Raw genomic sequence first — 111,678 nt, forward strand, 5'->3', positions numbered from 1 at the left:
GACGCGTGAGGTGGGGCTGGCGGCGATGCTGCAGGCCGCGCGCATCTCGCGCATCGCACCGGTCAGCCGCGAGATGATCCTGAACTTCGTCGCTCAGCACTCGTTGGGTTTGCCGCGCTCGTACTAGGCACAACGGTGGTCGCCCCGGAGGTGGGGCGACCACCCCTACCGGATGAACAGGAGTCCCGATGAGTGACGCGACGGAAGCACCGTTCGTCCGCTACAAGGTCGTCGACGGGTTCGCCAGGCTGACCTTCGACTCGCCGCACAACCGCAATGCGCTCTCGTCCAGGCTGGTTCGCGAGTTGCTCGCCGGATTCGACGCGGCGGCCACCGATCCCGCCGTGCGCGGCATCGTGCTGGCCCACACCGGTGACACCTTCTGCGCGGGCGCTGACCTCAAGGAGGCGAGCAACGCCGATCCCGCGGTGGCCGCCGATGAGCGCACCCGCGTGATGATCGACGTGCTGCGCGGCATCCTCGCCTCGCCCAAGCCGGTGATCGCGCAGATCGACGGCAATGTCCGGGCCGGTGGCATGGGCATCATCGGGGCCTGCGATCTGGTCGTCGCGGGGCCGGGCAGTAGTTTCGCGCTCACCGAGGTGCGCATCGGGATGGCGCCGTTCATGATCTCGCTCACGCTGGTGCCGCGGCTGGACCAGCGGGCCGCGAGCCGCTACTTCCTGACCGGCGAGAAATTCGATGCCGCGACCGCGCAGGAGATCGGCCTGGTCACCGTGGCCGCGCAGGACGCCGCCGCCGAGGTGAAACGCCTGAGTGGCGAGCTGCGCAAGGGGTCGCCGCAGGGACTGGCCGAGTCCAAGAAACTGGTCAACGCGGCGGTGCTGGCTACGTTCGACGCCGAGGCCGAAGCACTGGCCAAGCGGTCGGCGAGCTTCTTCGGCACCCCCGAGGTGATCGAGGGCATGACGGCCTTCTTCCAGAAGCGTCCGCCCAGCTGGGCACAATAGTCCGATGGCGACACCCCACGAACCCAAGCAGGACCGCAGCCGGGCCACCCGGCAGCGGCTGCTGGAGGCGACCATCGACTGCCTGGCCGAAACCGGCTGGGCAGCCGCCACCGTGTCGGTGGTCGCCGAGCGGGCCGGGGTGTCGCGCGGTGCCGCCCAGCACCATTTCCCCACCCGCGAGGATCTGATCACGGCCGCACTCGAGTTCATGTTCGAGTTCCGGATGGACCAGGCCAAGGCCGAGGCCGAAACGGTGAACGCGGTCGCCCAGGGTGCGGGCCGCACGCGCGCCGTCGTCTCCGCGCTCGTCGAGTCCTACACCACCCCGTTCTTCAAAGCCGCGCTCCAGGTCTGGACCCACGCCGCCGCCGACCCGGCCCTGCGCGAACGCATCCTGCCCCTCGAGGCCCGGTTCGGCCGTATCTCCCACCGCCGCGCCATCGAGGCCCTCGGCGTCGACGACTCCGACCCGGTCACCCACCACCTCGTCCAGGCCACCCTCGACCTGGCCCGCGGCCTCGGCCTCGCCGACGTCCTCACCGACGACTCCGCTCGCCGCAAACTGATCGTCGACCAGTGGGCCGCCACCCTGCACACCGCCCTGAACCTGTCCCACTGAACCCTTGTGACCTGGTCGTTTCGAGGTATATAGTTCGGGCATGGGGGAATATATATCGAGGGACTGTGCGATGACCAAACGCCTGATCGAGATCGACGACGAGCTACTCGAGTCCGCGCAGGACGCGCTCGGGACTACCGGCGTCTCCGATACCGTGCGCGCGGCCCTGCACTCGGCAGCGGTCACCGCGGCCCGAGCCCGTCATGTCGAGTGGCTCATCAACGGGGGGCTGGCAGAGATGGCCGATAAGGATCGGCGCGACGACGTATGGCGGTGACAGCGCGATACCTGGTCGACACCAGCGCACTCGCCCGAATGCCTCGTCCGGAGGTTGCCGGTCACCTCGTGCCGCTCATCGACGCGGGAGTGGTCGCCACCTGTGCCGTTATCGACGCCGAGATCCTCTACAGCGCGCGCAATCCTGTCGAATACGAACAGCTCCGATCGGATCGGCGCGCGCTGTTCGAGTATCTACCGACCAACGACGAACACTGGCAGAGCGCGTTTGCTATCCAGCGCGAATTGGCGCGGTCGGGCCGCCACCGCGCGGTCGGCATCCATGACCTGCTCGCTTCGGTGTTGGCGATAGAACACCGCCTTGTCCTGTTCCACTACGACTCCGATTTCGAAACGGTCGCATCGGTGGTGGACCTCAATCACCGCTGGGTCGCGCCTCGGGGGAGTCTCGAGACATCGTGACCAGGTGATGTCACACTTCGGTCGACTACTTCGTCGTCTCTGTGAACCCGCAAGAAGCGATGAAGGAGTGGATCATGGTGGAGCAGAAGAAGATCGCGGTGGCGGGGGCAACCGGGCGGCTGGGTCGGCACGTGGTGGATGTGCTGGTCGAGCGTGGGTATGACGTTGTCGCCTTCTCGCGCGCCGACGGTGTCGACATCGAGACCGGTGCGGGTCTCGACGAGGCGTTGACCGGGGTCGACATCGTTATCGACGCGTCGAGTACGCCGTCGGCCGATCAGCAGGTGGCGACCGAGTTCTTCACCGCTTCCGCGCGGAACCTGCATGCGGCGGGGGAGCGGGCCGGGGTCGAGCGGCTGGTGGTCGTGTCCATCATCGGGATCGACGGTTCGCTCGCCGGGTACAACGCCGCCAAGCTGGCCCATGAGCAGGAACTGCTCAAAGGTGCACTGCCGGTGCAGATTCTGCGTGCGGCGCAGTTCCACGAACTCGTCGAGGTGATGGTCGGATGGGGCACGCAAGGCTCCGTCGCCTACGTTGCGGGTATGCGTACCCAGCTGGTCGCCGCGCGAACAGTTGCCGAGGCGCTGGTCGATCTCGCCGCGAATCCGATTGCCGCCGACGATATTCCGTTCCCCGAGATCGCAGGCCCGCAGCCGGAGACCATGGCCGGTGCGGCCGCCGTTCTGGTCGAGACCCGCGGCGATGCGCTACAGATCATCGAAACCTCCGACTCGGCCAACCCCGACCGCGAGCAATTCGAAAACGGCACCCTCCTGCCGTCCCCGCACGCCACCCTGGCCGGTCCCTCCTTCGCCGAGTGGGTCGCCGCTGCGCTCTAAGCTGCTCGCCGCTCCAGTGCTGCTCGGCACATCAACGACGCTCACCTGTCCGATGTTGCTTCCCCGGGGAGCTCGTGCAAAGGCTGCTGCTCCCTGCTCTCCGACGTCGGGCCGAATTGTGATTGCGTGGTGGATGAAATCTGGGCGGCAACGCAGGGTTCCGGCGGCGCGATGGGGTGAGGCGACACGAAGGCTGGGCCCGGCGGATCGGGGTGATCCGCCGGGCCCAGCCTGTCGTCGAGACGGCTACGACTTCGGTTGGGTGAGGTCGTAGAGCGTTACCCCGTCGACCGTCGTCGCCGAGTAGTTCGCCGTCACCCATGCGGTGATCGCCGAGCTGGTCGACGCGCTGTTCCCGCCGGGACCACCGCGCCCACCGGCGACGAAGTAGTGGATCTTTCCGTCGGCTACGTACTGCTGGAACTGTTCGAGGGTGGGTGACGGGTCGCTGCCGTTGAACCCGCCGACCGGCATCACCGGCAGTTCGGTGGCCAACTGATACCCGGCGGCGCTGTTGGAACCGACGGCCGCCGCGACCCAGGTGTAGTCGGTGCCGTTCGACTCGAGCAGGGTGACGATCTGATCGCTCGGCCGTGATCCGCCCAGCAATCCGCCGGCGCCACCCATGCGCTGGTCGCCGTTCGTTCCCTGCGCGGCACCGTCCGGCGTCGCCGCGCCGTCCTGCCCCAGCGCGGCACCGTCCGGCGCACCCGTGGCCGCACCGTCCGGGGTCGTCCCGCCAGGTGCGGCACCGTCCCTCGCGGATCCGTCGGCGCCGGGCCTGCCACCGTCGCCCCCGGGACGCATACCGGGTCCCCCCATACCGTGCATCCCGCCGGAACTCGGTCCGGCGGAAGGGATCGCACCGGAATGCGCGGACGCGAGGGTGTCGATCGAGTAGGCGATCGGCCCGGCGAGGCCGAGGAAGGCCGCGGCGAGCGCCACGATCACCGACTGCTTGCGAGCCAGTGGGAACACGAACGCGACGGTGGCGACGACACCGACGACAAGGATCGTCCAGCGCAACCACGGCTGGAAGGAAGCGCTGCGTGACAACAACATCCACGCGGTCGCCGTGGTGAGCGCAATGGCCACCGCGCCCGCGCACCGCACCCACAGCCGATCACGCGAACCCCAGATCTGCACGGCGCCGATCCCGACCAGCGCCGCCACGGCGGGCGCGAGCGCCACCGTGTAGTACTGGTGGAAGATCCCCGCCATGAAGCTGAACACCAGTCCGGTGACGAGAAGCCAACCGCCCCAGAGGATCAGCGCGGCCCGTCGAGCATCGGTGCGCGGCGCGCGTCCGCGCAAGGCGAGCCCGACCACGAGCGCGAGCAACGCCGCCGGAATCAGCCACGCGATCTGACCGCCCTGCGCGGGTTCGAACATCCGGGTGATCCCGGTGCTTCCCCACATCCCGTTGCCGCCGGCGGGCAGTTCCCCGCCGGGTCCGACACTGCCGGTCTCGTTGCCGTTCAACCGGCCGAGGCCGTTGTATCCGAGAGTGAGCTCGATGATCGAATTGTTCTGCGACCCACCGATCCACGGCCGCGAATCCGACGGCCACAGCTCCACCGCCACTATCCACCACCCCGCGCCTGCCACCATCGCCGCTCCGGCGGCGAACAATTGCGCGACCCGCTTTCCCAGCTTCGGGGGTCCGGCGATCAGATACATCAGGGCCAACGGTGGCACCACCAACAGCACCTGCAACTGCTTGGCCAGGAACCCGAATCCGATGAACGCGCCGGTGAGCAGCAACCATCGCCACCGTCCGTCCGCGACCGCTCGTGTCATCGCCCACGCGGCCGCGATCATCAGCAAGACGAGCAGCGCGTCGGGATTGTTGAACCGGAACATCAGCACCGCGACGGGAGTCACCGCGAGCACCGCGCCCGCGATCAACCCCGCCGCGGGTCCGAACGATCTGCGCACCGTCGCCCACAACAGTGCGACGCTTGCGACGCCGAGCAGCACCTGCGGCACCAGCATGCTCCAGCTGTTGAGCCCGAACACCCGGACCGACAGTTCCATCACCCACAGCGAAGCGGGCGGTTTGTCGACGGTGATCGAGTTCGCTGCGTCGGAGGAGCCGAAGAAGAACGCCTCCCACGATTGCGAACCTGCCTGTACCGCAGCGGCATAGAAGTCGTTGGCCCAGCCGTTGGCGCTCAGATTGATGAGATAGGCGATCAGTGTGCCGAGCAGCAACGCCGCCAATGCGGGTCGCTCCCAACGCTTTCGGGTCGGCGTGGTCTTCGCGATGCCGGCGGGTGGGGTGGGTGCGATGGTCGTGGTCATCGACGGACCTCCACCGCGTGCGCGCGCGCTGCCGACTCCGCGCTCTCGGTGGCTGCGAACACCGGCGAGACGCTCGTGCTCCGGTCGGCGCCCGCGTGCCGGAACACCCAGCGCAGGCCGACGAAACGAGCGAGTGTCGCCACGAGATTGGCGGTGATCAGGACGGTGAGTTCCACCGCCACGGGTGCGTCGGGTGCCCAGCGGTGCAGGGCGAACAGGGACCCGCTGGTGACCGCCAGCCCGAACGCGAAGATGGCCAAGCCCTGGAACTGGTGCGAGATCGCGTTGCCGCGTCCGCGCACGCCGAAGGTGAATGCCCGGTTGGCGGCCGTATTGCCCACCGCGGTGACCAGCAGCGATATCAGATTGGCGCCCTGACTGCCGAGTAGCGGCTGCAGCAGCAGATACAGGACGATGTAGGCGAGGGTCGAGCTCACCCCGACGATCGCGAACCGCACCAGCTGCCCGACCATGCCGAGGGGTACTCCGGCGACCAGCGGTTCCCGCCCGACAGCTGCCCGCAGCTCGTCCAGCGGGAGGGCGCCGGTGGTCAGCGCCCTGGTCAACCGCCAGATTCCGCGCAGGTCCTTGCGCGCGGTATCGATGATGTCGACCCGGCTGTCGGGATCGTCGATCCAGTCGACGGGCACCTCGTGAATCCGCAGACCCGCCCGCTCGGCCAGCACCAGCAGCTCGGTATCGAAGAACCACTCGCCATCCCGAACCAGCGGCAGCAGTTCGCGCGCGACCTCGGTGCGTAGGGCTTTGAATCCGCACTGCGCATCCGAAAAGCCTGCCCGCAGCGTGGTTTTCAGCAGCAGGTTGTAGCAGCGGGAGATGATCTCACGCTTGGGTCCGCGCACCACGCGAGCCGACGCGTCGAGCCTGGTGCCGATCGCGAGATCGGAATGCCCGGACACCAGCGGCGCGATCAGCGGCAGCAGCGCGTCCAGGTCGGTCGACAGGTCGACATCCATGTACGCGACCACCGCCGCGTCCGAGGCTTCCCACGCGGCCCGCAGGGCTCGCCCACGCCCTTTGGCGTCCAGGTGCAGCACCTCGACGCCGTCGAGTTCGGCGGCCAGCAACTCCGCCACCGCGAGGGTGGCGTCGGTGCTGGCATTGTCGGCGATGGTGATGCGGGCCGTGAACGGGAATCCGGCGCGCAGATAGGCATGTAACCTCCGCACGCACAGGCCGAGATCGACCTCTTCGTTGTACACGGGTATCACTACGTCGAGCACCGGCGCGCGGCTGCTCTGCATGGCCTTCTGCTCGGCCTCGGTCTGAGTCATGACACCCAGACTCGATGGCCGCGCTGCCACCGAGCTGGGACCGAGCTGGGAGGTTGCTGGGGATCGTGGTCAGCCGCGGCGCAGGCGCAGCACGCTGTCGGCGCGCTCGCCGACCACACCGTCGGGGCTGGTCGAGGGGGTGTGGACCAGCTCGGCGGTCTCGACCTGCCACTCGGGCCCGAGCTCGAGCTGCTCGAGCACCTGCTCGATGGTCGGGAACACATGAGCGTGCATCTGGCTGGAGGCCCAGCTCGGCGCGGCCGCGTGCGCGCCGATCACCAGTACGCCACCCGGCGCGACGGCGGCCGCCGCGCTGCGCAGAATCCCGGCCCGCTCGTCCGGCAGTTCCACCGGGGAATGCAGGAACTGCGCCGACACCAGGTCGAAGGTGCCTGCCGGGAAGCTCGCCTGGAGGTCGTGGCGCTCCCACACGATCGTAACGCCTACCTCGGCGGCCCGGCGCGCGCCACGCTCCATCGCGGTCGCGGAGATGTCGGCGGCGGTGACCTGCCAGCCGCCCTCCGCCAGCCAGATCGCGTCGGCACCCTCGCCGCAGCCCAGGTCGAGGGCGGTCCCGGGGGTCAGCTCGGAGACCTCGCGCACCAGGAGGGGGTTCGGGTTACCGGTCCAGATCTGCGCACGTTCGCGGTAGAAGTCTTCCCAGAACTCTTCGGCGTTCGCCACGGTCTCGGTCATCGATGCTCCTGGTCAGTCAGGGTGAAAGGATCATCCGATAGTGCATCGGCGGCTCCGACGGGCGCCAGAAATCTTGCTGTTTCAGCAAATGTGTTCCCGCTCTCGGTGGGGTGCGTAACCCGCGGTACGGCCCGCCCTAGTATTACTACCGTGACGCGCGGTTACCCCAAGACGGACGAGGCGCCGCGGCGTCGTGTCGACGCGCGGACCGAACGCTGGCGTGAGCATCGCGTGCAGGTGCGGATCGAATTCGTCGACGCCGCGTTCCGGGCGCTCGATCAGGTCGGGCCCGATGTGAGCATGGGCGATATCGCCAAGGAGGCCGGTGCGGCCAAGCCGAAGCTGTATCGCCATTTCGAGGACAAGACCGACCTCTACAACGCGATCGTCGACCGGGTACGCGACATGCTCTGGGAGCGCGTGCTCACCAGCGTGAATCTCACCGACGATTCGATCAGCGAACTCGTCCATACCGCGGCCACCGAATACGTGGCGGTCGTGTCGGCGCATCCGAACGTCTTCCGGTTCATGCTGCACAGCCATTTCAGCCAGCAGGCCAAGGAAACCGAACGCGCGCTGGTCGCGGCCCGCCAATCGGCGCGGCGGGCGGCGGAATTCTTCGCGGGCCTGCTGCCGACGGAATCGATCGACGTGACCGGGATCGAATTGGTGAACTATTCGATTTTCGGTGCGGTCGCTTCGGCCACGGACTGGTGGCTCGGCGCGAACCAGCGCGAAGTATCGGCGATGCCGGTCGAGCGCTTCGTCGACTATCTGGCCGAGAGCATCTCGGCGCTGGCGCAGGCGCACGCTCGCTTCAACGGGGTCAAGATCGACCCGTCGGAACCGCTGCGCTCGGCTTTCGGTCTCGACTGAGATCTCGCGCCCGACACGAACTCCGTTGTTCTCGTCGATCACGTCGTTGGGGTCGACGGGGGTGCGATGGGTTCAGTATGAACCTGGGTACCGACATGTTCGGGACGCCACGCTAGGCATACCTCGGCCGTGCGCGGCCGCGCCGATCATGCGTCGACGTGAAGTCTCCAGAGCGGTGATACGGGGCCGTGGCCTGCGCCGAGATCGTAGGAGGCGGCGAGGCATCGGTAGGTCCACTCTTTGGCGAACTCCACCGCGTCGGGAACCGGGTAGCCGTTGGCGAGCGCGCTGGCGATCGCCGCGGCCAGGGTGTCGCCGCCGCCGTGATCGTTGCCGGTGGCGATGCGCGGTGCGCTGAACTCGCGGAAGGTGTCGCCGTCGTAGAGCAGGTCGGTGCTGAATTCCGAGGCGCGCAGGTGGCCGCCCTTCACGATCGCCCACTGCGCGCCCAGCGCGTGCAATGCCTCGGCGGCCTTGCGCGCGGTGGCGTCGTCGACCACCTCGATGCCGGTGATCAGACGCACCTCGTCGAGGTTGGGGGTAACGACGGTCGCCAGCGGAATCAGCGTGTTGCGCACTGCCTCCAGGGCCTCCGCGTGCAGCAGTGGATCCCCGTGCATGGAAGCCGCGACGGGGTCGACCACCAGGGGGATGGTGCCCTCGCGCCCGATTCCGAGCTCGCGGCACACCCCGGCGACGGCCTCGATGATCGCGGTGGAGGCGAGCATGCCGGTCTTGGCCGCGCCGATGCCGATATCGCGCACGACCGCCCGTACCTGATCGGCCACGACCTGCGGCGGAATCTCGTGAAACCCGCTGACGCCCACCGTGTTCTGCACGGTCACGGCGGCCACCGCCACGCACGCGTGCACGCCGCACAGCGCCATGGTGCGCGAATCGGCCTGGATGCCCGCGCCGCCACCGGAGTCGGTGCCCGCGATGGTGAGCGCGCGAACGGGGGTCTGGCCATCGGGGGTCAGCGGCAACATCTTCACGCCCCAACCCTACGACCGCACTCGCCGTCGCGAGACCCCACCTGGGCACTGCAAATGAAAACCATTATCATTAACTCGTGACCAACACCCTGACACCTCTGCCCGTCACCGTCCTGTCCGGCTTCCTCGGCGCAGGCAAGACCACGCTGCTCGATCACATCCTCGCCAACCGCGACGGCCGCCGGGTCGCGGTGATCGTCAACGACATGAGCGAGGTCAATATCGACGCCGCGCTGATCGCGGGCCAGGGGCACCTCGACCGCACCCAGGAGAAGCTGGTCGAACTCACCAACGGCTGCATCTGCTGCACCCTGCGCGAGGACTTGATCGAAGCCGTCGCGCGTCTGGCACGCGAGGGCCGCTTCGACCAGCTGGTGATCGAGTCCACCGGCATCTCCGAACCCATGCCGGTGGCCGCCACCTTCGACTGGGAGTTCGACGACGGGTTCTGCCTCGGCGACATCGCCCGCCTCGACACCATGGTCACCGTCGTCGACGCCTCGACCTTCCTGGCCGAACTCGTCCGCGGACAGGCGCTCACGGAACGCGACCTCGAAGCCGGCGTGGGTGATGCCCGCTCGATCGCGGACCTGCTGGTCGATCAGGTGGAGTTCGCCGACGTGCTGTTGATCAACAAGACCGACCTGGTCAGCGCGAACGCCGCGGCCACGGTGGAGGCGACCGTACGAAGGCTCAACCCGCGAGCGCACGTGCTGCGAACCGAAAAGGGCGTCGTGGATCTGCGCGAGGTGCTTGCCACGGGACGCTACAACCCGGTGGTCGCGGCCGAATCCGAAGGCTGGGCAGAGGAATTGGCGGGGGGACACGCTCCCGAGACCGAGGAGTACGGGATCAGCAGCATCACCTTTCTCGCCGACCGGCCCTTCCATCCGCAACGCCTCGCCGCCGTGCTGGAGCGATTGCGGGGGATGTTGCGCAGCAAGGGATTCTGCTGGATCGCGAGCCGTCCCGAGCTGGCGGCGATCTGGTCGCAGGCGGGCCCGAATCTGACCTTCGAACCCGGCGCGTGGTGGTCGGAACTGGAAGTGCCTGCCGGACAGGAGCTCGTGTTCATCGGAGTACGCCTCGACGCCCCCGCCGTGCGGCGCGAACTCGACGCCGCGCTGCTCACCGACGCGGAGTTCGCGGCGGGCCCGAGCGCGTGGACCGGCTACGCCGATCCGTTTCCGGCCTGGGCCGACCTGCACGAGCATCACTGATTGGCATCTTTGCTGCGCGTATCACACTGCGCTGGTGCATGATTCGAATGGGTCGCGACCCACGCACCGATGAGGGGAGCGTGGGCCGCGGCACCTGGACGAATCAGGCCAGCCCGGCGAAGAACTCGCGAATGTCGCCGACCAGCACCGCGGGCGCCTCGTGCGCGGCATAGTGCCCGGCCGCGTCGTTCGCGCCGCCCGTACCCGCGCTGGTGTCGTAGGAATTCCAGCTGACGATCTTGCTGTGGTCGCGCTCGGCGAACCGGCGGATCGACTGGAAATCGCCGGCGAACATGGCCAGCCCGGTCGGGACCGTGGTCGGCTCGGTCGGCTGCTCGGTGGCGTGCGCGTCCTCGTAGTAGAAGCGCAGCGACGAACCCGCTGTCCCGGTGAGCCAGTACAGCGCCACATTCGCGATCACGAACTGCGCGTCGAGCGACTCGCCGAACAGCTGCGCGTTCCAGCCGAGCAGGCCCACCGGGGAATCGGCGAGCGCGTAGGCCAGCGTCTGCGGCTGCTGGCTGTGCAGGGTATTGAAGGCCATCTTGTTCTCGTGGAACCACTGGAGATGCTGCAGCGCGGCCATATCCGCCTCGGACAGGCCCTCGAACTCGGCCGGGTCGCCGGACGGGAACGAGAACAGCTGGGTGACGTGCACGCCGATCACCGTGTCGGGCGCGATCCGGCCGATCTCCGGGGAGACCATCGAGCCGCCGTCGTTGCCGATGGCGCCGTAGCGCTGGTAGCCCAGGCGCGCCATCAGCTCGGCCCAGGCGCGGGCGGTGCGGTAGCGGTTCCAGCCGGTGCTGCGGGTGGGGCCGGAGAAGCCGAAACCGGGCAGCGAGGGGATGACGAGGTGGAAGGCGGGCGCGTCGGCCGATTCCGGCTCGGTGAGGGGTGCGATCACGTCGAGGTATTCGAGGATCGAACCGGGCCAGCCATGGGTGAGGATCACCGGCGTCGCATCGGCGCGCGAGGAGCGGATGTGCAGGAAGTGGATGTCCTCGCCCTCGATCTCGGTGGTGAACTGCGGGTAGGCGTTGAGCTCGGATTCCAGCGCGCGCCAATCGAACTCCTCGAGCCAGTACTCGGCGAGAGTGCGGACGCGACCGGCCGGGACGCCGTAGGCGTCGCCGACGCCGGGCAGTTCGTCGGGGTACAGGGCGCCGCGCAGCCGGTTGGCGAGGTCGTCGAGGCGGGCCTGCGGAACGTCGATTCGGAACGGGTTGATGGTGGCCATGTCGACTCCTCAAATTGAAACGGAATGTTTCGTTCTGTTCCAACCGTAGCAGAACGGAGCATTCCGTTTCAAGTGGTAGGCTGATATTCATGGCGAACCAGACCGAAACCGCAGATCAGCCCCGCTTGCCCGGTCGCAAGGCGCAGGCCGCGCGCAACGACGGACTGATCCTCGACGCCGCCCGCGCGGTGTTCCTCGATGATCCGAACGCACCGATCGCCGCCGTGGCCGAACGGGCGGGCGTCGGGATCAGCGCGCTCTACCGGCGGTATCCGAGCAAGGAGGTGCTGCTGCGCACCCTCTGTCACGAAGGGCTACGCCGATTCAACGCGGAAGCCGATGCGGCGCTGACGGATTCGGATGGCTGGCGCGGGTTCGTCGGATTCTTGGAACGGGTCGTCGAGGCCGACGTGCACTCGCTCACTGTGCGTCTGGCGGGCACCTTCACGCCCGACGAGTCGATGCTGCCCGACGTCGTGCACTCGGGCGAGGCCGGCGAGGAGCTGGTCCGCCGCGCCCACGCCAGCGGTCGCCTTCGGCCCGATGTCGACGCCCTCGACCTCGGCCTGATTTTCGAGGCCTGCTCGGCCGTCACGATGCCCGACCCGGTGCGCACCGCCGAACTGCGCCACCGTGTCCTCGCGCTGATCGTGGACGGGCTCACCGCCGAGGGCGAGTTGCCGGGCCCACCCCCGGTGACCGGTGAATTCGCCTGGCGATGGGAACGCAAGCCCTGACCGCCGCCGATACGGCTCTGCTCCCGAGCATGCAGCTGGCAGACTTGGCGCATCACCCGGACTGCAACGCGGAGGCGCGTAGTGAACTGGACCCTGGAAGTTGTGATCGTCCCGGTTTCCGATATCGATCGGGCCAAAGATTTCTACGCGCGTCAGCTCGGGTTCGCCGTCGACCACGACACGGTGATCTCCGACGACGTGCGCATCGTGCAACTCACCCCGCCTGGCTCGGGCTGCTCGATCGTCATCGGCAAAGGGGCGGTGCCGCAGATGCCGCCGGGCTCGCTGAAGGGCCTGCAACTCGTGGTTCCCGATATCGAGCAGGCGCACGCGGAGCTGGTGGCGCGGGGAGTCGAGGTCAGCGAGGTGCGCGAGCTCGGCAAGAATCCACGGCCCGTCCCGCACCCGCTCGACAATGTCGGTTTCGTCTTCTTCAGCGATCCCGACGGGAATAGCTGGGCGGTGCAGCAGATCTCCAGCCGAGCCGACAAATCCTCGAGCTGATTCGAACCCTGTCGGTATACCGCTTCGGGCGGGCACCATGCTCGCATGCTGTTGGAGAGGCCCACCGAAACCGGCGAGCGACGGATCCCGCTGTACCGTCGCCCCGGGTTCCTGCGCGCGCTCTCGCCGCTCGCGGTGTTGGTCATCTGGCAGCTCGCCAGTGCCAGCGGCTCGATCCCGGCCAAGAAACTGCCCGCGCCGTCCGCGGTGCTGGACGCGGGTCTGGAAACCTACCGATCCGGCCAGCTCACCGAGGCCCTGCTGGTCTCCGGCCAGCGCGCGCTGTACGGCTTCGCCCTCGGCGCGGTTCTCGCGCTGGTACTCGGCGTGCTCGCCGGCCTGAGCAAGATCGGTGAGTACGCGGTCGACCCGCCGCTGCAGATGATCCGCACCATCCCGCTGTTCGGCCTGATTCCGCTGTTCATCATCTGGTTCGGCATCGGCGAGGAGCCCAAGGTCTACCTGATCGCCCTCGGTGTGTTCTTCCCGCTGTACCTCAATACCTTCTCGGGCATCCGCCAGCTCGACCCGAAACTGCTCGAACTCGGCAGTGCCCTGCACCTCGGACTCGCCGAACGCCTGCGCCTGCTCGTGCTCCCCGGCGCCCTGCCGCAGATCCTGGTCGGCGCCCGGCAGAGTCTCGGCATCGCCTGGCTCTCGCTCATCGTGGCCGAACAGATCAATGCCAGTGCCGGACTCGGCTTCGTCGTCAACAATGCCCGCGAATTCCTGCGAACCGACATCGTGGTGTTCGGCCTGGTGGTCTACAGCCTGCTCGGCCTGCTCACCGACTCGATCGTGCGGCTGCTCGAACGCCGCGCACTGCGCTGGCGCCCGGCGGTGCACCGCTGATGTCCGTTTCTTCCGCCGGCTCGAGGACCCACCCCGTCCCGAGAGCAGGCAGGCCCGCTACCCGCCGCCGTTCGATCGCGAGGTTCACCCCATGACCGCTGCCGCAGCCACGACCGTCACCCCCATCTCGTCGCGATCGGCTCGCGTGCCCGCCGCCCGGATCACCGCTCTCAGCAAGCGATTCGGTGACCGCACCGTGCTCGACGGGATCGATCTCGAGATCGGCGCGGGCGAGATCGTCGCGCTGGTCGGGCGCAGTGGATCGGGCAAGTCCACGCTGTTGCGGATCATCGGCGGCCTCGATACCGCGACTCGCGGTGCGGCTTCCGTCGAAGGCAGGCCGACGATCGTCTTCCAGGAACCCCGCCTGATCCCGTGGCAGCCGGTGGTGCGCAATGTGGCCCTCGGCAGGCCGAAGCCGCGCAATCGACGTGCCGACGAGCAAGCCGCCCGCGACCTGCTCGCCGAGGTCGGCCTCGCCGGTCGCGCCGACGCGTGGCCGCTCACTCTGTCCGGTGGTGAGGCCCAACGTGCCGCGCTGGCACGGGCATTGGTGGCCGAGCCGACGCTGTTGCTGCTCGACGAGCCCTTCGGTGCGCTCGACGCGCTGACCCGGCTGACGATGCACGAGCTGCTCCTCGGCCTGCACGCTCAGCGCGAGTTCGGCGTCCTGCTGGTGACCCACGACGTGCTGGAGGCGATCACCCTGGCCGACCGCGTTCTCGTTCTCGACGACGGCCGTATCGCCGCCGACGTGCCCATCGAGCTACCACGCCCCCGCACCGCCGCCGCGCCGGAAGTCGCCGAGTACGCGACGCACCTGCTTGCGCTGCTCGGCGTGCACTGAACCCTCCGCACCATCGCACGAAAGTTGTTCCCGTGAAACGCACTCCGATGTCCCGTCTGGCAGGCATTGCCCTCGCCGTCGTCGCAACGCTCGCACTGAGCGCCTGCGGCGACGACACGGCGACCGAGGCCGCGCCCTCGGGCCCGGTCGACCTGAGCACCGTCACGCTGAAAGTCGGTGACCAGAAGGCGATTTCGATCGAGGTGTTGCTGAAGGCATCGGGTCAGCTGGAGAACCTGCCCTACAAGATCGAATTCTCCACCTTCACCGCCGGTCTGCCGCTGGTCGAGGCGGCGAGTGCGGGCGGCATCGACATCGCCCAAACCGGCAACACCCCGGTGATCTTCGGCGCGGCCGCCGACGCCGACATCAAGATCGTCGGGGCGCTCTCGGCCACCGGCAAGGGTGACGCGATCCTGGTCGGCAAGGACTCCACGATCGGTTCGGTCGCGGCCCTCAAAGGCAAGAAGGTCGCCGTCTACAAGGGCAGTTCGGCCAACGCGAACCTGCTCCTGCAACTGCAGAAGGCGGGCCTGTCGCTGAGCGATGTCGAGCCGGTCTACCTGGCTCCCGGCGACGGCTACACCGCGCTCACCCGCGGTGACGTCGACGCCTGGGCCACCTGGGACCCCTACACCGCCATCGCGGAGAAGGAGATCGGCGCCAAGTCGATCGCCACCGCCGACCAGGCCGCCAACGGCTACAACTTCTGGGTGGCAGGCAACAAGACCGTCGCCGACGCGGGCAAGTCCGCCGCTCTCGCCGACTTCTTCCAGCGCTACGCCGCCGCCACCAAGTGGTCCTCGGACAATCTCGACACCTGGTCGACCAAATACGCCGAGCTGACCCAGATCAGCGTCGACGCCTCCCGTACCACCTGGACTCGCTCGATCAAGGAGCCGATCAAACTCACCGACCAGGTCATCGCCTCCGAACAGGAAATCGCGGATGCCTTCACCAAGGCCAAGGCCATCCCCGGCAAGGTCGACTTCAAGTCGTTCGTCGACACCCGCTTCGACAAGGCGTAAGTCGCGCTGAGCCGTCACGGCGCCGTCGATCCCACCGGATCGGCGGCGCCGCTACGCTTTTCCGAACGCGAGCGCGACATTGTGGCCGCCGAATCCGAACGAGTTGCTGAGGGCGTAGTCGATCTTGTGCGGTCGTGCGGCCCCGGCGACGATATCGAGATCGATCGCCGGGTCCGCGTTGTCGAAATTCAGTGTGGGCGGGACGATCTGCTCACGCAGGCTCAGGATCGTGAGCACCGCTTCGAGAGCGCCCACCGCGCCGATCGAATGACCGAGCGCTGACTTCGGGGCGTACACCGAGGCATCGGGAGCGACCGCGGTGATCGCCGCCGCTTCGGAAGCATCGCCGATCGATGTCGACGTCGCGTGCGCGTTCACGTGATCGATGTCGCGAACCCGCAGCCCCGCAGTGTGAACGGCCTTGCGCATCGCCCGCGCCGCACCGGTACCCGCCGGGTCGGAGGCCACGATGTGAAAGGCGTCGGAGGTGATGCCCGCACCGAGCACTCGCGCGTGGATGCGCGCACCACGTGCCTTCGCGTGCCGTTCGGATTCGAGCACGAGCAGCGCGCCGGCCTCGCCGAAGACGAAGCCGTCGCGGTCGCGGTCGAACGGCCGGGAGGCGCGTTCGGGCTCGTCGTTGCGGGTACTCATCGCCCGCATCATCGCGAAGCCCGCGATGGGGACCGGGTCGATATGCCCTTCGACGCCACCGGTGACCACAACATCGGCCTCGCCGGTGCTGATCAGTCGCCAGGCGTGCGCGATCGCCTCCGACCCCGACGAGCAGGCCGACACCGGCGCGAAAACCCCACCCTGCGCGCCGATGTCGAGTCCGACGGTGGCGGCGGGTCCATTGGGCATCACCATCGGCACGGCCAGCGGCGAGACCTTGCGGTAGCCGCCCGCCCGCATCGCGTCGACGGCATCGATCAGCGCGTCGCCGCCGCCGAGGCCGGTGCCGATGGCCACGGCGAGCCGCTCACGGTCGACTTCCGGCGCGCCCGCGGCCTGCCAGACCTGTCTGCCGAGGACCAGCGCCATGCGTTCGACGTAGGAATGCCTGCGCTGCTCGATCCGCGTCAGCTCGGCATCGGGCGAGGTGACCAGTGGTCCGCCGATCCGCACCGGCAGATCGTGCTCGGCGAGGAACCACGTGGGTAGCGCACGGATTCCGCTCTCGCCGCGCAGCAGGCGCGACCAGGTCTCGTCCATGGTGTCGGCCAGTGCGGTGGTCGCCGCGTACGCGGTCACCACCACGCCGCCCCGAGTTTCTGAAGCGATCGGTACAGTCACGATGACATGAATACCTGTAGCACTCGCTACAGTCAACCCATGGCCCGTCCCCTCGACCACCGCAAGCGCGCCGAGATGCTGGCCGGTGTCGTCACCTACATCGCCTCGCACGGCTTGGCCGAACTCTCGCTGCGACCGCTGGCCGCGGCACTCGGGACCAGCTCGCGCATGCTGATCTACTATTTCGGAACCAAGGAAGAACTGCTGGTCCAGGCGTTGGCGACGCAGCGACCCGACCTCGCCGCGGTCTTCGCCGATATCACCGAGCCCGCGCAGCTACCCGCGCGGCTGATCGGGTTCTTCGACGTGAATTCCGAAGGTACCGAGGCCGACAGCGTGCGAGTGCTGCTGCAGGTGCTGGGTGCCGCGTGTGCCCCCGGCTCGCCGTACCAGGACTACGCCGAGGCCGCGATCGCCACCTTCGTCGCCGAACTCGCCGCCGCGCTGCGCCGGACCGGGCTGGCCGAAGATCCCGAGGTGGTGTCCACGCTGCTGGTCTCCGGATTGCGCGGCATCATCCAGGACCGCGTGATCACGGGCGACCGGGAACGTACGGGCCGCGCCGCGCGCACCCTCATCGCGGCGGTCCTGCCCGGCTGAGCGCCCGTCGGTGATCGGGTCTCATCCGGCCCGGATCGGCTTTCGCGTGCCCGGATCGCGGCTGGACCTGCCGCGAGCATTGCCGGACGGGCGTCACTGGTGTGGGTAGCTTGTCGTCAACGGACGTCGAGGGCCGAGCGGCCGGTGAGGTGGCCAGGGTGAGCGAAGCGCGGGACGAGTCCTACGGGTCGGTGCGCTGGGTGATGCTCGGGGTGCTGTGCGCCAGTCTGTTGCTGGTGGCGATGGATGCCACGATTCTCAATGTGGCGCTGCCGTCGCTGATCGAGGATTTGCAGGTCGGGCCGATGGAACAGCTGTGGATCATCGATATCTACGGGCTCGTGCTCGGCGGCTTGCTGATCACCACCGGTGCGCTCGGTGATCGGGTGGGGCGAAAGTTGTTGTTCATCAGCGGGTTCGTGCTGTTCGGCATCGCGTCGGTGGTCGCGGCTACCGCCGGGAGCGCGGCGCAGTTGATCGGCGGGCGGGTATTGCTCGGGATCGGCGGTGCGATGGTGATGCCGTCGACGCTGTCGCTGATCCGCAACATCTTCGCCGATGTGCGCGAACGCACCATGGCCATCGGGATCTGGGCGGCGGTCGCCGGGGTCGGCGCCACGGTGGGGCCCATCGTCGGTGGGTTCCTCGTCGAGCACTTCGGGTGGTCGTCGGCGTTCTGGCTCAATGTGCCGGTGGTGGTCGTGACGGTGGTGGTGGGGCTGTGGGTGTTGCCGGAATATCGTGCGCCGCAGGCGGGGAGCCTGGACTGGTTCGCCGCCGCGCTGTCGGTGGCAGGCATCGTCTGTCTGGCGTGGGGCGTCAAGCATCTCGCGAAAGGTGAAGCGAGCGAGGTGGACTGGGCGATCCTGCTGATCGGCATCGCCGCGCTGGCCTGGTTCACCCGACGTCAGCTCACTGCCACCGACCCGCTGCTGGATGTGCGGCTGTTCCGCAACGGCGCGTTCACCGCGGCGGCCGTCGCGACGCTGCTGGCCATGATGGCGATCGGCGCGGCCATGTTCCTGATCTCGCTGTGGCTGCAATACGTCCACGGCTACAGCCCGTCGCAGGCGGGCATCCGGATGTTGCCCGCCGCGCTCACGCTGCTCACCGCCTCCCTGCTCACGCCGTTTCTGATGGAGAGGTTCGGTGTCCGCGCGGTGCTCGGTTTCGGCCTCGGCGCGGTCGCCCTCGGGTTCCTGCTGTTGGCGGTGAGTCCGGAACCCACCACCTATCCGGTGGTCGCGCTGGTGCTGGTGTCGTTCGGTCTCGGCGACGGTATGGCTGTGACCGCGGCGGCCGCAGTCCTGGTCGGCGCCGTGCCCGCGGACCGGGCGGGCCAGGCGGGTGCGGTGGAGGAGACCAACTACGAGGTCGGCGTCGGTTTCGGCGTCGCCCTGCTCGGCAGCCTGCACGCCAGGATCTTCAGTCAGCACATGACGGGCCTGTCCGTCCCCGCCGACAAGCTCGATCAGGCGAGCGGTTCGATCGGCGGCGCGGCCGAGGTGGCCACCGACCTACCCGAACCCGCCCGCGACGAACTCGCCCTTGCCGCCGGTCATGCCTTCGACGTCGCCCTCACCACCACATCCTACATCTCGGCCGCCGTCGTCGCGGTGGTTGCTGTCGGCACGGTCTGGCTGGTCCCGAAAGGCTTCCGCGTCACCGGCGGCCACGGATGACCACACCCTTGACGCAACCCAACGGTTGCAATACCCTGAATTGCAACCAGTCGGTTGCAATATATGAGGAGGCATCATGGGATTTCCTGATCAGATCGTCCGGACCGTCGAGCTCGCGCATCCGCCCGCCAAGGTATGGGCGGCCATCACCACCGCGGAAGGGCTGGGGAGCTGGTTCGGCAATACCGCCGAGATCGACCTGCGACCGGGCGGGGACATGCGAATGACCTGGAAGGAAGGGTTCGCCGCCGACATGCGGGTGGAGCGGGTCGAGGAGCCCTCGGTGTTCGGCTACACCTGGCCGATCAACGGGCTGCCCGACGACGACCCGCGACGCACCTATGTCGAATTCAGCCTCGAGCCGGTCGGCGACGGCACCCGGCTGACGGTCACCGAGACCGGCTTCGCCCAGCTGCCCGAGGAGGCGCACAAGGCGGCGTTCGAGGGCAATGTCGGCGGCTGGAAGAGCGAGCTGGGCGAGCTCGTCGAGTACCTCGATGCGGCCTGAGCAGGAGGCCACCGCCGAACGGGTCTTCGTCGCGCTGGCCGATCCGAGCAGGCGGTCGGTACTCGCCGCACTCGCCGCGCACGGTCCGGCCACCGCGACCGACCTCGCCGATCGGCTGCCCATCACCCGGCAGGCGATCGCCAAACACCTTGCCCTGCTAGCGGATGCGGGCCTGGTGATCGCGGAACCGGGGGAGCGGCGGCGCGTGCGCTACCGCCTCGATTCCGCTCCGATGCACGTGGCACAACAATTTCTGGCCGCCCTGTCCCGTGACTGGGACGGCCCACTCGACGCGCTCCGCCGGCATCTCGACGGCTGAGCCGGAAGGAAACGCAATGAGCGACAACGATTTCACCGCCACCATCACCGTCGACAAGACACCCGACGAGGCCTTCGCGGCCATCAACAACGTGTGGGCCTGGTGGTCGGAGACCATCGAGGGCAGCACCGGCACGGTCGGTGACAGCTACCTCTTCGAGGTTCCCGGCCTGCACCGCTGCACCATGACGACCACCACGTCGATTCCGGGCGAGCGCCTGGTCTGGCACGTCACCGACTCGCACCTGTCCTTCATCGCCGACACCACCGAATGGGAGGGCACCGACGTCGTCTTCGACATCACCGAGAACGCCGACGGCACCGAAATCCGTTTCACCCATGTGGGTTTGGTGCCCGCCGGGGAATGCTACGAGGTGTGCTCCAACGCCTGGGGCGCCTACATCACCACCAGCTTGCGCGGTCTGCTCACCACCGGTGAAGGCGACCCGTTCCGGCGCACGAGCACCGGCGAGTCGGAACTGCTCAAGCACGGCAACGCCGACTTGGTGAAGCCGCGTCCCTGATCAGCCCCGGGGCGCGATGAGCAGCGTCTGGGTGCTGCGCCCGATCGGCCCGGTCTCGTCGAACAGCGCGGATTCGGCGAGGCCGATGCCGTGTGGCTGGGGATGGGTGACCGCGTCCAGGCACACCCACTCGCCGACCGGCTGACGATGCAGGGTCACGGTGAGATCGGTATTGATGAACAGGTACTTCGACCAGTCGAGGACCGCGCTGACCCCGTTGCCCGAATCGGCGGCGGCCAGCGTGCGCTCCAGCGGACTCGGGGTGGTCCCCGCGACGATCGGGTACTTCAACCGGATCCAGCAGATCGCGGGCCCCGGCGCGGCGAATGATCCTGCGGAGAAACGGTATTCGATGCCGGTGTGGAAACCGATCTCCTGATCGGAGGGAAACTGCTCCGGCTCCGTCGCCGCGGGCAGCGGCCTGGTACCGGTCGGCAGGAACTGGGCGGGCAGATCGAGGGCGGGCTCGGCGAGCTTGAGCCGCCACGCGTTGGCCTGCATCACGGGGCCGCGCTCCGACGACAAAGTCGCCTCGATCAGTTCGACACTGCGCCCCGACCGCACCACCTTCGCCTGCGCGGTGAGCGGAGCCAGCGGCACCGGCCCGAGAATCTCGACGGCGACTCGTCCGACCTGGAATCCCGGCCGGGGCTCGCAGCGCTCGATCACATGCCCGAGCAGAGCGGACGGCGGTCCGGCGTGCTGGGCGTCCGGCGACCACGGGCCCCGGGTCAGCTCGGTCGAGAGGTACCGGTTCGGGTCCGCGGGGTCTCGGCGGTAGAAGGCATCGGCCATCCGGCCGACGTTACCCCGCGCGCCCCGTGGCCTAGGCGCTGCCCGTCAAGAGGGCGGTGAACAGGTCGAACAGTGGGCGCAGGGCGCAGGGGCTGGTGTCGGAGGTGCAGCCGATGGACGACGAACCGGAGTCGGCGACCGGGAGGGACGCGGCCTGGGCGGTGCCGAGCGGGGCGGCGACGGACAGGGCGGCGGCCGCGAGGGCCCCGGCGACGATGCGTTTCATTGATTCACTCCAGTGCTCGGCGTGCCGGTAGGTCGACACGATTGCCAATCGTTACCGATCGCCAGGGTGAGCGAAAGCCCCGAAATTCAGGGTGCACGTGCTGCGACGCCCGCCCGATCGCGGAGATCGGACGGGCGTCGGCGAGGGCGGAGCGGGGTCAGGAGACGACCGGGAGGTACACCTTGCTGCCGTGGTCGGCGAACTCGGCGGACTTCTCGGCCATGCCCGCCTCGATGGCGGCCACATCGGTGAGCCCCTGCTTCTCCGCGTATTCGCGTACGTCGGCGGAGATGCGCATCGAGCAGAACTTCGGACCGCACATCGAGCAGAAGTGGGCGGTCTTGGCGGGCTCGGCGGGCATGGTCTCGTCGTGGTACTCGCGGGCGGTGTCGGGATCCAGCGAGAGCGCGAACTGGTCGTGCCAGCGGAATTCGAAACGGGCCTTGGACAATTCGTTGTCCCGGTCCTGGGCGTGCGGGTGACCCTTGGCGAGGTCGGCGGCGTGGGCGGCGATCTTGTAGGTGATCACGCCGACCTTGACGTCGTCGCGGTTGGGCAGACCGAGGTGCTCCTTGGGCGTGACGTAGCAGAGCATCGCGGTGCCCGCCTGGGCGATGATCGCGGCGCCGATGGCCGAGGTGATGTGGTCGTAGGCGGGTGCGATATCGGTGGCCAGCGGGCCGAGGGTGTAGAACGGCGCCTCTTCGCAGAGCTCTTCCTCGAGCCGCACGTTCTCGACGATCTTGTGCATCGGCACGTGGCCTGGGCCTTCGATCATCACCTGCACGCCATAGGATTTCGCGACCTTGGTGAGCTCGCCGAGAGTCCGGAGTTCGGCGAATTGGGCCTCGTCGTTGGCGTCGGCGATGGAGCCGGGACGCAGGCCGTCGCCGAGGGAGAAGGTCACGTCGTAGCGCGCCAGGATCTCGCACAGCTCACGGAAGTGCGTGTACAGGAACGATTCCTGGTGATGCGCCAAACACCAAGCGGCCATGATGGATCCACCGCGCGAGACGATGCCGGTGACGCGCTTGGCGGTGAGCGGGATGTAGCGCAGCAGCACGCCCGCGTGCACGGTCATGTAGTCGACGCCCTGCTCGCACTGCTCGATCACGGTGTCGCGGTACATCTCCCAGGTGAGCTTGGTGGGATCACCGTTCACCTTCTCCAGCGCCTGATAGATCGGGACGGTGCCGATCGGGACGGGGGAGTTGCGCAGAATCCACTCGCGGGTCTCGTGGATGTTCTTGCCGGTGGACAGGTCCATGATGGTGTCGGCGCCCCAGCGCGCGGCCCACACCATCTTCTCCACCTCTTCGGCGATCGACGACGACACCGCCGAATTGCCGATATTGGCATTGATCTTGACCAGGAACTTCTTGCCGATGATGGTCGGCTCCAGCTCCGGGTGGTTGTGGTTGGCCGGAATCACCGCGCGACCGAGTGCGACCTCGTCGCGCACCAGTTCGGGCGAGACCCCCTCGCGGGCGGCGATGAACCGCATCTCGGGGGTGATGATGCCCTGACGAGCCCAGGCGAGCTGGGTCGGCGGACCGTCGACGGTCGGGGAGTCCCATTCGTCGCGCAGTTTCGGCAGCCCGGCCTCGAGGTCGATCACCGCGTTGTCGTCGGTGTACGGCCCCGAGGTGTCGAAGACATCGAAGTGGTCGCCGTTGGTGAGGTTGATCCGGCGCACCGGGATGCGCAGGCCGTCTACCTCCTGGTAGTGCTTGACGCTGCCCTGGATCGGACCGGTGGTGACGGTGTCGACCGTCCTGTCAGAAGACGTGTTCGAGCCCACGATATTTCCTCCCTACGCCGGCATTACCCGGTCAGGTTCATACGGTCGACGGCCCTGAACGCCCGAGATGGGCTAGCCGTCCTCTCAGCCCGCTGGTGCGAGCCCCCGTGCTTCTTTGAGCGCTGGCGCGCTCGAGTTCGCGGCCCCTGGTGTCCCGCCGATGGGAGGCCGTTGCTTGCTCCTTCGTCGCCTACGCAACGGCCTCCCATCGGCGGGACGGCCGCGAACCGCCGCTTCGCGGCGAGCCCCTCCTCGAGGTCGGGGCATGCGTGGCTGGTGTGCAGTCTAGGCGGCGGCCTGAGCGTTCGCTATCGGGTGCCGGATTCGGTCAGCTGGCGCTCGACCGAGGCCGGCATGTCGTCGGCTTCTTGCAGCCCGAACTTGTTGTGCAGTGCCACCAGTGGCTTCGGCGCCCACCAGTTCCAGGTGCCCATCATTCGCATGAGCGCGGGGGCGAGCAGGCCGCGGATCACGGTCGCGTCGCTGATCACCGCGAGTGCGCAGCCCAGGCCGAACAGCTTCATCATCGACACGCCGGAGCTGGCGACGCCGAGGAACACGATGCTCATCAGCAGCGCGGCGGCGGTGAAGATGCGTCCCGTGCGGGCCACGCCCATCGCGACCGCCTCGGTATTGCCCTCGGTGGTCTTCGGCCCGGCCAGCCATTCCTCGCGGATCCGCGACAGCAGGAAGACCTCGTAGTCCATGGACGCGCCGAACGCCAGGCTGAACATGAGGATGGGCATGGCCAGGTTGAGGGTGCCGGTCGCGGTGAAGCCGAGCAGGCCCGACAGGTGGCCTTCCTGGAAGATCCACACCATCGCGCCGAACGTCGCCGCCAGCGACAGGATGTTGAGGATCAGTGCCTTCACCGGCAGCACCACGCTGCCGGTGAACAGGAACAGCAGCACCAGCGTGGTGAGCGCGATCAGCGCGCCCGCCAGCGGCAGTTTGCCGGTGATCGCGTTGACCGAGTCCTGGTTCAGCGCGGCCGGGCCGGTGATCAGGGCTTTCGACGGCGCGGGAACGGCACGCAGGGTGTCGAGTTGGTCGCCACCCGCGTCGGAGTAGGGGTCGACCGTGGTGGCGACCGACAGGTAGGCGCCGTGCTGCGGGTCCGTCATCTCGGGCACGCCAGGGGCCACCCGCAGCCCGTTGCGGTACACCGCCGCGCTGCTGAGCACGGCCGGTACGTCGGGCACCTTGGACAGGTCGCGGGCGTAGGTGTCGAGTTCGGCTGTGCTGCCCCGGAATTCGGGTAGCACGATGGTCGCGCTCGAGGCCAGGTCGGCATCGAATTCGGTACGCAGGATGTCGCCCACTTCGCGACTGGCGACATCGGTGGGCAGCGACCGGTCGTCGGGGTAGCCGAACTGGACACCCAGGAACGGCGAGCCGAGCAGCAGCAGGAACGCGGTGGTGGCCAGGGCGATCGGCAACGGACGCTTCATCACCGCGTTGACCAGGCGATACCAGAAGGTCTGCCGCGGTTCCTTTTCCGTCCTCGGGGTCAGCCGGAACAGCCGGCGCATCGGTGCGCGCAGGTCGCCCGAATCGATGCGGTGACCCACCAGAACGAGCAGGGCGGGCAGCACGATCACCGCGGCGGCCGCCGCGGCGGCGACCACGGCGATACCCGCGTAAGCGAACGACTTGAAGAAGTACTGCGGGAACACCAGCAGCGCCGACAGCGAGAGCGCGACGACCAGCGCCGAGTACACGACCGTACGACCGGCGGTTTGGATCGCACGGGTCACCGCCGCGGTCGGGGTAAGGCCCGCCGCCAGCTCTTCGCGATATCGACTGACGATGAACAGGCTGTAGTCGATCGCCAACGCCAGTCCCAGTGCCGTGGTCATGTTCAGCGCGAAGATCGACACATCGGCGAGCGCGGTCAGCACCCGCAGAATGCCCAGCGACGCCGCGATGGCGAACAGCCCGATCGCGACCGGCAGCGCGGCGGCCATGAGGCTGCCGAACACCAGCGCCAGCAGCAGGCCGGTGATCGGGATCGCGATCGCCTCGGCGATGATCAGGTCTTTGCTGATCTGGGTGTTGATATCGGCGAAGGAGGCGGCGAGCCCACCGGCCTTGACCGTCACCGGACCGCTCTCGACCTGTAGTTCTTCGCTCAGCTGGGCCGCCCGGACGGGCAGTTCGGCGTCGTCGCCCTCGATGCTGGCCAGGATGAGCGCGTGGGTGCGGTCCTTGCTGAGCATCGCCTGTTTGAGATCGGGGCGCGCGGTCCAGTACGACTGGACACCGCTGACGATCTCGGGATGTGCGCCGAGGACGGCGAGCGCGCGGTCGGCGGCGGCGCGCGCGGCGGCGGAGTCGGCCACACCCTCGGCGGTGATCGTCAGGACGTAGTTGGGCTCGCTGCCGGGGAAGTGTTCGCTCAGGTATTGACTGGCCTGGACCGAATCGAGATCGGAGGTGACGAATCCGCCCGATTTCATGTGCGAGTGCACGGTGGCGCCGATCGCGCCGCACAACACCATCAGCACCAGCGCAACCGCGACCACCCATCGTGGTCGGGCAACGGCGGTGCGGGCGATTCTCGTCAACATCGTCGGGTGCCCTCTGCTCGGAAACGTTCGAACCGTCACCGTATCCCGCGTCGAATTATATCCGATACCGCCTCGGGGTGGAGGTCGGCCGAGTACCATCTCCGCCCCTGGGTGGACGCGGAGGACGGCCCACAACCGCTAGCGGTGTCTCAGGTATCGCGTGCCCGCAGGATTCGGCCGCCGACCGCGCCGAGGCCGATCCGCCTGCCCGCGGTGCCCGGCGCGGTGGCGGTGATCGTCACCTCGTCGCCGTCGGCCAGAAATGTGCGGGTCTGATCCTTCACTGTGATGGGTTGTGTTCCACCCCAGGACAATTCGATGAAAGACCCGCGCTGGGACGGCTCCGGCCCGGAGATGGTGCCGGAGGCGTAGAGGTCGCCGGGCCGGATCGAGGCGCCGTTCGCGGTGAGGTGGGCAAGCATCTGCGCGGGTGACCAGTACATGCGTGAGTAGGGCGGATACGCGACGACCTCGCCGTTCCAGGCGACGGTCAGATCGATGTCGAGGCCGAAGTCGCCGGTACCGCGCAGGTAGGGGAGAGGTTCTGGGTGCTGTGCGGGTAGTGGCACCCGCGCCTGAGTCAGCGCGGCCAGCGGGGTGATCCAGGCCGAGAGTGACGTGGTGAACGACTTGCCGAGGAAGGGGCCGAGCGGCTGGTACTCCCAGGCCTGGATATCGCGGGCCGACCAGTCGTTGACCAGGGCGACGCCGAACACGTGCTCGGTGAACTCGTCGACGGTGACCGGTGCGCCGAGCGTGGATCCGGAGCCGACGACGAAGCCCAGTTCGGCCTCGATGTCCAGCCGCTGCGACGGTCCGAAATCAGGTGTGCCCGCGGCGGTTCGGCGTTGTCCCCGCGGCCTGATGACCGGGGTGTCCGAGACGACGACGGTGCCCGCCCGGCCGTGGTACCCCACCGGCAGGTGCCGCCAATTCGGCAGCAGCGGTGCACTGTCCGGACGGAAGAGCCTGCCGAGGTTGGTGGCGTGGTCGATGCTGGCGTAGAAATCGACGTAGTCGCCGATCCGTACCGGCAGTGCCATCCGCACAGCGGACAAGGGATACACGGCATCGATCGGCAGCGCCGTGTCCGCGAGCGCGCGCAACCTCGCGCGGACCTCACGCCAGCGGCCGGAACCCTGTGCCAGGAACGCGTTCATCTCGGGGCGAGCGAACACCGGATCATCCAGCAGCACAGCCAGATCGAGCACCATATCGCCCAAGCGGCAACCGACCCGGAGGGTGCCGCCGGGGGGTGCGAATACGCCGTAGGGCATATTCTCCGGCCCGAACAGCGAGTCCGCCGGTACCTCCACGCGCAACACCTGTGCGCCCGTCATCGGCCGCCGCCGTCCACGCCGCTGCGCTCACTCATGCGAGCCCCGGCCCGCGACCGGACCAGGTCCACGCGTACGCGGGATCTTCGCAGGCCAGCGCCCCTTCGCCGAGTTGCAGCGGGCGGAACGTGTCCACCATCACCGCCAGCTCGTCGAAGAACTCCGCCCCGATACTGCGTTCATAGGCACCGGGCTGTGGGCCGTGCGCGTAACCACCGGGATGCACCGACACCGAACCCTGGGCGATACCGGAACCCTTGCGCGCCTCGTAGTTCCCGCCGCAATAGAACATGATCTCGTCGGAATCCACATTCGAGTGGTAGTACGGCACCGGAATCGACAGGGGGTGATAGTCGACCTTGCGCGGCACGAAATTGCAGATGACGAAATTGGTGGCCTCGAAGGCCTGATGCACCGGCGGCGGCTGATGAACGCGGCCGGTCAATGGCTCGAAATCGGCGATGTTGAACGTGTACGGGTACAGGCAGCCGTCCCAGCCGACCACATCGAACGGATGCGTCGCGTAGGTCATCCTGGTGCCGATCACCTCGGTGCCCGCCCGATGCTTGACCAGCACCTCCACCTCGGTGTCCTCGACGAGCAGCAATTCGAGTGGCCCGTGCAGATCCCGCTCGCAATACGGCGAATTCTCCAGTAGCTGACCGAATCTGGAGAGATAGCGCTTGGGTGGGGTGATGTGGCTCGATGCCTCGATCACATACGCGCGCAACGGTTCCTCGCCCATCGGCAGCCAGCGGTGGGTCGTGGCGCGCGGCATGAGCACCTGATCGCCCTGGCGGACCGGCACGATCCCGAACACGCTCTCCACCACCGCCGCACCGGATTCCACGTACACCAGCTCGTCGCCGATGGCATTGCGGTACAGCGGGGACGCGCCCTTGGCGACCACGTACGAGATCCGCACATCGGCATTGGCCAGCAGCAACCTGCGCCCGGCCACCGGGTCGGTCGTCGTTGCCGTATCGCCGGGAAACAGCAGCGGCAGCCGCAGATGCCGGTGGTGCAGGGGATGATTCGGCGTCAACGTCTGGTCGGGCAGCTCCCAGACCGTAGCGTCGACGATCGCGGGCGGCAGCGCGCGGTGATACAGCAGCGAGGAGTCCCCGGAGAACCCCTCCTCGCCCATCAACTCTTCGTAGTAGAGGTTGCCGCGCGCATCCCGATGCTGCGTATGCCGCTTCGGCGGCACCGTTCCGACCCTGCGATAAAACGACATGAGGCGCGCCTCCCGCTACGTTGCAGGCTGAAACTTCCACCTCCAACGTAACCGAGAACGCGTGGCGGATCCGTCAGAATTCGGCGATCACCGGTGCGTGGTCGCTGGCGCCCTTGCCCTTGCGTTCCTCGCGATCCACCGAAGCGTCCTTGATCTGGTCGGCGAGGGCGGGGGAGGCGAGGATGAAGTCGATGCGCATGCCCTCTTTGCGGGGGAAACGCAGCTGGGTGTAGTCCCAATAGGTGTAGACGCCGGGGCCGGGCGCGAACGGGCGCATCACATCGCGGAAGCCGATGTCGAGCATGGACTGGAACGCCTCGCGTTCGGGCGCGGACGTGTGGGTCTTGCCGACGAACAGCTCCGGTGCCCAGACATCGTCGTCGGTGGGGGCGATGTTCCAGTCGCCGACCAGCGCGATCTTCGCCTGCGGGTCGTCGGCCAGCCAGCCTGCCGCCTGCGCGCGCAGGGTCGAGAGCCAGTTCAGTTTGTAGGTGTAGTGCGGGTCGGCGAGCGTGCGCCCGTTGGGGACGTAGAGGCTCCACACCCGCACCCCGCCGCAGGTCGCACCGATCGCGCGCGACTCGACCACCGGCGATTCGATCAGCGAATCGCCGGCGTTCTTGTCGAAGCCGGGCTGATCGGGGAACGCGAGCTCGACATCGGTGAGCCCGACGCGCGACACGATCGCGACACCGTTCCACTGATTGATCCCCACGTGCGCCACCTCGTACCCCGCCGCCTCGAACTGCTCGAACGGGAACTGATCGTCACGGCACTTGGTCTCCTGCAACGCCAGCACATCGATGTCGTGACGGTCCAGAAAAGCGATCGCCCGATCGACGCGGGAGCGGATCGAGTTGACGTTCCAGGTGGCGAGACGCACGGTTGTGACGGTCCTTTCGAGGCTAATGACTCTGCGGGGCGGCGTAGCGATAGGCGTGGTGCTCCATGAAGCCGAGTTCGCGGTAGAGGGCGAGGGCGCCGGAATTGCCCACCTCCACCTGGACGTAGGCGTGGCTCGCGCCCAGCTCGGCACCCCACCGGATCAGTTCGGCGCACAGCAGCGCGCCGAGTCCGTTGCGGCGGTGCGCGGTCGCCACGGCCACACAGGTGAGCCCGACCCAGCGCCGGCCGTCGGGGGCGGTGGTCACCGCGCCGCGGCCGATGGACAGGGGTTCGGGCAGGCCGAGGGACGCGAAACCGAGAGTGCCGTCCAGGACCGAGGTGAGCACGGCACGGTCCGGTTCGCGCACGGAGGGGTCGAGGGGAATCTCGCCGCGGTAGCGGTGCGTCCGCAACCAACCGTCCTCTGGCTCGTCGGTGATGCGCACCATCGACGGTCCCTGCGGCAGCACGAAATTCGCGATGTCGAGACCGAGGACCACGGTCTCGCTCCAGGTGTTCCAGGTCGGCGGGACGGGAGCGAGCCGGTCGGGCAGTTGCAGCAGCAGCGGCAACCCCCGACTCGTGTACCAGTCCGCGATCTTGCGCATGGTGTCGATCGACAACACCGCGGGCACACCCGACTCGCCCAGCGGCACCGCCGAATTCGCGCGCCCGGTGTAGCCGTTGCCCGCTCGTACCAGCCAGCCGTCGATCCACAGGTGCGCGCTGCCCGGCCAGGCCATGGCCGCCGCGGTCTCCAGCGACCGGATCTCCTTGGTCCGAATGGGCCTGGGCCCCAGCGCCTTCAACGCCACAACGCGATCGGCGGACACCGAGACCAGCTCACCCTCGGCGGTCCGCACCGACGGCGGCGTGAGCGACACCAGTTCGCCGATCACGTCGGTGAGTGGCTGGGGATAACCCGCGGGCAGCTGGTACCGCATCACCACCCGGCGGCCGAGGGGGATATCAGTCGTCATGACCGAACGGATCAGGAACCGTTCCCGGGATCCAGCTCAAACCCGGTGTGCCCCAGCCGTTTCGCTTGATCGCCTTCTTGGCGGCGCGGGCATTGCGGCCGATCAGCACGTCGACGTAGAGGAAACCGTCGAGGTGGCCGACCTCGTGCTGGAGCATGCGCGCGAAGAAGCCGGTGCCCTCGATTTCCACGGGCTCGCCGTTCGCGTCGGTCCCGGTGACCTTCGCCCAGTCCGCGCGACCGGTCGGGAACTGCTCGCCGGGCACCGACAGGCAGCCTTCCTCGTCGTCATCGGGGTCGGGCATGGTCTCGGGGATCGCCGAGGTCTCCAGCACCGGGTTCACCACCACGCCCTTGCGGCGGAGGGGATTGCCGGTGGCGTCGAAGTCGGGGCAGTCGTAGACGAACAGGCGCTTGCCGACGCCGACCTGATTGGCCGCCAGGCCGACACCCTTGGACTCTTCGAGAGTGTCGTACATATCCGCGATGAGCTCGGCCAGCTCCGCGGGGGTCTCCGTCACCTTCGCGGTGGGGTTGTGGAGAACGGGGTCACCGACGATCACGATCGGGAGAATTGCCATGGTCGCCATTATCGCCGCTGGCGCGGGCGGACGATCGGCGGACCCCTGTGGGCCGCGCCACCCCTACTGGCCTTCAGTCAACACGCCGTGACATGGGTCGAAGGATCGGGGGAACCCGTGGTTGAATGACGACGGTATCTACCCATCTCGTGATACTCGGCGAGGGAGCAAGATGGACGGCGCAGCAGCTCGGCACATCGCGCAGGGCCACACTGCGGGCGAACAGGATTCGGCCGCCGACGAGAGCACCGGTCTGAGTCGTCGTGAACTCGACATCCTGGACTTCGAGCGCAAATGGTGGAAATACGCGGGCGCCAAGGAAGACGCGATCCGCGAGCTGTTCGCCATGTCTGCCACCCGGTACTACCAGGTCCTCAACGCTGTCGTCGACTCCGACGCGGCGCTGGCCGCCGACCCGATGCTGGTCAAACGGCTGCGCAGGCTGCGAGCGAGCAGGCAGAAATCGCGTGCGGCCCGCAAACTCGGTTTCCAGGTCTGACATGACGGCCACACACCCTTCGTTGCGACTAGGGTTGGGCGGGTGAGCAACCCGAACCCCACCCCCGGCGGCCCGCCGTTGCGCGCGCTGGCGATGGTGTTGATCGCGCTGGCCATTGTCTTCGCCGGTCTGGGTGCGATGTCACTGTCGAACTCCGATGCCGTGGCATCGGATACCGAGCAGACCGAGACCACCACCTCCAGCGCGGTCGCGCAGGCGCCTGCCACCACGCCCGCGCCGAAGACCACCAGCGCGGCCGCCGCCCCGACCACCACCACGACTTCCGTCGCACCGACGACCACCACCACGGCACCCGCTACGGGCGGCACGGATCAGACGGTATCGGTGCGGGTGCTGAACAACAGCCTGGTCGCCGGCCTGGCCGCGCGCACCGCGAGCGAACTGACCACCGCGGGCTGGACCAACGTGAGCACCGGCAACTACAGCGGCGAGAACCTGACCACCACCACCGTGTATTACGGCGGCGGCGCGCGCGACAAGGCCGCGGCCACCGAGATCGCCGAGCAGGTCGGCGGGACGGTCGCGCCCAAGTCGGGGGACACCTCGCCGGGTGTCGTCGTCGTACTGACCGGTCGCTGAACCAGGCGCGGCACGCGGTGCCGTAGGCCGTGTCGCCGCTGTGGCATCATCTTGAGCGGTATAGCCCCAGTCCGATAAGGAGTCCCCTGATGGCCACGTCGACAACTCGTCGCCCGTCCTGGCGCATTGTGACCCCGGTGCTCGCGGTCGCCGCGTTCGGGCTCGCAGCCTGCACCAACAGCCAGGAGTCGAGTGACGTCAAGGGCACCACGCCGCCGGTGTGGACCAGCTCGGCGGCACCCGCGGGCGAAAGCGGCGGTCATGGTGGCGGTCACGCCGCACCGTCGGAGACCGCGGCTCCCGGCCACGGCGACGACCACGGTGGCGTGGCGGGCGGCCTGAAGACCTCGCTCAAGAACGGTGCGGGCGCCGAGGTCGGCACCGCGACCATCGTCCAGGAGGGCGGCCACCTGGTCGTCACCGTCGAGGCGCGCGGTCTGACGCCCGGCTTCCACGGCCTGCACTTCCACCAGAACGGCACCTGTGAGGGCGACTTCGCCTCGGCCGGTGGGCATCTGCAGGTCGGCGGTGCCACCGCGCACCCGGCCAGCGGTGACCTCACCTCGCTGCAGGTCGGCGCCGACGGCTCCGCGAAGCTGGTCACCCGGACCGACTCGGTCACCCTCGACAACGTCAAGGGCAAGGCGCTGATCATCCACGGCGGCGCCGACAACTTCGGCAACATCCCGCCGCGCTACACCCGCGAGGGTGGCACCGGGCCGGACGAAACCACGCTGACCACCGGTGATGCGGGCGCCCGGGTGGCGTGCGGCGTCGTCGGTTAGCGAGACACTCCCATGGCCGGGGCATTCGAGTCGGTTTCGTTTCGCGGTTCGCCCCGGCCGACCATCGGCATCGAATGGGAGATCGCGCTCGTCGACAAGGTGACGCGGGATCTGTCCAACACGGCTTCGGCGGTCTTCGACGCGGTCGGTGACCTGCGTGCCCACGACGGCACCCAGCAGGTCACCAAGGAACTGCTGCGCAACACGGTCGAATTGGTGACCGGCGTGCACGACACGGTCGGCGGCGCGGTCGAAGACCTGCACGGCACCATGAACGCGGTGCGGCGCGCAGCCGATCCGCTCGGTGTCGACCTGTTCTGCGCGGGCACCCACCCGTTCGCGGCGTGGTCGGCCCAACAGCTCACGCGCTCACCGCATTACGACGAACTGATCGAACGCACCCAGTGGTGGGGCCGCCAGATGCTCATCTGGGGCGTCCACGTGCATGTGGGAGTGTCGCACCGGGACAAGGTCTTTCCGATCCTGAACTCGCTGCTGCTGTCGTATCCGCATCTGCTCGCGCTGTCGGCGTCGTCGCCGATGTGGTCCGGCGACGACACCGGCTACGCCAGCAACCGGGCGCTGATGTTCCAGCAGTTGCCGACCGCCGGGCTGCCGTTCCAGTTCGAGAACTGGCGCCAGTTCGAAGGTTTCGTGCACGACCAGATGAAAACCGGTGTGTTCGAACAGCTCGGTGGGATGCACTGGGATATCCGGCCCGCGCCCAAGTGGGGCACCATCGAGGTGCGCGTGTGCGACGGGCTGTCCAGCCGCACCGAACTGGCCTCGGTGGCCGCGCTGATCCACTGCCTGATCGTCGACCTGGACCAGCGCCTCGAGAACGGCGAGCAACTGCCGACGCTGCCGCCATGGCATGTGCAAGAGAACAAATGGCGCGCCGCGCGCTACGGGCTCGACGCGATCGTGATCGTCGACGACGCCAGCAATGAGCGTTTGGTCACCGACGATCTGATGGATCTGCTCACCCGGCTGGAGCCGACCGCGAAGCGTCTCGGCTGCGCCGCCGAGCTGGCCGCGGTGGCTGACATTCCCCGTCACGGTGCCTCCTACCAGCGGCAACGCCGGGTCGCCGCGCAGACACAGGGCGACATGGTCGCCGTCGTCGACGCGCTGGTGCGCGAGCTCGATCAGTAGCGTTCAGCTGCGCGGGGAGACGGCGTTCACCCGCCGTTTACGATGGTCGGATGCTTGTCGAACATCCGCGCGCTGTTGCGGGGGGTGCCACCCTCGGTTCGCGTCTACGTGAACCACGCACACTCGCCGTCGCCGGGGTCGCCGCAGTGCTCGCGCTGCTGGTCGGATTGCAGATCGTCGCGTGGATCATGGGTTTCGACGGACCGCTGGCCAGCCTGGCTCGCGACTTCGTCGGTACGCCCAAGTCGATGTCGGTGCCCTGGGCGGGACTGGTGCTCGCGCTCGTCGGGATCTCCACGCGCCGCCGGGTGTTCGCGCTGGCCGCCGCGATCGGGATCGACGCGGTGTGGGTCGCGCTGCGACTCATCGACGGCAAGCCGTTCACCGTCGGCAACGGGCCGACGATCGTGCTGGCCGCGCTGGCTGTCGTCGCGGCAGTGCGATGGCGGGGTCGTGAACGCCGCGACGCGTTGACGGCGGTCGCGCTCGGTGCGCTGCTGGTGCTGGCCACCAAGGTCGGCGATGTGTGGCTGCACCTGACTTCGGCGGTGCGGCCCACCGTGCTCGACGAATACGTGCTGCTCGCCGATCACGCGCTCGGTGATCCGTCGTGGGTCGTCGGGCGTGTGCTGGATGTGCTCGGGCCCGAGGTGTACGCGGTGCTGCACTGGGTCTACATCGAATTGCCGGTGGCCGCGATCGCGGTGGCCGTGTGGCAGTTGCGCACCGTGGTCACGACCGGGCAGTGGCCGACCCACTACCTGGTGCGCACCTTCCTGGTGCTCGGTCTGGTCGGGCCGCTGTTCTACGTGCTGTTCCCGGTGGTCGGGCCGATGTTCGCGTTCGGCGCCGACGGGCACGGCTTCCAGGTGGGCAATTTCTGGCCCGCCGCGATGCCGCCGCTCGATTCGAACCCGGCCGCGCTCACCTTCGACGAGTTCACCCCGCGCAACTGCATGCCCTCCATGCACACCGCGTGGGCACTGTCGCTGTTCATCCACACCCGGCGCGATGTCGACGGGTCGCGAGCCCCGGTCTGGATGCGCTGGGGCGGGGCGTTCTGGCTGGCTGCCACGGTCACCGCCACACTGGGTTTCGGGTATCACTACGGCGTCGACCTCGTGGCGGGCGCGGTGCTGTGCCTGACCGTCGAGTCGGCGCTGCGCGCGCCCGAGCGGGGTTGGGGCGGCTTCCGGATCCGGCTGGTCGGCTTCGGGGTGGCGGTGTTCGCGGGACTGCTGCTGTCCTACCGGTACCTGGCGGTGCCGATGGCGGAGTATCCGGTGGCGGCGGGCGCGATCGTCATCGGGTTGCTGGCCGCGGTCGCGATCGCCTTCCACAACACCTGGTTCGCCACCGCGCCCGCACCGGCCCTCGAGCGAATCGCGACGCCCGCCACCTAGAACAACCCGTCGCGGTGGCGCTGTTCGCGGTAGGCGGTGCGGCCGATGAGATGGGCGATGACCGGCGCGGTGATGATCGTGAACAGGCCGGTGAGCACGAGCATCCAGACATTGACGTCGTCGCGGATGTCGATGCCCGTGCCGACGAGAACCAGCATGAGGCCGACCACCTGTGGTTTGGTGGCCGCGTGCATCCGAGTGAGGGTGTCGGGGAAGCGGACGATGCCGATCGACGCCGTGAACGCGAGTGCGCAGCCGGTGAGGATCAGCACCGCCGACACCCATTCCCAGACGCTCATCGGTCGTCCCTGACCCGGAATCGGGTGACCGCGGCCGAGCCGAGGAAACCGACCAGCGCGAGCGCCACGATCGCCGGGATCACCGTGGTGTCGCCGCTGTAGGCGGCCCACACCGCGAGCCCGGACGCGGCGATGGCCATCAGTGAATCGATGCCGACGACGCGATCGAGGGTGCTCGGCCCCGCGAGGACGCGGTAGCTGGTGATCACCGCGGCGGCCGTGAGCAGGACGGCGGCGATGACGGCGACGACAGTCATGGTTGCACCTCCGGTGGTGTTTCGACGCGGCGGCGTTCGCTCGGTCGTTCGAAGGCATTGATCATCAGGTGTTCCAGGCGCCGGGTGGTGCGGTAGAACTTCACCACCGCCTCGTCGCTGCCCACATCGAGCACGTGGACATAGACCACGCAGCGTGCGCGGTCGAGTTCGAGGACCATGGTGCCGGGGATCAGGTTGAGCAGATCGGTGCACATCACCAGCACCAGATCGGACTGGATGCCCAGATGCACGCGCAGCACGCCGGAGACCGGCGGGCCGCTGGGCCGAATCGCGAACCAGGCCACCTGCAAGCTCGATTCGAGCGCGTAATAGGTACCGACAGCGATCAATTCGAGAAACGACAGCGGATGGAAACGCCCGGACACCGGGACCAACGGGAGGGGAAGGGCGAAGACCACGATCAGTGCGACAACGGCCCCGGCGAGGGTGTTGGCCAGGCTCAGATCACCCCACAGCGCGACCCAGACGGCAGTGAGCCAGATCAGCACGGCGACGCGAAGGATATTGTCGCGATTCACGAATCGGCTCATCGCAGCACCGGGCCGAGGACCGAGTCGATGTAGACCGACGGGTCGTTCAGGTCGCCGGCGGCGCGCTCGGCGATGCCGAGGACCGGCCCGGCGAACACCGTGAGCGCGAGGCCCGCGGAGACGAGCCCGATGGTGGCCAGCACCATCAGGACCGGCATCCGGCCGGGATCGGTGCGATCCTCGTAGTACACATCGGTCGAATCCTCCACCAGTGTCGGTAGATTCGCTGCGGTGAGATGACCTTCCGGCGCCTCTTCGCGTGGTCGCCAGAACGCTTTGCTCCAGACCCGCGCCACCGCGTACAGCGTGAGCAGGCTCGTGATCACCGAACCCGCGACCAGCACCCACGCCAGGACGCTGCCCTCGGCGGCACCGGCTTCCAGGAGCGTGACCTTGCCGATGAATCCCGAGAAGGGCGGGATACCACCGAGATTCAGGGCAGGGACAAGGAACAGCACACCCAGCAGTGGACTGGCGGTGGCCAGTCCGCCGATCCGGCGCAACGACACCGAACCAGCCTGGCGTTCGATCAGTCCGACAGCGAGGAACAGCGCGGTCTGCACCAGGATGTGGTGGGCCACGTAGAACACCGCGCCGGTGAGGCCGGCGGTGGTGGCGAGACCGATACCGAACACCATGTAACCGATATGGCTGACCAGTGTGAACGAGAGCAGTCGCCGGATATCGGTCTGCGCGATGGCGCCGAGGATACCGACGATCATCGTCGCCAGTCCGCACACCAGCAGGATGTTGTCGAACGCGCCGTCGGGGAACCAGAGCGTGTGCGTGCGGATGATCGCGTACACACCGACTTTGGTGAGCAGACCCGCGAACACCGCGGTGACCGGCGCGGGCGCGGTGGGGTAGGAGTCGGGCAGCCAGCTCGACAGCGGGAACACCGCCGCCTTGATCCCGAACGCGACCAGCAGCACCGCGTAGCAGGCGGTGCGCACGCCACTGGGCGTCGCTTCCAGGCGCACGGCCAGTTGAGCGAGATTCAAGGTGCCCGTCGCCGCGTAGGTGAGGCCGATGCCGATCAGGAAGATCAGCGACGACACCATCGACACCATCACATAGGCGATGCCGGTGCGGATCCGTTCCTCGGTGGCGCCCACGGTGAGCAGCACGAACGAGGCGACGAGCAGAACCTCGAACCCGACGAACAGGTTGAACAGGTCACCGGCAAGGAACGCGGTCGACACGCCCGCGGTCAGGACCAGATACGTGGGCCGGTAGATCGAGGTCGGCTGGTGTTCGCCACCATCGGAGATGTTCTGTCCCGCACCGTAGATCGACACCACGAGCAGCACGAAGGCCGAGACCAGCAGCATCGCGGCGCTGAGCCGATCCACCACCAGCGTGATGCCGATCGGGGTCGGCCAGCCACCCACCTGCACCGCGGTGGTGCCGTCGCGGTCGGCGAGATACAGCAGCAGGGCGCTGATCAGCAGCACCACCGACAGTGCCGTCAGCGTGATCATCGCCTGGAGCCGTGGGCGGCGGCCGAACACCAGCGTCGCCGCGGCGGCGAGCAGCGGAACCAGTACGGGTAGTGGGGCGATGGCGGGCAACAGTTCCGGGGACAGGGTCACTGTTCGGGATCCTCCCGTTCGCGGCGGGCGGCGACCTGGGCGTCCTCGGGGTCGTTGGTCACGTCTTCGGTGGTGGTCAGCATGTAGGAGCGATAGGCCAGCGCGAGCACGAAAGCCGCCAGGCCCATGGTGATCACGATCGCGGTGAGCACCATCGCCTGCGCGAGGGGATCGGCCATGCCGTCGGGGGAGGTGTCGGCGCTGCCGAGGATCGGTGGCTTCCCGTCCGGGCCGCCCATCGTGAGGATCAGCAGGTTCACCGCGTTGCCGAGCAGGATCATCCCCAGCAGCATCTTCGACACCACCCGCTCGAGCAGCAGGTAGACACCACACGCGGTGAGCACGCCGATGGTGATCAGGAGAACGAGGTCGGCACTCATCGGATTTCCTTGTCCAGGCGGGCGCCGAGGCTGCGCAGGACGTCCAGCACCAGCCCGACGATCACCAGGTAGACGCCGAGGTCGAAGAACATGGCGGTGACCAGTTTGAGGTGGCCGAGCAGCGGCAGCGTCACCTCGATGATCGCCGAGGACAGCGGCGGTGCGCCGAGCAGCAACGACGCGGTCGCGGTGCCCGCCGCGAGGGTGAGGCCGGCGCCGAGCAGGTGCCCGGCGTCGACCGGGAGCGCTTCGCCCAGTTCGTATCGGCCACCCGCCAGGTAGCGCAGGGTCAGGGCCAATCCGGCGACCAGGCCACCCGCGAAGCCGCCGCCGGGCGCGTTGTGGCCGGCGAAGAAGAAGTACACCGACAGCACCATGATGGTGGGGAAGACCAGGCGGGTGGTGATCTGCAGGACCATCGAGCGATCGCGGCGATCGAGGAGGCGGGCGGCGGGCAGCCAGCTCACCGCGTCGGGATCGTAGTTCGGGGAATCGGCGGCGCGGGGTGCGCTGCCGAAGCGGCGGCTGCGGAAGACCAGCGACGCGACGCCGGTCGCGGCGACGACGAGCACCGAGATCTCGCCGAGGGTGTCCCAGGCGCGGATGTCGACCAGCAAGACGTTGACCGCGTTCTTGCCGCCGCCGATCCGATAGGCGGCATCGGGGATGGCGTCCCAGATCGGGTTACCGTGCTTGGCGGCGATGGCGAACGCGGCGAGTACGGGGACGGTGATGCCGACGCCGACGGCCAGCAGTGCCCGGCGGAACTTGAACGCCGTGCCCTGGCTTTCGGCGATCTCCGCCGGGAAGGCGCGCAACACGAGCACGAAGACGACCAAAGTCAGTGTCTCGACCAGGAATTGGGTCAGTGCGAGATCGGGGGCGCCGTGCAGCGCGAAGATCACGCCGCAGCCGTAGCCCGTCACCCCGACGACGAGCACGCTGGCCAACCTGTTGCGCAAGACGGTGGCGGCCAGCGCCATCGCGATCATGATCGCGCCGATCGCCGCCTGCAACGGTGAATCCCACAGTCGCAGTTGCACTCCGGTCCGCGTGCCGATCGCGAGCATGACCGTCGGCAACACGATGAGCGTGCCGAGGATGGTGGCCTGGCTGGCGGGCAGTGAACCGGACTGCACAGTTCCGGTGATACGCAACGACAGTCGGTCCATCGCGCGCAGGGCCGCGTCGTAGTTGCGATCGGCGTTGCCGAGACGCGGGTGCGCGGGTTCGCCGATCCGGCCGCGGATCAGGAACAGGGCGATACCGGCCGCGACGATGACCACCGTCAGCGCGAGCGGTCCGGTGAAGCTGTGCCAGAGGGCGAGATGGGTGTCGAGCACGCCCGGCAGCGACTCGGCGTAGGGGCTCAACCATCGATCGACCGCCTGGGTGTCGAGACCGCCCGCCAGCCCGGCCACGGCGAGCACCGCGGGTGGACCGAGCAGCAATGGGCCGGGCGCGTGCCAGGTGACCGCGCGTTCGGGATTCGCGGTGACTCCGAAAGCGCCCCAGACGAATCGGATGCTGTAGGCCACGGTGAACGCCGACCCGACGGTGACCCCGGCCAGCAGGGCGAACCGCACCGGCGGACTCAGTATCTCGGCCGACCACAGCGCGCCGAGCGCCGACTCCTTGCCGACGAAACCGAGCAGCGGCGGCAGCCCGGCCATGCTGAGCGTGGCGAGTACCGCGATCGCGCACAGCACCGGCGCGCGCCGGCCGAGCCCGGACAGTCTGCGCAGATCCCTGGTCCCCGCGCCGTGATCGATGATGCCGACCACCATGAACAGGCACGCTTTGAACAGTCCGTGCGCCACCAGGAGAGCGAGCCCGGCCAGCGCCGCGTCGGGCGTGCCGATGCCCATCATCATGATCATCAGCCCCAGCTGGCTGACGGTGCCGAACGCCAGTACCAGCTTGAGATCGTGTACCTGGATCGCCCGCCACCCGGCCAGCAGCATGGTGACGATGCCGAGCGGCAGCAGCATCAGATGCCATGGCGGGGTCTGCGCGAGCGCGGGCGCCAGCCGGGCCACCAGGTAGATACCGGCTTTCACCATCGCGGCGGCGTGGAGATACGCGCTCACCGGTGTCGGCGCCGCCATCGCGCCGGGCAACCAGAAGTGCAGCGGCACGATCGCCGATTTACTGATCGCCCCGATCAGCACCAAACCGATCGCGACCGGCACCGCGCTCCCGGCCGGGACCGAGCTCGCCGCGAGTAGGTCCGAGAGCAGGAAACTGTCGTAGCGCAGCCCGAGGACGACGATGCCGACCAGCATCGCCAGCCCGCCCGCGCCGGTCACCAGCAGCGCCTGGATCGCGGCCCTTCGACTGACCGCGCGTTCGGCGTAGTGGCCGACGAGCAGGAACGACAGCACCGTCGTGATTTCCCAGAACACGTACAGCAGCAGCATGTTATCGCTGGTGACGAGCCCGAACATGGCACCGGCGAACCCGGTGAGCTCGGCCGCGAACACCCCGAGCCTGGCCTCGTCACGCTCGAAGTACCGCCCGCAGTACGCCAGGATCAGCGCGCCGACGCCGAGCACCAGCGTGCACATCACCGCGGACAGGGCATCGAAGCGCAGATCGATGTCCATCGAGATCTGCGGTGCCCATTGCACATGCGTGCGCACGGTGGTTCCCCAGTGCGCGACCACCCAGCCTAGGCTGCCCAGCGGTACCAGGGCGAGCAGGTAGAAAGCGTTGCGGCCGAGCACTCGTACACACAGCGGGGCCAGGAGGGCGGCCAGTGCGTGAACGAGCAGTACGGCTAGCAACTCCCCCTCCGTCGGGTAGGTAGCGGTCGAGTAGCGCGTCCCGATCCTACGGGCGCGGACGGGATGTTCGGCGGCACCGAGGTTGTCGCGTCGGCCATGTCGCGAGCGGTCCGGCTATGGCTGCGCCGCCCGTGGCTGCGCGGGTGGCCGGATCTGATACAGCACCGCGAGTCCGGCCGCGGCGCCGACGGTGATGGCCAGTGCCACCTGCCCCGGCACTCGATCGGCGACGGCGGTGCTGCCCGTCGGCCAGTGCCGTTGCCCGGTGGGAATCGACCACAGGATCGACGGCAGGTACAGCGCACCGAGCGCCAGCATCGCGCTCGGCAGGTAGCTGACCCGGATCGAGCCGATCGCGAAACCGGTGACACAGGTCAGCAGCACCACCCCGGCCGTCCACACGAATGCCCACGGAAGACGCTCGGCCACAATGGCGAAACCGCAGATCACGGCGACGCCGAGCAACACGCCCCACGGTGTCGCCCACCGCAGGCCCGCCAGGATGGCGACCACACCGACCACCAGGACGAGGACGAGATGCCAGCCGAGGCGGGGTGCGTCACTGAGTGAATCGGCCGCGGCGGCGACGCTCACGGCGATCAGCACACCGGTGCCGTCGCGGCCCGGCAGGAGCGCGGCGGCCACGAACGCCGCCACGAGGGTGACGATCACGGCGAGCGCGACCTGCCAGGAGTTTCCGCGGCGGCCGTCGAACTCGCGGCCCAGCCACTCGGTGGCGATCAGCAGCGACAGCGACAGCACGGTGGTGGCGATGATCGGGGCGATCGGCAGATCCGCCGCCATCCGTGGCACCGCGGGCAGCATGATGCCGTGCCGATGGCGCGCGGTGTTCACCGCCAGCAGCACGACGGCGGAGCCGATCAGCCAGAACGGGGTGTGCACGGCCTTGTCCGCCGTCGCCGCGGCGTTCGAGGTGAACACCGCCACGACTTCGCCGTAGACGAACACGACCAGGACCCCGAGCCCGAAACCGACCGCGGACCAGCGCATCCGCCACGCGCAGATGCACAGCGCCCCGAACAGCACACCGCCGCACAGCGAGTCGATGTAGTTCTGGGTGGTGAGTACGTCGGCGGAGGTCATCGCCTCGCCGATGAAGTAGTTGATCGCCAGCGCCGCCGCCCCGCCCGTCGCGGTGAGCCAGATCAGCCCCGGCCGGGTGATCGGCCTGGCCAGCACGGCGACGACGACAGCGACGATGAGACCGAGTGCGGCCGCGCGGGGAACGCTGTTGATCAGACTGGTGACGCGGTACGGCGAATCGATCGACGAATCGTCACCGAAGCTGAACGGCAGGAACAGCGACATCCCCGCGGCCGCGGCGCCGGCGAACGCCGTGACCACGTCCAGACCATCACCGATCTTGGGCACCGTGCCGACGTTACCGGCGACACACGCCCGCACCGGGGATGTCGCGGCCGGATCAGGGTGGCGAGTTCGGCCTCAAACCCTGCTCTCGGCATAGCGACGCAGCGATTCGACCTGCGCGGGGTCGAGGGACGGCCGCACGCTCGCGCGGGCGGTGGCCACGTCCTCGGCCGTGACGTCGGCGGCGGCCATATCGCGGCGCAGTGCCGAGAGCGCGGCCTCGCGCAGCAGGGCGGCGCAGTCGGCGGCCGAGTAGCCGTCGAGATCCTCTGCCAGCGCGGCCAGGTCGACATCCCGGGCCAGCGGTACCGAGCGTCCCGCCGTGCGCAGGATCTCGAGCCGGGCCGGGCCGTCCGGTGGCGGGACGAAGACGAGCCGGTCGAGCCGACCCGGCCGCAGCAGTGCGGGGTCGATCAGTTCGGGGCGGTTGGTCGCGCCGACCACCACCACATCACGCAGGGGTTCGACGCCGTCGAGTTCGGTCAGCAGCGCGGCGACCACCCGGTCCGACACCCCGGAGTCGCTGCTCTGGCCGCGTCGGGGGGCGAGCGCGTCCACCTCGTCGAGGAAGATCAGCGAGGGTGCCGAGTCGCGGGCCCGCTGGAACAACTCGCGCACCGCGCGTTCGGAGGAGCCGACCCACTTGTCCATCAGCTCAGCGCCTTTCACCGCGTGCACGCTGAGCTGGCCGGTCCCTGCCAGCGCCCGCACCAGGAACGTCTTGCCGCAGCCGGGTGGTCCGTAGAGCAGGACCCCGCGCGGCGGTTCGATGCCGAGGCGGGCGAAGGAGTCGGGGTGGCGCAGCGGCCACAGCACCGATTCGGTGAGTGCCTGTTTGGTTTCGATCATGTCGCCGACGTCGTCGAGGTCGAGCGAGCCGATCGCCAATTCCTCTGTGCCCGAACGGGACAGCGGGCGAATCACGTCGAGCGCGCCGATCAGATCGTCTTGGGCGAGTTCGGGTTCGGTGTGCTCCCTGCTGGCCCGGCCTGCCGCGCGCACGGCCGCTTCCCGGCACAGCGCGGTCAGGTCGGCCACCACGAAACCCGGTGTGCGTGCGGCGATCACGTCGAGGTCCAGTTTTCCCGCCGGCACCTTGCGCAGCAGCTGTTCCAGCAGCGCCCGCCGGATCGCCGCGGTGGGCAGCGGCAACGCCAGTTCGCGATCGCACAGATCCGGAGCGCGCAGACGCGAATCCACCTGTGTCGGATGGGCGGTGGTGGCCAGCAGGGCAACGCACGGTGCGCGCACCGCGGCCCGCAGCTGGTCGAGAACGAGGGTGGCGACGGGCTCGGCCTCGGCGGGCAGCAGCGCGTCGATATCGGTGATCAGCAGCACGCCGCCCTGTCCGGTGGCGACATCGGCCACCGCCTCGGCGACCTCACGCAGCCGGGTGCCGCTCTCGGTCGCGCCGACGCTCGGGCCGTCGAGCTCGACGATACGACGCGGTGCGACAACAGCTTTGGCGAAGGTGGCCTTGCCGACTCCGGCGGGTCCGGTGATGAGGACACCGAGATGGGCCGGTGCGCCGAGCGTCTTCAGCAACTCCGGCTCATCGAGAGCCAGGCTCAGCCATTCGGCCAGCTTGGCCGCCTGGCTCTGCACGCCCGCCAGATCCTCGATCTGGACCGGCGTGCTCCCCGAACTCACCTTCACCGCGCCGGATCCCGGCTGATCCGGCTCCGAAAACCACTGCTGACCCGGCGTGCTCGAAGGCTGGCGTACGTCGCCGTCACGTTCCACCGTGTGCTGGATCGCTGCCGCACCCGCACCCCAGCCGACGGCCGAATTCGGTTGCACGCTCACCGGTCCCGGCATGGGCTCGATCGCCGTCACGGTGAGCAGTTCGGTGGTCCAGGCGATCCCGAAGGCACGCGAGAGCGCCTGGGTGGCCGCCGAGGAACTGATATCGGGTCCGAGATCGCGCGGCAGCAGCGACACCGTGTCACCGACGGTCACCACCTTGCCGAGCAGCGCCTGCCGCAGGGTGGCCGCCGGGATGCTGGCCACAGCGTGCGCCGAGCCGCTCAGCGAGATCTGTCTGGCGCCGAAGACGGTCACCGGGGCGACCGTCACCGCCGCGTTCTCCCGCAGTCCCACATTCGACAGCGTCACGTCATCGAGCAGCGCCACCCCCGGCGGACTGTCCGCGGGCGCCTTCGCCACCACCGCCGCGGTCCGGCGCGCGCCGATCAGCGCGATGCCGTCCCATTCGCGCAGGCCGAGCGCGGTGAGCGTCTCGGGGTGCAGGCGCACCACCCCGCGACGAGCGTCGGCTGCGGAGGGATTGAGCCGGGCGGTGAGCGAAAGTTCAGCCACCGCCCCATTCTGCCCTTCTCGCCGCGATCAGGAATCGATAGGCCGACGGCAAGGTCAGACGGCCATTCTGGCTGACATGACGAACTATCGCCGCCAGTCGGTACGCTGCACCGGACGCGCCGGAGGTGCCGGCGCCGCGATCTACCGGGGAAAGCAGCAGATGAACCGAATCTCCCTCGCCGTTCTGGCCGCCGGGGCACTGACCCTGACCTTGGTCGGGTGCGGGTCCGACGACTCCGCTGATGCGAGCGGGCTGCGCAAGGGCACGCCGAGCTCCAGCGCGTCCGCCACCGCCACCAAGGCGCCCACGTCGAGCGCGGCGCCGAGCTCGGCCGCGGCGGGCACCGACATCACTTGCACACAGTTCAAGACGCTCGACCCGGACGGCGAGAAGAAGGCCATCGATCAGATCCTCGCGGCACACCCCGGCGGTCCGTTCGAGGGCAGCCCCAACGTGGCGCTCAGCACTGTGAAGCTGGTCTGCCTCGTCCCGGCCAATGCCGACAAGCCGGTTGCCGACGCCGCCGGGATGAAGCCCTAGCCATCGCTCAGCCCAGCAGCGATTGCCAGTTCGCGGGGACCCGCGCGGCCGGTCCGGGGACCGACTGATCGGTGGGATGGCTGGTCGGCGCGGCGAGCTCGGGACCATCGCTGTACATCTCGCCGCTGGCGAAGTTGTAGAACCAGTCCTCGCCCGGTTCGTAGCTCTGCATGAACGGGTGCGCGGTGGCCTCGAAATGCTTCGTCGCGTGCTTGCTGGGAGAGCTGTCGCAGCAGCCCACATGCCCGCACTCGGCACAGCGGCGCAGATGCACCCACCAGCCGCCGCTCGCGTCGCATTCGACGCACCCGGCGCCACTGGGCGGCACGCTCGGATCGATCCCCGCTTCAGCCATCTAGACCTCCTGTAGTAGGTGTGCTGACATCCTCCGCCGCCGGGTGCAACGGCAGGCGGACGATGAAGCGCGTGTTGCCGGGTTCCGATTCCACCCGGATGTCACCGTTGTGCTTGTTCGCCACGATCCGGAACGAGATGTCGAGACCGAGACCGGTACCGTCGCCGACCGGTTTGGTGGTGAAGAACGGCTCGAAGATCCGCCCCCGCGCCTCGGGGGGAATGCCCGGCCCGGTGTCCCCGATTTCGATCGCGGCGCAGTCGTTCTCCTTGAAGGTGCGGATCGTCAGGGTGCCCTCGCCGCCCATCGCGTAGACGGCGTTGTCGATCAGGTTGGTCCACACCTGGTTGAGTTCGGCGGCGAAGCAGGGGATCGGCGGCAGCGCGCGGTCGTAGTCCTTCACCACGCGGATGCCGTCACCGAGTTTGCGGTTGAGCATCACCAGGGTGGAATCGAGCAGTTCATGCAGGTCGACGACCTGATAGGGCGCGCGATCCATCTGCGAATACTGTTTGGCCGCCCCGACGAGAGTGGAGATGCGGGTGGTCGAGTCGAAGATCTCGTTCATCAGCAACTCGGTCTCGATGGTGTAGTTCAGCCAGCGCACGGCGCCCTCGAACACCGGCGCCTGGCAGGCTTCCAAGGTCGCGTGCACACCCTCCAGCCAGTCGGTGTCCAGGCCCGCCTGCACGAAGGTGGGCGCCAGATTCCAGCCGTCGGCGATGCCGCGCTCTTCGAACCAGTCGGCCAGCGCGTCCTCCCGATCGGCCGCTTCCAGTGGGCTGAGGTCGGGTGCCTTGGCGACCTGGTCGGCGGCCTGCTCCTGCATCTCGACGAGCTTGACCAGCGCGTCGGCCGGGAACTTGCCCTCGGCCATCATCTTCAGCTTGTGCCGCATCCCGGCGACGCGTTCGCGCAGGCCGGAGGTGGCGCGCACCGCGGCGGCGGCGGGATTGTTGAGTTCGTGGGTGAGCCCGGCCGACAGCGATCCCAGCGCGAGCAGCCGTTCGCGTTCGGCGATCCGCTGGTTCGACTTCTGCCCGCCGAAGAACGCGCCCTCGAGCAGGTGCACGGCCATCGGGAACCACTCGTGCATGATCCGGGAGAAATCGGCCGCGTCCATGACCAGGAACCGGGAGCGGCGCAGCACGTACATCGAGCCGTTGTAGTCCTGGTTCGCCCGATCGCCCAGGTAGGCCATCCAGGCGCCCGCGTACACCCCGCGATGGTCGGTGCGGTTGATCTCGATCTCCACCCCACCGGACAGTTTGGTGAGCCGGACCTCGCCGTCGATCAGCACGTAGAAGCAGGTGGCGGGTTCGCCCTCGCGAAACACCGGGCCCGGTTCGACGTACTCGATGCGCCCGATGGCGCACAGTTCGGCGAGCTGGGAGTCGTCGAGCTTCTCGAACAGGAACAGGGTGCGCAGTTCTTCCGGATCGCAGATCATAGAGTCCTCACTCACGCTGTCTCAATGGGCATGATCGGGCGGCCTGCGTGGTTACGCTCCGCTACCGCCTCCGGCCGCTGACCTCTCATGCCAGATACCGGTGGACGAGCATGACCGCCATCGCGCCCTCGCCGACCGCCGAGGCGACCCGCTTGGCGGATTCGGCGTGCACATCGCCCGCCACGAACACGCCGGGGACGCTGGTCTCGAGGTGTTGCGGCGGGCGCGGCAGTTCCCAGCCGGGTGGTCGCGCGCCGTCGACCATCAGGTCGGGCCCGGCCAGCACGTATCCGGCGGCGTCTCGGGTGACGACGCCGTCGAGCCACCCGGTCTGTGGCGCGGCGCCGATGAACAGGAACAGCCGTTGCGCGTCGACCTTGTCTTCGGTGCCGGTGCTGTTGTCGCGCAGAACGATGCGTTCCAGGTGTGTGTCACCGTCGACGCCGACGACCTCGGTCTCGGTGTGTACGACGATGTTGGGGATGGCCGCGATCTGCTGGACGAGATAGTGCGACATCGACTTGTCCAGCGAGTCGCCCCGGACAACCAGGTGCACGCGACGCGCGTTGCGGGACAGGAACACCGCGGCCTGTCCGGCCGAGTTGGCCCCGCCGACGATGTAGACCTCCTGTTCGGCGCACTCGGCCGCCTCGGTCATCGCCGAACCGTAATACACACCGCGCCCGGTGAATTCGTCCACACCCGGTGCCGGATGGCGTCGATAGTCCACGCCCGTAGCGATCAGAACCGTATGCGCGCACAGCTTTCCACCGTCGGCGAATCGCACGGTGCGCGCCGACCCGTTGATCTCGAGCGCGACCACATCGCGAGTGGTGATGATCTCCGCGCCGAATTTCGCCGCCTGTCGCCGCGCCCGATCCGCCAGCTGTGACCCCGAGACCCCGTCGGGAAATCCGAGATAGTTCTCGATCCGCGAGCTCTGCCCCGCCTGTCCGCCGGTGGCCGTGCGCTCGACCAGCACCGTGCGCAAGCCCTCCGACGCACCGTAGACCGCCGCGCCGAGTCCGGCGGGTCCGCCGCCGACCACGATCAGGTCGTAGAAGTCCCCGCTGGGTTCGACGGTGAGCCCGACGTTTTCGGCGAGCTCGCTGTCGGTCGGCTGGATCAGGGCGGTGCCCGCGGCCGTGATCACCACCGGACAGGTCAGCGGATCGGCGCCCGCCGCCTCCAGCAACCGGGTGCCCTCCGGCTCGTCGACCGGATACCACCGATACGGCAACTGATTGCGCGCCAAGAACTCTCGCACCTGCGAAGACCGCGGCGACCAGCGATCGCCGACGACCTTGGTCTCGTACACCGGCCGCTGCTCGGCGCTGCGCCACACCTCGAGCAGCCCGTCGATCACCGGGTAGAGCTTCTCCTCCGGCGGGTCCCACGGCTTGAGCAGATAGTGGTCGAGATCGATGACATTGATCGCGTCGATCGCGGCGTCGGTGTCGGCATAGGCGGTGAGCAGCACCCGGCGTGCGTAGGGGTGCAGGTCCATCGCCTGTTCGAGGAATTCGATGCCGTCCATGCCGGGCATCCGGTAGTCGGCGATCAGCACCGCCACGGGCTGCCCGCGCAGTTTCATCTCGCGCAGCGCCTCGAGTGCCTGCGGTCCCGATTCGGCCCGCAGAATCCGGTAGTCGGCGCCGTAGCGGCGGCGCAGGTCCCGCACCACGGCGCGCGATACGCCGGGATCGTCGTCAACGCTCAGAATGGCCGGTTTGGTTACCGAGGGAGTGCTCACCCGATCGAGTATCCCCCTGCTGTGAGGTAGCCGTCAGAGCTGGTGGTGGAGGACGAGGTCTAGTTCGGTGGGGGTGAGCAATCGTTCGAGGCGTTCCTCGCGTTTGAGGCGGGTGCCGCGGGGCACGAACGCGCTGGGGAGCGCGAAGGCGTCGTCCGGTCCGATGCTCGGCAGGAGCGGGACCTCGTTGATGTGCCTGCGTGGCAGGAGTGAGCGCAGTTTCACGGCCGATCACCTCGGGTTGACGACGGGAACGCTGGAGGCTGAGCTTCGTCGATCAGCAAACGTCGGTAGCGAAAAGTTTGCCAGCATGTCCGAGTTGGTGCAAGCGGGACAAGGTGGACACGGCGAGCCAACCGGTCGGTGGCCTGCTTCGGCGCAGGCCACCCCGGTTTTGTGAGAATTTGCTGATCGGTTATTTCCAGGCGGGCATGGTGACAACCTGTGCCGCATAGGACAGCCCGGCGCCGAAGGCGATCAGCAGCGCGGTGTCGCCCGGCTTCGATTCTCCCTTGCGCAACAGCGCCTCCATCGCGAGGGGGACCGATGCTGCCGAGGTGTTGCCGGAATCCTCGATGTCGTTGGCGAGCGCGCAGTGCTCCGGTAGCTCGAGCACCCTGGCCATGATCTCGATGATCCGGCCGTTGGCCTGGTGCGGAATCATCGCGTCGAGGTCGCCGGTGGTCAGGCCCGCGCGGTCGATCGCGTCGCGGCACACCTTCTCCAGCGAGTGCGCGGCCCAGCGGAACACCGCGGTGCCCTCCATCGTGAGATAGGGGCGCACCGCGTCGGTGCCCTTCTCCTCGATCTCGTCGAAGAACTCCACCCAGTCCTTGGTCTGGCGGATGGCGTGGTGCTGAGTACCGTCCGAACCCCACACGGTCGGGCCGATGCCCTGTTCGGTGGACGGGCCGACGACGACCGCGCCCGCGCCGTCGGCGAACAGGAAGGCCGTCGCGCGGTCGGTGAAGTCGACGGTGGGGGTGAGTTTTTCGACGCCGAGCACCAGCACGTGATTCGAGGTGCCTGCCCGGACCAGGTCCGATGCCATGCCCACCGCGTGACAGAACCCGGCGCAGCCCGCCGAGATGTCGAAGGCAGCCGCGCCGGTCATGCCCAGCTCGGTGGCGATGCGTGGGCCGATGGCCGGGGTGAGCATCAGATGGGTCGACGTCGCCACGATGACGCAGTCGATCTGGTCGACCTGCACCCCGGCGGCGGCGATCGCGTCGCGCGCGGCGGCGACGCTCATGGACTGGATGGTTTCCTCGTCCGAGGCGAAGCGCCTGGTATGGATGCCGGACCGGGTGCGGATCCACTCGTCGCTGGAGTCGATCGGCCCCGCTACCTCGTCGTTGGTGACCACCCGAGCCGGGCGGTAGACGCCCAATCCGAGGATGGCGGTGTGCTCAGTACCCGTCGTCTGGGCGATTCGAGCCATTGTGCGTCTCCTATGTACCTGTCAACCTGCGGCAGTACCGCTGGGTGTACCCGAAGCATCGAAATCTGTCCCTCATCGCCCGTGACCCGTACGTGGACACCATGTGAACGCTCAGACATGAGGCTTCCTCATATTAGCGTCTCATGATCAGAGTGTCGATTGTCACAGTGGAGCCGGGGGTATCTTGGGGACAAGGCGATTGCTCGCCGACCCTTCGAGGGATCGAGGACAGCATGCTCGGACTCGGCATCATCAGTTGGATCATCATCGGCGGTCTGGCCGGTTGGATCGCGAGCAAGTTCATGAAGACCGACGCACAGCAGGGCATCCTGCTCAATATCGTGGTCGGGATCATCGGCGGGCTACTCGGCGGCTTCGTGCTGAGTCTGTTCGGCGTCGATGTGGAAGGCGCGGGCTGGATCTTCAGCTTCATCACCTGTCTGGTGGGCGCCTGCGTGTTGTTGTACCTGGTGAAGCTGTTCACCGGGCGTAAATCGGTCCACTGACCACAGGTGCTTGCCCCGGGCTTCCCGTAAGGTGTGATCGCTTGTAGTCATCACACGAAAGAGGGAGCCCGTGGCACGCCGCCCCACCCCGCCCGGCACGCCCGATACCACCGGCGTCGGACATGTCGTCGACTTGGTGCGGGCCGCTGTACCCCCACTACATCCCGCCGGACTGCCGTTCGTGGCGGTGCCGTTGGCAGTGGCGGTCATCGGCGGACGTAATAAATGGGTGCGGAGGGCCGGTCTGGCCTCGGCCGCCGCCTGCGCCGCTTTCTTCCGCCACCCGCATCGCGTGCCGCCGAACCGGGCGGGCATCGTGGTCGCGCCCGCCGACGGTGAAGTGGCGCTGGTCGACACCGCGGTGCCGCCCGTCGAGCTCGGACTCGGCGATCAGCCGTTGCCGCGCGTCAGCATCTTCCTGTCGGTGCTCGATGTGCACGTGCAGCGCGTTCCGGTGTCCGGAACCGTGCGCGAGGTGCTGCATCAGCCGGGCAAGTTCCTCTCGGCCGATCTGCCGGAGGCCTCCGACGCCAACGAGCGCAACAGCATGGTCATCGACACCGCCGACGGTAAGCAGGTCGTCGTGGTGCAGATCGCCGGACTGCTGGCCCGTCGCATCGTCTGCGACGCCCGCGTCGGTGACCTGCTCACCATCGGTGACACCTACGGCCTGATCCGGTTCGGGTCTCGCGTCGACACGTACTTCCCGATCGGCACCGAACTGCTGGTGGCCCCCGGGCAGCGCACGATCGGGGCCGAAACAGTCCTGGCTGTGCTGGGATGATCGAACAGGCTCGCACAGCACCTCGCAAACGACCCCGCTCGGTGCGATTGCTGCCGAGCGTCGTCACCATTCTCGCGCTGTGCGCCGGCCTGTCGGCAGTGAAGTTCGGGCTCGACGGTGAGCTCGGGATCGCGCTGGCGATGGTCGGTGCCGCCGCCGTGCTCGACACGCTCGACGGGCGGCTCGCGCGCATGCTCGACGCCACCAGCAAGATGGGCGCCGAACTCGATTCGCTCTCGGACGCGATCTCGTTCGGCGTCGCGCCCGCGCTGGTCATCTACGTGACCCTGCTCGACGGCAACAGCGCGGGCTGGATCGTCGCGTTGTTGTTCGCGGTGAGCCTGGTCTTGCGCCTTGCCCGCTTCAACACCCTGCTCGACGACGATTCCCGGCCCAACTGGGCGCGTGAGTACTTCGTCGGTGTCCCCGCGCCCGCCGGAGCGCTGATCGCGCTGGTGCCGATCGCGCTGAAGGTGCAGTTCGGCGACGGCTGGTGGGACGGTTTCGCCTTCGTCGCCGCCTGGACGGTCTTCGCCGCGTTGCTGTGCGTGAGCACCATCCCGACCCTGGCGATGAAGTCGGTGTCGGTCGCTCCGCAGGCCGCGGCCGGGCTGCTGGTGCTCACCGCGCTGGCCGCCGCGCTGCTGGTCACGTACCCGATCGTGCTGCTGCTGATCTTGGTCGCGCTCTACCTCGCGCACATCCCGTTCGCCTGGCGGTCGGCCCGCTGGGTGGCCGCGCGGCCGGAGACCTGGCAGCACAAGCCGGCTGAGCGGCGGGCCCAACGGCGGGCACAGCGACGGATGCCCGCGATCCGCCGACCGGCGATCCGTGGCTCGGCGCGCCTGCGCCTGCGTCGCCCGCGCAACGACGACTGACCAGGCATCCGACCCTCGCGACTGGACGTTTCGACATGGAGCAATCAACGCCACCTCCGCCACCCGAGGACCCCGCGGCGCCGGCCACCGATATCACTGAGTTTCTGGAGCATCGGCCGCGGCTGTTCTCGCTTGCCTACCGGATGTTCGGTGCGGCGAGTGAGGCCGAGGACGTCGTGCAGGAGGTATACCTGCGGTGGGCGCTGGCCGACCACGCCGAGATCGCCAATACCGAAGCGTGGTTGACGACCGTCACCGTGAATCTGTGTCGTACCCAGCTCGTTTCGGCTCGCGCCCGGCGCGAGACCTATGTCGGGCAATGGCTGCCGGAGCCGGTACCGACCGGCGGCGGCGCGCTCGGTCCGCTGGGCACCGTCGAGGAACGCGAATCGGTGTCCCTGGCGGTGCTCACCGCGATGGAACGGCTCAGCCCGATCGAACGCGCCGTGTTCGTGCTGCGTGAGGCGTTCGGCTACTCCCATGGCGAGATCGCGGAGATGCTCGACCTCACCGTGGCCAACACCCAGCAGATATTCCATCGGGCCGGTCAGCGGGTGCGCACCGGTAAGCAGCGCTTCGTGGTGTCGGCCGAGCACGCGCGCACGATGATCGAGAAGTTTCTGCAAGCGGCCTCGACCGGCGATGTGGCCGGTCTGCGCGAACTGCTCGCCGACGACGTGGTGTCGGTCGCCGATGGCGGTGGCCGGGTGGTCGCGGCCAAGATCCCGGTGGTCGGTGGCGATGTGGTCGCGCGCTACCTGTCCAACCTGCGGCGTTTCCTCAGCCCCACGTCGCGGTTCGAATTCACCGAGATCAACGGCGACGTGGGCCTGATCCTGATCCAGGACGAGATTCCGGCCGGTGTACTCGTGTTCGACTTCGACGAAGCGGGCTCGATCGCGGCGGTCCGCACGGTCGTGAACCCGATCAAACTGGGCGCCATAGCCATGTGATCCAGATCACTTCAAGAACCTGTCAGGAACTCGGGGGCTGATCGGTCTGGTGTGTGTAGGCATTTCGAGAGAAGGAGCCACACCATGACCGGTCAGCATCGGATCGTCGTCCTCGGTGCCGGGTACGCGGGACTCACCGCGGCCCGTGCCCTCGCGAAGAAGACTCGCGACTCCCAGATCACTGTCGTGGACGGCCGCGCCGAATTCGTGCAGCGGGTGCGTCTGCACCAGGCCGCCGCCGGTCAGCCGGTCAAGCGGCTCGACCTGCGGAAGTCGCTGGGACGCAAGGGCATCGAATTCCTCCAGGCGCGGGTCACCGACCTGGACCCGGATCGCAAGATCGTCGCCCTGGACGGCGAGTGGACGTTGCACTACGACACCCTCGTCTACGCGCTCGGCAGCCAGGCCGACCGCGACGCCGTGCCCGGAGCGGCCGAGCACGCGAAGTTCGTCGCCACCGCCGAGGACCTGACGGAACTGTCGGGTCAGATCGTCATCGTCGGCTCGGGCCCGACCGGCATCGAACTGGCCACCGAACTCGCTGAGTCGCAGCCGGATTCGCGGATCAGCCTGCTCGGTACCGAGGACCCGGGCGCTTGGCTCTCGCCGCGCGCGCACCAGTTGATCCGGGACGCGCTCACGCGGGCCGGCGTCGAAATCCGTTCCGGCGTCAAGGTTGTCGAGGTGCTCTCCGATGCGGTTCGCCTCGCCGACGGCACTCTGGTGCCCGCCGATACCACCGTTTGGACCACCGGTTTCACCGTCCCCGATCTGGCTCGTCGCGCGGGTCTGGAGGTCGCCGACGACGGCCGTATCCGCACCGACGACACGCTGCGCTCGGTGTCGCACCCCGACATCTACGCCGTCGGCGACGCCGCGCTGATGGTCGGCGTGGACGGCCGCCCGCTGCGGATGGCTTGCGCGACAGCGATTCCCGCCGGCCAGTACGTTGTCGGGGCCATCACGGCGCGGGCGCGTGGCCGCGAACCCGAGCCGATGAAGGGCCGCTACGTCGCGCAGTGCATCAGCCTGGGCCGCCGTGACGCGGTGTTCCAGGTCGTCAAGGCCGATGACACCCCGACGAGCACGGTGCTCACGGGCCGTGTCGGGGCGCTGATCAAGGAACTGATCGTGCGCGGCACGGCCTTCACGGTCGGCCTGCGATAGTCCGACCGGACTGGCGTAATCGCCCTCTTCGCGGCCGTTGGGTCAGATCTGACCGGGGGCCGCGAAGTGGGGCGATCGCGCCGGGGTCGTCCGGTGCGGTCAGGTGGCGGTGTCTCGTCTGCGGCGCGGCCACCGGCGTCGAGCGTGTCGGGTCAGCGGCCCTGCCCAGGGCGCGATCGCGATCACGAGGAGCACGCTGAGCCATGGCAGCCGCCACCACCAGCGCACATCTCGTGCGAGCGCCGTCGTCGGCTCGGTCAGCAGACGTGCCGTAGACGACCACACCACGAACGCGTCCCCGATGGGCATCAGGCCGAAGGCGTACCGCTTGGAGCCGGGCAGGCCGACCGGCAGTCCGAGCAGCTCACCTGCGGAGCCGATCGCGGCCGCCAAGTCGCTGTCGCCGTTCACGCGGGCGGCGCCCTGGGCGACAACAGTGGCGGAAAGGCTGACTCCGGCGACCAACGGTCCCGAATCGACGTCACCGCTCCCGTCGACACCCGTCGGATATTCGCGAATGGCGGGCCCGAAACCGCCTGGATAGGTCAGGTATCGGTCTCGGTACCGCGCGTAGTGGCTCTTCGCGAATGCTGGGTCGATCTCGGGCAGGAATCGAAGTATCACTGTCTGTGAGGTTGCCCGGGCGCCGGTCAGCATCGATCCGTCGGTCGGTGAAACCTGATGCGGCAGTAGGCCGGTAGCGGGGTCGAGGCGGGTCTCGGCCTGCGCGAGCCAGCGATCTATCACTGCCGTGTACTGCGCCCCGAACAGCTTGTCGTGCAGGCGAAGGGAAGCCACCGCGACGGTCGAATCGACCGGCCACGCCTGACCTCGATAGGCCTGGAGAAACGGTGTGCCGGCCGCGGAGAACGCCTGTGCGATCTCGGCGCTGTGCGTGGAGAACTGGTGCACCGCAGTGGTATCGGAGCGATCGAGCGACAGGATCGCGCCCCGCAGCCAGTTGGTCCACCCGGCCCAGAACACTCCGTACGCGGGCTGCAACCCGGGGCTGAAAACCGCACGGCCCTCGTCGGATTCGGTTCTGGCCAGCGCCCAGCGTGCTTCGCGGAGCGCGTTGTCACGCAGTCCTGGATCGGTGTGCGCGGCCTGTACCCAGGCGAGGCCGTAGAGCACGTTCGAGAAGACGTACCCCTCCGGAAACAGTTGCTGCGCAGCGGTATCCGAGCCGTCGTCGAGCGCGTCACGCACGAAGGCCAGCTGGCGCGCGGTCGACCCGGGCTGCCCGTCCAGGCCCGGTTGCGGCCACAGCAGTCGCCCGGCTCCGATCAGGCACGCCGCCGTCACGATGATCCCCACCACGCGCGGCGCCCAGCGCCGAATTCTCCCCATGGCGACACTCTGCCAGGAATTTGCCGTCAACCAATCGTTGACGATCCAACATCGTCAACCTATGGTTGACGCATGAGCACTCCGAACTTTCGCCTCGACGACCTCATCGACGGCATCAAGAAGGCCCGCCCCGACAACGTCCTCGACCAACTCTCCGACGCGGTGGTCGCCGCCAATCACCTCGGCGAGACCGCCGACCACCTGATCGGCCACTTCGTCGACCAGGCTCGCCGTTCCGGCGCCTCCTGGACCGATATCGGCGCCAGCATGGGCGTGAGCAAGCAGGCCGTGCAGAAACGCTTCGTGCCCAAGGGTCCGAGCGACGCGGCCGCCATGGATCCGCAGGCGGGCTTCGCCAAGTTCACCGACCGGGCCCGGCAGGTGGTCGTCGGCTCGCAGGAGGCGGCCCGCGCCTCGGGGAGCAGTCAGATCGCGCTCGGGCATCTGATCCTCGGCCTGATCGGCCAGCCGGAAGGTCTGGCCGCCAAGGAGATCATCGCCAGGGGTGTCGCACTCGACGCCGTGCGCGCTGCCGCGGCCGCCTCGCTGCCCGCCGCCGACGGTGACGTGCCCGCGCTCATCCCCTTCGACGGCGACACGAAGAAGGTCCTCGAGCTCACCTTTCGCGAGGCGCTGCGGCTCGGTCACAACTACATCGGCACCGAGCACATCCTGCTGGCTCTGCTGGAACAGGAGAACGGCGCGGGCGTACTCAGCGGTCTGGGCCTTGACAAGGCCGTCGTAGAGGCCGAGCTCGTCGAGCTGCTGAATCAGTTCCTGGCTTCGGTGCAGGACGAGACCTGAGAACGCGGGGGCGCGCCCGGTGTGTCCTGCGCGCTGGGCGCGACCTTGCACTCTCACCACCTGAGTGCTAAAAATGGCTTGGCACTCGTGACTGTTGAGTGCCAGGTCGGGACGGTGAGATCGGGTTCCATCGACACCCTCGGTCGTCCGTCGCGGGCACCTCCTGGCCAGCGTACTTTGGGGCGATCCAACCTGTGGTCGTCTCGTGTGTCAGCCATAGACATGTGGAGGATCTCAACGCAATGGCCAAGACAATTGCGTACGACGAAGAGGCCCGTCGCGGTCTCGAGCGGGGTCTGAACGCCCTCGCCGACGCTGTCAAGGTGACGCTGGGCCCGAAGGGTCGCAACGTCGTACTCGAGAAGAAGTGGGGCGCCCCCACGATCACCAACGATGGTGTGTCCATCGCCAAGGAGATCGACCTCGAGGACCCGTACGAGAAGATCGGCGCCGAGCTGGTCAAGGAAGTCGCCAAGAAGACGGACGACGTCGCCGGCGACGGTACGACCACCGCCACCGTGCTCGCCCAGGCGCTCGTGCGTGAAGGTCTGCGCAACGTCGCGGCCGGCGCGAACCCGCTCGGCCTGAAGCGTGGCATCGAGAAGGCCGTCGAGGCCGTCACCGCCAAGCTGCTCGACACCGCCAAGGAGATCGACACCAAGGAGCAGATCGCTGCTACCGCTGGTATCTCCGCGGGCGACCCGGCCATCGGCCAGCTCATCGCCGAGGCGATGGACAAGGTCGGCAAGGAAGGTGTCATCACCGTCGAGGAGAGCAACACCTTCGGGCTCCAGCTGGAGCTCACCGAGGGCATGCGCTTCGACAAGGGCTACATCTCCGGTTACTTCGTGACCGACCCCGAGCGTCAGGAAGCGGTCCTCGAGGATCCGTACATCCTGCTCGTCTCGTCCAAGATCTCGACGGTCAAGGACCTGCTGCCGCTGCTGGAGAAGGTCATCCAGGCCGGTAAGCCGCTGCTGATCATCGCCGAGGACGTCGAGGGCGAAGCCCTGTCGACCCTGGTCGTGAACAAGATCCGTGGCACCTTCAAGTCTGTCGCCGTCAAGGCGCCGGGCTTCGGTGACCGTCGCAAGGCCCAGCTGGCCGATATCGCCATCCTCACCGGTGGCGAGGTCATCAGCGAAGAGGTCGGCCTCTCCCTGGAGACCGCAGGCATCGAGCTGCTCGGCACCGCGCGCAAGGTCGTCATCACCAAGGACGAGACCACCATCGTCGAGGGTGCCGGCGACGCGGAGGCCATCAAGGGCCGCGTGGCGCAGATCCGCGCCGAGATCGAGTCCTCGGATTCGGACTACGACCGTGAGAAGCTGCAGGAACGTCTGGCCAAGCTGGCCGGCGGCGTCGCGGTGATCAAGGCCGGTGCCGCCACCGAGGTCGAGCTCAAGGAGCGCAAGCACCGCATCGAAGATGCCGTGCGCAACGCCAAGGCCGCCGTCGAAGAGGGCATCGTTGCCGGTGGTGGCGTCGCGCTGCTGCAGGCCGCCCCCGCGCTCGACGGCTTCAGCGGCCTGACCGCTGACGAGGCGACCGGTGTCAACATCGTGCGCGTCGCGCTGTCGGCTCCGCTCAAGCAGATCGCCTTCAACGCGGGCCTCGAGCCCGGCGTCGTGGCCGAGAAGGTCTCCAACCTCCCCGAGGGCGAAGGCCTGAACGCCGACACCGGTGTCTACGAGAACCTGCTGGCCGCCGGCGTTGCCGACCCGGTCAAGGTCACCCGCTCGGCCCTGCAGAACGCGGCCTCCATCGCCGCGCTCTTCCTCACCACCGAGGCTGTAGTCGCCGACAAGCCGGAGAAGTCCGCCCCCGCGGGCGGCGATCCCACAGGCGGCATGGGCGGCATGGACTTCTGATCCGCTGATCAGCTGGTTCCAAGTCACGAAGGCCGGTCCACCACGGTGGGCCGGCCTTCGGCGTGCAAAAACAAAAAGGGGAGTGACAACGGCGGCTTCGCCGAGGTGGCGAAGTCAGCCGACCGGTGTGAGGCGGAGGCGTTCGGCGAGTTCGTTGAAGATGTAGAAGTTGGGGATGGTGCTGACGGGGGCCAGCGACATCCACACGCCGGAGAGTTTGATGCGGATGTGGCCGCTGCGGGCGTCGATGAGCTGGATGTCTTCCCAGGACAGGGCTTCGCTGCGGAAGGTGAGGGCGTCGAGGGAGAGGGAGAGGTCGCCGAAGGGGACGGTTTCGCCGTTGTCGATGGCGGCGACCGCGGCGGGGAGTTGGGTTGCGGTGACGGCGGATTGGATGGCGCGGGCCCATTCGCGGGCGCGGGCGAAACCCTCTTCGTCGATGGTCGCTTCGACGCCGCCGGGGCCCGACAGCTCCAGCAGGTAGGTGACGGGGGTGGTGTCGTGGAACGGGATCGCGTGCTGACGCACTTCGGTGCTGTCCCACCGGAATCCGGCCACGCGCTGACCCGAGCGGTAGACGGTGACGCCCTGGTCGAACAGGTCGATGCGGGCGGCGCGGTTCTGCCGGTTGATCACCCCGCGGCGCAGTGCGAGCAGGACGGGCGCGCCGGCGATCACGAGCAGTGCCACACCGCCCTGCCAGCCGCCGACGGCCGCGACGATGATGCCGATGGTGGCGATACAGCCCGCGACGATGCCACAGCCGCGCACGAAGGTGTCGTCGGCGGGGGTGGCGAGAAAGGTGTCACGGTGCGCGCCGAGCTGCTGATACTCCGCCATCAGGTGTATCAGTTGGGTCAACGGCACCGCGTGCCGAGCATCGGCTACGTCCTCCGGCCTGTTCGGAGTGATCACTCGTCCCTCCAAGAGGCGTTTTCATCCGCGGCGAAGCGTATGCGAACCGGCGGAATATTGCCACCGGTACGGAGATGAAATTCTGGCCGCGACCGGGCGGAATGGCTCAGCCGATGGCGAAAGCGACGAAGAATCCTGCCGCGGTTGCCATTCCGACCCACCAGCCGCCTTCGCGATAGGCCTCGGGGACGAGCGAGTCGGCCAGCACCGCGATCGTGGCGCCGCCCGCGAACGCTTGGACCGCGCTGATCGCGGTCGTCGAAACCGAGTCGGCGTAAGCGTTTCCCAGCACGGTCACCGCGACGAGCACCGCGGCGGTCACCGCCCAGAGCGCGAAGGTCCGGCCCGCCTCGAACCCGTGCTGCTCGCGCATGAGTACCGCCCCGCTGACCGCTTCGGGCACATTGCCCGCCGCGATCGCGACCACCAACACCAATCCGCCTCCGCCACTGAGGGATACACCCAGTGCGAGGTTCTCCGGCACGCCGTCGAGCACCGTCCCGAGCAGCAACGCCCAGCCGATAGCGGCGGGCCCCAGTTTGTTCTCGATGAGATGGTTGGCGACCACGTACACCCCCGCACCGGCGAACAGCGCGCTGCCGGCGAGCAGCGCGCCGTCGCGGTGGAAGGCGGGCGCGAAGAGCTCCTCCGATATCGCCGCGATCATCGTGCCCGCGCCGAACGCCATCATCGCGGCGAGCACGGCTTTCGGCAGCGTCCACCGCAGCCCCACCGCCACCCCGATCAGCAGCGGGACCGCGGTACCGAGGCCGTACAGCAGGGCGGTAGACATGCCGAGAGCCTATTCGGCTGTGCGCGACTAGGGTGGTTGACGTGTTGGTTGTGGACGAAGGCGAACCCACGGCACCGGCGATCGTGTTCCTGCACGGCATCCCCGGCTCGGTCGACTGGTTCGCCGCGGTCGCCGAGCGGATGGTCGCGACCTTCCGGGTGATCCGCGTGGACATGCACGACCTGGGCGCCGACGGCGACTTCAGCGCCGCGGCCCGCACCGCTCCGCTCGTCGCCCTCATGAACGACCTCGACCTCACCGACGTGACGGTGGTCGGCCACTCGTTCGGCGCCGAGATCGCGCTGGAACTCGCCGCCGCGTCGCACCGGGTGGCTCGCGTCGTGGTCGTCGGCCAGGCCCCGGACTACCGGGCCGCGAGCATCCCGACCGCCGCGAGATGGGTGGTCCGTCCGTGGTCGGTGCGCTTGGCGCAACGGTGGACACCCGGACCGGTGATCCGCCTGGCGAACCGTTCGGTCTTCGCGCCCCGATTCCGTTACGACTCGGCGCCCGGCCTGGCCGAAGCGCTGGTCCGCGATTTCCGCACTGCCCTTCCCGGCGGCCTCGCCTACGCGGTGGGCGGCCGTGCCGCCGACTTCGCGGCCGCCCCGCTCGACATCCGCGCGCAAGCCCTCGACCAGCCCGTCCTCGCCGTCCACGGTCGTCACGACAACCTCTACGACAGCACCGAGACCCTCGCCCGCTTCGCCGCGGCGGGCGCCGACACCCACCTCGTCGAGCACGCGGGCCATTCGCCCCAGGTCGAGCAACCGGACGAGTTCGTCTCCGTGCTGGGCGAATTCATCAGATCCCACTGACGGCGGAGACCACGAACGTCCCCGGTGTGCCCTGCGCCCCCAGCGGTCCGCCCTTGTCGAACTGTGAGGAGACGATCAGCGCCTGCTCGCCCGAATGCACCATCGTGGTGGGAACATTCAGCGCGGGATCGTGGAATTCGCCGGTGCGGGTGGCGGTGGCGCCGTTGTCGCCGAGGGTCCAGCGGCTGATGGTGTTGTCGAGGTTGTGAACGATCCACAGGGTGTCCCCGCGCAGGTCCAAGCCGTCGCCGTGGCGCGCGTCGCCACCGGTCAGCGCCACCTTGCGAATCGTTTCCTGGCCGCCGGTGAGGTCGATGCGGTACAGCTCGGCCGCTGACATGGCGACGACGATCAGATACGTCCCGGCCGGGTCGGCGACAATTCCGTTGAGCTCGAACACCTTCGGCTCACGCGGTCCGAGGGTGGCGGTCAGGTCGTAGGCCACGGTCAATTCGTCACGGCCGGAGCCGACGACCGCTCGGTAGACGACATTGCGCACGCTGTCGGTCAGGTAGGCGGACCCGTCCGCCCCGAAATCCAGATCGTTGACGAAACGTGGTGCGTCACCGGGTACTGCGAACTTCGCGAGCAGTGCGCGTGACCCGGTGTCGTACACACTCACGCCCACACCGGAATCGATCACCCACAGCCGACCGCTCCGATCGACCTTCACGCCGTTCGCTGTCTTCCTGCCGTCGGCGCCCGCGGGCAGGAACACCTCCGCGCGCGCGGCGTCGGCCGTCGCCCGGTAGACGGCTCCGTCCGCGAACGACCCGACATAGGTGTCACCGTTGCGCGCGTCCAAGCCGATGCCCTCGGGATATACGGCGCTGCCCGGCAGTTCGTAGGCCGTGCTCAGGGTGGGTGTGGCAGGCGAGGTCCCGCACGCGGTCAGGGCCAGGCATGCGGTGGCGACGGCAATGGTTCGCAACATGATGAAGCCTCTCAGTGATGTAATGCTGAACATCAAGCGATAGGAGGTAATGTAAATTAGAGTCGTTATGATCGTCAAGGGAGTTATGAAGTGATGGGCGGATATCATGCACCCATGACGTCCATGCCCGCCGCCGAGAGGCTCGGCTCGTACATCAAGCGCGCCGAGCAAGCCCTGATCGCGACCAAGGCTGCCGCGCTGAAACCGGCCGGGCTGACCGTCGCGCAGTACAGCGCGCTGTTGCACCTCGCGGAGAACCCCGGCATCTCGGCGGCCGCCCTGGCCCGGCTGGCCGGCGTCACCCCGCCGACGATGAACACCGTGCTGACCAACCTCCAGGAGCGCGGCCTGGTGGATCGGACCCCGCACGAGTGGCACAAGAACGTGCTGGAGACTCGCCTGACCGAGGCGGGACGGTCGGTGATGGCCGATGCCGACACCCGCGCGATCGCGGTGGAGCGCACACTGGCCGATCGATTCACCGCGGCGGAACTGGCGGCGGTGCAGGAACTGCTCACGCGCAGCGCGCAGGCACTCGACGAGATCCGCGACAACCTGCCGTGACGAAAAAGAGCCCGCCGGAAGGTTCCGGCGGGCTCAGGCGTAGCTCGGCGTCAGCGCTCGGCGGCAACTTTCACCTTGCTCAGCGTCTCGTGCATCCCCGAGACCAGGTCGGCCTCGAACTTCTCCTCGCCGCCCATGGCGACCTTGATCGTGCCCCGCAGCCAGCCCGGCAGGCCCTTGGCGTCGACGGTGCGCGTCTCGACGACGCGGGTGCCGGTGGCGGTCGGCTCGAGCTCGTAGGCCCAGACCGTGCGGTTCTCGTTCATCCGGAACGCCAGCGCCTTGTTCGGCTCGAAGCGCACGATCCGCGAGGTGGTCGGGTAGACCTTCCAGCCCACCTTGTTGACGTTGACGGTGAAGGCGCCGTCGCGAACGCCACCGAGCGCGACCATCTTCACGGTTGTCGGACTGAGCTCGGACATGCGGCGCAGATCGGCGAGTACCGACCAGACCTTCTCCGGCGGTGCGGCGATGTCGATGCTGGCTTCGAGAGTGTTCGGCAACGGTGCCTCCGGGTATGCGTGACGGACTGTCACGCTCAGCATAGGCACCCCCATGGGGACCGGCCTCCGCCCGTAGGTGAATTCTTGCAGGCTGATCGCAACCCGGGCGCGGCGGCTGAGGCAGCGCAGAACCAACCGCGGCGCGCGCAACGCGGAGGCGAACCCCGCACGGCGGGACCCGTGCTCGAATTCCGCACCGCGATCACCGCAGGGGTGGACAAGGCCGTCGGACTCCCGGCGATCACCGGGCTCCACCGGTTCCACGACGGGCCGGTGGCCGGACGGCCGGCGTGGTGGGCGAGCCTGAAAGCAGGGATTGTCCAGGTCGCCGCGCCGCGGGCGGTGTCCTGCGCCTCGGTCGGGTCGCCGAGCATCGGCAGCGCCACGTAGAGCTGTCCGGCGACGAGAATCCCTACGGCACAGATTGTCGCGGCTGTTCTGCCTGTCGGCGCTCACCCCCGGTCCGTCGTTTCAGTAGTCGCCGACGGGCTCGAGCCCGTCGCTCAGCGGAGTGGTCATGGGAACAGGAATACCGCGCCCAGTGCTCGGCGGCAATGATTTGTCGCACCCTGCGCTGATCCGATAACGCCGTATTCGACTGTCCGGCAGTCACATCGGTTGCCGCCGGATCCGTCTGCTCGTGGGTATCGGCGATCAACGGATGTGAGTACCGCGCTTCGGTACACTCACGTTTCACACATCACGGTTGCCCCAGCGCGTCGATGACCAGTCGGCGATGCCGATATTCGCGATCCCGTGCTGTCGACGGCTTCGTTCTCATGAGTGAATCGGCTCATGTAGGGCCCGCGCGCGCCCCGAGTTCCTTGGTCTTGTGTCCCATGACAAAAAATTCTAGAAAATTCCTTTAAAACACTCCCACTTCACATTGTCACTGGGTATCGTCCGAGACGGCAAATGGCCAGTGACAACGAAGTCACAAAACATCGACTTGGAGTGACACATGCTTTACAACATCACTGACGACAGCAGCGACGGCAACATCCTGACCCTGCTGCTCGGCCTGCTCACCAGCTCGCTGAGCACCGGTTCGGTGCAGGGCTCGGGCAACTGAGCCGTCTGTAGCCATCTTTCGGCTAACGCGCGGTTGGCCGATTGGGCAGCCGAAGGGCCTGATCCATGACGAGGGGATCAGGCCCTTCGGTATTGTCAGCGACAATGTCACAGGATGCGAATACGGGACGAATGTATGCCGGGCAACCCGTAGAGGACCGGCAACGCCAGCGGCGTGCGCGTTTTCTGGAGTCAGGCCTGACGGTCTTCGCGCGCGACGGGTATGCCAACAGTTCGGTCGGTGCGATCTGTAAGGACGCGGGACTATCGTCTCGGCAGTTCTACGAGGAGTTCACCGGTCGCGAATCTCTGCTGCTGGAGCTGTACGAGCAGATCGACCGACATTCGCGCGAGGCGGTGGCCACCGCGCTCGAGGACAAGTCCGAGGCGACCGTACTCGAGCAGATCGATGCGGCCGTACGGGCCTACGTCGAGTCGATCGGCAACGATCCCCGCAAGGCGCGGGTCGCGTTGGTCGAGGTGGTCGGAGCAGGCCCCAAGGTCGAGAAGTTCCGCCTGGAACTGCGCCGCGTGTGGGGTTCGCTGCTGGCCAGCGCCGCCGAGGACGCGGCCATGCACGGCGAAATCCCGCCCGGCGACTACGAACTGCGCGTGCTCGCCATCATCGGCGCGGTGAACTACGTGGTCGACGGCTGGAGCGGCAGCGACCCACGCCCGCCGCTCGACGAAGTGATCAAGGTGCTGAGCCGGGTGATCCTGGGCGCGGTCGGGGCTTGATGGCGCGGGTCGAGATCGTCCCGATCCAGGTACCCGACGGCAGCACCTTGCCGGTGCGTCTCATTCCGGCCACCGGTGCGCACCGGCATCCGGTCACCCCGGACGCACCACGCGCGGTCGTGGTCATCGTCCCCGGTCTGGCCGTGCCCGGCGAGTTCTACGAGTACTTCGGACACCGGCTGGCCGCGTGCGGATTCGATGTCGCCATCGGCGAATTGCGTGGTCAGGGCGAGAGCACCCGCCGTCCCGATGGTGAGAGTACCTACGGCTACCACGAATTGGTCTCGGTGGACTTTCCGGCGATGCTGGCCGCGGTGCGCAACCGGTTCCCCGCCGCCACGCCGTACCTGCTCGGCCACAGCATGGGCGGGCAACTCGCGGCGATGTACGCGGCCAGGGTGCGCGGCAGGCTCGGCGGCCTGATCCTGATCGCCTCCGGCACACCGTATTTCCGGGGGTATCGCGGGGTGTTCGGTCCGGGCGTGCTGGTGGGCACCGCGGCGGTGGCGGTGGCGTCGAACCTGGCCGGGTTCTGGCCGGGGGACCTGCTCGGCAAGCGCGCCTACGGCAGGCAGTCCAAAGTTCTCATGTCGGACTGGGCCAGGCTGGCGCGTACCGGGCGCTTCGTGCCCGTCGGCGCCGATATCGACTACGACGAGCGGATGTCGCGGCTGAAGTTCCCGGTCCTGTCGATCACCGTCGCCGGTGACGACATGGCCCCGCAGACCTCCGCGGATCACCTGCTGAGCAAGCTGCCCGGCACACAGGTCACCCGGTGGTTCCAGCCGGAGGCCCTCGGGCACAACGGCTGGATCACCGATCCGGACTCCACCGTCGACGCGGTGGAGAAGTGGCTGCGCGACCGCTGACCCTCAGGCCGAGCGGCGCCCCTCGATCAGCATCTGGATGAAGAACTCGTAGACCAGCGCGGACAGGTACGCCGACTGCTTGTTGTCGGCGGCGCCGCCGTGACCACCCTCGATGTTCTCGTAGTACCAGACGGTGCGATTCTGGGACTCCAGGAGCGCGGCCATCTTTCGCGCATGGCCGGGATGGACCCGGTCGTCGCGGGTGGAGGTGGCCAGCAGGATCGGCGGGTACTGCTTGCCGGTGTCGGTGTTCTGATACGGCGAGTACTCGCTGATGTAGGCCCATTCTTCCGGCTTGTCCGGGTCACCGTATTCGGCGACCCACGACGCGCCCGCCAGCAGCAGGTGGTAGCGCTTCATGTCCAGCAGCGGCACCTGGCAGACGATGGCGCCGAACAGTTCCGGGTACCGGGTGAGCATCACGCCCATCAGCAGGCCGCCGTTGCTGCCGCCGATCGCGCCGAGCCGGTCCGCGGTGGTAATGCCGCGGGTCACGAGGTCGCGCGCGATGGCGGCGAAGTCCTCGTAGGCGCGGTGGCGGTGCTCCTTCAGTGCGGCCGTGTGCCATTCGGGGCCGTACTCGCCGCCGCCGCGGATGTTGGTCATCACGTAGGTGCCGCCGCGTTCGAGCCAGTTCATGCCCGCCGAGCCGAGATAGGCCGGAGTCTTGGAGATTTCGAAGCCGCCGTAGCCGTTCATGATCGTCGGGCCCGGCGTGCCGCGCCGGTCGCGATGGCGGATCACGAAGTAGGGCACCGCGGTTCCGTCGTCGGAGGTCGCGAAGAACTGTTCGGTTTCGATGCCGGTGGCGTCGAAGTAGCCGGGGGCCTGCTTCAGCGTCACCGCGGTTTCGCCGATCGCGCTGCTGAGCAACGTGGTCGGCGTGGTGAAACCGGTTGTGGTGAGCATGAACTCGTCGCCGCCCTCGAGTGGGTCGAGGTTGGCCACCGAGGTGGACGACATGGCGGGGGAGTCGGCGAGTTCGCTGCTCGCCCAGCCGTCCGGGCCGGGGGTGAGCACGCGGAATCCGGTCTGTACATCGCGCAGGGTGGTGAGGATCAGGTGGTTCTCGGTCCAGCCCCACGATTCCAGTGAGGTGTGCGGATCCGGGGCGAAGAGAACCTCGAATTCCCGAGCCCCGGAGAGGAATTCGTTCAGATCGGTGACCAGCAGGCTGCCGGGAGCGAAGGTGGTCTCGCCCGGTGTCCACTCGGTCTTCAAGCGCACCAGCAGCCAGTCGCGGTACCAGTCCACGTCCGCGTCGGTGGGGGTCTCGATCAGCCGCCACTCCCCGTCGTCGAGCAGCGATACCTCGCTGTTGAAGAAGTCGGTCGACCGGTGCAGATAGTGTCGTTCGTAGCCGGGGTGGCGGTCGTATCCGGCGCCGATCGAGACGTCGCTCGACTTGCCCTCGAACACCGTTTCGGCAGCGGACAATTCGGTGCCACGCCGCCAGCGCTTGGCGATGCGCGGGTATCCGGAATCGGTGAGTGATCCCGGCCCGAAATCGGTGCCGAGGTAGACGGTGTCGGCATCGATCCAGCCGATCCGCGACTTCGCCTCCGCGACGAAGAACCCACCATCCTCGGGCGCGACGAAGTGCCTGGTGGTCAGGTCGAATTCGCGCTCGACGGTCGCGTCGGCGCCGCCACGGGACAGGTGGATGATGGCGCGCTCCTGCGACGGCCGCAGCACCGCGGCGCCCGCCCACACCCAGTTCTCCCCGTCGGCCTCGGCCAGCGCGTCGACGTCGATCAGCACATCCCACTCGGGGGCGTCGGTGGCGTAGGACTCGAACGTGGTCCGCCGCCACAACCCGCGCTGATGCTCGGCATCACGCCAGAAGTTGTACAGCCACGGCCCCCGTCGGCCGGGATAAGCGATCTTGGTGTCGTCGTCGAGCATCGCCAGTACGCGACGCTCCATCTCGGCGAATCGGTCGGTCGCCGCGAACCGCCGCCCCACCACGTCGTTGCGGGCGCGCGCCCAGTCCAGCGCGCCCTCGTCGGTCACGTCCTCGAGCCAGAGATAGGGATCGGTCACGTTTTCTTCAACGCCGCTCATTCCCACATTGTTGCCGATGCGGCCGATCGCGGTCACACTCGTGCCGGTTTGTGGTTTGCCACGCCAGGGCATCGGGCCTGCGCGCATAATCCCCATACCTGGTAGGTGCGGGTAGTGGTCGAGGTTGCCGTGCTGTTGCGTGTTGCCCCGGTCGGGGTAGGGGAGTGTGTTCTCCTGATTCGGTGACCTCGCTACAGACAGCGGTACGCACCGGGTCCCCGACCCTCAACCTTGTCTTGGCCACCTGGGTTTCGGCCATCAACTTCTGGGCGTGGAACCTCATCGGTCCTCTCTCGCCGAACTACGCCGACAAGATGGCGCTCAGCAGTATGGCGGCCTCGATCATGGTGGCGATGCCGATTCTCGTCGGCTCGCTGGGCCGGATCGTGTCGGGCGCGCTCACCGACCGGATCGGCGGCCGGATGATGTTCATCGGGGTCTCGTTGGCCTCGATCGTGCCGGTCGTCGCGGTCGGGATCGCGGGCAGCATCGAGTCCTACCCGATGATGCTGGCGTCAGCTTTCCTGCTCGGCATCCCGGGCACGGTGTTCGCCGTCGGTATCCCGTTCGCGAATTCCTGGTACGTGCCCGCCCGGCGCGGCTTCGCGACCGGAGTGTTCGGTGCGGGCATGGTCGGCACGGCGGTGTCGGCGTTCTTCACACCCCGGTTCGTCCGCTGGTTCGGGTTGCTGCCCACCCATCTGATCGTGGCGGCCGCGCTCGCGGTGACCGCGGTGCTGTGCATCCTGTTCATGCGCAACTCGCCGGACTTCACTCCGAACACCGACCCGGTGCTGCCCAAGTTGCGCGCCGCGATGAAGCTCGGTGTCACCTGGGAGATGTCGTTCCTGTACGCGGTGGTGTTCGGCGGCTTCGTCGCCTTCAGTTCGTATCTGCCGACCTACATCAAGAATGTGTACGGGTTCTCCGCGGTCGACGCGGGCACGCGCACCGCCGCCTTCGCGCTCGCCGCGGTGATCGCCCGGCCCATCGGCGGCGCGCTGTCGGACCGGATCGCGCCGAAGTACATCGTGGTCACCTCGCTGGCCGGGACGGCGGTGATGGCGGTGGTCGCGGCTTTCAAACCGCCGGCCGACGTGGCCTCGGCGGCCACGTTCATCACGATGGCGCTGTTCCTCGGGATCGGCACCGGCGGCGTCTTCGCCTGGGTGGCCAGGCGCTCGCCGAGTTCCAGTGTCGGCAGTGTCACCGGAATCGTCTCGGCCGCAGGCGGTCTCGGTGGCTACTTCCCGCCGCTGATCATGGGTATCACCTACGACGAGGCAGGCCACAGCTACACCATCGGGCTGCTGTTGCTCGCCGCTACCGCGCTGGCCGCCCTTGTCTACACCTCGGTAAAACTGCGCGCCGTCGAACAGTGCCCCGCCGCACCTTGATCCGACCTCGTCGAAGGAGACAGATCCAGTGCCATCCCCAGCGCGAATCGGCGGTGCCGTCGAAGACCTGCTCGTGCGCAGCGGCCGGTTCTTCACCCCCGGTGTCGAATCCGCGGATCTGCGCACTGTCAGCCGCATCGGCGGTCGTGAGGGCGACATCTTCTATCGCAACCGTTGGAGCCACGACAAGGTGGTGCGATCGACCCACGGGGTGAACTGCACCGGGTCGTGTTCGTGGAAGGTCTACGTCAAAGACGACATCATCACCTGGGAGACCCAGGACGTCGACTACCCCTCGGCCGGTCCCGACCGGCCGGGTTACGAGCCGCGCGGCTGCCCCCGTGGCGCCGCCTTCTCCTGGTACACCTACTCGCCGACGCGGGTGCGCTACCCCTACGCGCGCGGGGTGCTGGTCGAGATGTATCGCGAGGCCAAGCGGCGGCTGGGCGATCCCGTGCTGGCCTGGGCCGACCTGCAAGCCGACCCGGAGCGGCGCCGCGCTTATCAAAAGGCCAGGGGGATGGGTGGTCTGGTACGGGTGAGCTGGGACGAGGCCGTCGAGATGATCGCCGCGGCGCACGTGCACACCATCGCCGAATACGGTCCCGACCGGGTGGCCGGGTTCTCGCCGATCCCGGCGATGTCGATGGTCTCCTTCGCGGCGGGGTCCCGGTTCGTCGAGATGATCGGCGGGGTCATGACCTCGTTCTACGACTGGTACGCCGACCTGCCGGTGGCCTCGCCACAGGTCTTCGGCGACCAGACCGACGTGCCGGAGTCGGGTGACTGGTGGGACGCCTCGTATCTGATGATGTGGGGCTCCAATGTGCCGGTGACACGCACGCCGGACGCCCACTGGATGGCCGAGGTGCGCTACCGCGGTACCAAGGTCGTCACGGTCAGCCCCGACTACGCCGACAACACCAAATTCGCCGACGAATGGATGCCGTGCGCGGCGGGTACCGACGGCGCGATGGCGATGGCGATGGGCCACGTCATCCTCACCGACTACTTCGTGCGCGAACGGGAACCGTTCTTCGTCGACTATGTCCGCCAGTTCACCGATCTGCCCTTCCTGATCAGCGTGGTCGAACGTGACGGCCGTCTGGTTCCCGGCAAGAATCTCACCGCCGCCGATCTCGGCTCCAGCGCGGAGAACGCCGCCTTCAAGCCCGTGTTCATCGACAGCGTCACCGGTGAGCCCGCGGTACCGCACGGCTCGCTGGGGTTCCGATTCGGGCCGGAGGGCGTCGGGAAATGGAACCTCGACCTCGGCGACCTACAGCCCGCGCTGACCGCCGACGCGGGCGACGGGCGGTCGGTGATCGTGACGTTGCCGCGTTTCGACACCGTCGACGGCCACGGCGAGACGATCGATCGTGGTGTGCCGGTGCGGATCGTCGCGGGCCGCCCGGTCTGCACCGTCTTCGACCTCATGCTCGCCCAGTACGGCGTGGCACGGCCGGGGTTGCCGGGGGAATGGCCGAGCGGCTACGACGATCCCGGGTCGCCGTACACCCCCGCCTGGCAGGAGCCGATCACCGGCGTCTCGAGCGCGCAGGTGATCCGGATCGCCCGCGAATTCGCCACCAACGCAGTCGATTCCGGCGGACGCAGCATGATCATCATGGGCGCGGGCATCTGCCAGTGGTTCCACGGCGACGCCACCTACCGCGCGATTCTGGCGATGCTGCTGCTCACCGGCTCGATGGGCCGCAACGGCGGCGGCTGGGCCCACTATGTCGGGCAGGAGAAATGCAGACCGGTGACGGGCTGGTCCACCGTCGCGATGGGCACCGACTGGTCGCGCCCGCCGCGCCTGATGGCAGGCACCTCCTACTGGTACGCGCACACCGACCAGTGGCGTTACGACGGGTACCGCGCCGACGTGCTCGCGGCGCCGACCGGTCGCGGTCTGTTCCGCGACAAGCACACGATGGACGTGATGAGCTCGGCGGTGGCCATGGGCTGGACGCCGTTCTACCCCCAGTTCGACCGTTCGTCGCTGGACCTGGCCGACGAGGCGGCCGCCGCGGGCCTCGACCCGGTGGCCTACACCGTCGACCAATTGCACAGCGGCAAAATGCGTTTCGCGGTCCAGGATCCAGACAGCCCGAAGAACTGGCCGCGGGTCCTGAGCGTGTGGCGGTCGAATCTGCTCGGTTCGTCGTCCAAGGGCAACGAGTACTTCCTCAAACATCTGCTCGGCACCGGTTCCAACGTGCGCAACACACCCGCGGGTCCCGGGCACCGTCCAGTGGATGTGGTCTCGCCTGATCCGGTGCCGGAGGGCAAGCTCGATCTGCTGATGTCGATCGACTTCCGGATGACCTCGACCACTCTGTTCTCCGATATCGTGCTGCCCGCGGCGACCTGGTACGAGAAGGCCGACCTGTCCAGCACAGACATGCACCCGTTCATGAACGCCTTCACCCCGGCCATCGATCCACCGTGGGAAACCAAGTCCGACTTCGACGCCTTCGCCGCGATCGCGCGCGCCTTCTCGGCGATGGCTCGCGTGCACCTGGGGACGAGAACCGATGTCGTGCTCGGCACCCTTCAGCACGACACACCCGGCGCGATGGCCTACCCCCATGGCACCCAGTCGAATTGGCAGACCACGGGCGAGGTGCCGATACCGGGCAAGACGATGGGTCCACTGGCCGTCGTCGAACGCGACTACGCGGCGATCGCCCAGAAGTGGGCCGCGCTCGGACCGCTGGTGGAGCAGAAGGGGATGACCACCAAGGGCGTCACGGTGTTTCCCGATCAGGAGGTCATCGAGCTGGGCCACCTGCACGGGGTGATGGATTCCGGTGTGGCGGTGGGTCGTCCGGCGATGGAGACGGCGGAGAAGGCGGCCGAGACCATCCTCATGCTGTCGGGCACCTCCAACGGCAGACTCTCGGTCGCGGGGTTCGAAGAGCTGGACCGGCGCACCGGGCGTTATATGGTCGAGCTGGCCGAGGGCAGCGAGGAACGACGAATCACCTTCGCGGAGACCCAGGCTCGCCCCGTGCCGGTGATCACCAGCCCGGAATGGTCGGGCAGTGAGACCGGTGGCCGCCGCTACGCGCCCTTCACCCAGAACATCGAATACCTCAAACCGTTCCACACGCTCACCGGCCGCATGCACTTCTACGTCGACCACGACTGGCTGGAGGAGCTCGGCGAGGCGTTGCCGATCTACCGCCCGCCGCTGGACATGGCCAAGCTCTACGGCGAACCGGCGATCGGCGAGCGCGACGGTATCGGGTTGAGCGTGCGCTATCTGACACCGCACTCCAAGTGGTCCATCCACTCCGAATACCAGGACAATCTGCTGATGCTGGCGCTCTCGCGCGGCGGCCCGACGATGTGGATGAGCCCGGCCGACGCCGCGAAGATCGGCGTGCGCGACAACGAATGGGTCGAGGCCCTCAACCGCAACGGTGTGCTGGTGTGCCGCTCGGTGGTGTCGCAGCGGATGCCGGAGGGCGTCGTCTACGTGTATCACGCCCAGGAACGCACCATCGATGTCCCGCTCTCGGAAACGACCGGAACCCGTGGCGGTATCCACAATTCGATCACCCAGCTACTCATCAAACCCACCCACCTGGCGGGCGGGTACGCCCAGACCTCGTTCGCGTTCAACTATCTCGGCCCGACCGGAAACCAGCGCGACGAAGTCACCGTGGTCCGTCGCCGTAGCCAGGAGGTGACGTACTGATGAAAGTCATGGCGCAGTTGGCGATGGTGATGAACCTGGACAAGTGCATCGGCTGTCACACCTGTTCGGTGACCTGTAAACAGGCGTGGACCAACCGCACCGGCACCGAATACGTGTGGTTCAACAATGTGGAAACCCGTCCGGGACAGGGTTATCCGCGCACGTACGAGGATCAGGAGAAGTGGCGGGGCGGCTGGACCATGAAGAAGGGCCGGTTGCGTCTGCTCGGTGGCGACCGGTTCAGCAAGCTCGCCAATATCTTCGCCAATCCGAAGATGCCCGCGATCGGCGACTACTACGAGCCGTGGACCTACGACTACGAGAACCTGACCAATGCCCCACTGAGCGATCAGATCCCGGTGGCAGCGCCGCGCAGCCTGCTCACCGGTGAGCCGATGATGATCAAGGGTTCGGCCAATTGGGACGACGATCTGGCCGGGTCGCCCGAGATTCTCCCCGGCGACCCGGTGCTGGCGAAGGTGAGCGAGAAGGTCAAGGCCGATCTCGAACAGACCTTCATGTTCTATCTGCCGCGCATCTGCGAGCACTGCCTCAACCCGGCGTGCGTCGCGTCCTGTCCCTCTGGTGCGATGTACAAGCGCACCGAGGACGGGATCGTGCTCGTCGATCAGGACAAGTGCCGCGGCTGGCGGATGTGCATCTCCGGATGTCCTTACAAAAAGGTGTATTTCAACCACAAGACGGGCAAAGCGGAGAAGTGCACCTTCTGCTATCCGCGCGTGGAGGTCGGCTTGCCGACGGTGTGCGCGGAAACCTGTGTGGGCCGGTTGCGCTATATCGGGCTGATCTTCTACGACGTGGACAAGGTGCTCGACGCCGCCGCCGTCGCCGATGAGCGCGATCTGTACGAGGCGCAGGTGGATGTACTCCTCGATCCCGCCGATCCGGACGTTGTCGCGGGAGCGCGTGCCTCGGGTATTCCGGACAGCTGGATCGAGGCGGCGCGGAGATCCCCGATTCACGCGCTGATCAAGGACTTCCGGGTCGCGCTTCCGCTGCATCCGGAATATCGGACGATGCCGATGGTGTGGTACATCCCGCCGCTGTCGCCGGTGGTCGACGCCGTCAGCCGCGACGGTCATGACGGCGAGGATGTGGGCAACCTGTTCGGCGCGCTCGAATCATTGCGAATTCCCCTGGAATACCTGGCCGGGCTGTTCACCGCCGGCGATACCGACGCGGTGGCGGTGGTTTTGCGCAAGCTGGCCGCGATGCGGTCGTATATGCGCGACATCAACCTCGGACGTGAACCGCGAGCGGAGATTCCCGCGGCGGTCGGGATGACCGAGGAGAAGATGTACGAGATGTACCGGCTGCTGGCACTGGCGAAAATCGAGGACCGCTACGTGATTCCCTCGGCCTACGCCGATCAGGGGCATCAGCTCGAGGAATCCGTAGCCGACTGCGCCCTCGACTTCGACGGCGGACCCGGCATGTACGAACAGGTCTCGGGCCCCTTCGGCGAGACCAGTGGCAAGCCGGTGCCGGTCGCGGTGGAGACCTTCCACGCGCTCAAACAGCGCCAGACCAGTGAATCCGCCCCTTCGACCGGCGGCTCCCGGGTCAACTTGCTGAACTGGGACGGCAAGGGCGCACCGGAAGGCATGTTCCCCGGTGGCCGGAAATGATGCGCGCTCGCGCGGCCCGGCGCGCCGCCGAGCAGCGGCTGGTGTGGCAGGCGGCCTCGCTGCTGCTCGCCTACCCGGACAGCGAACACCGAACGCGGCTCGAACTCGTCACGCGACTGTGCGCCCACCTGCCAGGCGAGCAGGCCGGACCGTTGCTGCGGGTGGTGACAGAACTGGGCGAGCTCTCCGAAGTTGCTGCCGCACAACAGTTCACCGCGACATTCGACCTGCGCAGGCGGGCGACGCTGCTGCTCACCTACTGGACCGACGGCGATACCCGCAATCGCGGCATGGCGATGCTCGCCTTCACCGAGGCGTACCGCGGCGCGGGTGTGGAGCCGCCGACCGGCGAGGTCGCCGACCACCTTCCCGTCGTGCTGGAGTTCGCGGCCACCGTCGACCCCGTCGCCGGCGCGGCCCTGCTCACCGCGTATCGGCGCGCGATCCACGCGATCGGACTCGCACTGTCGGACGAGGATTCGCCCTATGCCCCGGTGCTGGCCGCGGTGGTCGCGACCCTGCCGCCGGCGACCGAACAGGATCTCGGCTGGGCCCGCAGGCTGGTCGAGGTGGGACCGGCCGCCGAATCGGTGGGACTGGCGCCGTTCACTCTCACCGTGCCGCCGCGCCGAAGCGCGCACGAGCGCGAACCCGCTGTAGTGAAAGGACATCGGTGACATGGCTGCCAACGAGGTGTCGGCGGGCGAGATCTACTGGGACATCGTCCCTTACGTGAGTCTGGCGATCCTGATCGTGGGCACCTGGTGGCGCTACCGGTACGACAAATTCGGCTGGACCACCCGGTCGTCCCAGCTGTACGAGTCCACGCTGCTTCGCATCGGCAGTCCGCTGTTCCACTACGGGATGATGGTGGTGATCGTCGGCCACATCATCGGGCTGGTCATCCCGGAATCCTGGACCGACGCCATCGGCGTGAGCCAGCACGTCTATCACATCCAAGCGATCGTGCTCGGCAGTATCGCGGGCGTCGCCACCCTCACCGGCATCGTGTTGCTGATCTATCGTCGCCGCCGCAACGGCCCGGTATTCACCGCGACCACGCTCAACGACAAGCTCATGTACCTGGTCCTGGTCTGCGCGTTGATCACCGGGCTGGCGACCACCCTGCTGGGTTCCGGCGCCGTCGGTCCCGAGCACAACTACCGGGAGACGGTGTCGCCGTGGTTCCGCTCCATCTGGATCCTGCGGCCGCGCGGCGACCTGATGGCCGAGGCGCCGCTGTCGTTCCACATCCACGTGACGATCGCGTTGATCTTGTTCGCGATCTGGCCGTTCACCCGGCTCGTGCACGCCTTCAGCGCACCGTTGAGCTACTTCTACCGCCCTTACATCGTGTACCGCTCCCGGGCGACCGCCAAGCCTGATGAGCTGATCGGCTCGCGCCCGGAGCGGCAGGGGTGGTGAGTCACCAGGAGTGGGCGACGTCGACGACCACGCGGGTCGGGTTGTCGAAGGTGCTCACGCGGAAGGGGAGGCGGGCGCGGACGCCGAGACCGAAGGTGGTCCGGCCTTCGAAGGAGCCGGCGAACGCGACTTGGCGGAAGGTCGGATAGCCGCTCGTCGAGAGCAGGTCGGTGCGGTTCGAGGGGTTGTAGGTGCTGTTGCCCGCGTCGTCGTAGGCGGGGGCGAAGACCGCGATCTGGAGGAACCCGCCGCCACGGAGGGGGACGGTCGCGCCGGAGCCGTCCTGGGTGACGGTGCCGACGTACCCGACGAGGTAACCGGCGACGGGGCCGGACAGGTCGATGACGAGTCGGTCGAAGCACTCGTGGCGGCCCGCGCGAACATCGGCGACGGTGGCGGTGGAGTAGTTCGGCGACGTCTTGTCCTGTGAACCCCAGGTGAGTCCGCAGTCGGACGGAGCAGCGGCCGCGGGCAGCGTCGAGAGGCCGACGCAGGCGGTGAGTGTGGCGAACAGGACGAGGAAGCGACGCATGTCGCACCGCCTTTGATCTGGGGCCTTCGGGCTCGCGGAGCAGTACCGATTTATCGAACGGATCAGGCATCGCGTTAGCGTCGGTCCGGTGTCGGGTGCGCGGCGAAACGTAGGATCGCAGGTCACGAGTCAACCGGAGGTGGATGTGTTCCTGTGGGAGCAGCACTGCTGTCTGCCGTTGCGGCACACGGCGCGGGTCGCCGAGCTGGCTCGGTATCCGTTGGGGTCGTATCTTTCGGTGAACGTGGGGTATTCGGCGCAGACCAGGGACGATTCGCTGGCGCTGCTGCACCGGTTCCGCGCCGACGCGGGAGCGGATCCGCGGTTGCGGCTGGTGGATCGGGTCGGCGATATCGGCGCGCCGGAGGTGATCTCGCTGGCGTTCGATCTGGAGGATTCCGGGCCGCTCGACGGCGATCTCGACAATGTGGAGCTGTTCTACGACCTCGGCGTGCGTTCGCTGCTGCCCACCTACAACCATGCGAACGCGGCGGGTTGCGGTTGTCTCGACACCGAGGACACCGGGCTCACCGGGTACGGAAAAGACTTGGTGCGCAAGCTCAACGAGGTAGGGATGTTCGCCGACGGCTCGCACTGCTCGCGCCGCACCGGGCTCGACATCGCCACGCACACCAGCGTCCCGATGATCTACAGTCACTCCAATTTCGCCGCGCTGTGGGAGCATCCGCGCAACATCAGCGATGAGCAGGCGCGAGCGTGTGCCGCCACGGGCGGGGTGATCGGCGTGAACGGAGTCGGCATCTTCCTCGGCCGCAACGAGCCTGCCGCCCGTGCCGAGCGGGTCACGGCGGTCGCCGATCACATCAGGTACGGCGTCGATCTGGTCGGGATCGACCACATCGGGATCGGATCGGACTATTCGTTCGACGGCCAGGAGTTCAACGACGAGATCCGCGACAACCCCGGTGCGTTCTCCGAGTCCTACACGAAATGGGGCCCACTCCAGTGGACTCCACCCGAGGACCTGTTCGGCGAATCCGAGGTGCCGGGCCTGGACGAGCTCCTCGCCGCGCGCGGATTCACGCCCACCGAGCGTGCGGCGATCTTCGGCGGCAACTTCGCCCGGGCCGCGAGCCACGTCTGGCGGGCGTGACCTGTGCCGAAGCCGGTTGATCGACCCCGCCGGACCGTGTTCGGTGCGCGGCGGGGCGTTCCGGGTCTCGCTCAGGCGAGGCGGACGAGCATCTTGCCGGTGTTGGCGCCGGTGAGGACGCCGAGGAACGCGGCGGGGGCCTGGTCGAGGTCCTCGTAGACGGTTTCGGTGGTGGTGAGGGTGCCGTCGGCGAGCCAGCCCGCGGCCTTGGCGATGTACTCGCCGAAGATCGGGAAGTAGCTGGTCACCAGCATGCCGCGCAGCGTGATCTCCTTCGTCGCCGCGAGGTAGAGGTCCGGGCTCTGCTGGGCGGTGGCGCCGTTGTAGCCGCTGATCGCGCCGACCAGGGCGACCCGGCCGTGCTGGTTGAGCGCCTCGATGGCGACCTTCAGGTGTTCGCCGCCGACGCTGTCGAGGTAGACGTCGACGCCATCAGGTGCGGCGGCGGTGAGCTGACCGCCGAGATCACCGGCGCGGTAGTCGATCGCCGCGTCGAAACCGAACTCCTCGAGCAGCTTTCGGGCCTTGACGGGACCACCGGCCGAACCGATCACCCGCTTCGCGCCGAGCGCCTTGGCGATCTGGCCCGCGGCGCTGCCCACCGCGCCCGCCGCGGCCGAGATGAACACGGTGTCGCCGGGCTTCACCTGGGCGACATCGGTGAGTGCGGCGTAGGCGGTCAGCCCGGTGGTGCCGAGCACACTCAGGAAGTGCTGCGGCGCGGCGAGTTCCGGGTCGATCGGGGTGACGGTCGCGGCGTCGACGACGGCGTGTTCGCGCCAGCCCGTGAAGTGCGAGACCGTCGCGCCGACCGCGATATCGGCCGAGCGGGAGGCGATCACCTCGCCGACGGCTGAACCGTCGAGGGCCGCACCGAGTTCGAACGGCGGGATGTAGGAAGCTTTGTCGTCCATCCGGCCGCGCATGTACGGGTCGACCGACATCCAGGTGTTGCGGACCAGGATCTGGCCTTCGCCCAGCTCCGGCAGTTCCCGTTCGACGAGGGCGAAGTCGCCGGCGACCGGTGCGCCGTTCGGGCGGGCGGCGAGGTGGATCTCGCGGGTGCGGGTGGGCAGTGCGCGGGTGGCCGTATTCGACATGATCGAGCCTTCTTTCGAGGTCAGCCGGTGTTTCTTGCCGGTGATGACTACGTTATGGCGGCCGAGTTCACCTTCCCAGGTCCGCGCACGCCACCGCCCGGTCCGTTCACGACAGACCGGGCGGTGGTGGTTACTCCTAGTCGGCGACGGGCGTCGGCACCAGCGCGGCCGAGCGCTTGCGCGCCACGAACTTCTCGTAGAGGAAGAAGTACCCCTTCACGTACTGCCCCACGAGGATCGCGTTGACGATCGTGCCCTCGCGAATGAAATGCGGTGCGCCGAGGAACAGCAGGCCGATGCCCGCCGACAGCGCCAGCAGCGTGCAGTCGAACACCGTCTTGATGTTGCCCCACTTCCGGCCGGTCTTCTGCTGGATCGTGTTCACGAACAGATCGATCGGCATCAGGATCAGGTTCGCCCGGATCATCATGAACAGGCCCAAGGCCAGCATCGCGTCGGCGAAGACCAGCAGTACGACATCGGCCGCGTACGGCTCGAGCTGGATCCACTCGGTGAGCCACAGGTTCACGTCGAGCAGCACCGCCAGGACCAGCGCCGGAATCATCGAGAGCAGGTAGCCGGCCTTGAATGCCTTCGGTCTGACCAGGAAGGTCAGGCCCAGCATGATGACCTCGAGGATGAGGTTGTAGTTGCCCTGGCTCAGCGGCGTGAACACCAGCGTCATCGTGCGGGTGAGGCTGCTCTGCGGGGAGATGCCGATCCCGGCCCTGATGGCGAGGCTGAGGCCGAGCGTGAGGATATAGATTCCGGCGACGTAGGTGATCCAGCGGCGGACCTTGTTTCCGTTGTCGATGACTGCCGCGTCGTTGTCGTGTTGCATTGCGGTGGATCCCTTGCTCTGGTAGCCGAGGCTATTTCATGAAGCCGAAGCGGTCGAGCGAGATGAACAGGGTGAGTAGCTTGTTGACGACCGGCTCACCTTCGTTGTGGTTGCCCAGCTTCGCCAGTGCGTCGTCGATCGAGCGGGTCGCTTCGACGAGCTCGGCGAGGTCCATATCGGCCATCACTCCGTAGAAGTCGAGCGGCAGAACGGCTTTCACCTGCGCATCCTCGGTCACGACACAGCCGCCGACCAGACCGTCCAGGTGCCGGAGGTTCTCGCGCATCTCGGTACTGTCGCTGCCGACGACCACGAAGTAGGCCGCCGGAGCCGGCCAGAAGGTCGAGACCGCGCCGCGGTCGAGCGAAACGCCGGTGAACAGCGCGTTGACTATGTGGCGCTGCCCGTCGGCATAGCGCTGCACGACCGAGATCCGGTTGAGGCGAACGCCTTCGAGCTCGGGGACGACGACGCCCTCGCGCATCGGGACCCAGACCTCCTGCGCGAACTTGAGATGCCCGCGTCCGTACACGTCGAAAAGCAGTACTTTCGCCCGCGTGCCGTCCTCGGAGATCTCGATCGGGGTGAGCTCGAGCTGCTCGGCGCGCAGGTCGGCGAGGCCGGGCCGGGGCTGCTTGGTCAGGACCGAGTAGTCGATGCCGACCGGTTCGAGCAGGCGACGGTCCTTGGCGACGAGCTTGCCGCCCTTGAACACATAGCGGGGGTTGATCGTGGAGAGGCTGTCGGTGAGCACGATGTCGGCGAATCGTCCCGGGCTCAGCGAACCGAGGTCGCGGTCCTTGTGGAACGAGCGCGCGGTGTACAGCGTGCCCATCTTGATCGCCTGGATCGGCGGCATGCCCATCTCGACGGCCAGCGAGATGACCCAGTCGATATGGCCTTGCCGCAGCACCCGATCCACCGAGATATTGTCGGCGCACAGCTGGAAGTTCTCGGCGGGCCAACGGCGTTTCACGATGGCGCGCAGCATCGTTCGAATGACCTCGGGACTGCCGACACCGAATTTGATCTGGGTATTGAGCCCGTAGCGGATGCTTTTCTCGATATCGTCTTCGTTCCAGACGTCGTGGTTGTTGTCGACGCCGATGGCGGGCATGTAATTCAGCAGCATGTCCGACAGTGAGGTGACGCCCCAGTGGCAGTTCACGAATCCCGCGTTCGCGCGTCCGAGCGCGGACTTGCGGAAATCGTCGGCGTTGCCGGTCATATAGGACAGGTGGGCCAGTTCGCCGAGGCCGATCACCGGATCCATCGCCAGCATCGCCTCGGTGACCTCGGGTGAGGTCTTCTTTCCCGGTGCGAAGGCATAGAGCCGGTACGGCAGCTTCTCGTGGTCGGCGAACAGCGCGCGGGCGGCATCGATCGCATCGTCGCCTGCGGCACTGGCGAAATCGAGCGTTTCCCCGAAAACGGTGGTCGTTCCGCTCGGCACGATCGCCTCACCGAATGCCGCCGGATGCGCGAGCTGGGATTCGAAGTGCAGGTGCGCGTCGATCAGGCCCGGAATCGCGTAAAGGCCCTCGCCGTCGAAGGATTCGCGGTATCGCACGATCGATTCGTCGGGATTCAGCGCGATGATGCGTTCACCGTGGATCAAGAGCGAACCGGGGTAAACGGATTCGGTGTGCACATCGAGGATATGCAGATTGCGCAGCAGCAGGTCGGCTTCTTGCTCCCCCTCCAAGATGCCGAAGATTGTCCGTACGTGGTCGTCTTGGGTGGCGACCTCGGTGGTCGAATTCTGCTGGGCCATGGTGGTCCTCACTTCGAAATTCACTGTTGCTTGCCTGTATTGATTGGACGCGACAAACACCGTTGCCCACAAGCATGCGTTTTCGCACGAGGTGTACTAAATTTTCGTACAGTTCCGAGGAGGAGGTGCGCAATGCTCCATTCGCGTTTGCTGCAGTACATCGACGAGGTGGCGCGTCTGGGGTCCATCCGCGCGGCCGGTGCCCGCCTGCACGTGGCGCCCTCGGCGATCAACCGCCAGATCCTGCTGTTCGAGGCCGAACTCGACCAGCCGCTGTTCGAGCGCCTGCCCCGCGGCATGCGCCTGACCCCGGCGGGTGAGGCGCTGCTCGCGCACATCCGGCAGACGCTGCGGCAATACCGGGAAACCGTGGCCGATATCCGCGATCTGCGTGCCCTCGGCAGCGGTGAGGTCGTGATCGCCACGATGACCGGCCTGGCCAGCAGCGTCGTCGCCACCGCCGCGGCGACGTTTCGTACCCGTCATCCGCAGGTCAGGATATCGATCCGCACCATGTCGACCCTCGATATCGTGCAGGCGGTCGAGAACAGCGAGGCCGACCTCGGTCTCGGTTTCAATATTCCGTCTTCCACGCGGCTGGAGACCTACTGGCGGATCAACACCCGGCTCGGAGTCGTTGTCTCCCCGCGTCATCCGCTGGCGGCCATGGACACGGTCCCGCTCGCGCAGTGCACGCCGTTTCCGCTGATCTTCGCCGATCGCTCGATGGTGATCCACGGCATCGTCGCCGAGGCTTTCGCGAAAGCCGATCTCGATATCCAGCCCGCGTTTCACACCAACTCGATCGAGACCATGAAACGGCTCGCGACGTCCGGTGAGGCCATCGCCTTCCTCAGCGAATTCGACATCGCCGAGGAAATGCGCGACGGTCGTCTGGCCTTCCGGCCGGTCCGCGACGCCTTCAGCGACAACGTCATCTCCCTCGTACGACGGGAGAAACACGGTCACGGCCTGGCCAGTCTGCTGCTCGCGGACGAGATCGTGGGAGCGCTGCGGCCCGGTGAGCGCGACTAGCGGGTCGCGGTGGGCGAGGTGCCGGTCCAGCGGTGGAAGGCCTTGCGCAGTGCTCGGTCGTCGGTGAACGCGAGGCGGCCCGCGACGGTGGCGGTGCTGTGTCCCTGGTCCAGCAGGGTTTTCGCCCGTTCGTGACGGAGCAGGTCGAGTTCGTCGCGCCAGGACGTGCCGTGTTCGGCGAGGTGACGTTGCAGGGTGCGCTGGCTCATGGCGAGGCTTTTCGCGACCCGGGGCAGGGCTGGATCGCCCGCGTCCAGAGCCGCGCCGAGGGCGCTGCGAAAGGCGTCGAGGGGATCGGCGATCGGGCGGGCGGAGGCCAGAACCAGGTCGGCGTGGCTGCGCATCAAGTCGGCCAGCATCGGGTCCGCGCGGGTGTACGGTGCGTTGGCGTCGTCGGCGTGGAAGGTGATCGCGTCCGATTCGGCGTCGAATTCGATATCGGCGGTACCGAATACGGCGACCAGTCCGGAGTGTTCGGCCGGGGCGGCGTGACCGAAGCTCACCCGGGTGGGCACGAGCGGTCGGCCGGTCGCTTCGCGCGCGCGGCGCAAGTAGTAGGCGAGCACGTACTCGTTGACCACCGCGGCCACCGCCGGATCGCTGGCCGACGTCCGGTAGCCGATGGTGAGATCCCCGTCGCCGGACAGGTCGAAACCCTCGGTGGCCGCGGTGACCAGGCGGTGGTACGGCTGGGCCGCGCGCAGCGAATCCACGAGTGTCGCACCGGTTGTCACCAGATAGTCCCAGGTGTTCAGTGCGCCGAGTGGTGCGGCGGCGGCGATCGCGGCCCCTGATCCGGCGCCGGGCCGGGCGTGGGCGATCAATTCCCACAATCGCAGCAGTGAACCCATCGGGATCCGATTGAGCTCGCCGCGCAGAGTCGCCTCGTCGATGCCGGCCACGCGGGCCAGCTGCTCCTCGGCGACCGCCGCCTCCCTGGCCGCCTGAACGAGCAGCCGGACGAGGTGGGTGGACGCGGTGCCATCGAGCCGGCTACCGATGCCTTCCGCCGACGCACCACCGCTCACCGGACCGACAGTACTGGGCGCGGTAGTGAGCGGTGGCGGGCCGACGTTGTGCTCAGGCCGAGGTTTCGATGGTCAGGCCCGCGTCGGACCAGTCCTGGATCCCCTCGCGGTACTTGCGAATGTTGGTGTAGCCCAGTGCTTCCAGCTTCATCGCGACGGCCTCGCTGTTGCCGCACGCCGCGTTCGAGCAGTAGGTCACGATGGCGGCGTCACGGTCGGGGAGCAGCTCGGCGGCGCGGTCGGCGACCTCGTCGGCGGTCAGGTTCAGCGCACCTGGCAGGTGGGCTTTCGCGTAGTACTCGGGGCCGAGAGCATCGAGCACGATCACGCTGTTCGCCGCTATTTCCGCGGCCAGTTCGTCGCGGGTGATGAGTGCGGTCATGGCGTTCACCTCATGTCGTTCGAAAGAATTTATGTGCGTGCACACGCTACTAGTTGTGTGCGCACGCACGCAAGTGGTTAGGGTGAGGTGGTGCCGAACGAACAGTCGTCCCGTCGTCCCGCGGTAGCCGCGTGGGCCGCGCTGCTGCAGGTGCACGCCGCCCTCGTTCCCGAGCTCGACGCCGAACTGCGCAAAGCCGCCGGACTCCCGCTGACCTGGTACGACGTCCTGCTCGAACTGGACGCCGCCGGACCGATGCGGATGAGCGACCTGGGTGAGAAGGTCGTCCTCAGTCGCACCAGGGTGAGTCGCCTTGTCGCGGAACTGGAGTCGAACGGCCTCCTGCGCCGCGAGCACAACCCCGACGACGGCCGATCCGCGATCGTCGCGATTACCGAGCTCGGCAGGCAGCGGTTCCGCGAGGCCGCACCGCACTACCTCGACGGCATCGAACGCCGGCTCGGCGCCCACGCGGACCCCGGCGAACTCGAGGCCCTCGCCGCCACCTTGCGCAAAGTGCTCGGCGCTACCGATCTGGCCGCGCCGCGTCCGCGTCGACGGTGACCGGCGGCCGGTCGGGGCACATCTCACCTATGTGGGGGACGGGTGGGTGAACTCCTCGAAACAGAGTTAGGCTCGGTGACGTGACTTCCCACTACGATGTCGTCGTTCTCGGCGCTGGTCCCGGCGGATATGTCGCCGCGATCCGTGCCGCTCAACTCGGCCTGCGAACAGCGATTGTCGAGCAGAAATACTGGGGTGGCGTGTGCCTGAACGTGGGCTGCATCCCGTCCAAGGCACTGCTGCGCAACGCCGAGCTGGCCCATATCTTCCAGAAGGAAGCCAAGACCTTCGGCATCTCCGGTGAGGTCAGCTTCGACTTCGGTGCCGCCTTCGATCGCAGCCGCAAGGTGGCCGACGGCCGGGTCAAGGGCGTGCACTTCCTGATGAAGAAGAACAAGATCGACGAGTTCGACGGCCTCGGTACCTTCACCGGCCCGAACTCGATCGACGTGGCCCTCACCAAGGGCGGCGCCGAGACGCTCACGTTCGACAACGTCATCATCGCCACCGGCACCACCACCAAGCTGCTGCCGGGCACCCAGCTCTCCGAGAACGTGGTCACCTACGAGGAGCAGATCCTCACCCGTGATCTACCCGGCTCGATCCTGATCGTCGGGGCGGGCGCGATCGGCATGGAGTTCGCCTACGTCCTCAAGAACTACGGCGTCGACGTGCGGATCGTGGAGTTCCTCGACCGCGCGCTGCCCAACGAGGACGCCGACGTCTCCAAAGAGATCACCAAGCAGTACAAGAAGCTCGGCATCACCATCAGCACCGGTGCGGCCGTGCAGTCGATCGACGACGACGGCTCCAAGGTCACCGTCCAGATCAAGGACAACAAGTCCGGCGCGATCGAGACCGTCACGGTCGACAAGGTGCTGCAGGCCGTCGGCTTCGCGCCGCGGGTGGAGGGCTACGGCCTGGAGACCACCGGCGTCGCGCTCACCGACCGTGGCGCCATCGAGATCGACGACTACATGCGCACCAATGTGGGGCACATCTACGCGATCGGCGACGTCACCGCCAAGCTGCAGCTGGCCCACGTGGCGGAGGCGCAGGGCGTGGTCGCGGCCGAGACCATCGGCGGCGCCGAGACGATGACCCTGGGCGACTACCGGATGATGCCGCGCGCCACCTTCTGCCAGCCGCAGGTCGCCAGCTTCGGTCTCACCGAGCAGCAGGCCCGCGACGAGGGCTACGACGTGAAGGTCGCGAACTTCCCGTTCCAGGCCAACGGCAAGGCCCACGGCCTCGGCGACCCGACCGGCTTCGTGAAGCTGATCGCCGACAGCGCGCACGGCGAGCTCCTCGGCGGCCACCTGATCGGGCCCGACGTGTCCGAGCTGCTGCCGGAACTCACCCTCGCCCAGAAATGGGATCTCACCGTCAACGAGGTGGCCCGCAATGTGCACACCCACCCGACGCTGAGCGAAGCGGTGCAGGAAGCGATCCACGGCCTCGCGGGGCACATGATCAACTTCTGAGATAACAGCTGAAACGGCCGGGTGCGCGATCGCGTGCCCGGCCTTTTGGTTTCTATTCGGTCTTTTTCCGGGCGTTGATTTGGTGAATCGGGGTCTTTACCACGATGATCGACAACACCTCCAGGTATCTGTTCCACGCTCGTGTTCGACATGTTTGCGTTCCATGAGATGGTCCCCTCACCCGGGTTGACTCGCGGTGGCGGGCACGGTTGAGAGGTTACGACTCGATGAGCAAGCGCATTCTCGGTTGGACAGCACGATTCGCGGCGGTCGTCGCGGTCGCTGTGGCCGGACTCGGCACGGTGACACCGGCCGTCGCTGAACCTCTTTTCCCCGGTGGCCCGGACGTTCCCGGTGTTCCCGCCATCGTTCCCACCGCATCGCCGTGCCCGGTCGTCGAAGCCAGGGCATGCATGCGGTTGTCGACGAACGAGGCGTGGCTGGTCGACAACGGCCGGGTGATCTTCGGACCCACGCCGATCTCGCACGGCATGGCCGGGTTCGAAACGCCGCCCGCGGTGACCAAGATTTCCTTCAAGCGGGAATTCCACTGGAGCACGATGCACAATGCGCCGATGCGCTGGGCCACGTTCTTCAACGGCGACATGGCATTCCACGTGGGTCCGGTCGATTCGAAATCACACGGTTGTGTGCGCATGACCGAAGACGGCGCCCACCGTTTCTTCGACTACCTGAACCCCGGCGACATCACCCAGGTCATCGCGTAGGTACCCGGACAACTCACCGGGCTTATCCGGCCCGGTGAGTTACCGTCGGTCCATGCGTCGGTCCATGCGTCGGTCCATGCGTCGGTGGTTGGTGGGCGGGGCTGTCGGCATCGTCGTGGTTTCGGCGGTGCTGGCAGGTCTGTATGTGTTGGCGAATTCGCGGACCTATCAGGTGGCGGGGCGGCTGGTCGATCGGGTGGAGACCGACGAGAAGGTCGTCGCGTTGACCTTCGACGACGGACCCACCGCGCGGACGCCGGACGTGTTGCGGACGTTGGGGGAATTACAGGTTCCCGCGACCTTCTACCTGGTCGGCGCGGACCTGGCCGCGCATCCCGAATACGGTGCGGCGATCGTGGGCGCGGGTCACGAGATCGGGAATCACTCCTATTCGCACCGGCGCATGGTGCTGGTTTCCGGCGACACCGTGCGCGAGGAGATCGAGCGGACCGACGCCGAGATCCGTCGTGCCGGGTATCCGGGGCCGATCAGCTTCCGCCCGCCGTACGGCAAGAAACTGTGGACGCTGCCGCACTACCTCGCCGACCACGATCGCACCTCGGTGACCTGGGATGTGGAGCCCGATTCCGCGGGGGGCGCGTCGCGGGAGGCCATCGTGGGCGACACCCTCGCCGAGACGCGACCGGGATCGATCATCCTGCTGCATGTCATGTACGGGCCCGAATCTCTTGCCGCGGTGCCGGAGATCGTGCACGGATTGCGCGCGCAGGGCTACCGATTCGTCACGGTCTCGGAGCTGCTCGCGCGCTGAGCCGATCCTTGGTCGATGCCGTCTGCGCGGTGGTAGGTGTCCTGCGCCGCGCGGACGGTGTCCATGTTCGATTCCACGACGACGATCAGCGACTTCAGCTGGTTCGCGACCGCCGTGCCCAGTTCCGTGAGCCTGTATTCGACGCGGGGTGGGATCGCTTCGAGCACCTCGCGATGGACCATGCCGTCGCGTTCCAGCGCCTGCAGGGTTTGCGAGAGCATGCGCTCGCTCACGCCGTCGACCCGGCGGCGCAGGGCGCTGAACCGGACCGGACCGTCGAGCAGCGCGACCAGGGCGAGCACCCCCCACCGTCCGGTGATGTTCTGCAGGACGGGGCGGGAATGGCAATTGCGCGCGAAGACGTCGGCTTCCAGCGTGGGGTCGTGGTCCTCGTGGGTCGTCTCGGGCATGCCTCCATCGTACCCACTTGACGCAAGTGCCCACTGAAGGCATAGTGCTTACTAATAGTTAGTACTTGTACCGATGGAGGCAGCAATGACCGTGGCAGTGACAGCAGCAGGCGGAAAGCTCGGCCGGTTGGTCGTGGAGGCTCTGCTCGCCGCAGGGGAGCGACCGGTCGCGATCGTGCGCGATCCGAGCAAGGTGGCCGACCTCGCCGCGCGCGGCGCGCAAGTGCGACAGGCGTCCTACGACGATCCGGCGGCTCTCGACGCCGCCCTGGCCGGTGTGGATCGGGTGCTGCTGATCTCGGGCAACGAGTTCGGCAAGCGAGTAGCCCAGCACACCACTGTGCTTCGCGCCGCCGAGCGCGCCGGGGTCGAACTGCTGGCCTACACCAGCATTCCGCGCGCCGACCGCAATCCGATGCTGCTGGCCGCCGAGCATCGCGGCACCGAAGAGGTGCTGGCGAGCGCCACCGTGCCGACGGTGCTGCTGCGCAACAGCTGGTACTGGGAGAACTACGCCGGAGCCGTCGCGAACGCGGCCCAGTCCGGTGTCCTGCACGGCGCGATGGCCCAGGGTCGTGTCTCCGGCGCCGCACGCGCCGACTACGCCGAGGCGGCCGCGCGCGTGCTGACCGGCGAGGGCCACGAGGGCCGCGTCTATGAACTGGGCGGTGACGAGGCGCTGACCGGCGCCGACCTGGCGGCCGCGGCCACCGAGGCGAAGGGCTCCCCGGTTCGTTACGCGGACCTCGCCAAGGACGACTACGCGGCAGCCCTGCGCGCGGCGGGTCTCGAGGAGCAGTACGCCGCCGTCCTCGCGGACGCTGACGCCGGCATCGGCGAGGGTCTGCTGGAGGTGACCACCGGCGATCTGACCAAGCTCCTCGGCCGCCCGGCTACCTCGGCGTCCACGGTCTTCGCGCAGTAGTCGCCGCCCCGATGACGGCAGCACAGGGGTAGCTCACCGGGCGCGGGCTCACCCGGTGGGCGACCACCGCCCTGGTTCGGCCGGAGTACCCGGCGAAGCGGTACCGTCGGGGTTGTGGCTGATCAAAATCCCCGTCGACGTTCGCACTCCTGGCTGAGTGGATTGCTGTTCGTCATGGGCATCCTGCACTTCGTAGCGCCCAAGCCGTTCGACAAGATCGTGCCGCCGCAGCTGCCCGGCAACCCGCGGACCTATACGTACGGGTCCGGGGTTGCCGAGCTGGGTGTGGCGACCGCGCTTGCGGTGCCGCGCACCCGGCGGCTCGGCGGGTGGCTGGCCGCGGCGCTGTTCATCGGCGTCTTCCCGGCCAATATCCAGATGACGGTGGATGTGGTCGGTAATCCGAAGGCGCCCAAGGCTTTCAAGGCAGGCGTGCTGGCGCGGCTGCCGTTGCAGATCCCGATGATCGTGGCCGCGCTGCGCGTCGCTCGCCGCTGATCACACCCATTGCACGAGCTGGATGACGATCCCGTTGGGGTCGGTCATCTGGAAGTACCGCTCGCCCCACTCCTCGGTTTCGATGGGCGTCTCGATCGGGACGCCCTCGGCCCGCAGGCGGTCGTATTCGCGGTCGATGTCGTCGACGACGAACACGACGAGCAGTCCCTCGCCCGCGCTGCCGGCGATACGGGCGGGCTTGAACGAGCCGAGGCCGGTGCGCAGGTAGATCACGTCCATGCCCGCATCGGCCCGCGTCACATTGACGAACCCGTCGGCGGCCATCTTCTCGGTGAAGCCGAGGTGCTCGATCAGGAACTGGGCAGAGGTCTGGGGGTCGGCGACATTGAGCGAGAGAGCGGAAGCGCTGATCTGCATGGGGTCTCCTCGGTAGCGGTGAACTCCGTACGTTGTACGCCTTTACTGTGGGAGACTCCGCGCCGTCTCGCTATATGACCTGGGTCACACGGTCAGAACGTGTCACGCTCGATCCGCAAGGTCGTGATGGTCGACGCCAGACCCTCGTACTGATTGACCAGCAGCACGATCTCGATCAGCGTCCGCTCGTCGTAGTGCTCGGCCAGCGCGTTCCACGCCGCGTCGTCCACGTTCCGGGTGTTCACCAGCTGATCGGCGACATTCAGCAGCGCCCGCTGCCGCGGAGTCCAGCCCTGGGCCTCGGGACCTGCGGCAACCCGCTCGATCTCGACTGGCGACAGCCCCGCCTTGCGGCCCAATCGACGATGATGGTCGGCCTCGTAGTCGCATTCGCGCAGCTGAGCGACGCGCAGGATCACCAGCTCGGCCTCGGCGCGCGCCAACCTGCCACCCGGCATGAGCTTGCCGGAGAAATGCAGCCAGCCGCGAAAGAGCCCGCCGGTGCGCCCGAGGGTGCTGAACAGATGCGCGTCCTCGGTGCCCGACGCGCGGGAAAGTACTTGCCAGACAACCCAGTTGATCGGCCCGAGTTCACCGAACCGTCCCGGCGAAACGCGTGGTAGGGGCGCTGAATCCATCTCTGATCCACCTGTCTTCTCGAACATCGTCGGCCAGGATCGGAGCGTACTCGCCGGTATCCGCTCGAGGGGCCACTCCTGTATTCGTGCCGGTTTTCTTTGGTTTCCAGTGGTTTTCGGAACAGTTGCGCGTCATGATCGGTGGGTACCGCAGCGCGCAGCGGCGGTGTGAGGTCGCAGCACTGGTAGGGGAACATCGCACATGCTGGTTCGGATCAGACCGGGTGCCGAGCTCACCGGCGCCGAGCGTGAGCTCGTGGACTGCCTGCGCGCCTATCCGAGTACGGGGCTCGCACTGGTCGACTGCCGGGTGGGTGACCGGCGGCTCGGCGCGGTGATCGTGACGCCGCGCGGGATCACGGTGCTCGAAGTGAAGGGTTTCCGGCGACGGCAGAGCGGGCTGCTCACCGCCGCCGCCGACGGCACCTGGATGATCAGCGACAGTGCGCTGGATTTAGAAGCCGACACGTCGAACGGTCTCACCGACCGGGTCGAACACGGGGTGCACGCGGTGCGGGTCGCGCTGGAGCAGGCGTTGCAGGACAGCAGACACGTCTCCGGCGCGGTGGTGCTCGTGCCATATCGGGGCGTGGTGGTGCGGCCGGCGCGCACCGCGCTGCGGCCGGGTCTGGACGTACTGGTCGCGAACAGCGTCGATGCGCACGAGCTGCGGGTGTACCTGGAAGGGTTCTCGGCGGGGCCGCGCGAATGGACAGTCGAGCGCGTGCTCACCACCTGTACGGCGCTCGGTGTGGTCGAGGCGCCATCGCGTGCCGAACTGGTCGAGGAGGGCTTCGACACCCATCGACCCGCGCCGACTCCGGTGGCGCGGCAGGTGCGCGCATTCAGCGAGCCCGCCCCGCCGCCGGATCCGTCGCGGCGGGGAAAGCTCGTCGGCATCGGACTGTTCGCCGCCGCGGTGCTCGGCATCTTCGTGGTCTTCGTGGTCGTCGGCGTGGCGCTGATCCAGGATTCGCCGCATCCGCGCCCGATGTCGGATACCTCGCAGACCTCGACTACCCGTGCGCCCACGTCGGCGACTCCGCGCAAGACCGAGTGCTGGCCGTTCCAGACGGACTGCTGATCAATCCCGCACGGCGCGACCGAGTTTGGTGAACGCGATCGCCTGCTCGGCGCGCACCCGGACGTGCGCGCGGGAGGAATCGATGTGGGCGGTGAGGGTGTGCAGGGCCTGTTCGCCGTCCCCGGCGAGCACCTGCTCGGCGATGGTGATGTGATCGGCTGTCATGGCCGCCACCCGCTCGGCGGTCGGCACATCCATCGTGCGCACCGGGCGAACCCGCAGGTAGACGGCGGCCAACGCCTCGGCGAGGGCGGAATTGCCCGCCGCTCTGAGCAGCTCGGTGTGGAACCGCTCGTCGGCGGCGACCAGGTCGGGCCCGGGTTCCGGTGGGGTGTCGCGGTATTCGAGCCAGCGGGCCAGCTCGGCGCGCACGGTGGGTAGGTCGTGCTCGGCCGGGATGTGCACCTGGACGGAACCACCCGCGGCGATGCGCTGAAAACCACGGGATTCCAGCACGATTCGCAGTTCGTAGAGCTCGTCGAGTTCGTTCAGGCGTGGCCGGTACAGGTAGAGACCGTCGGGATGTCGCTGCACGAGCCCGTCGGCCTGGAGCCGGGCCAGCGCCTCGCGCACCGGGGTGCGCGAGACGCCGTAGCGCTGGGCCAGCCGTTCGGCGCGCAGCCGTTCGGTCGGCGCCAGTTCCCCGGTGGCGAGGTCGTGGCGGAGTTCGTCGTAGACGCGCGCGGCCAGCGGCACCCGCCGCCCGCCGCCGGCGGGACGCGCGTCCTCGCCCGATCCCCTCCCGGCCATGTGCGCCGCTGCGATCAGATCGCCATCGCCGCGCGGACCGCGGATTCCGCACCTGCCCCGCCTGCCCCGGTCGAGCCGAGATGCCCCGAGTGCAGCACGTAGTACTGTTGCGCGGCTTGCAGTGCGAAGCCGATGTGCTGCTCCACCAGCAGCACGCTCAAACCGCCGCGCTGCGTCAATTCGATGATGGTGCGCTCGATTTCGGCGACCACCGACGGCTGGATGCCCTCGGTGGGTTCGTCGAGGATGAGCAGCTTCGGCTCGGTGATCAGTGCCCGGGCGATGGCCAGCTGCTGACGCTGCCCGCCCGAGAGCAGGCCCGCCTTGCGGGTGAGCAGGTCCTTCAGCGCGGGGAACAGATCGAGGGATTCGTCGATCAGCGCCTTGCCGCGTTTGCGCCCGTCCGCGACCACCTGCAGGTTCTCGGCGGTGGTCAGCTGCCCGAAGCTCTGCTGGCCCTGCGGCACATAACCGATGCCGCGCTTGACCCGTTGGGAGGGCGAGAGTTTCGTGATCTTCTCGCCGTCGAAGGTGATGGTGCCCGATTTGGTGGGCAGCAACCCCACCGCCGCGCGCAGCAGCGTGGTCTTGCCCGCGCCGTTGTGGCCCATGATCGCGACGACGCTGTCGTCGGGCACGGTCATGCTGACACCGTGGATGACCTCGGTGCGCCCGTATCCGGAACGGATGTCGTGTAGCTCAAGCATCGGCCGACTCCTTGTCTGTCGCAACCAGAGTCGCGGTGCCCAGATAGACCTCTTGCACCTTCGGATCGGCCTGTACCTGTTCGACGCTGCCCTCGCTGAGGACCTTGCCGCCCGCGAGCACGGTGACCGAGGTCGCGAAGGACCGCATGAAGTCCATGTCGTGCTCGACGACGATCACCACGCGATCACTGCCGATGCGGCGCAACAGGTTTCCGGTCTCCTCGCGCTCCTCGGCGCTCATGCCCGCGACCGGCTCGTCGAGCAGCAGCACCGACGCGTTCTGCACCAGCAGCATGCCGATCTCGAGCCACTGCTTCTGTCCGTGCGCGAGCACCCCGGCGGGCTTGTCCCGCAGTGCGGTGAGACCCGTTGTCTCCAATGCCTGTTCGATGCTCGGCAGCACCGACTTGCGCATGCGCAGCAGCGACAGGGCCGAACGCCCCGCGCCCGCCGCGATATCCAGGTTCTGCAACACGGTGAGTTGCTCGAACACACTGGCCGTCTGGAAGGTGCGTCCGATGCCGAGGCGCGCGATCTGGTGCACCTTCTTGCCGAGGAGTTCGGTGCCCGACTTCTGCGCCGAGCCGGTCGCCGGGACGAGGCCGGTGATGGCATCGATCAGCGTGGTCTTGCCCGCGCCGTTCGGTCCGATCAGGAACCGCAGGTCGCCTTGCAACACCGTGAGGTCGACATCGGTGACGGCTTTGAAGCCGTCGAAACTGACAGTGAGACCGCGGATTTCGAGGTAGTCGCTGTCCATGCCCGCGTTGCCGCCGGCTTTGGGTTCGAGTGTCATCGCGCTTGCACCTTCTCCTCGGTGACGACGGCGGCGGGTTCTTCCGGTGCGGGTGGCAGCTTCTTACGGCTGTCGAGCCAGCCCTTGAACATCGGCCACAGCCCGGCCAGACCGGCGGGGATGAACCCGACGACCACGATGAACAGGATGCCCTGCATGTAGGTCCAGCCCGACGGGAACGACTCCGACAGCGAGGTCTGCGCCCAGGCGACGCCGATCGCACCGAGGATCGGTCCGAGCAGGGTGGTGCGGCCACCGATGGCGACACCGATCAGGAAGGCGATCGACGGGATGACGCCGATGTCGGCGGGCGAGATGATGCCGACGATCGGAGTGAACAGCGCACCGGCGATACCGGCGAGGAACGCCGCCACCACATAGGCGACGATCTTGATATTGGCCGGGTCGTAGCCGAGGAAACGCACGCGCTCCTCGGCATCGCGCACCGCCACCAGCAGTTCGCCGTAGCGGCTGCGGTTGAGCTGGCGGATCAGCGCCACCACCACCAGCAGCGTGCCCGACGCGATGAAGAACAGCATCTGCCGGTTGGCCGGGTCCGACAGCCGGAACCCGAAGAAGGAGCGGAAGTCCGACAGTCCGGTGAAGCCGCCGATGGCCTGCTGACCGGTGAGCAGGATCGCCAGCGCCGCGGCCAGTGCCTGGCTCAGGATGGCGAAGTAGGCGCCGCGCACCCGGCGCTTGAACACGCCGTACCCGAGCACCGCCGCGACCAGCGCGGGCAGCACCAGGATGCCGAGAATCGCCACCGGCGCGGAACTGAACGGCTGCCAGAATCCCGGCAGTTCGCTGATGCCGGAGATCTCCATGAACTCGGGAACGTCGTTGCCCAGGCGCGCGGCGTCGGCGAGTTGCATGTGCATGGCCATGATGTAGGCGCCGATGCCGAAGAACACGCCCTGGCCGAGGGTGAGCATTCCGCCACGGCCCCAAGCCAATCCGATGCCGGCCGCCACGATGGCGAAGCAGAGGAACTTGGCCAGAAGGTTCAGGCGGAAATCGCTCAGAACCGCAGGGGCGACGGCGAACAGCAGGATCGCCGCGACGCCGAAGCCGAGTAGTGGTGTGAGCCGCGGGTATTCGCGGAGACGTTCGGTGAGTGCGGTCATGCCAGGCTCCTCGTCCGCACGGTGAACAGGCCCTGCGGGCGGACCTGCAGGAAGATGACGATCAGCACGAACACGATCACCTTCGCGATGGACGCGGTGGTGGAGTATTCGATGAACGAGTTGAGCAGCCCGAGCGCGAACGCCGCGATCACCGTGCCCTTGATCTGGCCGAGGCCGCCGATCACGACCACCAGGAACGCGTCGATCAGATAGCTCTGGCCGATGGTGGGGCTCGTCGAACCGATCAGGGTGAGCGCCACACCGGCGACGCCGGCCAGTCCGGAACCGATGAAGAACGTGCTGATATCGGTGAATCTGCTGGAGATGCCGCTGGTTTCGGCCAGTCCACGGTTCTGCACGACGGCGCGAATCCGTCGACCCATCGGGGTGGTCTTGAGCACGGCGGCCAGGGTGGTCACCGCGACGATCGCCAGCACCAGGATGAAGATGCGGGTCTTCGGCACGACCGCGCCCGCGATAGTGATGCCGCCACTGAGCCATTCGGGCACCAGCACGTTCTTGGCGGGGGCGCCGAAGATGTCACGCGCGGCCTGCTGGAGCACGAGTCCGACACCGAAGGTGACGAGCAGGGTGTCCAGCGGTCGGTCGTACATGTAGCGGATCAGGCCCATCTCCAGGGCGGCACCGAGCAGGCCGCCGATGAGGAAGCCCATCAGCAGGGACACGACCAGCGACACTCCGGCCGACGAGAAGACTTGCTGCACTACATAAGTGGTGTAGCAACCGGCCATGATGAATTCGCCGTGCGCCATATTGATGACGCCCATCTGACCGAACGTCAGGGAAAGGCCGAGCGCGGCGAGCAGAAGAATGGATCCCAGACTCAGCCCGGTGAAGAGCTGACTGATCAGCACGTCCATTGCAGTGGACTCCTTGGAGATGGGGCGATGTGGGACGCGCGCACTGCGCGTCCCACATCTGTCGGGCTGTTTACTTGAGGCCCTTGGCCCATTCGTAGGACTTCAGGTACGGGTCCGGGGTGATGGCCTTGCCGGAATCCCAGACGGTGTAGATCAGGCCGTCGGGGCGGATCTCGCCGATCCGGGCGGTCTTGGTGATGTGGTGGTTGGAGCCGTCGATGGTGACGGTGCCCTCGGGGGCGTCGAAGCTCACGCCGTCGGCCGCGGCCTGAATGTCGGCCACGGCGAACGACTTCGCCTTCTCGACGGTGTTCTTCCACAGGTACACCGAGGCGTAGGCGGCTTCCATCGGGTCCGAGGTGGGCTTGTCGGCGCCGAAGGCCGCCTTGTAGTCGGCGACAAACTTCTTGTTCGCCGGGGAGTCGACGGTCTGGTAGTAGTTCCAGGCGGTGAGCTGGCCCGCGATGTTCTGCGCGCCGATGCCCGCGACCTCTTCCTCGGCGATCGATACCGAAACCACCGGCATCTCAGCGGCTTTCAGGCCCGCGTTGGTGTACTCGCGGAAGAAGGCGACGTTGGAGTCGCCGTTGAGGGTGTTGAACACCGCGCCCGCCTTGGCGGCGCGCACCTTGTTGACGATGGTGGAGAAGTCGGTGGAGCCCAGCGGGGTGTAGTCCTCGCCCTTGATCTCGATGCCGTTGGCCGCGGCGTAGGCCTTGATCTCGCGGTTGGCGGTCTGCGGGAAGACGTAGTCGGAGCCGACCAGGTAGAGGGACTTGATGCCCTTCTGCTTCAGGTAGTCCAGCGCGGGAATGATCTGCTGGTTGGTGGTGGCGCCGGTGTAGAAGATGTTCTTGGAATCTTCCAGACCCTCGTACTGCACGGGGTAGTAGAGCAGCGAGTTCAGGCTCTCGAACTTGGGCTTCATGGCCTTGCGGCTCGACGAGGTCCAGCCGCCGAACACCGAAGCGACACAGTCGGAGCTGATCAGCTTCTCCGCCTTCTCGGCGAAGGTCTTGGGGTCCGAGGCGCCGTCTTCGAGGACGATCTCGATCTTCTTGCCGAGGACGCCGCCCGCCGCGTTGATCTGGTCGATCGCCAGCTTGGTCGAATTGGCCACGGTGACTTCGGAAATGGCCATCGTGCCCGACAGCGAGTGCAGCGAGCCCACCTTGATGGTGTCCTTGCTGGTGTCGACGCAGGAGGCTGCGGTCGAGCCGGTCGACGCGTCGTCGCGCGCACCACAGCCGGTGAGCAGCAGGCCGGCGACGGCCACCGCGGCAGGCACGACAAGTGCCTTGACCAAACGGGATTCAGACATGGGGCGGTTCTCCTCATCAGGTGTAACGGCGGCGCCACACGCGCCACAACGAATACCGCCGCTGTCTGCCCCGGAGACTGGATGTACACCGAGTTGTATACAGAAGCTGTATTCGTGATTCGAGACAGTAGATGGAACTTGTTGCACCCGAATGTCTCTCGGTCACGTGCCCGTTTCGTCTGTTTCGTCCGTGTGAATTGTTCGTCCGCGACAGCTGGAGAAGGGTCGCCTTGCCTACGGTTGCGTAGGGGCGCGCAGGTGCGGCACGCTTCGATTTGTACAACGTCGAGCCGTCGAGCCACACGGCAATCGGCCGTGTGCGGTCAGTCGAGGAGGGCCCAATGGGGCACTACAAGGCGAACGTGCGTGACATCGAGTTCAATCTGTTCGAGGTCCTGAACCTGGACAAGGTTCTGGACACCGGCGCCTACGGCGACCTGGACTCCGATACGGTGCGCCAGCTCCTCGACGAGGTGAAACACCTGGCCGAGGGGCCGATCGCGGACTCGTTCGCCGAGGCCGACCGGCACCCGGTGGTCTTCCACCCCGATACCCACGACATCGCCGTGCCCGATCCGCTGCGCAGGACGGTGGACGTGGTGCACGAAGCGGGCTGGTACCGCCTGGCCATGCCGGCGGGTATGGACGGCACCGCCGCCCCGAACGCGCTGATGTGGGCGATCAACGAGCTCATCATCTGCGCCAATCCGGCGGCCAGCTTCTTCAACATGGGCCCGATGATGGGCTCGGTGCTCTACGAGATCGGCAACGACGAACAGAAGCGCTGGGCACAGGGCGGGTTCGAGCGCGGGTGGCAGGCGACCATGGTGCTCACCGAGCCGGATGCCGGATCCGATGTCGGCGCCGGTCGCACCAGGGCCGTGCCGCAGCCCGACGGGTCATGGCACATCGACGGGGTGAAACGGTTCATTTCCGGCGGTGACGTGGGGGATACGGCCGAGAACATCTTCCACCTGGTGCTCGCCCGGCCGGAGGGTGCAGGCCCCGGCACCAAGGGGCTTTCGCTGTTCTACGTGCCGAAGTTCCTCTTCGATCCGCAGACGCTGGAACCGGGCGACCGCAACGGTGTGTACGTGACCGGGGTCGAGCACAAGATGGGGATCAAGTCCTCGCCGACCTGCGAGGTGACCTTCGGCGGCACCGCGGTGCCCGCCAAGGGCTGGCTGGTCGGCGATGTGCACAACGGCATCGCCCAGATGTTCAAGGTGATCGAGAACGCGCGGATGACGGTCGGTGTGAAGTCGTCCGGGACGTTGTCGACCGGGTATCTGAACGCGCTCGAGTACGCCAAGACGCGGGTGCAGGGCGCGGATCTGACGCAGGTCGCCGACAAGGCGGCGCCGCGCGTCACCATCACCCATCACCCCGATGTGCGCCGGTCGCTGGCCATGCAGAAGGCCTACGCGGAGGGGTTGCGAGCGGTGTATCTGTATACCGCCGCGCATCAGAATGCGGATGTGGCGCAGCTGGTGTCCGGTGCCGATCCGGAGACCGCGCACCGCGTGAACGATCTGCTGCTGCCGATCGTCAAGGGCGTGGGATCCGAGCGCGCGTACCAGCTGCTCGCCGAGTCGCTGCAGACTTTCGGCGGCTCCGGCTATCTGCAGGACTATCCGATCGAGCAGTACATCCGTGACGCCAAGATCGACTCGCTCTACGAGGGCACCACGGCGATCCAGGCCCAGGACTTCTTCTTCCGCAAGATCATTCGCGATCGCGGGGTCGCCCTGGCCCACGTGAACGCGCAGATCGGCGGCTACCTGGACAATGACACCGGCCGTTTCGCCACCGAGCGCGCCCTGCTGCGCACCGCCCAGGCCGACGTCGGCGCGATGGCCGCCACCCTCACCGGCTACGCCATGGCGGGCCGGAGCGAGCCCACCGAGCTCTACAAGGTGGGCCTCGGCTCGGTTCGCTTCCTGATGGCGGTCGGCGATCTCCTCATCGCCTGGCGTCTGCTGGTCCAGGCCGACATCGCCGCCGCCGCCCTGGCCTCCGACGCCGCACCGCGGGACCGCCCCTACTACCAGGGCAAAGTCGCCGCGGCGAGCTTCTTCGCCAAGAATGTCCTCCCCGAACTCACCGCTACCAAGAACATCCTCGCCGCCATCGACAACGACATCATGGCGGTCCCGGAGGAAGCCTTCTGAGCAGCTATTTGATGAGGTAGGGCGAGACCGAGCTGCGGTGTTCGCTGATGTCGAGGGCCTTGCCCAGCGGCGGGAAGGCGCGCTGGGGGCAGTTGGAGCGCACGCACACTCGGCAGCCCGCGCCGATGGGGGTGGCGTTGGCTTCGCCCAGGTCGATGCCGTCGGCGTAGACGACGCGGCCCGCGTGGCGCAGCTCGCAGCCGAGGCCGATCGCGAAGGTCTTGCCGGGCTGGCCGTAGCGGGTGGCGCGGCGTTCCACGGTGCGCGCGATCCAGAGGTATTTGCGGCCGTCGGGCATCTGGGCGATCTGGGTCATGATCTTGCCGGGGTAGGCGAAGGTCTCGTAGACGTTCCAGAGCGGGCAGGTACCGCCGCTGGCCGAGAAGTGGAAACCCGTGGCGGACTGGCGCTTCGACATATTGCCCGCGCGGTCGACGCGGACGAAGGAGAACGGGACGCCGCGCAGGGTCGGCCGTTGCAGGGTCGACAGGCGGTGGCAGATGGTTTCGAAACTCTGCGAGAAATGCGCCGACAGGCGTTCGATGTCGTAGCGGAAATTCTCGGCTACTTCGTGAAAGTGTGTGTAGGGCAAGACCATCGCGGCCGCGAAGTAGTTCGCCAGGCCGAGCATCGCGAGTTTGTGCGAGGCATCGGAGGCGAAATTGCCCTCGTCGACCAGTTTTTCGAGGAGCGGGCCGCATTCCAGATAGGCGAGTTCGGCGGCGAGTTTGAAGGTGCGCTGTCCACCGGACAGGTGTGGGGAGATCTCGAGCTGTTTGGTCTCGGGGTCGAAATGGTGCAGCACGCCCTCGCCGAGGTCGATGCGCTCGCTGATCCGCACGCCGTGCGCACGCAGCAGGCGCACGATCTCGGTGCTCACCTCGCCACCGTGGAACCGGATGCGCGCGGTGAGATCCTCTGCGGCGGTATCCAATTCGTGGATGTAGTTCTGGCGCTGATAGAAGTAGTCGCGCACTTCCTCGTGCGGCTTGCTGATCGCGGCGCTGCCGGAACCGTCGGCGAACCGATCCTCGGTGGCGGCGGCCAGCTGCGCGCTGGTGTTGCGGTAGCGGTTGTGCAGGGCCACCAGGGCGCGCGCCATCGACGGATGGGCGGAGACCATGTCGGCGATCTGCTGGGTGTCGGCCTCGATGCCGAGCTCGGCGTCCATCACCACTTCGGACAGCTCGGCGATGAGCCGGGTGTCGTCCTGGGCGGAGAAGAAGGTGGGGTCGACGCCGAAGACCTCGTTGATGCGCGTGAGCACCGGCACGGTGAGCGGTCGCACGTCGTGTTCGATCTGGTTCAGATAGCTGGCCGAGATCTCCAGTTTCTGCGCGAGCGAGACCTGGCTCAGCCCACGTTCGGTCCGCAGCTGGCGCAGCCGCGCTCCGACATAGGTCTTGGCCATATGTCCAGTTTAGGGGCGGTTTCGCAGGCTTGCCAATGGATTCTTAACAACGGGGCTCGAGCTCTGTGTCACACCCTCGCGATACTGTCGTTGGGTGCTGTTCAGCGATGTCGTCACGGCCTCCGCGGCCGTGCGGGCGACCCGGTCGCGCAAGGCGAAAACCGCCGCGCTGGCCGAGCTCTTCGGCGCCGCGGACCCGTCCGAGATCGGGACCGTGGTGACATGGTTGTCCGGCGAGCTGGTGCAGGGCCGGATCGGGGCCGGGTGGCGCACGGTGGCCGGGCTCGAGACCCCGCCGAGCGGCGACGCGAGCCTCACCGTCGGCGCGGTGGACGACATCTTCTCCCAGCTCACCGGCCTGAACGGCAAGGGCTCGACCAACCGGCGCCGCGAATTGCTGACCGCGCTCTTCACCGCCGCGACCGAGGAGGAACAGTCCTTCCTGGTCCGCCTGCTCACCGGCGAACTCCGGCAGGGCGCGCTCACCGCGATCGTGGTCGAGGCGCTCGCACAGTCCACCGGCATCCCCGTCGACGTGGTGCGCCGAGCCCATATGCTCTCGGGCCGGCTGCCCGTCACCGCGATCGCCGCGCTCGCCGGGGGCGAGCAAGCCCTGGCCGCGTTCCGCCTCGAAGTAGGACGCCCGGTAGCGCCGATGCTCGCCGCACCCGGCGGTTCGCTGGACGAGGCCCTCGCCGAGCTGGGCTCCGGCATCAGTGTCGAACACAAGCTCGACGGCGCCCGCATCCAGGTGCACCGCGACGGCGACCAGGTCTGGGTCTTCACCAGAACCCTGCGCGACATCACCGCGGGCGTCCCCGAACTCGTCGAGCTGGTCAAGACCCTCGACTGCGCCACCGTGGTCCTGGACGGCGAAACCCTCGCCCTGACCGACGCGGGCCGCCCGCGCCCGTTCCAGGAGACGATGAGCAGGTTCGCGACCATCGGCGATCCACGCCGGTTGCACCCCTATTTCTTCGACTGCCTGCACCTGGACGGCATCGATCTGATCGACGAACCACTGCGCATCCGGCGCACCGCGCTGGAGCGGGTCGCGGGCGATCACAGCATTCCCGCGCTCATCGCGCCGACCCCAGAGGCCGCCGCCGACTACTACGACGACGCACTGGCGGTCGGTAACGAGGGCGTGATGGTCAAGGCGCTGGATGCCCCGTACGCCGCGGGCAGGCGCGGCAAAGCCTGGCAGAAGATCAAACCCGCGCACACCCTCGACCTACTGGTGATCGGCGCCGAATGGGGTTACGGCCGCCGCACCGGGTTCCTGTCCAACCTGCATCTGGCGGCCCGCGATCCGGAGACCGGTGAGCCGGTGATGGTCGGCAAGACGTTCAAGGGCCTCACCGACGAACTGCTGCGCTGGCAGACCGAGGAATTCCCGCGCCACGAAACCCACCGCGACGGTCAGGCCGTGTACCTGCGTTCCGAACTCGTCGTCGAGATCGCGCTGGACGGCGTCCAGACCAGTACCCGATATCCGGGCGGAGTCGCGCTGCGCTTCGCCAGGGTGGTGCGGTACCGGCCGGACAAGGAACCGGCGGAGGCCGACACCATCGAGGCGGTGCGCGCGCTCGGCGTGGCCGCCGGCTGAGCTCAGCCGCTGGTCGTGCGACTTACCCGCAACAGTTTGGCAATCCGGCGGCAGCATACGACACACTGTTCCGGTGAGCGCCGAACTAATGGTCCTGTTGATCGTCATCGTCACAGCTCTCGCGTTCGACTTCACCAACGGATTCCACGACACGGCCAACGCCATGGCGACCTCGATCGCCACCGGTGCGCTGAAGCCGAAGACGGCAGTCGCGCTCTCGGGCGTGCTGAACCTGATCGGTGCGTTTCTGTCGGTATCGGTCGCGGCGACGGTGGCGAAGGGGATCGTCCAATTGGACGATGTGGGCGGGCAGGACCTGCTGGTCATCGTCTTCGCCGGCCTGGTCGGCGGCATTCTGTGGAACCTGTTGACCTGGCTGCTCGGCCTGCCGTCGAGTTCCTCGCACGCCCTGTTCGGCGGCCTGATCGGGTCGACGATCGCCGCGCTGGGCTGGAACGGGGTGATCTGGGCGTCGGGGTCGGACGGGGTGCTGATCAAGATCGTGCTGCCCGCGCTGCTCGCGCCGGTGATCGCGGCCATCGTGGCGGCCATCGGCACGTTCCTGGTGTACCGGATCACCCACGGCGTCGACCGGGAGAAAACCGAAGAGGGCTTCCGCTGGGGCCAGATCGGTTCGGCCTCCCTGGTCTCGCTGGCGCACGGCACCAACGACGCGCAGAAGACGATGGGCATCATCTTCCTCGCGCTGGTCGCCTACGGCTCGCTGGGCAAGGACGACCACATGCCGCTCTGGGTGATGGCCGCCTGCGCCGTCGCGATCGCCCTCGGCACCTATCTCGGCGGCTGGCGGATCATCAGGACCCTCGGCAAGGGCCTGGTCGAGATCGAGTCGCCGCAGGGCCTGGCCGCCGAGTCGACCTCGGCGGCGATCATTCTCACCTCGGCGCACTTCGGTCTGCCGCTGTCGACCACGCAGACCGCGACCGGTGCGATCCTCGGTACCGGCATCGGCAAGGGCGCCGAGGTGCGCTGGCGGGTGATGGGCCGGATGGCCGTGGCCTGGCTGCTGACCCTGCCGATGGCGGGCATCGTCGGCGCGATCTGCTGGGCGATCGCCAACGTCATCGGTGGACTTCCCGGCGTGCTCGTGGTGTTCGGCCTCCTGATCGCCGGGGCGCTCGGAATCTATCTCCGGTCGCGCCGTGACCCGGTCGGCACTCACAATGTGAACGAATGGCCCGATGGCCATCAGCCACCCACCTCGGCACAGGCGCCGATCGACCAGAACCATGCCGGGTAGAGGGGAGCGATCGTGCACACCGTGATCACCAATCTGAGTTCACTGTGGGAAGTGGTGCTCGCCGCGCTGATCTTCGGCGCGGGTGTCCCCGCGGTCTTCGCCTTCGCGGTGCGGTGGTGGGGCAATGCCGAGACCGTCGACGCCGAGGGCCGAGTCCGGCGCAACTATCCGGCGCTGGCGGGCGCGGTGACCTGTCTGGTCCTCATCGTCGTCGTGGTGATCACCGGAATCCTGTTCACCGCCAAGGCGTTCATCGCCCACCAGTTCGGCATCCACCTGTTCGGCCAATCATGAGTGAGGAAGCCATGACCGATCCGAACCCCACCCCCGCGACCCCGCCGGTCCGTGGCAACCTGCTCTCGCGGGTGCTCGGGTGGCTGCGCGCGGGCTACCCACAGGGCATTCCCCAGTCCGACTATGTCGCCTTGTTCGCCGTGCTCCACCGCCACCTCACCGACTACGAGGTGACGGTGATCGGGGAGAAACTGGTGGAGGCGAATCCGAATCGGGAATCGATCAGCGAGGCCGAAATCGCGGCCGCCATCGCCGATTTCGCGAAGCAGCAGCCCGCGCCCGACGACGTCTCGCGGGTGGCTTCGCATCTGGCCGCCGGTGGCTGGCCGTTGGCCGAACCGCTCGACGACGGCGAACCCACTACCGAACAGAATTGATCATCGCCAGTTCGACAATTCCGATACGCCAGCGGAATTCGCTCGCGGCGACAATGGCGAATCGCCCGGCTGCCCGGCCATCGCGCGCTAGCATGCATCCGTGGTTCGGCGTGCGGATGTAACCGATAGTGGTCGTAGTTACGGTGGATTGTCGCGCCAGCAGCGAGTCGCGCTACGCCGCAACAGGTTGACCGACGCGGCGCTGGAACTATTCGGTACCCAGGGATATTCGTCGACCTCGATCGAGCGGCTGTGTTCGACCGCGAATGTGTCGACCCGCAGTTTCTACGAAGACATCGGTAGCCGTGAGGCATTACTGATCGCACTCGTCGACCGGTTGAACGCGGCCGCGTTACGGCGCCTCGACGAGGCATTGGAGCACACCAGCGAACAGCCGCTGGTGGTCCGCGTGGTGGAGAGTTTCCGCGCGTTCCTCGCGGTGACCTGCCGTGATCGCCGGGCGGCGCGGGTGTTCTATGTCGAGGTCGTCGGGGTGAGTCCGGTGGTGGAGGAATGGCGGCGCGCGCAGCGGCGGTCGATTTCGGCACTGCTCACCCGGGAAGCGCAGCGCGCCGCCGAACGGGGCGAAGCGGAATCGCGCAGCCTGCACCTGTTCGGCCTCGCGGTAATCGGCGCCGTGAATTCCCTCGCCCAGGAGATGGTGCACGCCACCGTTCCCGGCGACGCGATCTCGGTCGACGAGATCTGCGAGGAGATCGCCTATTTCATCCGCTCCGGGCTCACGGTGCGCACCGCGGTCGCGCCCACCACGTAGCTGCCGGCAACGCAGAAACGGGAGGCATCCGAATCCGGATGCCTCCCGCTTTCAGTGGGAAATCAGATACCCATGCCCTGCGCGAGCAGCGGCCACGACTCGTGCAGCGCCTGCTCCCAGTACGGCCAGTAGTGGGTGCCCATCGGGGTGAACTGGTAGGTCGCCGGGATACCCAGCGAGTCCAGCTTGGTCTTCAGGTTCTGGCTGCAAGCGTTGGTCGCCGCTTCGATGCCGATACCGAGACCGAGGTTGATCACGCCCATCGGGCCGGGCGAACCGTTGAGGTAGTAGGCCACGTCGGCGTTGGTCGGCATGCCGCTACCGCTGGAGATGTAGAGGTTGGTGCCGCGCAGCTTCTCCGCGTTGATGACCGGGTCGTTCTCGACCCACGCGGGATCGTTGTCCGGGCCGTACATGTTCGCGGTCTTGCCACCGGCCCAGGTCTCCACGGAGAACTTGACGGCCTGCTTGCCCATCGGGTCGGCGATCTGCGCGCAGCCACTGTAGGCGGCGACGGACTTGAACAGACCCGGGTTGGCCTCGGCCAGCTGCAGCACCGAGGTGCCGGAGGTGGACAGGCCGGCCAGCGAGTTCAGGCCGGTGGAGTTCAGTGCGCCGTCGAGCAGCGGCGGGAGCTCCTGGGTGAAGAAGGTGCTCCACTTGTTCAGGCCCAGCTTCGGGTCTTCGGCTTTCCAGTCGGTGTAGTAGCTGCCGCGGCCACCGATCGGCTGGATCACATTGACCTGCTTGTCGGCCAGGAAGCTGAGCGCCTGGGTCTGCGCAGCCCAGCTGGCGGTGCCCTCACCGCCGTCGAGGCCGTTGAGCATGTAGAAGTTGGGGGCCGGCTTGGACTCGTCGACGGGACGCTGCACGTCGATCGTGATGTCCTTCTTCATCGCCGCCGAGTACACCTTCAGATGCCACACGCGTCCGTCTTTGACGATGGACGACACGGCTGAGGGCTTCTCGGGTTCGGCGGTCGCGGCGCCACCGGCGACAACGGCCACCGACAATGCGGCGGTCAGAGCCACGGCGGTGGTGCGCAGCGCGGCCACGGTACGTAGTGCAGAGAGCTTCATCGAACAGTCGGTTCCAGTCCACGGGCCCTGTCGGGCACGTCATCGCAGTGCTTCCCCCGGTCGCCGAGAGCATATGCGCTCGACGCCTGCAGGGCTGTCAGATCCTCCGACACTCTATGTCCTCTCACAGGACCGAATCGTTACCGGTTCACTTTTATGGTGACCTCGAGCACGGTTTACGGGGGTGCAATCTGGGCTGTGATTCGGAAATGCCGCCGCAACCAGGCGCTCTTATGGTGACGAGCATGGGTAAGGAAATCCCCGGTAGCGCGACCACCGGGATCGAGATCAGTGGGTTGAGCAAGACCTTCACAGTGGGCCGCAACACTGTCGACGCGCTGGACTCGGTCGATTTGCGGACTTCTCACGGCGCATTCCTGTCATTGCTCGGGCCCTCGGGCTGCGGCAAATCGACGGTGTTGCGGATTCTGGCCGGCCTGGACGAGCCGAGTGCGGGTACCGCGCGGATCAACGGTATGTCCCCGGAACAATTGCGCGGTGGCGCCGAGCTCGGTATCGCGTTCCAGGATTCGGCGTTGCTGCCGTGGCGCAGTGTGGAATCGAACATCCGGCTGCCGTTGCAGGTGGCCGGGCTGCCCGCCGAACCGGACCGGATCGCCGAACTGATCGCGCTGGTCGGGCTGGAGGGGTTCGAGAAGGCCAAGCCCGCGCAGTTGTCCGGCGGTATGCGCCAACGGGTTTCGATCGCGCGAGCGCTGGTCGTGCAGCCGTCGGTGCTGCTGCTCGACGAACCGTTCGGCGCGCTCGACGACATGACCCGCCAGCGCTTGAACCTGGAACTGCTGCGCATCTGGACCGAGAAGCCCGCGACCACACTGATGGTCACCCACGGCATCGGCGAGGCGGTGTTCCTGTCCGACGTGGTGGCGGTGATGAGTCCGCGACCGGGCCGTGTGCTGGAACTGGTCGAGATCGACCTGCCGCGTCCGCGCACACCCGAGATGATGCGCACACCCGAATTCCACAAGCTCTGTGACTACCTGTCGGAGCTACTCTTCGGGCGGGGTGGGGTGGCATGAGTGTGGCGACAGCCTGGCGGATCCCGGCCGACCTGGGCCGGGTGGCCGGGGCACTGGGTGTGGTGGTGCTGATCGCCCTGTGGTGGGCGCTGGCCGCCGCCGGAACCGCGGGCGGGACGATTCCCTCACCGGGGCGGGTCCTTTCGACCATGTGGTCGGACGGGTGGGGCCTCTACGGGCCCAACTTCCAGGTCACCGCGATTGGGGCGCTGCAGGGCTTCCTCTGGGGCAACGTGCTCGCGATCGGGGTCGCGGCGCTGATCATGCTGGTGCCGCGGATCGAACCCCTCGCGACCCAGCTGGCCATCCTGAGCTACTGCACGCCGCTGGTGGCGCTGGGCCCGATCATCCTGGTGGTGTTCGGCGGGCGCACGCCCACGGTGTTCCTGGCCGCGATGTACTGCTTCTTCACCACCATGGTCGGCGCGGTGAGTGGATTGCGTTCGGCCGATCCGGCGAGCCTGGATCTGGTGCGCGCCTACGGCGGTGGCCGCTGGCAGCAGCTGTATCGGGTGCAGGCCATCGCCGCGCTGCCGAATACGTTCGCCGCCTTGAAGATCGCCGCGCCGTCGGCGGTGCTCGGGGCGATCATCGGTGAGTATCTGGGTGGCGTCGACAGCGGTATCGGAGTCGCGCTCACCGCGGCCCAGACCGCCTACAACGTGCCACGCACCTGGGGCATGGCGATCGCCGCGGCCGCGCTGGCCGGGCTCGGGTACCTGCTGGTGGCGGGCGCGGCCCGCCTGATCACGCCGTGGACGACGGTGGAGGAGGGGCGATGACCACCACCGTCGCGCGCCGGATCGGCCGCTTCCTGCTGCCGCTGGCGACGTCGCTGATTCTGTTGCTCGTCATCTGGACGCTGTTTCTTCGCCTGTTCCCGCAGATCGGGCCGCGAGTGGGCAAGACGCCGTCGGATGTCTGGGCCTATCTGGTCACTTCGGCGGGTGCGCCTGCGGCGCGGCAGGCGATCGTCGACGACCTCGCGATCACCCTCGGTGACGCGGCTTCGGGGTTCGTCGTCGGGATGCTCGGCGCGATCGGCGTGGCCGCGCTGTTCGTGCTGTATTCGGCTGTGCGGCAGACGTTCATGCCGGTCGCGATGCTGTTGCGGTCGGTGCCGCTGGTCGCCCTGAGTCCGATCGTGGTGCTGATCTTCGGCCGAGGCACGGCGGGGGTGACGGTGCTGACGGCGATCGTCGTGTTCTTCCCCGCCCTGGTGATGATCATGACGGGCCTGCGCGAAGCGCCCAGGCAGGCAATGGAATTGGTGACGGCCTACGGCGGCACACGGTGGACGCGACTACGGATGGTCGCGGTGCCCGCCGCGCTGCCGTCGGTGTTCGCCGCGGCCAGGGTCTCGGTGCCCGGCGCGTTGATCGGCGCCCTGCTGGGTGAATGGCTCGGCAGTGGAACAGGATTGGGTGCGAGCCTGGTACGGGCCATCCCGATGTTCCAGTACAACCGGCTGTGGGCGTCGATCGTGGTGGTCACGGTGGTATCGGTGTTGCTGTACGCGATCGTCGGCGTGATCGAGAACGTGGTGCTCGCGCGCTTCGGCCCGAGCGCCGGAAAGTAAGGAATAGCGGCGGAACGTGGCGGCAAAGAGAACGAAACGCATCGAACCTACATTTTGCGTATGAACAGTATCGACCGTCGTTCCTTTCTCCGCTTTTCCGCATTGACCGGCGCGGCGCTCGGCGGCGCCGGGCTACTCGCCGCCTGCGGCGGTAGTTCGGCCACTTCCTCGAACGGCTCGACCGACGACGGCTCGAAATTCGGCAAGGTCGCTGTCCAGTTGTCCTGGATCAAGAACATCGAATTCGCGGGTGAGTATTTCGCCGATTCGAAGGGCTATTTCAAGGATGCGGGATTCGGTGCGGTAGATCTCGTCGCGGGTGGCGCGGCGTCGACTTCGGTGGAAGCCGGTCTCGATACCGGCAAGATCTGGCTCGGCCTCTCCGCGCCGCAGACCACCGCGCCCGCCGTGCTGGAAGGACTACCCGCCAAGATCGTCGGCGCGACCTATCAGAAGAACCCGTTCGCGATCGTGAGTTCGGCGGGCAAGCCGATCACATCACCCATGGAGATGAAGGGCCGCAAGATCGGTGTGCAGGACACCAATCAGCTCATCTTCAGCGCCCTGCTGGCGGCCAACGGCATCAGTCCCGGTGATGTCACCGTGGTGCCCGCACAGTTCGATCCGACCCCGCTGGCCAACGGCGAGGTCGACGGCTGGGTGAGTTATGTGACCAACGAGCCGATCACCCTGGCCGCCAAGGGCTTCGCCAACGACCACTTCTTGTTCGCCGACTTCGGTCTGCCGCTGGTCGCGGAGACATTGACGGTGAGCCAGCACACCATCGACAACGAGCGCGACAAGCTCAAGGCCTTCCTGACCGCCCAGATCAAGGGCTGGAAGGACGCCGTCGCCAACCCGGCCGAGTCCGCGCGGTTGGCCGTCGAGGTCTACGGCAAGGACCTGAAACTCGACCTCGCCGAGCAGACCGAGGAGGCCATCGCGCAGAACGACCTGGTCGTCTCGGCATCGACCAAGACTGACGGCCTGCTGACGATGTCGGACGCGCTGATCGAGCAGAACATCGCCGCGCTGCGCACCGCCAAGATCGACATCAAGGCCGGCCAGCTCTTCGACCTGTCCGTCCTGCGTGAGGTGTACGCCGAGAACCCGGGCCTGAAATAAGAACCCGGTCGGCGCCGCGAAGCCGTGGCGCCGACCGGTACATCAAATGGCCATACCCACAGCGGCTGTCGACCCGTAGTCGCGCTGAGCCGCGAGGCGAAGGCCCGCGCGGGAGGCGAGGAAGTCGGCGGTGATGAAGACGGCGGTCTCGGCGGGAGTGCGCGGGCCCGCTTCCAGGCCCGCGGGTACGTGCACGCGCGACAGGGTCGGCTCGTCGAAGCCGCCCGCGCGCAGGTCGTCGAGGCGACGAGCCTGGTCGGCAGGGGTGCCGAGGGCGGCTAGGTAGCCGAGCTCGGGTAGTCGTAACGCGACGGTGAGCAGCGGGATCTCGAAGCGCGGCTCGTTGGCCAGCACAACGATGGCGGTGCTGTTGTCGACCTCGCCCGCGGCCGAGAGGGTGTTGAGGTAGCGATGCGGCCAGTCGACGACCACTTCAGCGCCCGGGAACGAGGCCGGGTCGGCGAACTCGGGACGCGAGTCACAGATGGTCACCCGGTAGCCGATCATCCGCGCCTGCGCGACGAGCGTGGCCGCGTAGGCGTTGGCGCCGAAGATGATCAGGCGCGGCGGCGGGCAGTACGAGGCGACGAACAGATCCGACTCGGGCAGCGCGACGAGTTCGGTCGCGTGCTTGCGATCGGTGACCAGATGCTGGCCGATGACATCGGGATCCTGATTCCACACCACGGTGAACACGGTGACCCGGCGATGGGCTTGGATATCGGCGGCGATAGTGGGGAATTCGGGAAAATCGCGGCAGGAGAACGGTTCTACGAAGATATCGACGAGTGTTCCGTCGTCGGCGCTCGATTCCAGACCGGTGAGCATGCTGTAGCGACGCAGTTGCCGGACGCCGGTGCGACCCGCTTCCAATGCCGCGTCGTAGACGGTCTCTTCCAGCCGTCCGGAGGCGATCGATCCGAAGACGCCACCGTTGGGGGTGACGAGCATCGAAGAGCCGATGGGCAGGGAATTGGTGCCGATGGTACGGACCACGGTGGCGAGGCCGCCCGTACGGCCCGAATGCCACACTCGCAGAAGGTCATCGACGATATCGCGCATATCTCACAACTCCGATCACCGTGCGCCGACTTCCGGGAAATCGCGATCGGTCCCTGTCGCCAAGTCGTCGCACGTGACGCACACCATATCCTGTCGACCGCCCAAATAGGAACCGGCCCCGATATCGCCTGCGGCTACTTCGGAAATGGCTTCCCAGTGCTTGTTCTCGATCACAACGGGGTGTCCAGGTGTGTTGTGAAACACAGCGCGGGCAAGTCCGCTCTTGCTCGCGCGCGCCGCGGCGAGCACTCTGGCGACGACATCGCCCCCGATATCGGGGATGTCGACGGGCAGAAACGCCACGTAACGGGTGTCGGTTTCGGTGGCGGCGCGCAGGCCCTCGCGCACCGTCGCGGAGAGTCCGGTCGCCCAGTCGGCGACCCACCGGCATCGGGTGCCGTCGGGTAGTCCGAGGGCGGCCGGATCGGGTCCGGTCGCGCCGAGCATGACGACCACCGGACCGCAGCCGCCGTCGCGCAGGGCGGTGATCGCCGAACGTAACCAGGCGCCGTCCTCGGCGAGTGCCTTGGGTTTGCCGTATCGCGTGCCAGCACCCGCCGCGAGGACGATGCCCGTGCACGAGGCGTGCGCGGAACGGTCGAGTGGAGGCATGTGAGCGAAGGTAATGACGCAATGTTGCCGGTC

114 protein-coding genes and 1 riboswitch (2 of these 115 only partly in view) are annotated in these 111,678 nt (G+C 67.5%); of the genes, 61 read left to right on the forward strand and 53 right to left on the reverse strand.

Going from position 1 to position 111,678, the window contains the following annotated elements:
* The 6 genes from ACFVVI_RS13030 to ACFVVI_RS13055 form a co-directional block, all read left to right on the forward strand.
* Positions 1-127, forward strand: the 3' end of a protein-coding gene (locus tag ACFVVI_RS13030; RefSeq protein ID WP_378633713.1) for an acyl-CoA dehydrogenase family protein. 1,034 nt of this gene lie to the left of the window's left edge; only the last 127 of its 1,161 coding nucleotides appear in the window; the start codon falls outside the window, past its left edge; it ends in the stop codon at positions 125-127.
* 61 nt (positions 128-188) lie between these two features.
* Positions 189-971, forward strand: a complete 783-nt coding sequence (locus ACFVVI_RS13035) for an enoyl-CoA hydratase family protein (RefSeq protein WP_378996093.1) — start codon at positions 189-191, stop codon at positions 969-971.
* 4 nt (positions 972-975) lie between these two features.
* Entirely contained in the window at positions 976-1,590 is a 615-nt protein-coding gene (locus ACFVVI_RS13040) for a TetR/AcrR family transcriptional regulator (protein WP_378996095.1), read from the forward strand.
* 70 nt (positions 1,591-1,660) lie between these two features.
* Positions 1,661-1,867, forward strand: a complete 207-nt coding sequence (locus ACFVVI_RS13045; protein WP_358104280.1) for a DUF2191 domain-containing protein — start codon at positions 1,661-1,663, stop codon at positions 1,865-1,867.
* On the forward strand, positions 1,858-2,289 hold the full coding sequence (locus tag ACFVVI_RS13050; protein ID WP_387445514.1) for a PIN domain nuclease: 432 nt from the start codon (positions 1,858-1,860) through the stop codon (positions 2,287-2,289). Before ACFVVI_RS13045 ends, ACFVVI_RS13050 begins: the two co-directional genes overlap by 10 nt.
* 74 nt (positions 2,290-2,363) lie before the next feature.
* Positions 2,364-3,131, forward strand: a complete 768-nt coding sequence (locus ACFVVI_RS13055) for an SDR family oxidoreductase (protein ID WP_387445516.1) — start codon at positions 2,364-2,366, stop codon at positions 3,129-3,131.
* Positions 3,132-3,377: 246 nt separating this feature from the next.
* On the opposite strand, the gene ACFVVI_RS13060 is transcribed toward ACFVVI_RS13055, so the two are convergent.
* From ACFVVI_RS13060 to ACFVVI_RS13070, 3 genes are all read right to left on the reverse strand, one after another.
* A complete protein-coding gene (locus ACFVVI_RS13060) occupies positions 3,378-5,435 on the reverse strand; it encodes a glycosyltransferase family 39 protein (RefSeq protein WP_387445518.1) in 2,058 nt (685 codons plus the stop codon).
* A complete protein-coding gene (locus ACFVVI_RS13065; protein WP_387445520.1) occupies positions 5,432-6,730 on the reverse strand; it encodes a glycosyltransferase in 1,299 nt (432 codons plus the stop codon). The genes ACFVVI_RS13060 and ACFVVI_RS13065 overlap by 4 nt, the downstream gene beginning before the upstream one ends.
* Before the next feature lie 69 nt (positions 6,731-6,799).
* Positions 6,800-7,426 carry a class I SAM-dependent methyltransferase gene (locus tag ACFVVI_RS13070; RefSeq protein ID WP_387445522.1) on the reverse strand — a complete coding sequence of 209 codons (627 nt, stop codon included), beginning with the start codon at positions 7,424-7,426 and terminating at the stop codon, positions 6,800-6,802.
* 150 nt (positions 7,427-7,576) lie between these two features.
* Here ACFVVI_RS13070 and ACFVVI_RS13075 point away from each other — a divergent pair, with 150 nt between their 5' ends.
* Positions 7,577-8,302 (forward strand): TetR/AcrR family transcriptional regulator, encoded by a 726-nt coding sequence (locus ACFVVI_RS13075; RefSeq protein WP_378633734.1) that lies wholly within the window; start codon positions 7,577-7,579, stop codon positions 8,300-8,302.
* Between the two features lie 146 nt (positions 8,303-8,448).
* Here ACFVVI_RS13075 and thiD read toward each other — a convergent pair whose 3' ends face one another.
* Positions 8,449-9,297: a bifunctional hydroxymethylpyrimidine kinase/phosphomethylpyrimidine kinase gene (gene thiD / locus ACFVVI_RS13080; protein WP_379314174.1), complete on the reverse strand. Its 849-nt coding sequence runs from the start codon at positions 9,295-9,297 to the stop codon at positions 8,449-8,451.
* Between the two features lie 89 nt (positions 9,298-9,386).
* Between thiD and ACFVVI_RS13085 the strand changes: the two genes are divergently transcribed.
* The gene (locus ACFVVI_RS13085) at positions 9,387-10,517 is read left to right on the forward strand and encodes a GTP-binding protein (RefSeq protein WP_387445879.1); all 1,131 of its coding nucleotides are present in this window, start codon (positions 9,387-9,389) and stop codon (positions 10,515-10,517) included.
* Between the two features lie 103 nt (positions 10,518-10,620).
* Here ACFVVI_RS13085 and ACFVVI_RS13090 read toward each other — a convergent pair whose 3' ends face one another.
* Complete coding sequence (locus ACFVVI_RS13090; RefSeq protein ID WP_387445524.1) at positions 10,621-11,757, reverse strand: epoxide hydrolase family protein; 1,137 nt, start codon at positions 11,755-11,757, stop codon at positions 10,621-10,623.
* 89 nt (positions 11,758-11,846) lie between these two features.
* Between ACFVVI_RS13090 and ACFVVI_RS13095 the strand changes: the two genes are divergently transcribed.
* The 5 genes from ACFVVI_RS13095 (at position 11,847) to ACFVVI_RS13115 (ending at position 15,725) form a co-directional block, all read left to right on the forward strand.
* Positions 11,847-12,494, forward strand: a complete 648-nt coding sequence (locus tag ACFVVI_RS13095; protein ID WP_387445526.1) for a TetR/AcrR family transcriptional regulator — start codon at positions 11,847-11,849, stop codon at positions 12,492-12,494.
* Between the two features lie 81 nt (positions 12,495-12,575).
* Entirely contained in the window at positions 12,576-12,998 is a 423-nt protein-coding gene (locus ACFVVI_RS13100; protein ID WP_378996116.1) for a VOC family protein, read from the forward strand.
* 45 nt (positions 12,999-13,043) lie between these two features.
* A complete protein-coding gene (locus ACFVVI_RS13105; protein ID WP_379316477.1) occupies positions 13,044-13,850 on the forward strand; it encodes an ABC transporter permease in 807 nt (268 codons plus the stop codon).
* A 91-nt stretch (positions 13,851-13,941) separates the two neighbouring features.
* On the forward strand, positions 13,942-14,697 hold the full coding sequence (locus ACFVVI_RS13110; RefSeq protein ID WP_387445529.1) for an ABC transporter ATP-binding protein: 756 nt from the start codon (positions 13,942-13,944) through the stop codon (positions 14,695-14,697).
* Positions 14,698-14,729: 32 nt separating this feature from the next.
* The gene (locus tag ACFVVI_RS13115) at positions 14,730-15,725 is read left to right on the forward strand and encodes an aliphatic sulfonate ABC transporter substrate-binding protein (protein WP_387445531.1); all 996 of its coding nucleotides are present in this window, start codon (positions 14,730-14,732) and stop codon (positions 15,723-15,725) included.
* 51 nt (positions 15,726-15,776) lie between these two features.
* Here the strand turns inward: ACFVVI_RS13115 and ACFVVI_RS13120 are convergent, their stop codons facing one another.
* On the reverse strand, positions 15,777-17,021 hold the full coding sequence (locus tag ACFVVI_RS13120) for a KasA/KasB family beta-ketoacyl-ACP synthase (protein ID WP_387445533.1): 1,245 nt from the start codon (positions 17,019-17,021) through the stop codon (positions 15,777-15,779).
* A 39-nt stretch (positions 17,022-17,060) separates the two neighbouring features.
* Between ACFVVI_RS13120 and ACFVVI_RS13125 the strand changes: the two genes are divergently transcribed.
* The 5 genes from ACFVVI_RS13125 (at position 17,061) to ACFVVI_RS13145 (ending at position 20,653) form a co-directional block, all read left to right on the forward strand.
* Entirely contained in the window at positions 17,061-17,621 is a 561-nt protein-coding gene (locus ACFVVI_RS13125; RefSeq protein WP_387445536.1) for a TetR/AcrR family transcriptional regulator, read from the forward strand.
* Positions 17,622-17,779: 158 nt separating this feature from the next.
* Positions 17,780-19,303, forward strand: coding sequence for an MFS transporter (locus tag ACFVVI_RS13130; RefSeq protein ID WP_387445538.1), 1,524 nt, complete (start codon positions 17,780-17,782; stop codon positions 19,301-19,303).
* 76 nt (positions 19,304-19,379) lie between these two features.
* On the forward strand, positions 19,380-19,811 hold the full coding sequence (locus ACFVVI_RS13135) for an SRPBCC domain-containing protein (RefSeq protein WP_378996130.1): 432 nt from the start codon (positions 19,380-19,382) through the stop codon (positions 19,809-19,811).
* On the forward strand, positions 19,801-20,130 hold the full coding sequence (locus tag ACFVVI_RS13140) for an ArsR/SmtB family transcription factor (RefSeq protein WP_378996132.1): 330 nt from the start codon (positions 19,801-19,803) through the stop codon (positions 20,128-20,130). The genes ACFVVI_RS13135 and ACFVVI_RS13140 overlap by 11 nt, the downstream gene beginning before the upstream one ends.
* 16 nt (positions 20,131-20,146) lie before the next feature.
* Positions 20,147-20,653 carry an SRPBCC domain-containing protein gene (locus ACFVVI_RS13145; RefSeq protein WP_387445542.1) on the forward strand — a complete coding sequence of 169 codons (507 nt, stop codon included), beginning with the start codon at positions 20,147-20,149 and terminating at the stop codon, positions 20,651-20,653.
* On the opposite strand, the gene ACFVVI_RS13150 is transcribed toward ACFVVI_RS13145, so the two are convergent.
* The 9 genes from ACFVVI_RS13150 to ACFVVI_RS13190 all read right to left on the reverse strand — a co-directional run bounded on the left by ACFVVI_RS13150 (position 20,654) and on the right by ACFVVI_RS13190 (position 31,064).
* The gene (locus ACFVVI_RS13150) at positions 20,654-21,448 is read right to left on the reverse strand and encodes a thioesterase family protein (protein WP_378996136.1); all 795 of its coding nucleotides are present in this window, start codon (positions 21,446-21,448) and stop codon (positions 20,654-20,656) included.
* 31 nt (positions 21,449-21,479) lie between these two features.
* Positions 21,480-21,674: a hypothetical protein gene (locus tag ACFVVI_RS13155; RefSeq protein ID WP_378996138.1), complete on the reverse strand. Its 195-nt coding sequence runs from the start codon at positions 21,672-21,674 to the stop codon at positions 21,480-21,482.
* Between the two features lie 157 nt (positions 21,675-21,831).
* A complete protein-coding gene (gene thiC, locus ACFVVI_RS13160) occupies positions 21,832-23,475 on the reverse strand; it encodes a phosphomethylpyrimidine synthase ThiC (RefSeq protein ID WP_387445545.1) in 1,644 nt (547 codons plus the stop codon).
* Positions 23,468-23,594: riboswitch (TPP riboswitch) on the reverse strand. (Overlaps the previous gene by 8 nt.)
* A gap of 189 nt (positions 23,595-23,783) precedes the next feature.
* Positions 23,784-26,045, reverse strand: coding sequence for an MMPL family transporter (locus ACFVVI_RS13165; protein WP_387445547.1), 2,262 nt, complete (start codon positions 26,043-26,045; stop codon positions 23,784-23,786).
* Positions 26,046-26,194: 149 nt separating this feature from the next.
* Positions 26,195-27,385: a fumarylacetoacetase gene (gene fahA / locus ACFVVI_RS13170; protein WP_387445549.1), complete on the reverse strand. Its 1,191-nt coding sequence runs from the start codon at positions 27,383-27,385 to the stop codon at positions 26,195-26,197.
* A gap of 31 nt (positions 27,386-27,416) precedes the next feature.
* Positions 27,417-28,619 carry a homogentisate 1,2-dioxygenase gene (locus ACFVVI_RS13175; RefSeq protein ID WP_387445552.1) on the reverse strand — a complete coding sequence of 401 codons (1,203 nt, stop codon included), beginning with the start codon at positions 28,617-28,619 and terminating at the stop codon, positions 27,417-27,419.
* Between the two features lie 73 nt (positions 28,620-28,692).
* The gene (locus ACFVVI_RS13180) at positions 28,693-29,502 is read right to left on the reverse strand and encodes an exodeoxyribonuclease III (RefSeq protein WP_387445554.1); all 810 of its coding nucleotides are present in this window, start codon (positions 29,500-29,502) and stop codon (positions 28,693-28,695) included.
* A gap of 22 nt (positions 29,503-29,524) precedes the next feature.
* The gene (locus ACFVVI_RS13185; protein WP_378991221.1) at positions 29,525-30,484 is read right to left on the reverse strand and encodes a GNAT family N-acetyltransferase; all 960 of its coding nucleotides are present in this window, start codon (positions 30,482-30,484) and stop codon (positions 29,525-29,527) included.
* Positions 30,474-31,064 (reverse strand): peptide deformylase, encoded by a 591-nt coding sequence (locus ACFVVI_RS13190; protein ID WP_387445556.1) that lies wholly within the window; start codon positions 31,062-31,064, stop codon positions 30,474-30,476. The genes ACFVVI_RS13185 and ACFVVI_RS13190 overlap by 11 nt, the downstream gene beginning before the upstream one ends.
* Before the next feature lie 172 nt (positions 31,065-31,236).
* On the opposite strand from ACFVVI_RS13190, the gene ACFVVI_RS13195 reads away from it, so the two are divergent.
* The 5 genes from ACFVVI_RS13195 to ACFVVI_RS13215 all read left to right on the forward strand — a co-directional run bounded on the left by ACFVVI_RS13195 (position 31,237) and on the right by ACFVVI_RS13215 (position 35,506).
* Positions 31,237-31,563: a DUF3263 domain-containing protein gene (locus ACFVVI_RS13195; RefSeq protein ID WP_378991218.1), complete on the forward strand. Its 327-nt coding sequence runs from the start codon at positions 31,237-31,239 to the stop codon at positions 31,561-31,563.
* Between the two features lie 42 nt (positions 31,564-31,605).
* On the forward strand, positions 31,606-32,163 hold the full coding sequence (locus tag ACFVVI_RS13200; protein ID WP_378991216.1) for a LytR C-terminal domain-containing protein: 558 nt from the start codon (positions 31,606-31,608) through the stop codon (positions 32,161-32,163).
* An 89-nt stretch (positions 32,164-32,252) separates the two neighbouring features.
* Positions 32,253-32,948 carry a superoxide dismutase family protein gene (locus ACFVVI_RS13205; RefSeq protein WP_378633796.1) on the forward strand — a complete coding sequence of 232 codons (696 nt, stop codon included), beginning with the start codon at positions 32,253-32,255 and terminating at the stop codon, positions 32,946-32,948.
* Between the two features lie 12 nt (positions 32,949-32,960).
* Entirely contained in the window at positions 32,961-34,103 is a 1,143-nt protein-coding gene (locus tag ACFVVI_RS13210; RefSeq protein ID WP_378991215.1) for a glutamate--cysteine ligase, read from the forward strand.
* 50 nt (positions 34,104-34,153) lie between these two features.
* Positions 34,154-35,506: a DUF5933 domain-containing protein gene (locus tag ACFVVI_RS13215; RefSeq protein WP_387445560.1), complete on the forward strand. Its 1,353-nt coding sequence runs from the start codon at positions 34,154-34,156 to the stop codon at positions 35,504-35,506.
* Here the strand turns inward: ACFVVI_RS13215 and mnhG are convergent.
* The 8 genes from mnhG to ACFVVI_RS13255 all read right to left on the reverse strand — a co-directional run bounded on the left by mnhG (position 35,503) and on the right by ACFVVI_RS13255 (position 45,079).
* On the reverse strand, positions 35,503-35,805 hold the full coding sequence (gene mnhG / locus ACFVVI_RS13220) for a monovalent cation/H(+) antiporter subunit G (RefSeq protein ID WP_378991213.1): 303 nt from the start codon (positions 35,803-35,805) through the stop codon (positions 35,503-35,505). The genes ACFVVI_RS13215 and mnhG overlap by 4 nt on opposite strands.
* Positions 35,802-36,062 (reverse strand): monovalent cation/H+ antiporter complex subunit F, encoded by a 261-nt coding sequence (locus ACFVVI_RS13225; RefSeq protein ID WP_067450173.1) that lies wholly within the window; start codon positions 36,060-36,062, stop codon positions 35,802-35,804. Before ACFVVI_RS13225 ends, mnhG begins: the two co-directional genes overlap by 4 nt.
* The gene (locus tag ACFVVI_RS13230) at positions 36,059-36,601 is read right to left on the reverse strand and encodes a Na+/H+ antiporter subunit E (RefSeq protein ID WP_378991211.1); all 543 of its coding nucleotides are present in this window, start codon (positions 36,599-36,601) and stop codon (positions 36,059-36,061) included. The genes ACFVVI_RS13225 and ACFVVI_RS13230 overlap by 4 nt, the downstream gene beginning before the upstream one ends.
* A gap of 8 nt (positions 36,602-36,609) precedes the next feature.
* Positions 36,610-38,205: a Na+/H+ antiporter subunit D gene (locus ACFVVI_RS13235; protein ID WP_378991209.1), complete on the reverse strand. Its 1,596-nt coding sequence runs from the start codon at positions 38,203-38,205 to the stop codon at positions 36,610-36,612.
* Entirely contained in the window at positions 38,202-38,585 is a 384-nt protein-coding gene (locus ACFVVI_RS13240) for a Na(+)/H(+) antiporter subunit C (protein ID WP_378991207.1), read from the reverse strand. The genes ACFVVI_RS13235 and ACFVVI_RS13240 overlap by 4 nt, the downstream gene beginning before the upstream one ends.
* On the reverse strand, positions 38,582-41,371 hold the full coding sequence (locus ACFVVI_RS13245) for a Na+/H+ antiporter subunit A (protein ID WP_387445563.1): 2,790 nt from the start codon (positions 41,369-41,371) through the stop codon (positions 38,582-38,584). The genes ACFVVI_RS13240 and ACFVVI_RS13245 overlap by 4 nt, the downstream gene beginning before the upstream one ends.
* Before the next feature lie 114 nt (positions 41,372-41,485).
* Positions 41,486-42,763, reverse strand: a complete 1,278-nt coding sequence (locus ACFVVI_RS13250) for a hypothetical protein (protein WP_378991204.1) — start codon at positions 42,761-42,763, stop codon at positions 41,486-41,488.
* Between the two features lie 72 nt (positions 42,764-42,835).
* On the reverse strand, positions 42,836-45,079 hold the full coding sequence (locus ACFVVI_RS13255; protein ID WP_387445564.1) for an AAA family ATPase: 2,244 nt from the start codon (positions 45,077-45,079) through the stop codon (positions 42,836-42,838).
* Positions 45,080-45,155: 76 nt separating this feature from the next.
* Here ACFVVI_RS13255 and ACFVVI_RS13260 point away from each other — a divergent pair, with 76 nt between their 5' ends.
* On the forward strand, positions 45,156-45,620 hold the full coding sequence (locus tag ACFVVI_RS13260) for a hypothetical protein (RefSeq protein WP_378991201.1): 465 nt from the start codon (positions 45,156-45,158) through the stop codon (positions 45,618-45,620).
* 7 nt (positions 45,621-45,627) lie between these two features.
* On the opposite strand, the gene ACFVVI_RS13265 is transcribed toward ACFVVI_RS13260, so the two are convergent.
* The 5 genes from ACFVVI_RS13265 to ACFVVI_RS13285 all read right to left on the reverse strand — a co-directional run bounded on the left by ACFVVI_RS13265 (position 45,628) and on the right by ACFVVI_RS13285 (position 50,619).
* The gene (locus ACFVVI_RS13265; RefSeq protein ID WP_378633825.1) at positions 45,628-45,975 is read right to left on the reverse strand and encodes a UBP-type zinc finger domain-containing protein; all 348 of its coding nucleotides are present in this window, start codon (positions 45,973-45,975) and stop codon (positions 45,628-45,630) included.
* Positions 45,968-47,425, reverse strand: coding sequence for an ATP-binding protein (locus tag ACFVVI_RS13270; RefSeq protein ID WP_378991251.1), 1,458 nt, complete (start codon positions 47,423-47,425; stop codon positions 45,968-45,970). The genes ACFVVI_RS13265 and ACFVVI_RS13270 overlap by 8 nt, the downstream gene beginning before the upstream one ends.
* Before the next feature lie 85 nt (positions 47,426-47,510).
* Positions 47,511-49,178 carry an FAD-dependent oxidoreductase gene (locus ACFVVI_RS13275; protein ID WP_387445565.1) on the reverse strand — a complete coding sequence of 556 codons (1,668 nt, stop codon included), beginning with the start codon at positions 49,176-49,178 and terminating at the stop codon, positions 47,511-47,513.
* Positions 49,179-49,211: 33 nt separating this feature from the next.
* Positions 49,212-49,403 carry a hypothetical protein gene (locus ACFVVI_RS13280; protein WP_378633833.1) on the reverse strand — a complete coding sequence of 64 codons (192 nt, stop codon included), beginning with the start codon at positions 49,401-49,403 and terminating at the stop codon, positions 49,212-49,214.
* Between the two features lie 190 nt (positions 49,404-49,593).
* Positions 49,594-50,619 carry a beta-ketoacyl-ACP synthase III gene (locus ACFVVI_RS13285; protein WP_378991197.1) on the reverse strand — a complete coding sequence of 342 codons (1,026 nt, stop codon included), beginning with the start codon at positions 50,617-50,619 and terminating at the stop codon, positions 49,594-49,596.
* A gap of 233 nt (positions 50,620-50,852) precedes the next feature.
* Between ACFVVI_RS13285 and ACFVVI_RS13290 the strand changes: the two genes are divergently transcribed.
* The 5 genes from ACFVVI_RS13290 to ACFVVI_RS13310 all read left to right on the forward strand — a co-directional run bounded on the left by ACFVVI_RS13290 (position 50,853) and on the right by ACFVVI_RS13310 (position 54,907).
* Entirely contained in the window at positions 50,853-51,125 is a 273-nt protein-coding gene (locus ACFVVI_RS13290) for a GlsB/YeaQ/YmgE family stress response membrane protein (protein ID WP_101465422.1), read from the forward strand.
* Between the two features lie 70 nt (positions 51,126-51,195).
* Complete coding sequence (locus ACFVVI_RS13295; RefSeq protein WP_364403759.1) at positions 51,196-51,909, forward strand: phosphatidylserine decarboxylase; 714 nt, start codon at positions 51,196-51,198, stop codon at positions 51,907-51,909.
* Positions 51,906-52,787, forward strand: coding sequence for a CDP-alcohol phosphatidyltransferase family protein (locus ACFVVI_RS13300; protein WP_378633841.1), 882 nt, complete (start codon positions 51,906-51,908; stop codon positions 52,785-52,787). Before ACFVVI_RS13295 ends, ACFVVI_RS13300 begins: the two co-directional genes overlap by 4 nt.
* Before the next feature lie 35 nt (positions 52,788-52,822).
* A complete protein-coding gene (locus ACFVVI_RS13305; RefSeq protein ID WP_387445567.1) occupies positions 52,823-53,740 on the forward strand; it encodes an RNA polymerase sigma-70 factor in 918 nt (305 codons plus the stop codon).
* A gap of 84 nt (positions 53,741-53,824) precedes the next feature.
* Positions 53,825-54,907, forward strand: coding sequence for an NAD(P)/FAD-dependent oxidoreductase (locus tag ACFVVI_RS13310; RefSeq protein ID WP_378991194.1), 1,083 nt, complete (start codon positions 53,825-53,827; stop codon positions 54,905-54,907).
* A gap of 99 nt (positions 54,908-55,006) precedes the next feature.
* On the opposite strand, the gene ACFVVI_RS13315 is transcribed toward ACFVVI_RS13310, so the two are convergent.
* On the reverse strand, positions 55,007-56,257 hold the full coding sequence (locus tag ACFVVI_RS13315; RefSeq protein WP_387445568.1) for a hypothetical protein: 1,251 nt from the start codon (positions 56,255-56,257) through the stop codon (positions 55,007-55,009).
* Between the two features lie 72 nt (positions 56,258-56,329).
* Here ACFVVI_RS13315 and ACFVVI_RS13320 point away from each other — a divergent pair, with 72 nt between their 5' ends.
* A complete protein-coding gene (locus tag ACFVVI_RS13320; RefSeq protein ID WP_387445569.1) occupies positions 56,330-57,061 on the forward strand; it encodes a Clp protease N-terminal domain-containing protein in 732 nt (243 codons plus the stop codon).
* Between the two features lie 242 nt (positions 57,062-57,303).
* Complete coding sequence (groL, locus tag ACFVVI_RS13325) at positions 57,304-58,932, forward strand: chaperonin GroEL (protein WP_056816261.1); 1,629 nt, start codon at positions 57,304-57,306, stop codon at positions 58,930-58,932.
* A 114-nt stretch (positions 58,933-59,046) separates the two neighbouring features.
* Here the strand turns inward: groL and ACFVVI_RS13330 are convergent, their stop codons facing one another.
* Entirely contained in the window at positions 59,047-59,847 is an 801-nt protein-coding gene (locus ACFVVI_RS13330; RefSeq protein WP_378991184.1) for a DUF6585 family protein, read from the reverse strand.
* A 106-nt stretch (positions 59,848-59,953) separates the two neighbouring features.
* Positions 59,954-60,640 (reverse strand): ZIP family metal transporter, encoded by a 687-nt coding sequence (locus ACFVVI_RS13335; RefSeq protein WP_378991182.1) that lies wholly within the window; start codon positions 60,638-60,640, stop codon positions 59,954-59,956.
* 41 nt (positions 60,641-60,681) lie between these two features.
* On the opposite strand from ACFVVI_RS13335, the gene ACFVVI_RS13340 reads away from it, so the two are divergent.
* The gene (locus ACFVVI_RS13340; RefSeq protein WP_387445571.1) at positions 60,682-61,458 is read left to right on the forward strand and encodes an alpha/beta fold hydrolase; all 777 of its coding nucleotides are present in this window, start codon (positions 60,682-60,684) and stop codon (positions 61,456-61,458) included.
* On the opposite strand, the gene ACFVVI_RS13345 is transcribed toward ACFVVI_RS13340, so the two are convergent.
* Positions 61,445-62,392 (reverse strand): SMP-30/gluconolactonase/LRE family protein, encoded by a 948-nt coding sequence (locus ACFVVI_RS13345; RefSeq protein WP_387445572.1) that lies wholly within the window; start codon positions 62,390-62,392, stop codon positions 61,445-61,447. The two genes, ACFVVI_RS13340 and ACFVVI_RS13345, sit on opposite strands and share 14 nt — an antisense overlap.
* A gap of 114 nt (positions 62,393-62,506) precedes the next feature.
* Here ACFVVI_RS13345 and ACFVVI_RS13350 point away from each other — a divergent pair, with 114 nt between their 5' ends.
* Positions 62,507-62,956, forward strand: a complete 450-nt coding sequence (locus ACFVVI_RS13350; RefSeq protein ID WP_387445573.1) for a MarR family winged helix-turn-helix transcriptional regulator — start codon at positions 62,507-62,509, stop codon at positions 62,954-62,956.
* A gap of 50 nt (positions 62,957-63,006) precedes the next feature.
* On the opposite strand, the gene ACFVVI_RS13355 is transcribed toward ACFVVI_RS13350, so the two are convergent.
* Positions 63,007-63,459, reverse strand: a complete 453-nt coding sequence (locus ACFVVI_RS13355; RefSeq protein ID WP_379313541.1) for an SRPBCC family protein — start codon at positions 63,457-63,459, stop codon at positions 63,007-63,009.
* Between the two features lie 180 nt (positions 63,460-63,639).
* Between ACFVVI_RS13355 and ACFVVI_RS13360 the strand changes: the two genes are divergently transcribed.
* From ACFVVI_RS13360 to ACFVVI_RS13370, 3 genes are all read left to right on the forward strand, one after another.
* Complete coding sequence (locus ACFVVI_RS13360) at positions 63,640-63,849, forward strand: hypothetical protein (RefSeq protein ID WP_387445574.1); 210 nt, start codon at positions 63,640-63,642, stop codon at positions 63,847-63,849.
* Positions 63,850-64,635: 786 nt separating this feature from the next.
* Complete coding sequence (locus ACFVVI_RS13365; RefSeq protein WP_378916482.1) at positions 64,636-65,268, forward strand: TetR/AcrR family transcriptional regulator; 633 nt, start codon at positions 64,636-64,638, stop codon at positions 65,266-65,268.
* Positions 65,268-66,137 carry an alpha/beta fold hydrolase gene (locus ACFVVI_RS13370; RefSeq protein ID WP_387445576.1) on the forward strand — a complete coding sequence of 290 codons (870 nt, stop codon included), beginning with the start codon at positions 65,268-65,270 and terminating at the stop codon, positions 66,135-66,137. The genes ACFVVI_RS13365 and ACFVVI_RS13370 overlap by 1 nt, the downstream gene beginning before the upstream one ends.
* Before the next feature lie 3 nt (positions 66,138-66,140).
* Here the strand turns inward: ACFVVI_RS13370 and ACFVVI_RS13375 are convergent, their stop codons facing one another.
* On the reverse strand, positions 66,141-68,201 hold the full coding sequence (locus ACFVVI_RS13375; protein ID WP_387445577.1) for a prolyl oligopeptidase family protein: 2,061 nt from the start codon (positions 68,199-68,201) through the stop codon (positions 66,141-66,143).
* Positions 68,202-68,383: 182 nt separating this feature from the next.
* Here ACFVVI_RS13375 and ACFVVI_RS13380 point away from each other — a divergent pair, with 182 nt between their 5' ends.
* From ACFVVI_RS13380 to narI, 5 genes are read left to right on the forward strand one after another with little or no spacing between them, the layout of a single operon-like run.
* Positions 68,384-69,598 (forward strand): MFS transporter, encoded by a 1,215-nt coding sequence (locus tag ACFVVI_RS13380; protein ID WP_387445579.1) that lies wholly within the window; start codon positions 68,384-68,386, stop codon positions 69,596-69,598.
* A gap of 28 nt (positions 69,599-69,626) precedes the next feature.
* On the forward strand, positions 69,627-73,307 hold the full coding sequence (locus ACFVVI_RS13385) for a nitrate reductase subunit alpha (RefSeq protein ID WP_387445581.1): 3,681 nt from the start codon (positions 69,627-69,629) through the stop codon (positions 73,305-73,307).
* A complete protein-coding gene (gene narH / locus ACFVVI_RS13390; RefSeq protein WP_387445583.1) occupies positions 73,307-74,956 on the forward strand; it encodes a nitrate reductase subunit beta in 1,650 nt (549 codons plus the stop codon). The genes ACFVVI_RS13385 and narH overlap by 1 nt, the downstream gene beginning before the upstream one ends.
* Positions 74,956-75,633, forward strand: a complete 678-nt coding sequence (narJ, locus tag ACFVVI_RS13395) for a nitrate reductase molybdenum cofactor assembly chaperone (RefSeq protein WP_387445880.1) — start codon at positions 74,956-74,958, stop codon at positions 75,631-75,633. Before narH ends, narJ begins: the two co-directional genes overlap by 1 nt.
* Before the next feature lie 16 nt (positions 75,634-75,649).
* Positions 75,650-76,381 carry a respiratory nitrate reductase subunit gamma gene (narI, locus tag ACFVVI_RS13400; RefSeq protein WP_387445881.1) on the forward strand — a complete coding sequence of 244 codons (732 nt, stop codon included), beginning with the start codon at positions 75,650-75,652 and terminating at the stop codon, positions 76,379-76,381.
* Position 76,382: 1 nt separating this feature from the next.
* Here the strand turns inward: narI and ACFVVI_RS13405 are convergent, their stop codons facing one another.
* Positions 76,383-76,913, reverse strand: a complete 531-nt coding sequence (locus ACFVVI_RS13405; RefSeq protein ID WP_378991168.1) for a hypothetical protein — start codon at positions 76,911-76,913, stop codon at positions 76,383-76,385.
* Between the two features lie 139 nt (positions 76,914-77,052).
* Between ACFVVI_RS13405 and ACFVVI_RS13410 the strand changes: the two genes are divergently transcribed.
* Complete coding sequence (locus ACFVVI_RS13410; RefSeq protein WP_387445586.1) at positions 77,053-78,027, forward strand: dipeptidase; 975 nt, start codon at positions 77,053-77,055, stop codon at positions 78,025-78,027.
* A gap of 71 nt (positions 78,028-78,098) precedes the next feature.
* Here ACFVVI_RS13410 and ACFVVI_RS13415 read toward each other — a convergent pair whose 3' ends face one another.
* The 3 genes from ACFVVI_RS13415 to ACFVVI_RS13425 form a co-directional block, all read right to left on the reverse strand.
* On the reverse strand, positions 78,099-79,127 hold the full coding sequence (locus ACFVVI_RS13415; RefSeq protein ID WP_387445588.1) for an NADP-dependent oxidoreductase: 1,029 nt from the start codon (positions 79,125-79,127) through the stop codon (positions 78,099-78,101).
* A 136-nt stretch (positions 79,128-79,263) separates the two neighbouring features.
* The gene (locus tag ACFVVI_RS13420; RefSeq protein WP_387445589.1) at positions 79,264-79,968 is read right to left on the reverse strand and encodes a YitT family protein; all 705 of its coding nucleotides are present in this window, start codon (positions 79,966-79,968) and stop codon (positions 79,264-79,266) included.
* A 31-nt stretch (positions 79,969-79,999) separates the two neighbouring features.
* Positions 80,000-81,754: an adenine deaminase C-terminal domain-containing protein gene (locus ACFVVI_RS13425; RefSeq protein ID WP_387445591.1), complete on the reverse strand. Its 1,755-nt coding sequence runs from the start codon at positions 81,752-81,754 to the stop codon at positions 80,000-80,002.
* Between the two features lie 120 nt (positions 81,755-81,874).
* Between ACFVVI_RS13425 and ACFVVI_RS13430 the strand changes: the two genes are divergently transcribed.
* Positions 81,875-82,777, forward strand: a complete 903-nt coding sequence (locus tag ACFVVI_RS13430; protein WP_378991161.1) for a LysR family transcriptional regulator — start codon at positions 81,875-81,877, stop codon at positions 82,775-82,777.
* Here ACFVVI_RS13430 and ACFVVI_RS13435 read toward each other — a convergent pair.
* Positions 82,774-83,805: an AraC family transcriptional regulator ligand-binding domain-containing protein gene (locus ACFVVI_RS13435; RefSeq protein ID WP_387445594.1), complete on the reverse strand. Its 1,032-nt coding sequence runs from the start codon at positions 83,803-83,805 to the stop codon at positions 82,774-82,776. The two genes, ACFVVI_RS13430 and ACFVVI_RS13435, sit on opposite strands and share 4 nt — an antisense overlap.
* Positions 83,806-83,857: 52 nt before the next feature.
* Positions 83,858-84,187 carry a rhodanese-like domain-containing protein gene (locus ACFVVI_RS13440; RefSeq protein ID WP_387445596.1) on the reverse strand — a complete coding sequence of 110 codons (330 nt, stop codon included), beginning with the start codon at positions 84,185-84,187 and terminating at the stop codon, positions 83,858-83,860.
* Positions 84,188-84,277: 90 nt separating this feature from the next.
* Here ACFVVI_RS13440 and ACFVVI_RS13445 point away from each other — a divergent pair, with 90 nt between their 5' ends.
* The 4 genes from ACFVVI_RS13445 (at position 84,278) to ACFVVI_RS13460 (ending at position 87,735) form a co-directional block, all read left to right on the forward strand.
* Positions 84,278-84,751 (forward strand): MarR family winged helix-turn-helix transcriptional regulator, encoded by a 474-nt coding sequence (locus ACFVVI_RS13445; protein WP_378991156.1) that lies wholly within the window; start codon positions 84,278-84,280, stop codon positions 84,749-84,751.
* A gap of 80 nt (positions 84,752-84,831) precedes the next feature.
* Positions 84,832-86,235: a dihydrolipoyl dehydrogenase gene (gene lpdA, locus ACFVVI_RS13450; protein WP_378991155.1), complete on the forward strand. Its 1,404-nt coding sequence runs from the start codon at positions 84,832-84,834 to the stop codon at positions 86,233-86,235.
* 227 nt (positions 86,236-86,462) lie between these two features.
* Positions 86,463-86,963 (forward strand): L,D-transpeptidase, encoded by a 501-nt coding sequence (locus ACFVVI_RS13455; RefSeq protein ID WP_378991153.1) that lies wholly within the window; start codon positions 86,463-86,465, stop codon positions 86,961-86,963.
* A gap of 76 nt (positions 86,964-87,039) precedes the next feature.
* The gene (locus ACFVVI_RS13460; RefSeq protein ID WP_387445882.1) at positions 87,040-87,735 is read left to right on the forward strand and encodes a polysaccharide deacetylase family protein; all 696 of its coding nucleotides are present in this window, start codon (positions 87,040-87,042) and stop codon (positions 87,733-87,735) included.
* On the opposite strand, the gene ACFVVI_RS13465 is transcribed toward ACFVVI_RS13460, so the two are convergent.
* A complete protein-coding gene (locus ACFVVI_RS13465) occupies positions 87,696-88,145 on the reverse strand; it encodes a winged helix-turn-helix transcriptional regulator (RefSeq protein ID WP_378991150.1) in 450 nt (149 codons plus the stop codon). The two genes, ACFVVI_RS13460 and ACFVVI_RS13465, sit on opposite strands and share 40 nt — an antisense overlap.
* 85 nt (positions 88,146-88,230) lie before the next feature.
* Here ACFVVI_RS13465 and ACFVVI_RS13470 point away from each other — a divergent pair, with 85 nt between their 5' ends.
* Entirely contained in the window at positions 88,231-89,070 is an 840-nt protein-coding gene (locus ACFVVI_RS13470) for an NmrA family NAD(P)-binding protein (RefSeq protein ID WP_387445599.1), read from the forward strand.
* A 174-nt stretch (positions 89,071-89,244) separates the two neighbouring features.
* Positions 89,245-89,568: a hypothetical protein gene (locus ACFVVI_RS13475; protein WP_387445883.1), complete on the forward strand. Its 324-nt coding sequence runs from the start codon at positions 89,245-89,247 to the stop codon at positions 89,566-89,568.
* On the opposite strand, the gene ACFVVI_RS13480 is transcribed toward ACFVVI_RS13475, so the two are convergent.
* Together ACFVVI_RS13480 and ACFVVI_RS13485 are read right to left on the reverse strand one after the other, a co-directional pair.
* Complete coding sequence (locus tag ACFVVI_RS13480; RefSeq protein ID WP_378991148.1) at positions 89,569-89,946, reverse strand: VOC family protein; 378 nt, start codon at positions 89,944-89,946, stop codon at positions 89,569-89,571. It abuts the gene before it with no gap.
* Positions 89,947-90,038: 92 nt separating this feature from the next.
* On the reverse strand, positions 90,039-90,584 hold the full coding sequence (locus tag ACFVVI_RS13485) for a carboxymuconolactone decarboxylase family protein (protein ID WP_387445601.1): 546 nt from the start codon (positions 90,582-90,584) through the stop codon (positions 90,039-90,041).
* Positions 90,585-90,786: 202 nt separating this feature from the next.
* Between ACFVVI_RS13485 and ACFVVI_RS13490 the strand changes: the two genes are divergently transcribed.
* Positions 90,787-91,668: an NERD domain-containing protein gene (locus ACFVVI_RS13490; RefSeq protein ID WP_378991145.1), complete on the forward strand. Its 882-nt coding sequence runs from the start codon at positions 90,787-90,789 to the stop codon at positions 91,666-91,668.
* On the opposite strand, the gene ACFVVI_RS13495 is transcribed toward ACFVVI_RS13490, so the two are convergent.
* The 6 genes from ACFVVI_RS13495 to urtA all read right to left on the reverse strand — a co-directional run bounded on the left by ACFVVI_RS13495 (position 91,669) and on the right by urtA (position 97,250).
* Complete coding sequence (locus ACFVVI_RS13495; RefSeq protein ID WP_378991144.1) at positions 91,669-92,418, reverse strand: GntR family transcriptional regulator; 750 nt, start codon at positions 92,416-92,418, stop codon at positions 91,669-91,671.
* Positions 92,419-92,432: 14 nt separating this feature from the next.
* Positions 92,433-93,125, reverse strand: coding sequence for an urea ABC transporter ATP-binding subunit UrtE (gene urtE / locus ACFVVI_RS13500; RefSeq protein ID WP_056814706.1), 693 nt, complete (start codon positions 93,123-93,125; stop codon positions 92,433-92,435).
* On the reverse strand, positions 93,118-93,921 hold the full coding sequence (urtD, locus tag ACFVVI_RS13505; protein WP_387445604.1) for an urea ABC transporter ATP-binding protein UrtD: 804 nt from the start codon (positions 93,919-93,921) through the stop codon (positions 93,118-93,120). The genes urtE and urtD overlap by 8 nt, the downstream gene beginning before the upstream one ends.
* Positions 93,918-95,048 (reverse strand): urea ABC transporter permease subunit UrtC, encoded by a 1,131-nt coding sequence (gene urtC / locus ACFVVI_RS13510; protein WP_379317347.1) that lies wholly within the window; start codon positions 95,046-95,048, stop codon positions 93,918-93,920. Before urtC ends, urtD begins: the two co-directional genes overlap by 4 nt.
* On the reverse strand, positions 95,045-95,929 hold the full coding sequence (gene urtB / locus ACFVVI_RS13515) for an urea ABC transporter permease subunit UrtB (RefSeq protein ID WP_266293973.1): 885 nt from the start codon (positions 95,927-95,929) through the stop codon (positions 95,045-95,047). The genes urtC and urtB overlap by 4 nt, the downstream gene beginning before the upstream one ends.
* Before the next feature lie 70 nt (positions 95,930-95,999).
* On the reverse strand, positions 96,000-97,250 hold the full coding sequence (urtA, locus tag ACFVVI_RS13520) for an urea ABC transporter substrate-binding protein (RefSeq protein WP_056814694.1): 1,251 nt from the start codon (positions 97,248-97,250) through the stop codon (positions 96,000-96,002).
* 341 nt (positions 97,251-97,591) lie between these two features.
* Between urtA and ACFVVI_RS13525 the strand changes: the two genes are divergently transcribed.
* On the forward strand, positions 97,592-99,421 hold the full coding sequence (locus ACFVVI_RS13525; RefSeq protein ID WP_387445607.1) for an acyl-CoA dehydrogenase: 1,830 nt from the start codon (positions 97,592-97,594) through the stop codon (positions 99,419-99,421).
* Between the two features lie 4 nt (positions 99,422-99,425).
* On the opposite strand, the gene ramB is transcribed toward ACFVVI_RS13525, so the two are convergent.
* A complete protein-coding gene (gene ramB, locus ACFVVI_RS13530) occupies positions 99,426-100,832 on the reverse strand; it encodes an acetate metabolism transcriptional regulator RamB (RefSeq protein WP_378991138.1) in 1,407 nt (468 codons plus the stop codon).
* A 94-nt stretch (positions 100,833-100,926) separates the two neighbouring features.
* On the opposite strand from ramB, the gene ACFVVI_RS13535 reads away from it, so the two are divergent.
* The 5 genes from ACFVVI_RS13535 (at position 100,927) to ACFVVI_RS13555 (ending at position 105,148) form a co-directional block, all read left to right on the forward strand.
* A complete protein-coding gene (locus ACFVVI_RS13535; protein ID WP_387445609.1) occupies positions 100,927-102,441 on the forward strand; it encodes an ATP-dependent DNA ligase in 1,515 nt (504 codons plus the stop codon).
* A 73-nt stretch (positions 102,442-102,514) separates the two neighbouring features.
* Positions 102,515-103,702, forward strand: a complete 1,188-nt coding sequence (locus ACFVVI_RS13540) for an anion permease (protein ID WP_378991135.1) — start codon at positions 102,515-102,517, stop codon at positions 103,700-103,702.
* A 12-nt stretch (positions 103,703-103,714) separates the two neighbouring features.
* Complete coding sequence (locus tag ACFVVI_RS13545; RefSeq protein WP_378991133.1) at positions 103,715-103,996, forward strand: hypothetical protein; 282 nt, start codon at positions 103,715-103,717, stop codon at positions 103,994-103,996.
* A gap of 11 nt (positions 103,997-104,007) precedes the next feature.
* On the forward strand, positions 104,008-104,373 hold the full coding sequence (locus ACFVVI_RS13550) for a DUF3349 domain-containing protein (RefSeq protein WP_378633940.1): 366 nt from the start codon (positions 104,008-104,010) through the stop codon (positions 104,371-104,373).
* A 100-nt stretch (positions 104,374-104,473) separates the two neighbouring features.
* On the forward strand, positions 104,474-105,148 hold the full coding sequence (locus ACFVVI_RS13555) for a TetR/AcrR family transcriptional regulator (RefSeq protein WP_379298752.1): 675 nt from the start codon (positions 104,474-104,476) through the stop codon (positions 105,146-105,148).
* A 62-nt stretch (positions 105,149-105,210) separates the two neighbouring features.
* Here the strand turns inward: ACFVVI_RS13555 and ACFVVI_RS13560 are convergent, their stop codons facing one another.
* On the reverse strand, positions 105,211-106,227 hold the full coding sequence (locus ACFVVI_RS13560; RefSeq protein ID WP_378991131.1) for an alpha/beta hydrolase: 1,017 nt from the start codon (positions 106,225-106,227) through the stop codon (positions 105,211-105,213).
* A gap of 245 nt (positions 106,228-106,472) precedes the next feature.
* Here ACFVVI_RS13560 and ACFVVI_RS13565 point away from each other — a divergent pair, with 245 nt between their 5' ends.
* The 4 genes from ACFVVI_RS13565 to ACFVVI_RS13580 are packed head-to-tail and all read left to right on the forward strand — an operon-like array spanning position 106,473 to position 109,971.
* The gene (locus ACFVVI_RS13565; protein ID WP_378991129.1) at positions 106,473-107,267 is read left to right on the forward strand and encodes an ABC transporter ATP-binding protein; all 795 of its coding nucleotides are present in this window, start codon (positions 106,473-106,475) and stop codon (positions 107,265-107,267) included.
* Complete coding sequence (locus tag ACFVVI_RS13570) at positions 107,264-108,049, forward strand: ABC transporter permease (protein ID WP_387445613.1); 786 nt, start codon at positions 107,264-107,266, stop codon at positions 108,047-108,049. Before ACFVVI_RS13565 ends, ACFVVI_RS13570 begins: the two co-directional genes overlap by 4 nt.
* Positions 108,046-108,846 (forward strand): ABC transporter permease, encoded by an 801-nt coding sequence (locus tag ACFVVI_RS13575; protein WP_378991125.1) that lies wholly within the window; start codon positions 108,046-108,048, stop codon positions 108,844-108,846. The genes ACFVVI_RS13570 and ACFVVI_RS13575 overlap by 4 nt, the downstream gene beginning before the upstream one ends.
* A 60-nt stretch (positions 108,847-108,906) precedes the next feature.
* Positions 108,907-109,971, forward strand: a complete 1,065-nt coding sequence (locus tag ACFVVI_RS13580) for an ABC transporter substrate-binding protein (protein ID WP_387445615.1) — start codon at positions 108,907-108,909, stop codon at positions 109,969-109,971.
* Between the two features lie 42 nt (positions 109,972-110,013).
* On the opposite strand, the gene ACFVVI_RS13585 is transcribed toward ACFVVI_RS13580, so the two are convergent.
* Positions 110,014-111,033 (reverse strand): XdhC family protein, encoded by a 1,020-nt coding sequence (locus tag ACFVVI_RS13585; protein ID WP_378991121.1) that lies wholly within the window; start codon positions 111,031-111,033, stop codon positions 110,014-110,016.
* Between the two features lie 15 nt (positions 111,034-111,048).
* Positions 111,049-111,645, reverse strand: a complete 597-nt coding sequence (locus ACFVVI_RS13590; protein WP_378991119.1) for an NTP transferase domain-containing protein — start codon at positions 111,643-111,645, stop codon at positions 111,049-111,051.
* On the opposite strand from ACFVVI_RS13590, the gene uraD reads away from it, so the two are divergent.
* Positions 111,646-111,678: the start of a 2-oxo-4-hydroxy-4-carboxy-5-ureidoimidazoline decarboxylase gene (uraD, locus tag ACFVVI_RS13595; RefSeq protein ID WP_378991117.1), read on the forward strand. 585 nt of this gene lie beyond the right edge of the window; the window shows 33 of its 618 coding nt (coding positions 1-33); its start codon is at positions 111,646-111,648; its stop codon lies off the right edge, out of view.

Source organism: Nocardia sp. NPDC058114, assembly GCF_042884695.1.
Lineage (GTDB): Bacteria > Actinomycetota > Actinomycetes > Mycobacteriales > Mycobacteriaceae > Nocardia.

Excerpts from the sequence above, each read along its gene's own strand:
- ACFVVI_RS13035 (WP_378996093.1), top strand. The coding sequence starts at position 189 with ATGAGTGACGCGACGGAAGCACCGTTCGTCCGCTACAAGGTCGTCGAC.
- ACFVVI_RS13040 (WP_378996095.1), top strand. The coding sequence starts at position 976 with ATGGCGACACCCCACGAACCCAAGCAGGACCGCAGCCGGGCCACCCGG.
- ACFVVI_RS13045 (WP_358104280.1), top strand. The coding sequence starts at position 1,661 with ATGACCAAACGCCTGATCGAGATCGACGACGAGCTACTCGAGTCCGCG.
- ACFVVI_RS13050 (WP_387445514.1), top strand. The coding sequence starts at position 1,858 with ATGGCGGTGACAGCGCGATACCTGGTCGACACCAGCGCACTCGCCCGA.
- ACFVVI_RS13055 (WP_387445516.1), top strand. The coding sequence starts at position 2,364 with ATGGTGGAGCAGAAGAAGATCGCGGTGGCGGGGGCAACCGGGCGGCTG.
- ACFVVI_RS13060 (WP_387445518.1), bottom strand. The coding sequence starts at position 5,435 with ATGACCACGACCATCGCACCCACCCCACCCGCCGGCATCGCGAAGACC.
- ACFVVI_RS13065 (WP_387445520.1), bottom strand. The coding sequence starts at position 6,730 with ATGACTCAGACCGAGGCCGAGCAGAAGGCCATGCAGAGCAGCCGCGCG.
- ACFVVI_RS13070 (WP_387445522.1), bottom strand. The coding sequence starts at position 7,426 with ATGACCGAGACCGTGGCGAACGCCGAAGAGTTCTGGGAAGACTTCTAC.
- ACFVVI_RS13090 (WP_387445524.1), bottom strand. The coding sequence starts at position 11,757 with ATGGCCACCATCAACCCGTTCCGAATCGACGTTCCGCAGGCCCGCCTC.
- ACFVVI_RS13095 (WP_387445526.1), top strand. The coding sequence starts at position 11,847 with ATGGCGAACCAGACCGAAACCGCAGATCAGCCCCGCTTGCCCGGTCGC.
- ACFVVI_RS13105 (WP_379316477.1), top strand. The coding sequence starts at position 13,044 with ATGCTGTTGGAGAGGCCCACCGAAACCGGCGAGCGACGGATCCCGCTG.
- ACFVVI_RS13110 (WP_387445529.1), top strand. The coding sequence starts at position 13,942 with ATGACCGCTGCCGCAGCCACGACCGTCACCCCCATCTCGTCGCGATCG.
- ACFVVI_RS13125 (WP_387445536.1), top strand. The coding sequence starts at position 17,061 with ATGGCCCGTCCCCTCGACCACCGCAAGCGCGCCGAGATGCTGGCCGGT.
- ACFVVI_RS13135 (WP_378996130.1), top strand. The coding sequence starts at position 19,380 with ATGGGATTTCCTGATCAGATCGTCCGGACCGTCGAGCTCGCGCATCCG.
- ACFVVI_RS13140 (WP_378996132.1), top strand. The coding sequence starts at position 19,801 with ATGCGGCCTGAGCAGGAGGCCACCGCCGAACGGGTCTTCGTCGCGCTG.
- ACFVVI_RS13145 (WP_387445542.1), top strand. The coding sequence starts at position 20,147 with ATGAGCGACAACGATTTCACCGCCACCATCACCGTCGACAAGACACCC.
- ACFVVI_RS13150 (WP_378996136.1), bottom strand. The coding sequence starts at position 21,448 with ATGGCCGATGCCTTCTACCGCCGAGACCCCGCGGACCCGAACCGGTAC.
- ACFVVI_RS13155 (WP_378996138.1), bottom strand. The coding sequence starts at position 21,674 with ATGAAACGCATCGTCGCCGGGGCCCTCGCGGCCGCCGCCCTGTCCGTC.
- ACFVVI_RS13165 (WP_387445547.1), bottom strand. The coding sequence starts at position 26,045 with ATGTTGACGAGAATCGCCCGCACCGCCGTTGCCCGACCACGATGGGTG.
- fahA (WP_387445549.1), bottom strand. The coding sequence starts at position 27,385 with ATGACGGGCGCACAGGTGTTGCGCGTGGAGGTACCGGCGGACTCGCTG.
- ACFVVI_RS13175 (WP_387445552.1), bottom strand. The coding sequence starts at position 28,619 with ATGTCGTTTTATCGCAGGGTCGGAACGGTGCCGCCGAAGCGGCATACG.
- ACFVVI_RS13185 (WP_378991221.1), bottom strand. The coding sequence starts at position 30,484 with ATGACGACTGATATCCCCCTCGGCCGCCGGGTGGTGATGCGGTACCAG.
- ACFVVI_RS13190 (WP_387445556.1), bottom strand. The coding sequence starts at position 31,064 with ATGGCAATTCTCCCGATCGTGATCGTCGGTGACCCCGTTCTCCACAAC.
- ACFVVI_RS13195 (WP_378991218.1), top strand. The coding sequence starts at position 31,237 with ATGGACGGCGCAGCAGCTCGGCACATCGCGCAGGGCCACACTGCGGGC.
- ACFVVI_RS13205 (WP_378633796.1), top strand. The coding sequence starts at position 32,253 with ATGGCCACGTCGACAACTCGTCGCCCGTCCTGGCGCATTGTGACCCCG.
- ACFVVI_RS13210 (WP_378991215.1), top strand. The coding sequence starts at position 32,961 with ATGGCCGGGGCATTCGAGTCGGTTTCGTTTCGCGGTTCGCCCCGGCCG.
- ACFVVI_RS13215 (WP_387445560.1), top strand. The coding sequence starts at position 34,154 with ATGCTTGTCGAACATCCGCGCGCTGTTGCGGGGGGTGCCACCCTCGGT.
- mnhG (WP_378991213.1), bottom strand. The coding sequence starts at position 35,805 with ATGAGCGTCTGGGAATGGGTGTCGGCGGTGCTGATCCTCACCGGCTGC.
- ACFVVI_RS13225 (WP_067450173.1), bottom strand. The coding sequence starts at position 36,062 with ATGACTGTCGTCGCCGTCATCGCCGCCGTCCTGCTCACGGCCGCCGCG.
- ACFVVI_RS13240 (WP_378991207.1), bottom strand. The coding sequence starts at position 38,585 with ATGAGTGCCGACCTCGTTCTCCTGATCACCATCGGCGTGCTCACCGCG.
- ACFVVI_RS13260 (WP_378991201.1), top strand. The coding sequence starts at position 45,156 with ATGACGAACTATCGCCGCCAGTCGGTACGCTGCACCGGACGCGCCGGA.
- ACFVVI_RS13265 (WP_378633825.1), bottom strand. The coding sequence starts at position 45,975 with ATGGCTGAAGCGGGGATCGATCCGAGCGTGCCGCCCAGTGGCGCCGGG.
- ACFVVI_RS13270 (WP_378991251.1), bottom strand. The coding sequence starts at position 47,425 with ATGATCTGCGATCCGGAAGAACTGCGCACCCTGTTCCTGTTCGAGAAG.
- ACFVVI_RS13285 (WP_378991197.1), bottom strand. The coding sequence starts at position 50,619 with ATGGCTCGAATCGCCCAGACGACGGGTACTGAGCACACCGCCATCCTC.
- ACFVVI_RS13290 (WP_101465422.1), top strand. The coding sequence starts at position 50,853 with ATGCTCGGACTCGGCATCATCAGTTGGATCATCATCGGCGGTCTGGCC.
- ACFVVI_RS13300 (WP_378633841.1), top strand. The coding sequence starts at position 51,906 with ATGATCGAACAGGCTCGCACAGCACCTCGCAAACGACCCCGCTCGGTG.
- ACFVVI_RS13305 (WP_387445567.1), top strand. The coding sequence starts at position 52,823 with ATGGAGCAATCAACGCCACCTCCGCCACCCGAGGACCCCGCGGCGCCG.
- ACFVVI_RS13310 (WP_378991194.1), top strand. The coding sequence starts at position 53,825 with ATGACCGGTCAGCATCGGATCGTCGTCCTCGGTGCCGGGTACGCGGGA.
- ACFVVI_RS13315 (WP_387445568.1), bottom strand. The coding sequence starts at position 56,257 with ATGGGGAGAATTCGGCGCTGGGCGCCGCGCGTGGTGGGGATCATCGTG.
- ACFVVI_RS13320 (WP_387445569.1), top strand. The coding sequence starts at position 56,330 with ATGAGCACTCCGAACTTTCGCCTCGACGACCTCATCGACGGCATCAAG.
- groL (WP_056816261.1), top strand. The coding sequence starts at position 57,304 with ATGGCCAAGACAATTGCGTACGACGAAGAGGCCCGTCGCGGTCTCGAG.
- ACFVVI_RS13335 (WP_378991182.1), bottom strand. The coding sequence starts at position 60,640 with ATGTCTACCGCCCTGCTGTACGGCCTCGGTACCGCGGTCCCGCTGCTG.
- ACFVVI_RS13345 (WP_387445572.1), bottom strand. The coding sequence starts at position 62,392 with ATGTTGCGAACCATTGCCGTCGCCACCGCATGCCTGGCCCTGACCGCG.
- ACFVVI_RS13350 (WP_387445573.1), top strand. The coding sequence starts at position 62,507 with ATGACGTCCATGCCCGCCGCCGAGAGGCTCGGCTCGTACATCAAGCGC.
- ACFVVI_RS13365 (WP_378916482.1), top strand. The coding sequence starts at position 64,636 with ATGTCACAGGATGCGAATACGGGACGAATGTATGCCGGGCAACCCGTA.
- ACFVVI_RS13370 (WP_387445576.1), top strand. The coding sequence starts at position 65,268 with ATGGCGCGGGTCGAGATCGTCCCGATCCAGGTACCCGACGGCAGCACC.
- ACFVVI_RS13375 (WP_387445577.1), bottom strand. The coding sequence starts at position 68,201 with ATGAGCGGCGTTGAAGAAAACGTGACCGATCCCTATCTCTGGCTCGAG.
- narH (WP_387445583.1), top strand. The coding sequence starts at position 73,307 with ATGAAAGTCATGGCGCAGTTGGCGATGGTGATGAACCTGGACAAGTGC.
- narJ (WP_387445880.1), top strand. The coding sequence starts at position 74,956 with ATGCGCGCTCGCGCGGCCCGGCGCGCCGCCGAGCAGCGGCTGGTGTGG.
- ACFVVI_RS13405 (WP_378991168.1), bottom strand. The coding sequence starts at position 76,913 with ATGCGTCGCTTCCTCGTCCTGTTCGCCACACTCACCGCCTGCGTCGGC.
- ACFVVI_RS13415 (WP_387445588.1), bottom strand. The coding sequence starts at position 79,127 with ATGTCGAATACGGCCACCCGCGCACTGCCCACCCGCACCCGCGAGATC.
- ACFVVI_RS13420 (WP_387445589.1), bottom strand. The coding sequence starts at position 79,968 with ATGCAACACGACAACGACGCGGCAGTCATCGACAACGGAAACAAGGTC.
- ACFVVI_RS13430 (WP_378991161.1), top strand. The coding sequence starts at position 81,875 with ATGCTCCATTCGCGTTTGCTGCAGTACATCGACGAGGTGGCGCGTCTG.
- ACFVVI_RS13440 (WP_387445596.1), bottom strand. The coding sequence starts at position 84,187 with ATGACCGCACTCATCACCCGCGACGAACTGGCCGCGGAAATAGCGGCG.
- ACFVVI_RS13455 (WP_378991153.1), top strand. The coding sequence starts at position 86,463 with ATGAGCAAGCGCATTCTCGGTTGGACAGCACGATTCGCGGCGGTCGTC.
- ACFVVI_RS13460 (WP_387445882.1), top strand. The coding sequence starts at position 87,040 with ATGCGTCGGTGGTTGGTGGGCGGGGCTGTCGGCATCGTCGTGGTTTCG.
- ACFVVI_RS13465 (WP_378991150.1), bottom strand. The coding sequence starts at position 88,145 with ATGCCCGAGACGACCCACGAGGACCACGACCCCACGCTGGAAGCCGAC.
- ACFVVI_RS13470 (WP_387445599.1), top strand. The coding sequence starts at position 88,231 with ATGACCGTGGCAGTGACAGCAGCAGGCGGAAAGCTCGGCCGGTTGGTC.
- ACFVVI_RS13475 (WP_387445883.1), top strand. The coding sequence starts at position 89,245 with ATGGGCATCCTGCACTTCGTAGCGCCCAAGCCGTTCGACAAGATCGTG.
- ACFVVI_RS13480 (WP_378991148.1), bottom strand. The coding sequence starts at position 89,946 with ATGCAGATCAGCGCTTCCGCTCTCTCGCTCAATGTCGCCGACCCCCAG.
- ACFVVI_RS13485 (WP_387445601.1), bottom strand. The coding sequence starts at position 90,584 with ATGGATTCAGCGCCCCTACCACGCGTTTCGCCGGGACGGTTCGGTGAA.
- ACFVVI_RS13490 (WP_378991145.1), top strand. The coding sequence starts at position 90,787 with ATGCTGGTTCGGATCAGACCGGGTGCCGAGCTCACCGGCGCCGAGCGT.
- ACFVVI_RS13495 (WP_378991144.1), bottom strand. The coding sequence starts at position 92,418 with ATGGCCGGGAGGGGATCGGGCGAGGACGCGCGTCCCGCCGGCGGCGGG.
- urtE (WP_056814706.1), bottom strand. The coding sequence starts at position 93,125 with ATGCTTGAGCTACACGACATCCGTTCCGGATACGGGCGCACCGAGGTC.
- urtD (WP_387445604.1), bottom strand. The coding sequence starts at position 93,921 with ATGACACTCGAACCCAAAGCCGGCGGCAACGCGGGCATGGACAGCGAC.
- urtC (WP_379317347.1), bottom strand. The coding sequence starts at position 95,048 with ATGACCGCACTCACCGAACGTCTCCGCGAATACCCGCGGCTCACACCA.
- urtB (WP_266293973.1), bottom strand. The coding sequence starts at position 95,929 with ATGGACGTGCTGATCAGTCAGCTCTTCACCGGGCTGAGTCTGGGATCC.
- urtA (WP_056814694.1), bottom strand. The coding sequence starts at position 97,250 with ATGTCTGAATCCCGTTTGGTCAAGGCACTTGTCGTGCCTGCCGCGGTG.
- ACFVVI_RS13525 (WP_387445607.1), top strand. The coding sequence starts at position 97,592 with ATGGGGCACTACAAGGCGAACGTGCGTGACATCGAGTTCAATCTGTTC.
- ramB (WP_378991138.1), bottom strand. The coding sequence starts at position 100,832 with ATGGCCAAGACCTATGTCGGAGCGCGGCTGCGCCAGCTGCGGACCGAA.
- ACFVVI_RS13550 (WP_378633940.1), top strand. The coding sequence starts at position 104,008 with ATGACCGATCCGAACCCCACCCCCGCGACCCCGCCGGTCCGTGGCAAC.
- ACFVVI_RS13560 (WP_378991131.1), bottom strand. The coding sequence starts at position 106,227 with ATGAAGCTCTCTGCACTACGTACCGTGGCCGCGCTGCGCACCACCGCC.
- ACFVVI_RS13565 (WP_378991129.1), top strand. The coding sequence starts at position 106,473 with ATGGGTAAGGAAATCCCCGGTAGCGCGACCACCGGGATCGAGATCAGT.
- ACFVVI_RS13570 (WP_387445613.1), top strand. The coding sequence starts at position 107,264 with ATGAGTGTGGCGACAGCCTGGCGGATCCCGGCCGACCTGGGCCGGGTG.
- ACFVVI_RS13575 (WP_378991125.1), top strand. The coding sequence starts at position 108,046 with ATGACCACCACCGTCGCGCGCCGGATCGGCCGCTTCCTGCTGCCGCTG.
- ACFVVI_RS13580 (WP_387445615.1), top strand. The coding sequence starts at position 108,907 with ATGAACAGTATCGACCGTCGTTCCTTTCTCCGCTTTTCCGCATTGACC.
- ACFVVI_RS13585 (WP_378991121.1), bottom strand. The coding sequence starts at position 111,033 with ATGCGCGATATCGTCGATGACCTTCTGCGAGTGTGGCATTCGGGCCGT.
- ACFVVI_RS13590 (WP_378991119.1), bottom strand. The coding sequence starts at position 111,645 with ATGCCTCCACTCGACCGTTCCGCGCACGCCTCGTGCACGGGCATCGTC.